Source organism: Ruegeria sp. C11 (assembly GCF_056537725.1).
In genome coordinates this window covers 57,672-155,983 of the sequence record NZ_JBQFSB010000012.1, presented here as the reverse complement: position 1 = coordinate 155,983, position 98,312 = coordinate 57,672, and the positions used below count along the sequence as shown (strand labels likewise).

Sequence of the window (98,312 nt, the reverse complement as noted above, 5' to 3'; positions counted from 1 at the left end):
GGGTAAGGATACCACCGTATACCACAACACACACCACCAAAACGGGTAGGAAAACCCAAATTCAAAGGCAATTTCATATGCTTGGGAAAACAACTGAAGCAATCGACGTCATGCTGGCGGACAGCAATCCGCTGGTGCTCTCGGCAATGTCCGAAATCTTTGAGCGCGACACCCGATTCTCGCTTGTCGCAACCTCGGCAACCGCAGAAGGCTTTCTGGGAATGGTTGTGCGCGTGCCCGTTAAGATCGCCGTCATCGACTGGAACCTGCCCGTTCTTGGGGCTGCGAAGTTGATAGAGGTGCTGCGCGAACAGGAAACCGCGCCTAGGTTCGTCGTCTATGGCGATACAGCAGGAGATATTCCCAGATTGGCGATGCAGGCCGGTGCTGCCGGGTTTGCTGCACGCTCCGGCGAGGTCGAAGGGTTGTTAGAGACCTGTGCCGAAGTGGCAGCGGGCAAAATGGTTTTCCCCTTTATCGACGTGCGCAAGATGCAGCAGGATCCCATACACAGCCTGTCCCGCAAAGAGCGCGCGATTCTGGATGCGCTGGCCAAGGGGATGTCAAATCGGGACCTGTCAAAAGAACTGCAAATCTCGACCAATACGGTGAAATTTCATTTGTCCAACATCTATGAAAAATTGTCGGTGAAGAACCGGGCGCAGGCGATTGCCTATTACTATTCTTCGCAGTTTTCCGGAGGCTCAAAACAGTCATGAGTCTTCAGACGACGGAAGGCTGATTTGCCTGAAAACAACAATCACCCGGAAAATTCAGCCCGGCGTGGGTGCGCCGGGCCTAGAAAGTACAGCCTTTACCTCAGTCGTAAAGGACGGCCGCGATTTCCGGATCATCGATGTTGGATGCATCATAGTAGTAGAAGCCGGTATCGATCAGTCCTGGCACCTCTCCGCCCTTGGTGGCGGCGACGGCCGCTTTGACCGTCTCGTATCCGATGCCAACCGGGTTCTGAGTGATTGCTCCGGCCATCAGGCCGCTTTTGATCGCGTCCTTCTGGGCCTTGCCCGAGTCATAGCCGATGATCACCAGATCCTTGGTGCCAAGTTCCTGCACACCGTTCACCACACCAATCGCTGACCCCTCGTTGGTGCCGAAGATACCTTTCAGGTCTGGGTTTGCAGTCAGAATGGCCTTGGTGACTTCGGTGGACTTCAGGTGGTCGCCCTGACCATATTGTACTGTGACAACCTCGATATCCGGGTATTTATCGGCAATGCGATTAACAAAGCCGTCGCGGCGGTCGATCCCGGTCCGGCTGGTCTGGTCGTGTGCAACAACTGCCACCTTGCCGCTGCCGCCGAGCAGTTCGGCCATCTTGTCGGCTGCCAGCGACGCGGCGGCGACGTTATCGGTGGTCGCGGTGGCCAGGGGGATGTCACTATCGACGCCACTGTCAAAGGCGATCACGGGAATGCCTGCCTCTTGCGCCTGACGCAGCAGGGGGATGGCGGCCTGACTATCCAGCGCGGCAAATCCGATGGCGGCGGGCTTGTTGGCCAGCGCGGCGGCCAGCATGTCGATCTGCCGGTCCACCATCGTTTCATTGTCGGGGCCTTCGAATGTGATCCGAACACCCTCTTCGTTGGCGGCCTGTTCCGCACCGGCCTTCACCGCCTGCCAGAACTGGTGCTGGAAACCTTTCGAGACCAGCGGAACATAGATTTCCTCGGCAAAGGCAGTGGACGCGGGAGCGCTGAGCGCCACAGCGCTGAGAGCCCCGAGAATTAAGCGGCGTGAAAGCATGTCTTCTCCTCCTGTTGAGTCTTTATCCTGTTGAATTTTCTATTGGTTTTGCCTGTATTGAAGTTGCCTCAGCTCGTTTTTCCGCGGCGCACCATATCGGCGTAGACCGCAAGGATGATGATGGCGCCGGTCACCACCGTTTGCCATTCCTGCGCCACTGACAGGACGCGCAGCCCGTTGGTCAGAACTGCCATTATCAGGGCGCCGATCAGCGTTCCCAGGATGGTGCCCCGCCCGCCGGACAGGGATGTGCCGCCGATGACCACCGCGGCAATCGCCTCCAACTCATACCCAAGCCCCAAAGCGGGCTGGGCCGAGTTCAGGCGTGAAGCGATGAGGACGCCCGCGATCCCGCAGATGCCGCCGGCAAGGGCATAGATCCGCATTTTCCAGGCATCTGTGTTCACACCCGACAGGCGCACCGCCTCTTCGTTTGAACCCAGGGCAAATGTGTACCGGCCCAGCACGGTACGGCTGAGGATGTACGACGTGGCAATGGCCACCAGAAACAGGATCAGCACACCGTTCGGGATGGGCAGGCCGGGAAAAACATCGCCGATCAGCGATCCGCGCGAGATTTGGTCAAAGCCGGGTGTATCATTGAAATAGATCGGTCGCGTTCCGGAAATCACCAGCGACAGGCCCTTGAGGATCAGCATCATGCCGAGTGTCGCGATGAACGGAGGGATCTTCATTTTGGCGACGAACGTGCCCGAGCACAGGCCGCAGAAGGCACCGGCGGCAATGGCCGCGATCACGCCAAGCAAAAGCGGCATGCCCAGATAGGTCAGAACCACCCCGGCGATGACGGCGCAAAAGGTCATCAATGTGCCCACCGACAGATCGATGCCGCCGGTAATGATGACCAGCGTCACGCCCACGGCAAGCACCCCATTGACCGATGTTGCCTGCAAGATGGCGATCATGTTCGAGGTCTGCATGAAGTTGGGAGACGCTATCGAGAATCCGATCAGCAGGGCGATGAGGCTGGCAAAGGCCAGCAGCTTTTGATAGGCGCCCGTGTCGGTCAGCGGAGCCAGCGGCTTTTTTTGCTTCACGTCGGTTGCAGTGGTCATTGATGTGTCCCCGTTGCGTGCTCTGACACCTGCATTGCCGCTTCGCGTTGCGTGGCCAGTTTCATTATTTCTTCCTGCGTGGCCGTTTTGCCGCCGGGCAGGATTCCGGTCAGGCGCCCTTCGCACATGACAGCGATGCGATGGCTCAGCCGTAAGATTTCAGGCAATTCCGACGAGATCACGATGATCGCCTTGCCGTCGGCTGCCAGCTCTTCAAGAAGTTTGTAAATTTCGGATTTCGCGCCGACATCGATCCCGCGCGTCGGTTCGTCGAAGATCAGAATGTCGCAATCACGCAGCAGCCATTTGGCGATGACAACTTTCTGCTGGTTGCCACCCGACAGCAGCCTGACCTCCTGCGTGTCTGATGGCGTGCGAATGCCTAACTGAGCGATATAGTTCTGCGCTGTGCGCGAAATACCGGCGTCATTCAGGACGCCGCCGCGCCGGGTGAACATGTTCATCGATGCCAAAGCGATGTTGTCGCGGACGTTCATGCCGGTCGCCAGACCGAAATGCTTGCGGTCTTCGGACAGGTATCCGATCCCCGCCTGTACGGCATCGGCGGGGGATGCAATCCCGACGCTTTGACCATGCACGCGAATTTCGCCCGCGTCTTTGGCGTCAGCCCCGAATATGGCGCGCGCGACCTCGGTCCGGCCCGCGCCCATCAGCCCGGCAAAGCCCAGAATTTCACCCTTTCGGACGGAAAAACTGACGTCCTGAATCTCCCTCCCTCGGTTCAGCCCAACGATTTCCAGCGATACTTCGGCTTCGCTCAGGTCCGGAATATCCTGTGGCTCTTCCTTGACCTCCCGCCCGACCATCATGGCGATGATCTGCGAAATGGGTGTCGCGGCGGCATCGACCGTTCCGACGTATTCCCCATCGCGCATGACGGTCACACGGTCGGCGATCTGTTTGAGCTCGTCCATCTTGTGGCTGATATAGACGATGCCTACGCCTTCGGCCTTGAGGCGCCGAATGATCACGAACAGCTCGGCTATCTCGGCATCGTTCAGCGCCGCCGTGGGTTCATCCATGATCAAAACTTTCGAGCGATAGGACAATGCCTTGGCGATCTCGATCATCTGCTGCTTGGCGATGGTCAGATTCCCAACCAGCGTTTTCGGGTCCAGCGACAAATTCATCGAGGCAAAGACCTCTGCCGCCTGGGCGTTCAGCGCGTCGTCGTCCAGACGACCAAACCGTTTGCGCGGTTCGCGCCCGATATAGATGTTCTGAGCGGCAGTCAGATCGTTCATCAGGCTGAGTTCCTGATGGATGATCCCGATGCCAAGGTCCTGTGCGGCGCGCGGAGAGTCCGGATTGACGCTTTGGCCGCCGATCTTCAGTTCGCCTGCATCGCGCTGGTAGATGCCGGACAGGATTTTCATCAACGTCGATTTGCCCGCTCCGTTTTCACCCATCAGGGCGTGAACCTCTCCGGGCTCCAGATCGAACCTCACGGTCTTGAGGGCGTGCACGCCGGGGAAGTGCTTTTCGATCCCCGTCATTTCGACCAGTTTCGTCATTTCTCCTCCCCCGATCCGGTCATGTTGCGCCATTCTTCCGCATCACATCACGGCCCCGATCTGCCAGGGGACGAATTCGACCCCGCCAAATCCAAGTTCTTCGCTTTTGGTCTGTTTGCCGCTGGCAACATCGATCATCAGCTCGAACAGTTCTTCGCCTTTGGCTTCGATGCTGACACCATCGGTGACGATGTCGCCGCAGTTCAGATCCATGTCCTCGGACATGCGTGCATACATTTCGGAGTTTGTGGCCAGCTTGATGCAGGGTGTCGGCTGATACCCCGAGACCGAGCCACGTCCGGTGGTGAACACGATCAGGTTCGCGCCCGAGGCAACTTGTCCGGTGACCGAACAAGGGTCGAAACCGGGGCTGTCCATGAAAACGAAACCCTTTTTGTCGACAAGCTCTCCGAACTTGTAGACATCGCGCAGCGGTGCGCTGCCGCCCTTGGCCACTGCACCAAGAGATTTTTCCAGAATGGTGGTGAGTCCGCCGCGCTTGTTGCCTGGGCTGGGGTTGTTGTCCATCTCACCGCCGTTTCGGGCGGTATAGTCTTCCCACCAGCGCACCCGCTCGACCAGTTTTTCGCCGACTTCGATTGTCTCGGCACGCCGGGTCAAAAGATGCTCGGCCCCATAGATCTCCGAGGTTTCGGACAATATCGTGGTGCCCCCGTGGCGCACCAAAAGGTCCGAGGCGCAGCCCAGGGCCGGATTGGCGGTGATCCCCGAATACCCGTCCGATCCGCCGCATTGCATCCCGACGGTGATCTCACTGACGGGGGCGGGCGCCCGGCTGGCCTGATTGGCCAGTTCAACTATGCCCTGCAGTTCGGTCAGTCCCTTTTCGATGGTCTTTCGCGTCCCGCCTTCATGCTGGATAGTCATATATCGCAGGATGCCGTCAGCCCGGATTGGCCGACCGCCAACCAGATCCGCCACCTGCATCACCTCGCACCCAAGACCGATCAACAGAATGCCACCGAAATTCGGGTGCTGTGCATATCCCGCCAGCGTGCGGAACAGTGTGTCATAACCTTCGCCAGTGCCGGACATTCCGCAGCCCGTGCCGTGCACGATGGGAACAATACCGTCGACATTGGGATAGGCGTCAAGCAGACCGGCTTTTTCGGCCGCTTCCGCGATGAAACGCGCCACGGAACCTGCACAATTCACCGATGTCAGGATGCCGACATAGTTGCGGGTTCCGACTTTGCCATCGGCTCGGTGATAGCCCTGAAACGTCCTATTGCCGCCAATGACGGGAAGGGGTTCGTTCTGGCTGGCAAAGCCATAATCTTGCTGATGCGCGCCCATGCCCAGATTCTGGACGTGAACATGATCACCCACTGCAATGTTGCTTCTGGCCTGGCCGATGATCTGGCCATAGCGAAGAACGTTAGCGCCTGCCGCAATCGGCTTGCTGGCGATCTTGTGGCCGCGGGTGACGGCTGAGGTCAGTGGTGCTTTCAGGCCCGCTACAATCTGCCCGGCAGGCAGATCACGCAGTGCAATGACCACATTGTCCTGTGGCTGTAACTGAACAACATCGCTGGCTTGCGCGTCCACGCTGAGCTTCCTCCTGCCTTGCGTCCGAATTCGCTACGAGTGATGTATGTGCTAGCTTGACTTGAGACACATGTCAACTAACATGTTAGTCTACACGGAGGAATGAATGACCGCCCCAACGGAAATCGATGCAGCCCAACTGAAAGAGATAAGCGCGCTTGAAGGGTCGCTGGCGCAGCGGGTTTACCTGTCGCTCAAGGGCGCCATCCTGTCTTTGGAATTCCTGCCGGGCACGGTTTTGCGCAAAGGGGCAATATGTGAGCAACTGGGTGTATCCCGTTCTCCCGTCTCCGAAGCGATTGCGCGGCTTAGTGCCGAAGGCCTGGTGGACGTGGTTCCCCAATCAGCGACACGTGTTGCCTATTTCTCGATGGCTGAAATCCGCGAAGGTGCATTTTTGCGCGAGGCGCTGGAATTGGCTGCTGTTGCAAAAGTGGCGGAAGACCGAACCGATGAGCAATTGGCGCAACTGACCCGCAACCTGCGTCTGCAAGGTCTGCTGGTCGAAGATCAGGATTTTGCCGGGTTTTATCAGGCGGATGAGGAATTCCACGCGATGCTGATGCAATTTACCGGATTTACGCGTCTGATCGCGGTCGCCCGGATGGTTTCTCTGCAAGTCAGCCGTGCTCGGGTGCTGCTGCTACCAACGCCCGGCCGCGCTGTGGAAACCTATGAAGAGCACCGCGCCATACTCGAGGCTATTCGCAGCCGTGATCCTGCCGCAGCGCAGGCCGCCATGCGCCGCCATCTGGGTCAGTTGCTGCCGCGAATTGAGCCGCTTGAGCAACAACGCCCCGAACTGTTTAGCTCTTCCTGAGACGAGGATTAGTAATGAAAGTAACCGATACCGCACTGCTCAACGCCCGTACTGCCCGGTCTGTGCCGCTGACGCGGATGGGCTTTGGTGGGGCGCCGCTTGGGAACCTGTATCGCAAGGTCAGTGATAAGGATGCGCAGGCCGCTTTGCAGGCGGCGTTTGACGCCGGTATCCGGTATTTCGACACAGCACCGCAATACGGGCTGGGACGGTCAGAGCAGCGTTTTGGTCCTGCAATAGGCAGGTTCGGCCGGACCAACATCCAGCTTTCGACCAAGATCGGTCGCCTGCTGCTGGATTGCGAACCGCATGAAGTGACGCCCGAGGCCTTTGTCGATGTCCCTCAGAAACGGATCGTATACGACTATACCTATGACGGGGTTATGCGGTCATACGAGGCCAGCAAGGCCCGGCTGGATGTTGAAAAGGCGGACATTTTGCTGGTGCATGATGTGTGCGCTTTCAGTCAGGGATCACAGGAGGCATCGGATGCCAAGGTGCGTGAACTTTTTGATGGCGGTGGCTTTCGTGCCCTGACCGAGTTGCGTGCTGCCGGAGAAATCGCTGCCATCGGCGCGGGTGTGAACGAATGGCAGGTCTGCGAACGTCTGCTGGGTCTGGGTGATTTCGATGGTTTCTTACTGGCGGGTCGATACACACTGCTGGAACAGGACGCGCTAGAGAGTTTTCTGCCCCTATGCGTGAAACGCGATGTCGGGATCATTCTGGGTGGCCCGTACAATTCGGGCATTCTGGCGACCGGGGCTGTGCCGGGTGCGAAATACAACTACGCCGACGCCCCGCCCGAAACCCTTGATCGTGTCCGGCGGATCGAGGCGGTCTGCGCCGCCCATAAAACTCCGCTGATCGCCGCCGCGCTGCAATTCGTTTTGGGGCATCCCTGCGTGAAAACGGTTGTCCCCGGTGCGGTTAACGCAGCCGAAGTTCAGGCCAATGTCGCTTTGCTTGAACGCCCGATACCCACGGCGCTATGGTCGGACCTGCGCAATGAAGGGCTGATCCGATACGATGCGCCTTTGCCGACGGAGGGTGCTCATGCTGCGTAACATCGACCCGATCCTGTCGCCTGACCTTCTGCATGCCCTGCGCGCGATGGGGCACGGGGACATGATAGTCATCGCTGATGCGAACTTTCCCGGTGAAAGTCTTGGCCCGCCCTGTATCCGGGCTGATGGCTCCTCTGCCAGCGACGTGCTGCGCGCGGTGTTGTCGGTGATGCCGCTGGATACATTTGCTGAGAACCCGGCGCTGACGATGCAGGTGGTCGGCAACGCGGATGAAACCCCCGAAGCGGTGGCCGATTTTCAGAGCATCATCAATTCGGTTGCAGATAATCCCGCGCAAGCTGCCGGGCTGGAACGTTTCGATTTCTACGAACGTGCCGCGCAATCCTTTGTCGTTGTGCAAACTGGAGAGCGCAGGTTGTACGGCAACATCATTCTGACAAAGGGCGTGATTGGATGAGCCGGATCGACGCGCATCAGCATTTCTGGACTTTGAAGCGGGGCGATTATGGCTGGCTTACGCCAGATCTGGGGCCGATCCACCGGGATTTCGGTCCGCACGATCTGGAACCGCTTTTGCAGACGCATGATATCACCGGTACGATTCTGGTTCAGGCAGCGCCCACGGAAGCTGAGACCCGGTTCATGCTGAACCTTGCCGACAGCAATCCGTATATCAGGGGGGTGGTCGGATGGGTCGATTTTGCAGCCCCGGACGCGCCCGAACGGATCGCCGACCTCGCCCGGCATCCTGCACTGGTCGGGTTGCGGCCGATGATTCAGGATATACCCGACCCTGACTGGATGTTGGGCGAGACGCTGACGCCCGCATTCCAGACAATGTTGGCGCAGGACCTGACATTCGATGCCCTGACATTGCCGAGGCACCTGCCGAACTTGCTGACCCTGTTGCATCGGCATCCTGAAATGCGCGTCGTGATTGATCATGGTTCAAAGCCAGAAATCCGGGATCAAGTGATTGACGGATGGGCGTTGGATATGTCGGTGCTGGCGCACGAGACAGGTGCTTTTTGTAAACTGTCCGGCCTGATGACCGAGGCGGCAGCGGATTGGTCGGTCGAGGACCTGAAACCTTATGTCGGTCATCTGCTGGACTGCTTTGGACCGGATCGCCTGATCTGGGGCAGTGACTGGCCGGTTTGTACGCTGGCAGGGACATATGACCGCTGGATTGAGACCACTGAAACCCTGCTGGCCGAACTTTCCGGGCCAGAGCGGGACGCCGTCCTTGGTGGAAACGCGACCCGCGCTTATCTGTTGAGAGAGTGACATGACCCCTGATCTGGACCCCGCTGGCCTGTGGTTGGGCCGCATTGACGTCCCGGGCATCGGACCTTGTGTCGTAACCCTGCGCAAAAACCATCTGGTGAATATCACCGATCGGGCGGCACCAACTGTCCGTGATATTCTCGAACGCGACGACGCCGTCGAATATGTACGCAGCGCCCCCGGTAAATATCAATGGCCGCTGAACGGCCATCATCGCTGGCTGGCCCCCTGTGACTTTCAGGCTATCAAGGCCTGCGGCGTGACCTTTGCCGGATCAATGGTCGAGCGCGTGATTGAAGAACAGGCGGCGGGCGACCCGGATCGTGCCCACAGTATTCGCGAGAGGATCGGCACACGTATTGGTGAAAGCCTGTCGAATATCGTTCCCGGATCCGACAAGGCCGCCGAGGTGAAACAGGCACTGATCGACGAAGGACTATGGAGCCAGTATCTGGAGGTCGGCATCGGACCTGATGCCGAGGTGTTCACCAAGGCGCAGGTGTTGTCCTCGGTCGGGTTCGGGTCTGATGTGGGCCTGCATCCGATCTCGACCTGGAACAACCCCGAACCCGAGGTTGTGTTGGCTGTGAACTCGGGCGGGCGAATTCAGGGTGCGGCGTTGGGCAACGACGTCAACCTGCGCGATGTGGAGGGTCGCTCGGCGCTTTTGCTGGGCAAGGCCAAGGACAACAACGCGTCCTGCGCGATTGGACCGATGATCCGGCTTTTCGATGACAGCTTCACGCTGGACCATGTACGGCAAGCCGAACTGACCCTGACGGTCATTGGCGAGGACGGATATGTGCTGAATGGAAGCTCATCGATGGCGCAGATCAGCCGCGACCCTGCGGATCTGGTTGCGCAGACTATCGGGCGCCATCATCAGTATCCGGATGGTCTGATGCTGTTTCTTGGCACGCTGTTTGCGCCGACACAGGATCGCGACACGCCGGGGCAGGGGTTCACACACAAGCTGGGCGATGTGGTGAAGGTGGCCTGTCCCGAACTTGGGCAACTGGTCAATACCGTCCGGTTGTCTACCGAATGCCCCGAGTGGAGTTTTGGCGCGACCGCGCTGATGCGAAATCTGGCCGCGCGCGGCCTTTTATGAATGCAGGATAGGCAAAACATGCTGACAGGACACCATCTGATTGCCGGCCATTGGGTTGGCGGCAACGACAGTTTCGATTCTGACCCGGCCAAGGGTCCATCACACAAATTCTACATGGGTAATGCAGAGCTTGTCGACCGCGCAGTCGAAGGGGCTGAGGCGGCTTTTGCCAGCTTCGGCTGGTCCTCGCGCGCCAGTCGTGCGGCCCTGCTGCGGCGCATCGCGGATGAGATTGACGCGCGTGATGATGCGATCACCGAAATCGGGTGTCAGGAAACCGGATTGCCCGAGGCGCGCCTTGTCGGCGAACGTGGACGCACCACCGGCCAGCTACGCCTGTTTGCCGATCATATCGAGCGGTGCGACTATCTTGATGTGCGCCACGACGCGGCCTTGCCTGACCGCGCACCCCTGCCACGGTCCGATCTGCGGCTGGTGCAGCGCCCCATCGGTCCCGTGGCGGTGTTCGGCGCGTCGAATTTCCCGCTGGCCTTCTCGGTTGCGGGTGGCGACACGGCGGCCGCCCTTGCCGCGGGTTGTCCGGTGGTCGTCAAAGGGCACGAGGCCCATCCCGGAACCGGCGAAGTCGTCGCTCAGGCGATCCATGCAGCCCTGACTGCGCTTGACCTGCATCCCGGTATCTTTTCGCTGGTGCAGGGCGGTGCGCGCGAAGTCGGGGAACGGTTGGTCCAGCACCCCCTGATCCGCGCCGTGGGCTTTACCGGATCGTTGCGCGGCGGACGCGCCCTGTTTGACCTGTGTGCGCAACGGCCCGAACCGATCCCGTTCTTTGGCGAGCTGGGGTCGATCAATCCCATGTTCCTGCTGCCCGAAGCCTTGTCAGCAAAGGCTGAGGCCTTGGGTGAAGGCTGGGCAGGGTCCCTGACCATGGGTGTGGGGCAGTTCTGCACCAATCCGGGTGTCGCTGTTGCCATGGCCGGGCCGGATGCCGAGCGTTTTGCCGATGCTGCGCGTCACGCGTTGCAGCAGACCGGGCCGCAGACCATGCTGACGCAAGGCATTGCTGCGGCATATCAAACGGGTGCGGACCAGATGGCACAGCAGGCGAATGTAACACCTCTTCTGAACCCATCCTGTTCCGAGCGGGCGGTGGCCCCAGCATTGTATTCTGTCTCGGGTCGGGACTGGCTAACCAATCCCGACCTGCATCATGAGGTTTTTGGCCCCCTTGGTCTTTTGGTCACTGTTACCGAATTCGACCAGATGATGCAGGTGGCGCGCACCCTTGACGGGCAACTCACCTGTACCCTGCACATGGAGGTTGCGGATCGCGACCGCGCCGCGCAACTGTTACCGGTGCTGGAGCGCAAGGCAGGTCGCCTGATCGCCAATGGTTTCCCTACCGGGGTCGAGGTTTGCGACGCGATGGTGCACGGCGGCCCTTATCCGGCATCCACCAATTTCGGCGCAACCTCAGTCGGGACACTGTCCATCCGGCGGTTCCTGCGCCCTGTCTGCTATCAGGACATGCCAACAGACATTCTTTCGGAATACGAGAGTTAAGGAGATCGAGGTGACAATCGACAATGGACGTTTGGCCGGAAAGCGGTGTCTGATCACTGCGGCGGGTCAGGGCATCGGGCGCGCGACCGCTGAATTGTTTGCCGCACAGGGCGCCGAAGTGATCGCCAGCGATATCAACGCGACCGCGCTTGAGGAACTGGATACGCTGAACGGAATAACGGCGCGGCAGCTTGACGTGACCGATGCTGATGCGGTTTCGCGTGCAATGGCGGAAATTGGACCGCTGGATGTGTTGTTCAACTGTGCCGGATATGTGGCTGGTGGCAGCATTCTGGAGTGTGACGAAAGCGATTGGGATTTCAGTTTCGATCTGAACGTCAAGGCAATGTATCGCCTGTGCAAACTAACGCTTCCGGGGATGTTGGAGCGGGGCGGGGGCTCCATCATCAATATGTCTTCGGTTGCTTCCTCGATAAAGGGTGTGCCGAACCGGTTCGCCTATTGTGCCTCAAAGGCGGCGGTCATCGGCCTGACCAAGTCGATAGCGGCGGATTTCGTCGAACAGGGCATCCGGTGCAATGCGATCTGTCCCGGCACAGTGGACAGCCCCAGCCTGCATGACAGGCTGCGCGCAACCGGCGACTACGACAAGGCGATGCGGGATTTCGTTGCCCGCCAGCCCATGGGGCGCATTGGAACGGCCGGGGAAATTGCCGATCTGGCGCTCTATCTGGCCAGTAACGAAAGCCGGTACACGACCGGCCAGGCCATGGCCATCGACGGTGGCTGGACCATCTGAAGCAAGGGAAAGAAGTTATGAAACTGTTACGCTATGGCCCTACGGGGCAGGAAAGGCCCGGCCTGCTTACGGAGGATGGGAGCCTTCGTGATCTGTCCGGGCATATCGAGGATCTGTCCGGCGACGCTCTAAGCGACGCCGCGTTGGAACGGCTGCGGGCACTTGATCCAGCGAACCTGCCCATGGTCGAAGGTTCCCCCCGCCTTGGCCCGTGTGTAGGGCATGTTGGCAAGTTCATCTGTATTGGCCTGAACTATGCAGACCACGCTGCGGAATCCGGGATGGCACTGCCGGAAGAACCGGTGATCTTTTTCAAGGCAACTTCAGCAATCATCGGACCGGATGACACCGTGGAAATCCCCCGTGGATCGGGCAAAACCGATTGGGAGGTTGAACTGGGTGTCGTGATCGGGAAACAGGCTAAATACGTGTCCGAGGCCGAAGCGCTGGACCATGTGGCAGGGTATTGCGTGATCAATGACCTGTCCGAGCGTGACTTTCAGTTGCATCGCTCGGGTCAATGGGTGAAAGGCAAATCTGCGGATACCTTCGGCCCGATCGGGCCATGGCTGGTGACGCGCGATGAAATCGCCGACCCTCAGAACCTTTCCATGTATCTTGAAGTGAACGGGCACCGCTATCAGGACGGCTCGACCCAAACGATGTATTTTGACGTGGCGACGGTGATTTCCCATCTGTCGCAGTTCATGTCTTTGCAGCCGGGCGACGTGATCTCGACCGGGACGCCACCCGGCGTGGGTATGGGGCAGAACCCGCCGACCTACCTTAAACCGGGCGATGTGATGGAATTGGGCATCGAAGGACTGGGGGTTCAAAAGCAGCAGGTCGTGGCCGGCTGAATGTGATTGCAACCGGGCCGACGAATAGTCGCGCCCGGTTGCCAGCCTTTCAAGGGTGTCAGGCTTTTACTCGCTGCATTTTAGGGTCGTATAGTGGCTCCAGATGGACCTTTGCGGATACGCGTTCCGTTGCGACCTCAAGCTCGTATTCGCCGGACAGAACGTAGTCCGCCGTCACACCGTCCGGATTGCGAACATAGCCGTAGCCAATGGACTGACCAACGGTATAGCCATAACCGCCCGAGGTCAGCCAACCAACGCGTTCACCGTTGCGATAGATGGTCTCGCGACCCAGCAGAACCACATCCGGGTCGACCGTGAAACAAGCCAGCATCTTTTTGACGCCTTCTGCCTTTTGCTGTTCGGCAGCGGCCCGGCCTTTAAAGTCGATATCCTTGCGCAGTTTCACGGCCCAGCCCAGACCGCTTTCGAACGGGGTGTGATCAGCACCGATATCCGACCCCCACGCGCGATAGCCCTTTTCCAGGCGTAGAGATTCAATGGCACGGTATCCGGCATTGACCATCCCATGCGCCTTGCCTGCCTGCATCAAAGCGGCATAGACGGTCTGGGCGTATTCCACCGGCAGATGCAGTTCCCATCCTAACTCGCCCACATAAGTCACACGCAGCGCCTTGACCGGGCAACCGGCGATTCCGATGGTGCGGATAGTGCCGAATTTGAACCCTTCGTTCGAAACGTCGTCGCGGGTGACTTCGGACAGGATATCGCGCGCTTTCGGCCCCATCAGCGACAGAACGGCATTGGAGGATGTGATATCAAACAGCTGGCAGTTCATTCCTTCGGGAATGTTGCGGCTGATCCAGTCGAAATCATGGGTGGCATAGCCGGTGCCGGTGACGATGTAGAACTCGTCATGCGCAACGCGGCCGACAGTCAGGTCACATTCGATGCCCCCTTTGTCGTTCAGCATCTGGGTATAGACCAGCGCCCCCACGGTTTTGTCCACGTCATTGGCGCAAATCCAGTTCATCGCGGCGAGTGCGTCCGGGCCTTTCAGGGCAAACTTGGCGAAAGATGTCTGATCGAACAGCACCGCTGCCTCGCGCGCCGCTTTGTGTTCGCGCCCAACGGCTGCAAACCAGTTCTGGCGGCCAAAGCTGTATTCGTCCTTTGCGGTCTCGCCCAGCGATGCGTCCGCGTACCAGTTCGGGCGTTCCCAGCCCAGCTTTTCACCAAAGCATGCGCCCTGATCTTTGAGCGTGTCGTACAGCGGCGATTTCCGGCAGGGACGGCCTGAGTCATGTTCTTCGTGCGGCCAGGCCATGGTGTAGTGTTTGCCATAGGCTTCGACCGTGCGGGTGCGGACCCAGTCAGTGTCGAAATGCGGGCGGCCAAAGCGGCGGATGTCGGCAGACCAGAGGTCAAAGGGCGGCTCGCCTTTGGCTGCCCATTCCGCCAATACCATGCCTGCGCCGCCGCCCGACGCGATGCCGAATGCGTTGAAACCCGCGCCGACGAAAAAGTTCTTCAGCTCGGGCGCTTCGCCCACGATGAAATTGCCGTCAGGGGTAAAGCTCTCGGGGCCATTGGTAAGCGTTTTGATCCCGGCGGTTTCCAGTGCGGGAACGCGGCCCAGCGACAGTTCCATGATCTGCTCGAAGTGGTCGAAATTGCTATCGAGCAGCGTGTAGTGGAAGCCTTTGGGTATACCATTTACAGCCCAGGGGATCGGGTTGGGTTCGTACCCGCCCATGACCAGCCCGCCGACCTCTTCCTTGTAATAGGTCAGCCGGTCGGGGTCGCGCAGCGTCGGCAGGTCGCCCGGAACACCAAAGGGCTCGGTGACCATGTATTGATGCTCCATCGGCACCAGCGGAACGTTCACCCCGAACTTGGCGGCGAAATCGCGGGTCCATTGCCCGGCGCAGACAATCACCTTTTCACATTCGATACGTCCATGTTCGGTGATAACGGCGCGGATTTTGCCGTTTTCGATCTCAAGATCGGTGACCTTGGTATCTTCGAAAATCTTCGCACCCGCCATGCGCGCGCCTTTGGCCAGCGCCTGTGTGATGTCGGAAGGGTTGGCCTGACCGTCTGTCGGCAGGAAGGCTGCGCCAATCACATCACCGATATCCATCAGAGGCCACAGGTCCTGCGCTTCTTTCGGTGTCAGAAGTTGCATGTCCAGGCCAAAGGAATGCGCCGTTGTGGCCTGTCGTTTGACCTCGGTCCAGCGTTCCTCGTTACAGGCCAGCCGCAACCCGCCATTCATTTTCCAGCCTGTGCCAAGGCCGGTCTCTTCTTCCAGCTTCTTGTACAGGTCTACCGAGTAGCCCAGCAACTGGGTGATGTTGGCGTTCGACCGCAATTGCCCGACCAGCCCCGCCGCGTGAAACGTGGTGCCCGAGGTCAGTTTTTTGCGTTCCAGCAGAACCGTGTCGGTCCAGCCCATTTTGGCCAGATGATAGGCCGTCGAACAGCCGATGATGCCGCCACCGATGATGACCGCCTTTGCAGAGGAGGGAAGTTCCGTCATGTCTGTCCTCAGGTGTTTTTGAATTCAGTCAGGGCCGCGCGGAATCGCGCGAGGTTCTCGGCCGTATAGGCCGCGTAGTCGAAATCGATGTCCGAAGTGAGCTCGGAAACCATACTCCACATGGTTTCGCGCAGCAGTGAGGCGCATTTCATTGCGCTATAGCGATGGTGCAGATCATCCGTGACTGGCGCCCTGAAATAGGTTTCCAGCATCCAGTTTTCCTGATCCGGCGAGAGGCCATTGTTCGACGCCAGCCCGCCCAGATCGAACAGCGGCGAGTTGAACCCGGCATAGTCGAAATCGATCAGCCACAACCGGTCACCATCGTCCAGCAAGTTGCCGCACAGCAGATCGTTATGACCAAACACCATGTCATATGGTCCGGCCTCGGCCTCCAACATGTTTCCTGTTTGCACCAGTTCAGGGATCAAGGCCGAGTGGCCGCTGCCACGTTCCGTAAGTGTGGCGGCATAGTCGCGAATGACGTGGAAGACCCAGAACACAAGCGATGGGCCGCGCAGATGGTTGGGCACCTCTTGGTGGCATCGTTTGACCAGATCCAGCACACGCGGCAGCATTTGCGGGTCGCGTACGTCCTCTTCGCTCAGCGTGCGGCTCTCGATGAACTCCAGGATCGTCAGGTCGCCCGAGGCATGTACAACCGCGGGTGATAGTCCGGCGGCATGGGCGGCTTTGTTGGCCGCCAACTCGTTGAAACGCATGACCTGATGCAGAGGGATATCGTCGCCCACGCGCACTACATACGTGCCACGTGCATCGGTCACCTTGTAGTTCACGTTGGTGATGCCGCCGGTCAGGGGCTGGGCCTCGATCTCGCCCTGCCAAATCGGCAAGTCGCGGATGCGGGTCATCAGATCGGATTGGCTCATCTCAACTCTCCAGTCCAAAACGGATGCGGGCCTGACGCGCCCCGGCATTAACCAGCCGGTCGGCGATGATGGCGATAAAGGCGATGGCAAGACCGGCAACAAGACCGCGGCCCGTGTCGGCCTTGGTCAGGGCGATATAGACCTCCTGACCCAGATCGCGGGTGCCGACGAGCGCGGTGATGACCAACATCGACAGCGCCAGCATGATGGTCTGATTGATGCCCAGCAGAATTTCGGGCAAGGCCATCGGCAGCCGGATATGACGCAGCAGTTGTGTGCGGGTACAGCCCGAGACCAATCCCGCCTCAATCAGCTCCTCGCTGACCGAACGCACACCGTGGGCGGCATAACGTACTGCCGGGGCCAGCGCATATAGCACGATGGCAATCAGCGCGGTGAAATCGCCGACCCGGAACAGCATCACCACAGGGATCAGATAAACAAAGCTGGGCAGGGTTTGTAGGGTGTCGATCAGCAAGTTGATGATGGTCCCGGCGCGTTTGTTCAGCGCCGCCAGTACACCCAGAGGAACCCCGATCAGCGTCGCGAGGATCACCGATGCGCCACATAGATAGACCGTGACCATCGCCTTGGACCACAGACCCGATACAAGGATCAGCGAGGCCATGCCGCTGCACAGCAGCGCCAGCCGCCATCCGCCCGCGTACCAGCCCAGCAGGGTCAGCATGGCGATGGCCCATGGCCATGGGATACCAAGTAGTACCTTCTTGATGGGCACCATGAACCAGTTGAGGAAGAAGACCTTGATCGCCTCGAACACGTCGAAATAGTTGACGTTCAGGTATTCGACCGTGTTGTCCCAGAAGGCGCCGGTGGTGATGGTCTGGCTTTCGGGATATTCCAACAGCAGGGGTGAAAACTGTCCCAGCACCCATGTCAGTACCAGCAGTATCAGCACCAGAACTGTGCGCCGATGACGGGCGACCCACGAGCCGGGAATCTCGTGATGGACCTGCCCCATACGCTCGGCAAAGGCCTGACTCAGCCGGTCCACGGCGATGGCAAGAACCACGATGGCGATGCCGGCCTCGAAACCCGCACCGATATCCAGACGGCGAAGGGCGGCCAGCACGTCGAAACCCAACCCTCCAGCGCCGATCATCGAAGCGATGATGACCATGTTCAGCGTCAGCATGATCACCTGATTGACGCCTACCATCAGGCTGTGGCTGGCTGACGGCACTAGAACTCGCCACATAAGCTGTCTGGGCGTTGTTCCCGCCATACGTCCGAAATCCAGAATTTCGGGATCGACGGCTTTCAGCGCCAGTGTCGTGATGCGTACCATTGGCGGTGTGGCGTAGATGATCGTGGCAACCAGCGCCGAGATCGGGCCGAAACCGAACATGAACAGGATCGGTACCAGATAGGCAAAGATCGGGATCGTTTGCATCAGGTCAAGAATGGGTGAGATCACTCTTTCGAAAACCGGATGCCGGTAAGCCAGAATACCCAGCAGCAACCCTCCGCCCGCGCCAATCGGTACTGCGATCAAGACCGAGGCCAGCGTGACCATGGCGCTGTCCCATTGGCCAAATATGGCCAGATATAGGAAACACGCCCCGACAAGCGCGGCCAAACCCCAGTCACGGCAATACTGGCCCAGAGCGATCACGGCGGTTGTCACCACGATCCAGCTGATTGCCGGCAGGATGACTTGCGCATCGCTGCCCTGACCCCTGACAAACCCGTCGGCCAGAAGTGCAAGCGTCAGATTGTAGGGCTGTTCGATCAGCCACGCGATTGAGCGGGTGATGTCGGTAAAGGACACGGGCCCGATGGCGGCATCTTCGATAAGCCATGTCATGGCGGAAGAGATGTAGCTTTTGAAAGGAATGACCCAAGCCGATGGGAATTTGGTCAGCCACCGCGCGTCCAGCGCTTTGGCCAGATCGCGCCCGAAATAGCCTAGCACGATGGTAAAGACCACCAGGGCCAGAATGACCATTTGATTTCGGGTCAGGCGGATCATGCGGCGTCCCCGCTGCCGAACAGTACATGCGCGACGGCCTTGCGATCGATAGAGCCGATGATCTGTCCGGCCTCATCCGAAACCGGCAGGGGCGCGTCCGCTGCGATGATCCGCTCGGCCACGTCGGACACGCGCGTGTTCTGCGGAATGGGGTCGCCTTCACCTGCTGCACCTGCGGTCATCATGCCGCCGACGGTCAGTACCTTTGAGCGCGGGATGTGGCGCGTGAATTCGGCCACGTAATCCGTGGCAGGATTCATCACCAGTTCTTCGGGCGTTGCGATCTGGATCACCTCGCCGTCCTTCATGATGGCTATCCGGTCCGCCAGTCGCACGGCTTCGTCAAAGTCGTGAGTGATGAATACGATGGTTTTGTGCAGCCGTTCCTGCAGGCGCAGAAATTCATCCTGCATCTCGCGCCGGATCAGAGGATCAAGCGCCGAAAACGGCTCATCCAGAAACCACAGGTCCGGTTCGGTCACCAACGACCGGGCAATACCCACGCGCTGTTGCTGCCCGCCGGACAGTTCGCGGGGATAATAGTCTTCGCGACCCTTGAGGCCCACCAACTCGACAACCTCACGCGCCTTGGCGTCGGCTTCGGCATTGGGGATCGCCTGAATGGTCAGGGGGAACATGACATTTTGCAGGACGGTAAGGTGCGGCAGGAGGGCAAAGTGCTGGAACACCATTCCCATCTTGTGTCGGCGGATTTCGATAAGTTCGGAGTCGCTTGCGCGCAGCAGGTCAACGCCATCAAACAGCACCTCGCCGCCTGTGGGCTCGATCAGTCGCGACAAGCATCGCACCAAGGTGGATTTGCCTGAACCCGACAACCCCATGATGACAAATATCTCACCTTCGGCAATGTCGATATTGGCATTGCGCACCGCGCCGATGACACCAGCATCGCGAATGTCCTGACCCGAAGGGTTCGGGGTTTGTTTTAGAAGGGACTCGGCGTTCGGGCCGTAGAGTTTCCACACATTACGGCAGGACAGTTTTGTCTTGGCAGTCATCTTCGCATCCGGTCAGGAGGAAAGAAAAATGGCCGGAACGAGAGAGGGGAGAGAGGAAGCCCGCCCCGGCCTATTGCGGATTACTTGGAGATCCAGCCGGACCAGCGGTCCTTGTTGGTTTCCATCCAATCCGCGACAACAGTGTCGATTTCGACGCCTTCTAGATCGGCCTTGCCGACCATAGCGCTCATTTCATCGTTGCTGATGTTATAGGCCTCGATGATGTCATAAGCGCCGGGCCATTTTTCTTGCAACCCGGACCAGGCCGCTTTCCAGATCGGGCCGCGCGGCTTGCCGCAGTCATAAGCCAGATCCGGGTTCACACCGACCGACGGGTCGGCATAGCACTCGGCGGAATAGGGTGGAAACTCCACGAATTCACCGTCGTATTTTGCAGGTGCCCAGTGCGGGACATAGACCCACAGCATGATCGGGTCCTGCCGCTGATAGGCGGATTCCAGTTCTGCAAAGAGCGCCGCATCGGTGCCCGCATGGACAACCTCGAATTCCAGTTCCAGCGCCTCGACGCGTTCCTCGTCAAAGCCGCCCCAGGTTACCGGCCCGCCGACATACCGGCCCAGAGGGTCGGTTTCGGCTGTGGCAAATTCCTCGGCGCAGTCTTTCAGGGCTTCCCAGTTCGGCAGACCGGGGCAGCGCTCTTTCATATAGGACGGGTACCACCATTCCTCGATCGCCATCAGGCCGGTTTCGCCAACATTGACCACGTTGCCTGAGGCGGTCGCCTCATCCAGCGCCTCGCGCCCGGTGGTTTCCCAGATTTCCATCGCCAGATGCAGGTCGCCGGTTTTCAGGCCAGCGAACTGCGCGATGTAGTCTGCCTGCACGTATTCGACGTTGTACCCAGCCTCTTGCAGGATGCTGCCCATGATCTTGGTATTGATCAGCTGGCCGGACCAGTCATGCAGTGTCAGCTTGATAGGATCAGAGGATTCGGCGGCCCACGAAGCCGAGGCAGTTACCGCCGCGGCCAGGGCGAATGCGCCTAAGGTCTTGATATTCCGGGTCATGTTTAGCTCCCTGTTATGTGGTATTTTGTGCGAGTTCTCTCGTCATTTTGAGGTATGTTGTACTAAACGAACGGTTTCGTCAATTAAAACCACATAAAGCCACATTAAATCGCGATACTGCCAACATAAAGCAGCAAGAAATAACATATTTTCGGTCTTAATGTTGCTTTTTGTGGCTTATTGGGCTACCCCCAATTGTGGGAGGCCTCATGGCAAAAGCACGAAAAACCACAAATCAGCGCGAAGAAGAAATCCTCCGCGAGCTGCAAAGAGCGGGCGGATCGTGCCGGGTGAGTTTTCTGGCCCAAAGGCTGGACGTTTCCAACGAAACCATAAGGCGCAACATCCGCACGCTTGAGGATGCCAATGTCGTGCGCAAGGTTCACGGTGGTGTGCACCTGATCGAAAGTGCCATTGAGCCAACCTTTCAAAGCCGCATGGGAACCCATGCCGAGGAAAAGGCAAATATCGCCGCCGCCGTTGTGGAAATGATCAGCGATGGCGATTCAGTCTTTCTGGATATCGGGTCGACAACCGCCTTTGTGGCTATGGAGCTGAAAAAGCGCAGTAATCTGTTTGTCGTCACCAATTCGGCGTTTGTGGCCAACACACTGGCGACACGCAACGGCAACCGTGTGTTTCTGGCAGGCGGCGAGCTGCGTGCGCATGACGGCGGCGCCTTCGGTGCCGAGGCACTGGATCTGGTAGGCCGGTTGAACGTGCAATTTGCTGTCTTTTCGGTCGGTGCAGTAAATGCAGAATTGGGGTTCATGCTGCATGACCTCGAAGAGGCAAATCTGGCGCGCATAGCGGCTGCCAACGCGCAGGTTCGGATCGTGGTTGCGGACCGTGACAAGTTCAATAAACGCGCGCCGGTGTCGATCGGCCGGGATGTTCAGTTCGATGTCTTTTGTACAGACGAGAAACCCCCGCAGGCGATCACTGACATGCTGAAGGCGATGGATATAGATCTGATTGTCGTGGACTAGTTGCAACGAAAAGGCGATCTTTTCCCTTCTTCCGCGCCAGATTGGATTTGCGAATTACATTTGGCCGGGATATTTCGGCTCGCATAAAGGCGATATCCACCGAGTTCAGAAGGCAAGCTCTGTTGAAATATAACTGAACGGCATCTTTCGAGGGTCTTTCGGGCAGGAGTCGGCAGGGAATAAGGGCCTTTCCCCTTTGTCTCACAAAGCAAAAAGGTGCTGGTGCTTGACGATATCGCTGTCGAAAAAGCCATCTATCGCGCAGTAGGCGCCTGACGAAAGGACCCGGACCCGTGCATATCGAACCCTTTGGCGTCGAAATCTGGATGAACGAATGGGAAACCCGCTGCGATTGGAATCTGGCAGAGACATGTGTTGAAAGTCTGACCATCGAAGAGTTGCTGAAGCTGACGGGCAAGAACGAAACCGACCTGTCCCAGCTGCTAGCGATGAAGATGACCTATGGCGCCATCGAAGGTTCTGACCGTTTGCGCCGCGCGATAGCCGCACTTTACGAGCGGCAGGAGGTCGAAAATACCATCGTCACTCATGGCACTATCGGCGCCAACATGCTGATTCACAAAACATTGGTCAGTACCGGGGATCGTGTGGTGGCGGTAGTGCCTACCTATCAGCAGCACTATTCGATCCCGGCCAGTATTGGCGCTGATGTTCACCAGTTGAAATTGCGGGAGGAAAACGGATTCCTGCCCGATCTGGATGAATTGCGCGAAATGGTCACGCCGGAAACCCGTTTGATCGCAATCAACAACCCGAACAATCCAACCGGTGCCCTGATGGATCGCGGCATGCTGGAGGAGATCGCCGCCATTGCCCGTCAGGCCGATGCATGGATTCTGTGTGACGAGGTCTATCGTGGCACAGATCAAGAGGGGGCGGGCATGACTGCCTCGATCGCCGATATCTATGAAAAGGGGATCAGTACGGCGGGGATGTCAAAGGCCTATTCTCTGGCAGGCTTGCGGCTTGGCTGGATCGCCGCGCCGACAGAGGTGATCGAAGCGGTCACGATTCACCGAGACTACGATACGATCTCGGTCGGGATGATCGACGATCATTTCGCCGCGCTGGCGCTTGAGAACCAGGACCGTGTGCTGGCCCGCAGTCAGTCAATCACGCGGGGCAATCTGTCGATCCTGCAGGAGTGGGTGCAGCAGCAGCCGAGCATGTCTTGGGTTAAACCCCGCTCGGGGACGACGGCCTTGCTGAAATTCGATCTTCCGATGACCTCGCGTGAGTTTTGCGTGTCTTTGCTGAAAGAAACCGGTGTGATGTTCACGCCCGGCTCGGTCCTGGGCATGGAGGGCTATGTCCGCATCGGCTATGCCAACAATCCGGAAATTCTGAGGCAAGGGCTTGCCCGCGTGTCGGACTATCTGGCGGCCCGGAAGTGACCAGTTGAGTGGTTGCACCTACCGCGAAAGCTGACGCCGTTTGGCGGCCCTGACTTCGCGCGCCTGTTGCTCTTGCCCAACACGAAACGAGGATTCGACAAAATCCATGTGGCTGCGTGCGGCGGCCTCGGCGCGTTCGGGGTGGCCATCCAGAATGGCCTGCGCGATGTCCTTGTGCTGCTGCAAAAGCGTTTCGCCGGACCCGTCCATCGTGCGCAGGAACCTTCGATTGTAAAAGACACCCTGCCGGGTCAGGTCATAGATTGAGGCCATCATGTGGATGAGGGTTGTGTTCTGGCTTGCGTCGACCACAGCGGCGTGAAGGCGAAAATCGGCCTCCTGACTGGCGTCTATGTCGTCTTCTTCCCATGCCTTTTGCATATCTTCGACAATTTCGGCAATGCGTTCCTTATCGGATTGAGTTGCCCGCTCAGCCGCAAGGCGGCTGGCAAAGGCCTCCTGCTCGCGACGGTATTCCAGATAGTCATAAAATGCGCCGCCGTGACGGGCGTATAGCGACAGCAGGGCAGGGGACATTGCTCGCCCGGTCAGTGGCGCAATAAAGGTCCCTTCGCCGTGGCGCACGTTGACCAGCCCACGCTGTTCCAGCACTTGCAGCGCTTCACGCAGCTTGGGACGGGATACGCCCATCGCTTCGGCGAGCTCCCGTTCGGACGGTAATTTGCGCCCTTCTTTCAGGATTCCATCGACGATCATTGTCTCGATCTGATCCACCACGGCATCGGCAACCGATTCGTGGCCGACCCTCTCAAAGGGGCTGTTTTCGCTTATTTCGTCCATGTCGCGCCAAATTCGCAAAATTGATGGTTGTTTAAAAAATTTACCACTGCTGAGCTCTAATGCAAGAAGAATTACCCAGAAATACGGATCGCCATATCTCAAATAAAATAAGGGAAATAAAAGAAAAACAACCCTGAATTGATTTTACTATGAGATTTTTTCGACTGCCAGAATAGAGTTGGCATTTTTGGCTATTTTATAAGAGGTAAACAAAATTATTGACTGAATATAGTGGTCAATAATATTTACCACACATGCCGCCAATGCGGTGTGACCAGCGGCTGCGCACGCGGCTGACCTGCACTCTGGAGGAGATACCATGAAGAATACCCTGACCTCGCTTGCTGTCGCAGCCTCGCTGCTGACTGCACCCGCCGCGTATGCTGCCGACAAGATGCTGCTGAAAACGCCGATTGCGTTTTCGACCGCTCTGCCGGGCCTTGGAACACCGATTCCACGTGTGGCCGAACAGCTGGACCTGATGTCTGGCGGCACCCTGAAAATGAAAGTGTATGAGCCGGGCAAGCTGGTTCCGCCGTTCGAAATTCTGGATGCCGTGTCCTCGGGCAAAATCAATTCGGGTTACACCACTGCTGGCTACTGGGCAGGAAAAATCCCTGCCGCACCGTTGTTTTCGGCAGTTCCCTTTGGTCCCGAAGCGGGCGAATACATGGCATGGCTCTACTACGGAAACGGTCTGAGCCTGTATCAGGAGATGTATGATCAGGCCGGTTTCAACGTGCACGTCATCCCCTGCGCCATCATCGCGCCTGAAACATCGGGCTGGTTCGCAAATGAAATCAACAGCCCCGAAGACCTGAATGGCCTGAAGATGCGTTTCTTCGGTCTGGGCGGTCAGGTCATGCAGAAACTGGGTGTTGCGACCTCGTTGCTGCCGGGTGGTGAGATTTTCCCGGCACTGGAAAAGGGCGCGATTGACGCGACCGAATTCTCGATGCCTGCCATCGACGCGCGTCTGGGTTTCCACAAGCTGGTCAAGTACAACTACTTCCCCGGCTGGCACCAGCAGGCCACCGTGTTTGAGCTGATGATCAACAAGGATGTCTGGAATGACGCCAGCGATCAGCACAAGGCAATCATTGAAAACGCCTGTAAGGCCTCGATGGCCGACAGCTTTGCCGAAGGCGAGGCAATCCAGCACGCTGCCCTGATCGATAACGTTGAAAACAACGGTGTTCAGATCAAGCAGTGGAATGACGACATGCTGGCCACTTTCCGCACCACATGGGAAGAGGTTGCTGCCGAACAAGCCGCCAACGACGAATTCTTCAACAAGGTTCTGACCGACATGAACGAATTCCGCGATGGCTATGCCGTGTGGAAAGAGAACGCGTTCCTCCCCCGCAAGTGATCTGATCACCTGCGCCTCCCCGGAGGCGGCCTGATCCGCCGCCTCCGACCTCTGATTTTCTTGATTTTCCAAACCGACCCCGGGCGCATTTCCGTCCCCGTTGCCTGCACCTTGAGGAGGAGACCATGGCCGAGATTAAGCGCACTCAGGATGACCCGATTGAAGTCTATGAAAGCATCCTTGAACACGGTGAACCCGACCGTCAGGGGCTGGCGGTGGCCATCGACAACGGGGTCAAAGCCATCGGGCATGTGGTCATGTGGGCCAACCTGTTGCTGGTCGGCGCCATCGTTTCACAGGTGGCGCTGCGCTATCTGCTGAACCAGAACTATCCCAAGCTGGACGAGATCCAATGGCACTTCTACGGGCTGGTGACAATGATCGGCATTTCCTATGCGCTGGTCACCGACAGTCATGTGCGGGTTGACTTGCTGCACATGCAGCTCAGCCAGCGGGCGCGCCGGATTATCGAGATCATCGGAATATTTGCCCTGCTGGTGCCTTTCATCTGGCTGATGATCGATCAGGGGTATGACTATTTCTACGAAAGCTGGCGGGTGAACGAGTCCTCTGACAGCCCCACCGGCCTGCCTGCCCGCTGGGCGCTGAAGGCGGTGATCCCGATCAGCTTTGTCCTGCTCGCACTGGCGGCGGCGGCGCGTCTGATCCATGACGTTCATGCCCTGCTGGTCAACCTAGAAGAAGAGAGGCAGGGCAAGGGCCTGCGATTGATCGTTTGGGCATTGCTGGGTTTCACCGTTGTCGCGGTTGCGCTGACCTTCCTTGTGGAATCGACCGAGGAAAAGCTGGTCATCGCCATGTTCCTGACCTTCATCGCGCTGCTTTTTACCGGCTTTCCGGTTGCGTGGACGCTGGCCGGTGTGGGGGTGGCCTATTGCGGTCTGGCCTACCTGTTTGACAACGGCATGATGAACTGGACCGGGCTTGAGGAAACGCTGACCGGTCTTGATTATCTGACGCTGGGTGCAGTGGTGAACCGTGTCTATGCCACCATGTCCAACGCGGTCCTTGTGGCCTTGCCGATGTTCATCTTCATGGGCCTGATGCTGGACGAATCCGGCGTGGCCGAGCGGCTGATGTCCTCGATGCAGCGCTTGTTTGGTACAGTGCGGGGCGGGCTGGCGATTACCGTCACCATGATCGGTATCATTTTGGCCGCTTCGACCGGGATCATCGGTGCCTCGGTTGTTCTGCTGGGCGTGCTGTCGCTGCCGTCGATGATGGAACAGAAATACAACCCCTCTCTGGCCGCTGGTGTGGTGTCAGCCTCGGGCACGCTGGGCATTTTGATCCCGCCTTCGATCATGCTGGTGATCATGGCCGATCAGATGGCCCTGTCGGTGGGTGACCTGTTCATGGCGGCGGTCTTTCCCGGTGTCATCATCGGCATGCTGTACCTGACCTATATCTTTGTGATCGCCCTGATCAAACGCGACGTGGCCCCGGTGCCCGAGGGGGCAACGCGCCCTGATTGGTCTGCGGTCAAGGATGTGCTGATCGCAGTACTGCCGACCCTTGGTCTGATCCTTGCCGTGCTGGGGTCGATCTTTGCCGGTCTGACCACGCCGACCGAAGCCTCGGGCGTAGGTGCACTTGGGGCGACTCTGCTGGCGCTGGGGTATCGCAAGCTGACGCTGGCCAAGCTGGTGAATGTGTTGAAGGCGACGTTCAACACCACCGCATATATCTTTGCTATATTCCTTGGCGCGACGGTTTTTTCGTATGTCCTGCGTGAGCTGGGCGGCGACGCGCTGATCGAGGATATGATTCAGGGTACTGGCCTTGGCCCCACCGGCACCATCTGCATGATCCTGTTCATCGTATTCCTTCTGGGCTTTGTGCTGGACTGGATCGAGATCACGCTAATCGTTCTGCCGCTGATGCGCCCGATTGTTAACGGGCTGGGACTGGACATCGAAGGTTTCGGCGTCATCGATGAACCGGCGCTGGTGTGGTTCGTGATCCTTGTGGCTGTGACATTGCAGACATCGTTCCTGACGCCGCCGGTTGGGTTTGCTCTGTTCTATCTGAAGGGCGTCTGCCCGCCCGAAATCAAGCTTACCGACATCTACAAAGGTATCATTCCTTTTGTTATCCTGCAGTTGATCGGCCTGTTCTTTGTCTTCCTCTGGCCGCAACTAGCAACATGGCTGCCTTCGGTGGCGTATTGAGGAGGGTCGGCGGATGACCGATGCCGAACTGATCAAACGGTTTCAGGCCATCTGCGGGCGGCGGCATGTAATGACCGGCGCCCGGCGCACCCGCCGTTTTCGCAAGGGCTTCCGTTCGGGCGAGGGTGAGGCGCTGGCAGTGGTGCAGCCCGGCACGCTGCTGGAGCAATGGCAAGTGTTGAAAGCCTGTGTTGAGGCCGACAAGATCGTCATCATGCAGGCGGCCAATACCGGCCTTACCGAAGGCTCGACGCCGAAGGGGCGTTATGACCGCGATGTGGTGCTGATCAACACCCGGCGCATGGACCGGTTGCAACTGATCAATGATGGTACGCAGGTCATCAGCTTTCCGGGATCGACGCTGTTCGCGCTGGAAAAGCAGCTGGACCCCATTGGGCGGCAGCCGCATTCGGTAATCGGATCGTCCTGTATCGGCGCGTCTGTCGTGGGTGGTGTATGCAACAACTCGGGCGGGTCGCTGGTTGAACGCGGGCCGTCCTATACTGAATTGTCCCTTTATGCCCGGATCACACAAGACGGCCGGTTGGAGCTTGTCAATCATCTTGGCATCCAACTGGGTGACACGCCCGAAGACGTCCTGACCCGTTTGGAAAAGAGCGACTTCACCGCCGATGATATCGAAGCCGACAATCGTAAGGCGTCTGATACGGATTACGCCCGAAGGGTGCGAAATGTGGATGCGGATACTCCGGCAAGGTTCAACGCCGACAAGTCGCGACTGTACGAGGCGTCGGGCTGCGCCGGAAAGCTGGCCGTCTTTGCGGTGCGGCTGGACACCTATCCCAAGAATAGCAGGGAACGCACATTTTATGTCGGCGCACAGGACACCGCCGCCCTGACCGAGTTGCGCCGCCGCATCCTGTCGGATTTTCAGACGCTGCCCGTCAGTGCCGAATACATGCATGAAGAGGTGTTCGATATCTCGGACCGTTACGGCAAGGATACGATGGTGATGATCGACAAGCTGGGCACCGACCGGCTGCCGACTTTCTTTGCGATCAAGGGCGCGGTTGATGCGCGGCTTGAGGGCGTGCCGGGTCTGTCCAACTTTACCGACCGCTTCATGCAGTTCGCCATGCGGTTCTGGCCTGACATCCTGCCGCGCCGGATGCGCGAGTTTCGCATCCGGTTTCCTCACCATCTGATCCTGAAAATGCGGGACGAGGGGATTGAAGAGGCGCACGCGCTGTTAAAGGACATGACTGGCCAAAACCGACTGGATTTCTTCGAGTGCGATCCGCGCGAGGCCAAGATGGCCGGTCTGCACAGATTTGCCGCCGCCGGGGCGGCGATACGCTACATGAAAGTGCATGCAAGCGAAGTCGAAGACATCATCGCGCTGGATATCGCATTGCGGCGCAACGACGTGGACTGGTTCGAGGAACTGCCTGCGGAGATCACGGATCAACTGGTGAGCAAGCTCTACTATGGCCACTTCATGTGCCACGTGCTGCATCAGGACTATGTGGTTAAAAAGGGTGTAGACCCTGCCACATTGAAGGCGGCGATGCTTGAGATTTTGGACCGACGCGGTGCGGAATACCCGGCCGAGCATAACGTGGGTCATCTGTACCCGGCCAAGCCGGACCTTGCCGCGTTTTACAAGTCGATTGATCCGACCAACAGCATGAACCCCGGCATCGGCAAGATGTCCCGAGCCAAGCATTACGATTGACCGGCCAATCCTTCGTTGTCGCTGGTAATTAGAATCCGGAGCAGTGGTGAACTGTTATTGGCGGCTGATTCGGATCAAATGCGTTGATTTCGCAGGTCTCATGCGGGAAAAGATGGTGACGCCATGAGAATGTGGAACTGAACATGTCCATTGATGCCAGGATCGCGGATGATCTGATTGCCAATCAGATAGAGTTTGTAACCACCGTTCCGTGTAAGCAACTGGCCGGTGTCATCCATGAAGTCGACAGGAGACCCGAAATTCTCCATGTCCCTTCCAACAAGGAAGACGAGGGCATGGGTCTGTGCGCCGGGGCATGGATGGGTGGCAAACGCCCGGCGATCATCATGCAGAACACAGCCATCGGTGTGACGATCAACACGCTGGCAACGCTGATACAGTACTACAGGATGCCGCTGCCCATGCTGATCTCGTATCGTGGTGAATTGCGCGAACCGGTGGCATGCCAGGTCGAGATGGCAGTCCACACCAAAGCATTGCTGGCGCAGCTCAACATCCCGACATACCACTTCCATCATCAGGCAGATGTCGAAGAGCTGGATGCGATCCTGAAATACACCTTCATGTGCAACAAGCCGGTCGCCATCCTGACCGACGCCAGTTTCTGGGGAGGTTATGGCGACCAATGATACGTTCAGAAGTTTTAGAAAACATCGCCCCGATCCTTCGCGATCAACTGGTTGTCTGCAACATCGGTATTCCCAGTCAGGAACTGCACGCGATCGACGATCAGCCCACCAATTTCTACATGCTGGGTACCATGGGGCTGGCTTCAAGCATTGGTCTGGGACTGGCGCTGGCGCAACCGAAGCCGGTAATTGTGATCGACGGGGATGGCTCGGTTCTGACCAACCTTGGCACCCTTCCAACCATCGCCAACAATGTGACCGACAACTACATCCTGCTGATCGTGGATAACGGCTCTTACGGTTCGACCGGTGATCAGCCGACCTACGCGGGAAAAAAGACCTCTCTGGCGGCCGTGGCCAGTGCCTGCGGGTGCGAAAACGTAATTGAGTGTCGGGCCGAGGATACCGGGACCGCGCTGCAAAAGGCGCTGGACAGTGGCAAGATGACGATCATCGTCAGTAAGTGCGAAAGCGGCAACGCCAAAATGCCGGTGATTACCATGGACCCAGTGGTGATCCGTGACCGGTTCATGAAGGCGGTTCAGGCCTGAACCCGGATAGCCGGGCAAGCACTGCCATAATTTGCAACCAGCCCCGGCAATCTGGCCGGGGCTGTTTTTTTGTTTTAAACTGCTCAACCGCCGTTGGAGTTTGCCAGTGCGGGCTGGGCAAAGTCATTGGCGGGTGGCGTCAGGTCCTGTGCGCCGGTGCCGGGCATCAGCTCAAAGCCCAGATCGAACTGATCCAGGGTTGAGGCCAGTTGGGCCACCACATCTGTATTGCCTTCGGACTGTGCGGTGCCATCGGCCAGCAGGTCTGTCAGCTTGCTCTCGCCGGTCATGACCTTCTCCAGATCGGCCCGGTTCAGGCTGATGGACAGATCGGCGTTTTCGGCCACCTGATCGACGATGTGGGTTAGGGTGGCATTGCTCATCTCGACCACGATGTTCTCATCCCGGTCGGGGATCGCAAGGTTGATGGTGAACTCCATCCCTGCCGCCTTGGCGCTGTTGACGCGGATGCCGATGAAATCCAGCCACATGGTGGTCTGCATCGCCTTGATCGTGTCTGGGCCGGTTGTTTCGATGGTCGCCCCCTGCGGGATGCCGTTGCGCAGCTCATAAGCCGCACCGAGGAACGAGTTGCGGACCGAGGGGCTTTCCTTTTGATAACCGATCTGTTCGAACGCATCAGCCAGCAGGTCTTTTGCCGTCTGGTTCTGCGGCTCGGCATAGACCAGCTTGTTCAAAATTTCGGTGGCCTCTAGATATTTGCCGTTGTCGATAAGTTCCTGCCCCTTGTTCAGGATCGGTTCGGCACCGCCCATCATTTCGACGAACAGGGGCGCGCTGTTTTCGGGGGACAGAGGCGTCAACGTGGTCGGGTTTGCATCCCAGTAGCCGAGGTAACGGTTGATCACCGCGCGGCTGTTATGCTCGACCGAGCCGTGATAGCTGCGTGCCGCCCATTGCTGTTGAAGGCTTTCAGGGACCTCATAGACATTGTGCACCTGATTGATGGTGACGCCCTGGTTGGCCAGGTTCAGTACCCCGTTGTTCAGGTTGGCATAGGTGTCGCGCTGTGCCCGCATCACTTCCTGAATACGATCATTGCCAAAGCGCGGCCAAGAGTGTGAGGCGAACATCAGTTCCGCATCTTGTCCGAACTCATAAAGCGCGTCATTGATGTGTTTCGACCAGCTCAGTGCATCGCGCACCAGCGCGCCCCGCAGGGTATAGATGTTGTGGATGGTACCGGTGATGTTTTCCGCCGCCCAGAACGCCTTGAGGTCGGGGAAATAGGTGTTCATTTCCGCCGGTGCCTCGGTCCCGGGTGTGTTCTGGAAGATCATGCGCACACCGTCGACGGTGATCTCTTCGTAATCATCCGAGACATAACGCGTTGGCTCGATCAGGCCGGTGGTGCCGGCTGAAATGTTCTTGCCGATCGACTGGTCCACGTGCCCATAGGGGTTGCGCGGCAGCAGCACGCCATATTGGAAGAACAGGCGGCGGTTCATCACGTTGCCCGCATAGACGTTTTCGGAAACCGCATGTTCCATAAAGCCCGCAGGCGCGATGACCTCGACCCCGTTGGCCACGTCTTCGTCAGTGATGACACCGCGGACTCCGCCATAGTGGTCCGCATGCGAGTGCGAATAGATCACCGCCTTGACAGGCAGTTCACCGACGGTATCGGTCAGCAGCTTTAGTGCTGCCGCGGCAGTTTCCTTGGAAGCCAGCGGGTCAAAAATGATCCAGCCGGTATCGCCGCGTATGAATGAAATGTTGGACAGGTCAAAACCGCGGACCTGATAGATTTTGCCCTCGAGAATTTCATACAGGCCATAGTTCATGTTGAGGATCGCCTGGCGTTGCAGCGACGGGTGGATCGAGTCGAAGGTCTGGCCCTCCTGCAGCAGGAACTCATAGCTGCCGATATCCCAGGCGACAGTCCCGTCCTCGGTTTTGATCTGCGTGTAGTCTGGAACGGCGATCAGCCCTTTGCGGCTTTCTTCGAAATCGCGCTGATCCTCGAACGGCAGTACATCGCGCATCTGCTGCTGGAATTCAGCGGTAAAGCTGGATGGCGGCTTGCCTTTCGGATCAAAATGTTCTTGTGCGGTCACGAGGCCCGCGCTGAGTGTCAGCAACGCGGTGGTCAGAACCAGTGTATATCGGCGTGCCATTTTCAAACGGCTCCTGTTGATGGTGAATTCAATTGGGCTAACGCGGTAAAGGATGCCAAATGTACCGGACCACGAGGCCAGATCCGGTTGATTGACGGTATTGGTTTTGGTTTGGAAAACCTGCCTTTCTCCTTGGCGCGTTGTCGCCCGCCGACATGGCGGGCAGTTCGCCCGTCCTAGCCATACAAACGCGTGGGTGAAGTTCGAACATGTTGCTACCTGTCCTCCAACCAATGTATGACCGTGAAAACGCTGATGTTTTTGACTATTGTCACAAGTCTGTTCAGATCGGAGATCATTAGGTTGACCATTTCGGAACGCGACATCCGGGAGCAGTTGCAACGTCTTCTGGACCATCCCGATTTTGCCGCTACCCCTCAGCGGCGGGCGTTTCTGACCTATGTGGTCGAAGAACATCTGGCTGGCCGCGCCGAACAGATCAAAGGCGTGTCAATCGCCATGTCCGTATTTGGCCGGGATGCCAGTTTCGATCAACAGATCGACCCCATTGTTCGGCTTGAAGCGCGGCGGTTGCGGCAGGACATCGACAGTTACTATGCCGGTCCCGGACGGGACGATCCGATACGCTTGTCTATCCCCAAAGGTGGATATGCGCCCCGTTTCGATGCGGTGATCGCGCGCCCACGGACCTCTGACGTAGAAGGCGTTAAACGCGCACCAAACACTCCGATGCAACGTCTGGTGCTTGCGGTCATGGCGATCTGTATCGTGTTGGCCGGCGGCATCGTCTGGGCCCGGATTGCAGGGTTTGGCCAGCCCGAGCCCTCATCTGCGCATGACCTCGACCTGCCCAGCGGGCCGATTGTTGCGGTGCTGCCGTTTGAGTCCCTCGGAGCTGCGCCCGAGGTTTTTGCCAATGGGGTCACACAGCAACTGACCACAGAACTAGTGCGTTTTCGCGATCTGTGGGTTCTGCCACTTGGCAGCGTCGAGCGGTTTCGCAACGGTCAGACCGATCCTCAGGAATTGAGAACCGAGTTCAACGCAGATTTTGCGCTGGAAGGCAGCGTTCTGGAAGCGGGCGATGCGCTGCATCTGTCGGCTCGCCTGATTGATCTGAAGGCCGGGCGGTACATCTGGGTCCGCAGTTACGTCACTGGCCGGTCACCCGGCGAAATTTATGACGTGCAGGACAGGGTAGTCCGTGACGTGACGGGCCAGCTTGCCGGGAAATACGGTCTGCTGACCCAAGGCGCGATGCAGACGGCTACCCGCACACCGCCCCATGACCGGGATGCTTATGACTGCGTTCTGGATTACTACAGCTATCAGATCACCATCGATCTGGATCGCCACGATGATGTCAAAACTTGCATTCTGAAAGCGGTCGAACAAAACCCGGACTATGCCGAGGCCTGGGCGGTTTTGTCGAACCTCTATCTTCAACAGATCCGGTTCAATCTCGCCGGTGATCCTGACCGGGTTCTGGGTGCCGCCAAAGCAGCGGCACAGCGCGCGGTTCAGGCCGATCCCAATTTGGCCACCGCCCATCTTATGCTGGCGAACATGCGGTTTGTTCTTGGTGAATTCGACGGCTTTCGTCAGGCCGGACAACGGGCCATGGAATTGAACCCCAATGATGCAACAATACTTGCCCATTACGGTATGCGGCTTGCTTTTAGCGGAAACTGGGACGAAGGCCTTGCCATCGTGGATCGCGCCATCGCCCTGAATCCGGTGCATCCGCACTGGTACCACTTTCCACGCGTCTTCTATTTGTTCGATCAGTCCGAGTATATGCAGGCTCTGACGGTGCTGGACCGGATACAAATGCCGAGTTTCTTTTGGACCCACCTGTGGCGTGCGGCACTACACGCCGAGCTTGGGAACCGGGAACAGGCGCAGGATGCATTAGAGGACCTGTTGGACCTGCAACCGGATTTTGCAACCAAAGCCCCTGAAACTCTGTCGATCTGGCAGTTGGACGACACGTTCCGGGAAAAGTTGATGCGCAGCCTGCAAAAGGCCGGGCTGGAACATCAGTTCTGACAGCCGGGCAGGTTGGGTCGGGGTCAGCACCCCAGTTCCTGCAAAACACGGGTGTCCGGCTCGGATCCGGACGGATCGGCCATTACATTGCCCAAACGACCGTTTTCCCCGCATTCGATGATCTTGGTGCTCCCGTCAATCATCTCCGGTTGATCAGTATATGCCACAAGGCCACTGCCCAGAACTGTATAAAGGCCATCTGGCTGCGGGGTGGAGTAATATCCCTGAACCTGAACCACTCCGACCCTTTCGCCGAATAAATGGGTTTCCAGACGTGTTGCATTGATTCCGTTCGGTGTCGGCTGTCCAAAGACGCGCACCAGATCACCCGGTTGCAGATGACTGGGCCTGATCCCGGTGATCACGGTATCTCCAACCACGTCATTGCCGTTGTGATCCGGGCCCAGATAGGTTCCGCTCAGCCGCGCCTCGGGCTGCGGCCCGGGCAACCGCTCGATCATTGATGCGTTTACCTTTTTCCCTTGCCACAACCCGCTGATTGCGACCCAATCCCCGACCTTAAATTCCGGCAAAAGATCGTTTAACTCGACCTCGGTGCCCATCACGGTTACCCCGGCTTCGGTGGCTGCGCTTACCTCCCCGACAAGAGGATATACCTGCCGAATGTTTCGCGCATACCAATCATCACCCTGCCGCTCGGCCACAATCGCGACAGTATGGCCGGGGCGCAGTTCGCTTGCGTTCATTGCCGGAATGGCCCCGTCGACGGGCATGTCGTCTGTGATCTCCAGATGCAACCCGTTCACGACGATACTACCCAGACCGGTGATTGTGCCGACAATACCGGTTCCGATGATCCCGCCTTCGCGGTCTTCGTTGTCCCGGGCTGTGACGGGTGCGATCCCTGCAGTCATCGCCAGGATTGCAGCCAAAATGCGCAGAAACACAATCATGTCTCCTTACCTTTGTCCGGTGAGGGCAGAACATAGGCGCCCATTGCAAAGCGGCCCCTGTGATCGCCATCCTGATCGCGGTCCTGCAACTTGTGTGCCAGTGCGTTGATGTCCTGCAACAATGCTTGCGCCCGCTGGCTTGAGGTTTCACGCAATTCCTCGATCGAAGCGGGCGAAAGGTGCGAGTATCGAACGGCCCGGTCGAAGTTTCTGAGTGTGTCCTGATCCGCAAGAAGGTTTTGGGTGGCGGCTGTCAGATGTGCCGACAAAGTGGCCTGATAGGCCGCCACCTGTTCGGCACTACCGCCCGACGGCAGAAAGGCGTGGGTCAGCAACCGGAAAGCGCCGTCTGGTTGCAGCTGTACAATATCTTGATCCACAAGGGTCTGCAAAACGGTTCCCGGGGCCATGTCGACACGTGCATGGCGCACAAGCTCGTCAAAACCCGGGCTGTCCTCTTCACCCTTGCGGTGCAAATCACGTGGTGAACCGGAATTATCCTGAAACTCAGGCGACGTTGCCCAATAGCTGATGACCAGTGCCGCTGCGTTGCAACTGCGCCTTTCGGCAACATCACTTTCCGGATCGCGCAGCCTTTTGACATCCTTGCGGTGTATGCCGGTTAAAAGGCTGGCTTTGCTGTCGCTGAGCGGTTCTGCCGAGGTTTCGAGTGCGGCTGTCAACAACGCCTTCTTCATTGCCTCGGTTGCCGTACCGATGGTTACACCATGCGCGACCATGGCCTGCGCCAGCGGGGCCAGCAGCGAGGCCAGGGCGGAATCGAATGGGTTATCAGGGCCGTTTGACATCGTGTTACTCGTTATGGGCTTTCAGGCGATAACATTTACTATTTGACTGCACATTCAACGGTTTCGTTACCGATGTGTGATTGAACGTGAAGTGTAATGGGAAAATTTCCCATTATCAATATGGCGTGACCCACTAGAAAGTGAGACCGCCATGCAAGATATAGTCATCAATCATTTGAAGGAATTCCGGCCACTTACACCGTCAACGGCTGATTGTGCGCCTGATAACAACGCCTTGTCGCGCCTCAGCTCGCAGGATCGTGTGCAGTTCCGCAGGTTTGGCTGGGGGCCCAAGGTCAAACCTCGGCACGCAACGATCGCTGACGCTGTGCGTCACCAGTTGGGCAGGCAGCCAGATGCGGACGCTGTTGAGTGCGGTGGCTATAAGATGAGCTATCGCGCGCTGGATGAAGCATCCAACCGGTTGGCCGGTGTGCTGCGTGCCCATGGGGTCAAACGTGGTGATGCGGTTTGCCTCTATTTGCGCCGCTCAGTCGAAATGGTGGTCGGCATAGTCGCCGCAATGAAGCTTGGCGCTGCCTATGTGCCGCAACACGTTGGCGTAGCGCCGTCCGAAACGCTGCGCCACATCGCCGATGTCACCGGGGCGAAGGTGCTGCTGAGCCTCAGCGAACTGGTCGATCAGGTGCCCGTGGCAGCGTATCAGACGCTTATCACAATTGACACGGTGATGTTTGACCCCATGCTGGATGCGCCGGTGCCTGTGGGCGACGAATATCGCGCCATGCCGGATGATCTGGCGATGATCCTGTTTACCTCGGGCACAACAGGTGTCCCGAACGGAGTGCAGGTCACACACGCCAATCTGGCCAACATACTGTTGACCGCACCCGGCGATCTGGGGATGCGCCCGGGGCTGAAAGTCGGCCAGATACTCTCGATCGCATTCGACATGGCGGCATGGGAGACGCTTGGGGCGCTGTCCAACGGTGCGACGCTTGTCATTCGTGGCAAGTCCATTCAGGAAACGGCGGAAAAGGTCGATGTACTGATTGCCACACCGTCGATCCTGAATTCGCTGAATCACTCCCGGTGCAGGCAAATTAAAGTGGCCGCTGTGGCGGGTGAGCCCTGTCCGCGCCCACTGGCCGATGCCTGGTCATCGTTTTGCATCTTTTACAACTCCTGCGGGCCAACGGAAACGACCATCATCAATACGGCCGAGCCGCATTTTCCCGACAAACCGGTCCTGTCAATTGGGCGTCCGACACCGAACAATACCGTCTATATTCTGGACGAGGACCTGCGCCCCCTGCCGATGGGTCACAAGGGTGAGATGTGGGCAGGCGGTGACTGTGTGACCGCGGGATATCTGGCAAATCCCGATCTGACCTCAGACCGTTATCGCCCCGATCCGTTCCGGCCCGGCCACATGATGTTCCGCACCCGCGATCTGGGCCGCTGGACGGAAGATGGAGAGTTGGAGCATTTCGGGCGCGTGGACGATCTGGTCAAGATACGTGGCTTTCGCGTCGAACTGGATGGCGTCACCAATGCGCTGGAGGCCTCGCCGTGCTGTCAACAGGCCGTGACACTGAAATATGACGACCGCAATCTGGTCAGCTTTATCTCACCGGCCACGGCCTGCCCGAAACAGGCCGCGCAGTCGGTGGCCGACCGCCTGCCTTATTACTGCACTCCGGCGTTGGTGCTTCCGATGGAGAGCCTGCCGCGCACGCCGCGCGGCAAACTGGATAAGCGACTGCTGCTGAAACTGGCGCAGGACCATATGACAGCCACCGATACGGAGCTGACCAGATGACGACCCAAGCGACAAATCTGGAATCCCGCGCCCTGAACTGGCGGCGGATCACCCGACATCCCGCACTGATGGAATACCGCCGTCTGGCTTTTCTCGTGGCAGTTCTAAATCTGAGTGTGTTCGCGCTGGGGCTGCGCGACGGGCGTTGGTTCTTTGGTAACGAGTACGCACTGAGTCCCATTGCGGACATGGCGTTGATCAACCTGAGCGTCGGAATTCTGATCCGGCAGCAAAGGGTGATCAACGCCTTGTTCTGGCTGGCAACCCGCGTGCCGGTATCCTGGCCATTATGGATACGCTGGGGGGCCGGAAAGGTGTTTCATTTCGGCGGCCTTCATTCGGGTGGAACGGTCGCAGGCACGATCTGGTTCGGATTTCTTCTTTACGCGATGATCCGGAACCGGTTGAGCGGGGGTGTGGTCCCTTCGGATCTGACGCTGGGATTGAGTACAGCCATGGTGGTGCTGATGACCGTGATGGTCATCTCGGCCCTTGGTCCGATCCGCGCCCGGTTTCACAACGCGTTCGAGAAAATTCACCGCTTTGTTGGGTGGACGGTTCTTGGCCTGTTCTGGGGGCAAACCGTGTCGATCACACGGGATATGGAGGGTGATCTGCTGCACAGCCCCGCCTTCTGGATGCTGTGCCTGATCACGCTGTCGATCCTGTCGCCATGGTTAACCCTGAAGAGGGTCAAGGTTGATATCGCCAAGCCTTCCAACCATGCCGTTCTGGCGCGGTTCGACTATGGCGATACACCGTTTCCCGGAAGTTCCAATGCGATCAGTCATACCCCCTTTGGCGAGTATCATTCGTTCGCCAACATCCCTGCACCGAATGAGGCCGGATACAGGCTGGCGATCAGCCGGGCAGGGGACTGGACCGGGCGGTTCATCGATAACCCGCCGGACAAGGTCTGGGTCAAGGGCATTACCACATCCGGCGTGGCACGGATTGAGGTGTTGTTCAAAAAGGTTGTCTATGTCGGCACAGGTTCCGGCATTGGACCGATCCTGCCGCATCTGTTGGCGGGTGAGGTGCCCAACCGCCTGATCTGGTCCACGCGCAGCCCGCGCAAGACCTATGGGGATGCGCTGGTTGACGAGATCGAGGCGCATACCGAAAGTCCGCTGATCTGGGACACCGACACGCAGGGCAAACCAAACCTGTCGGCGCTGGCCTTGCAGGCGGTGCGGGACAGCGGGGCCGAGGCGGTCATTGTGATCTCGAACCAAAAGCTGACCCGCAAGGTCGTGCATGACATGGAAAGCTTGGGCATCCCGGCCTATGGCGCAATCTGGGACAGTTGAACATGTATGACACAATTGAAACCGAGACAAAGGGCCGGGTCGCGACGATCCGTTTCAACCGGCCCGATCAATTGAACGCGCTGAATACACAGGTGATGGAAGAGGTGTTGGAGGCGGCGACCGCCTTTGACACAAACCCGGAGATCGGCTGCCTGATTCTGACTGGCAATGATCGCGCCTTTGCTGCCGGGGCTGATATCGGTGAACTGCTTGTTCAGGACTATGCCAGCATGCAGGCCAGCGAATTCTTTGGAGGATGGGATCGGTTCGCCGCGCTGCGCATTCCGAAAGTGGCGGCCATCAGTGGCTATGCTTTAGGCGGAGGGTGCGAGGTTGCGATGATGTGTGATGTCATTCTGGCCTCGGACACTGCAAGGTTCGGGCAGCCTGAAATCAAGATCGGATGCATTCCCGGTATCGGAGGCACACAACGCCTGACGCGGCTGATCGGGCGGGCGCGGGCGATGGATATGATCCTGACGGGACGCATGATCGATGCGCAGGAGGCCCTGCAGATGGGACTGGTCAGCCGCGTTGTGCCGCAGGACACATTGATCGAAACTGCGCAAGACGTGGCGCAGACGATAGCCGGGTATGCTCCGGATATCGTGCAAATGGCGCGGTCTTGTGTGAACATGGCCGAACAAAGCCAGCTTGAGACCGGTATCCGGTACGAGCGGCAGATGTATCACTCGCTGTACGGGCTACCGGCCCAGAAAGAGGGGATGTCGGCCTTTCTGGAAAAACGAAAACCCCGGTTTCATCCCGATTGATCCTGAGGGGATGTTTACGGAACCCTTTGCCCCTCAGGGCTGAAGGACAACGCCTTGTCCTGATCAAATTCGATCGCGACTGGCGCGCCGGGTTCAACCTGATGTTGTCCGAAGGCTCTGACAGTAAAAGGTTTTTCCGTTCCGATATCCGCAAGGATATTTGTATCCGCTCCCAGATTCTCAACATGCACGACAGTGCCTGACAGGGGGCCGGTGTCACTCAGCCGGGCATGTTCGGGGCGGATGCCCACCAGCTGACCCTGTGCCCGGCCAACCCGGTCCGCAGGAACAAAATTCATCGCCGGGGACCCGATGAATTCCGCCACAAACCGGTTGGCGGGATTGTTGTACAGCTCCATCGGGCTGCCCACCTGTTCAACCTGACCGTCGCGCAGAACGACGATCTTGTCGGCGAGTGTCATGGCCTCGGTCTGATCATGGGTCACGTAGATCATGCTGGCACTGATCTGCCGGTGCAGGTTGGCAATCTCGATGCGGGTGTTCAGCCGCAATGCCGCGTCGAGGTTAGAGAGCGGCTCGTCAAACAGAAACAGCTTGGGATTGCGCACAATGGCACGACCGATTGCCACCCGTTGCCGTTGACCGCCGGACAATTCGGCCGGGCGGCGCTCCAGATACGACCCCAGCGACAGCATCCGGCCGGCTTCTGTGATCCTTCGTTGAATTTCAGCCTTTGGATGTCCGGCCTTTTTCAGCCCAAGCTCCATATTGCCCCGGACGGTCAGGTGCGGGTAGAGCGCGTAGGACTGGAAAACCATCGCGATCCCACGCTTGGCAGGGGGAGTGGTGTTTACCACCTCGCCGTCGATTTCGACCGTTCCTTCCGTCGCATCCTCAAGCCCCGCAATGACGCGCAACAGGGTCGACTTGCCGCAACCCGACGGGCCGACAAACACCACAAACTCATTTTCCTCTACCGTGAGGTCGATGTTTTTCAGAACCTCGACCGAGCCGAATGACTTACAAACGTTGGATAGTTTCAGCGCGGTCACGTTACGCCTCCTTCAGGTCAACCGGTTGTCCGGTTCGGATACTTTCGTCAGCCGCCAGACAAATGCGCAAGGATTGCACCGCGTCGCTCATGTGGCGGGTCAGATCGATATCCTGCGAGATCGCGCGCAGCATATAAGCCTGTTCCGCATCACATAGCTGTTGATGATCCGGCTCGCCCTGCATCTCGATCAGGTGATCGCCCGAGGGGCGATGGACCAGAATGCCACCGACCCGGGTATGGCCGTCCACGTCATCGGATGCGCCCTTGTTGCCTTCGGTAATCGAAACTGCGCCGTTGGGCGAGATGATGTCTTTCACGAAAAACGCAGTTTCGGACATCATCGGCCCCCAGCCAGCTTCGTACCAGCCCACGGAGCCGTCAGCGAAGACCACCTGAAACTGGCCATAGTTATACATGTCCTCGGCAATCTCATCCGACAGGCGCAAACCCATTCCGTTCACGCGAACGGGCAGGGCATCAGTGATCTGGCACATGACGTCAACGTAATGCACGCCGCAATCGACGATGGGAGAGGTCGTTTGCATCAGCATCTTGTGCGTTTCCCATGTAGGGCCGTCCGATTGCTGGTTCAGGTTCAGGCGAAAGACATAAGGGCCACCAAGATCGCGTGCCTCGGATATCAGGCGCATCCACGAAGGATGGTGTCGCAGGATGTATCCGACGACCAGTTTGCGGCCGGTTTCATTTGCTTTGGCTGCTACGCGTTGGGCATCTGCAACAGTGGTGGCTAGAGGCTTTTCAACAAAGACATGCGCGCCGGCATCCATTGCTGCGCAGGCATAATCGGCGTGGGTGTCTGAATAGGTGGCGATGACCACCAGTTCAGGCCGGGTTCGGGACAGAGCGGTGTTGAAATCCGTAAAGACCGGATATCCTTGCAGCGCAGGGTGCGAGACTTCGCCCGAGCGGTTAATCAGCCCCACGATTTCCGCGTCAGGGTGATTGTGATGTGCAAGGGCGTGACTCAGCCCCATATTGCCCAGTCCGGCAATCAGTACACGGATCATTTGACCGCTCCCGAAGTGATGCCGCGGATGAGTTGCCGCGAAAAGATGATGTAGAGGCCCATGACCGGCAAGATCGCCATGCTGAGTGCAGACAGAACCGCATTCCAGTCGGTCACGAATTGCCCGATGAAGACCTGACTGCCAAGTGTCAGTGTTTTGGTCTCTTCCGCCGGTGCAAGGATCAGCGGGAACCATAGATCGTTCCAGATGGGGATCATGTTGAATACCGCAACCGTCGCCATTGCCGGTCGCACCAGCGGCAGAACGAGGCGGAAGAATATAGTATATTCGCTGAGGCCATCGACACGCCCGGCATTCTTCAGATCGTCACTGACCTGCCGCATGAACTCGGACAGGATGAAAACGGCCAGCGGCAGCCCTTGCGCGGTATAGACAAGGATCAGCGCCCAAAGGGTGTTCACAAGTCCGGTGGCCACCATCATCTCAAGGATAGCGACAGTACCGATCCGGATGGGGATCATGATGCCAAGCGCCAGATACAGCCCCATCAGGGTGTTGCCTCGGAACCGGTATTCGGACAGGGCAAAAGCGGCCATGGCTCCGAACAGAAGGATGAAGAACAGCGAGGCGACGGTGACGATCATCGAGTTCTGAAAATACAGGAAGAAATCCCCCTGTTTCATTACCGTCTGGTATCCGATCATCGAAAACGTGTCCGAGCTTGGCAGCGCCAGCGGCTCGCGAAAGATGGCTTTGCGGGTTTTGAAACTGTTGATCAGGATCACAAAAACCGGGAACAGCGCGATCAGCGTGTATATGATCAGCGCCCCATGCATCGCGGCAATATTGAGCGGGTTTCTGCGGGCCTTGTTCATCACAGTCACCTCAGAACTGATACCGGCGGATGCGTGTCTGGATCAGGAAAAGATAGATACAGACGCCGGTCAGGATGATGCCGAACATGGCTGTTGCGATGGCCGAACCCATGTGTGGATCGCCCAGTTGCAACTGAAACCCGAAGAAAGTGCGGTACATGAACGTCCCGAGGATGTCCGTGGAAAAGTCCGGCCCGGCCAGCGCGCCCTGTGCGGCATAGATCAGGTCGAACGCGTTGAAGTTTCCCACGAATGTCAGGATCGAGATGATACCGATCGAGGGCAGGATCAAAGGCAGTTTGATCCGCCAGAATGCAGACATGCCGGTGACACCTTCAACCTCGGCGGCCTCAAGAATTTCTTCGGGGATCGACAGCAGTGCCGCATAGATCAGCATCATCGGGATGCCCACGAACTGCCAGACCGACACAAGCGCCAGCGTGGTCAGTGCATATTCCTCCTTGCCCAGCCACGGGGCATAGAGCGAATTCAGACCCACCGCTTTCAGCAGATCGGGGGCGATACCCCAGATCGGCGACAGGATCAGCTTCCAGGCGAAACCCACGATGACAAAGGACAGTATCGTCGGGATGAAAATGGCCGAGCGATAGAAGGCGGCATAGCGCAGGCGCGGATGGCTAAGTATCGCGGCCAAAGCGATGCCGATCGGGTTCTGGACCAGCATGTGAATGAAAAAGAACCAGAAGTTGTTGCCAAGCGCATTCCAGAATGCACCCGACCAGTTGGGATCACCAAACAATGTCTGAAAGTTATCCAGCCCGACAAACACGCGGACCTGTTCCACCTCGGTATACAGCGCCAGTCGCAGGGTGTTGAACAGGGGAAAGATCATCACAGCGGTATAGACCAGCACCGCAGGCGTCAGAAAAACCACGATGTGCCATTTGTTTCGGCTGTTGCCCATTCTCGGTCCCCTGATGCAGCCCCGGACCCAAAAGTCCGGGGCCATTCGTTTGTGAGTGGTTATTGGTGCTTTTCGTACCAGCTAGCCAAGCCGTCCTGCAGCCGTTGGCCTGCATCGACCGGGCTTTCGGTGCCTCTTACAACGTTCGCCGAAGCGTTCCAGGTTTCCAGTTCCAGGTTCGGCTCGCCGCGCGACAGAATCTGATAGGTCGAGCGAATGGTCGACCCGCATTCCCCACGCCAGCTTGCGAACTCCTTGGCAAGCGGGTCTTCCAGTTCGACAGGCTCGTTGGACAGCGGGAAAAAACCGGGCAGGGCGTTACCAAAGATATTCGCAAATTCCGGAGATGCGACCCAAGCCAGAAACGTTTGCGCCGCCTCGGGGTTTTCGGTCGCGGCATTCATGCCAATCCCAATATCGGTGTGATCAGAGATATAGCACGCGTCCCCAGCGTTCTTTACCGGAGGCTTGAACGCACCCATTTCAAAGTCCGCTTGCGTGTTGAAGCCCGAGATTTCCCAGCTCCCCGCTGGGTAAATAGCAGCCCGCCCCAGCGTGAACAGGTTCTGGCTGTCCGGGTAGGTCTGTGCCTCGTATCCGTCACCCAGATAGTCTTTCCATCGCGCCAAAGTTTCATAAGGTGCGACCCACTGTTCGTCGGTCAGTTTTTGAGATCCATCGATCAGAGCAAGTCGACCCTCTTCACCTTTCCAATAGTTCGGCCCAATGTTGTTGTAGCCCATTGTGGCGGCTTCCCATTGGTCGTTCGTGCCCATCGCCATCGGAATGTAAGTGCCGTCCTCTCTGATCTTGTCCAGCGCAGCAAAGAACTCATCCTCAGTCTGAGGTACCTCGATTCCAAGCTCGTTAAATGCGTCCTTGTTGTAGATGAAGCCATGGATCACTGAGGCCATTGGAACGCAGAAAGTGGCCGAGCCGTCATCGGTCTGCCACGCAGATTTTGCCACGTCCGAGAAGTTCGACATTGCCGGTAAATCGGAAAGGTCAGAAAGGTGCCCGCCATCATACAGCCCGAGCGACCTATCAAATGGACGGCAGGTGATAATGTCACCCGCCGAACCGGCCTCGAGTTTTGCGTTTAAAGCGGCATCGTATTCCGTGGGTGCAAGCGGCGAGAATACAATCTTTATGTCAGGATGTTGCGCCTCAAACGCAGGTATGATCTTGTCCTGCCACAACGTCAGGTCATCGTTGCGCCAGCTTTCGATCGTTAGTGTCGTTTCCGCAAAGGCCGCCCCACTCAGAGCGGTTGATGCCAGTAATATGGCTCCAAAAGACTTTCTGTTCATGTTTCCTCTCCCTGTTGATTCAAATTGACTTTGAGGCGCTCCAGTGCCGGTCGGACCTGCCCCCCGGTATCCTGCAAAATTTGTTCCGCCTGATAGCGTGCAGAGACACCCGCAGCCAGCAAAATGGCAGTTTTCACGTGCCCCTCAGAGCGTGCCAGCGCATCACGCGCCAGGGTGTCTGAGCTGCCAGTAATTTTCTTCACGATATCCAGCGCGCGGGCCTTGAGCTTTTTGTTGTCGGCGATGACATTTACCATAAGGCCGTCAAGGACATGACCCAGCCGAATACCCATCAGTGTCGACATCAAGTTGAGCGCGGCCTTTTGCGCTGTCGCGGCCCCCATGCGGGTCGATCCCGCAATAATTTCGGGCGGGGTTTGCAAATGGATTGCGCAGGTCGAATGCGCGAACAGCTTGGCATCAGGGTTGTTCGCGATGCAAATTATCTGCGCGCCTGAATTTCGGGCCAGTTTCGCAAACGCTACTGCAAACGGGGTCGATCCGCTGGCTGATATGGCGATAACCGCGTCTTGCGCGGTTACGTCCTGTGCAGCAGTTTGTGCTTCGGCTTCATCATCTTCGGTATGCCCCGGCATCGCGGCATCAGTCGGCACACCTCCGGCCATGCAAATCCGAATGCGTTCTGGGGGCAATCCGAACGTTCCCGATAACTCTGCTGCATCTGCAAGGCACATAAGGCCCGAGGACCCTGCGGCGGCATAGAAAATGCGCCCCCCGTGGCGAATGGTTTCTGTGAGAATTTCGGCGCCCGCCGCAATTTCGTTCAGGCTGCCAGCAACCGATGCAAGTGCATCCTGTTGCCCTTGCAGAAGGCAGGACAGAATTTCCGGGTTGGGCTTGAGATCCAAGTCAACCGCCGCGTCGCGCAGCATTTCGGTTTTTTGCGGCGTTTGCGGCTTCATGCGATTCCCCCGTGGCCCTCATATCTAATACCTTTACAATACCTTTTGTCCATCTTTTCTTTTTCAAAAAAATACCGAATGAAATGGAAAAACTGCCAAACATGGAGTGATTTTGACTAGAAACATCTTTTGGTGCGCTCAAAGGTATTGTAAAGGTATCTACATGATTGAGTCCTTTCCTTACCTGATTGCCATAGATGGCGGCGGCACATCCTGCCGGTTCGCCCTGACGACTCCGGCGGGTCGCCATGAGTTGAAGCTTGGCAGCGCGAATGTCTTCTCGGACTTCGATCGCGCCATCGGTACGATATTGGAAGGCCTTCGCGGATTGATGGAAGTCGCCGGGCTCAATCCCGCAGAGCTGAAAGGCATTCCTGTCTACGCAGGACTGGCGGGCGTCACGGATCAGGCCGTTGCCCGGCGCGTTGCCCGGCGCCTGCCGTCCGGAATCGTCGAGGTTGAAGATGACCGGCGGTCCGCCGTTGTGGGGGCGCTGGGGGATCGGACGGGTAGTTTGATAGGAGTGGGAACCGGTTCGTTTCTCGCGCGACAGGATTGCGGTGAAATCCGGTTCGCGGGTGGATACGGCCCTTTGATCGGGGATCAGGCGTCCGGGAACTGGCTTGGGTTAGAGTTGTTTCGGCAGGTTCTGCTGACAATGGATGGCGCCGGATCTTCCACGCATCTGACCGACGAGATTTCGGCGCGTTTCGGCGAAGATCCGATGCGTCTGGTCGAATTCTCAGGACAGGCGCGCCCGGTCGATTTCGCGAGCTTTGCCCCGGCAGTGGTGGATGCTGCCGGAAAGGGTGACAAAATCGGGCTGGATCTCATGCAAAGGGGGGCTGACTATCTTATGGTGGCATTGCGATCTCTGGGATGGACATCCGGCGAGCCGATTTGCGCAATAGGTGGGGTGGCGCCTTACTATGTTCAGTACTTGTCACCGGAAATGTCGGGATCAGTCATTGCACCGTTGGGTAGCGCCCTGGATGGCGCAATGGTGCTGGCGCAAAGATTGGCCCAAAGACACCGGCAGGGCGTGGCATGACAGTTCAGACAATCGAGAGCTTTCTGAAGTCGGGCGGTTGGATGCAGGACAGCGCCGGCCCCAGATATGTCCAGTTGCGCAAGCGGATCGAAGAGAGCATTGCGCAAGGGGTTCTGGTCAAGAGCTCGCCGCTACCGGCAGAGCGCGAGATTGCAAACCTGACGGGCCTGTCCCGTGTCACGGTTCGCCGGGCCATGCAGGATCTGGTTGACCGTGGCATCATCATACAGCGTCAGGGTTCGGGTAGCTTTGTCTCGGACGGCACGCCGAGGGTTGAACAATCGTTGTCCCGTCTCACCTCATTCACCGAGGACATGGTGCGTCGTGGGTTGCGATCATCCAGCGAGTGGCTGGAGCGTGGAGTGCATGTGCCTTCCCCCGAGGAGGTTATGGCCCTTGCCCTGTCATCTGGTGAGGCCGTATCGCGGATCGCCCGGCTGCGCCGTGCCAATGACAAGCCGATGGCGATTGAACGCGCCTCGTTGCCGACCGATATTCTGCCTGATCCACTTGTGGTCGAGACCTCGCTTTACGAAGTGTTGGAAAGCAGTGGAAACCGCCCGGTGCGTGCCTTGCAGCGCATTTCGGCGATCAATCTTGAAGATGAAGACGCAAACCTGTTGGGTGTCTCTCCCGGAGCGGCCGGTCTTAGAATTGAACGTACATCTTACTTGCCGAACAGGCGGGTCGTAGAATTTACCCGCTCCATCTATCGCGGTGATGCCTATGATTTTGTGGCCGAATTGCGCTTTGCCAATAGTTAGGACGCCGGATGCAGACCCTACCTACCCGAATGCGTCAGGAGATCGACGAAATTCCCGAAGCCGTCGAACGGTTGCTGAGCCTTGGAGAGAACGACATACGCCAAGTGGCAACCGCCGTGCGGGCACTGGACCCGGTGTTCATGATGACAGTGGCCCGAGGGTCGTCTGATCATGTCTGCACCTATCTGAAATACGCGTCGGAAATTCTGTTGGGCGTACCGGTGGCATCCGTTGGGCCGTCCATCGGCTCGATCTATGATGCGCCGCTCAAACTGAACCGCGGGTTATGCGTTTCGGTTTCCCAATCGGGAAAAAGTCCGGATATCACGGCTATGGCCACCAATGCCGGTCGCGATGGCGCGATGACCGTAGCGCTGACAAACAATCCCGACTCGCCGCTAGCAAAAACCAGTGCGCACACGATTGATATTCAGGCCGGGCCAGAGTTAAGCGTGGCGGCAACCAAGACATTCGTGACCTCGGTCGTGGCCGGGCTTTGGCTTTTGGCTGACTGGAACAGGAACGAGGCCTTGCTGGCCGCGATGCGCAATCTGCCGAAGCAGTTGGAAAGGGCGACCCGGATAGATTGGCCACAGATGCGCGAAGCAATCGGGGCGCAATCTTCTTTGTTCACCCTCGGCAGGGGGCAGGCACTGGCGGTGTCTCACGAAGCAGCTTTGAAGTTCAAGGAAACATGCCAATTGCACGCTGAAAGCTATTCCTCGGCCGAAGTGCTGCACGGACCAGTTTCGATTGTTGAAGAGGGATTTCCCGTTCTGTGTTTCGCCGCAGCTGATGCGGCGGAACCGGCCCTGTCCGAAATCGCCGATGCGATCAGCGCAAAAGGTGCCCGCGTTTTTGCCACAACCGATAGGGTTCGGGCGGCGGCGTGTATTGAATATGTGAGGACAGATCATGCTCTGACCGACCCTGTCAGCCTGATTGTCTCGTTCTATTCGATGGTCGAGGCATTTGCCGCATCCCTTGGCATCGACCCCGATGCCCCGCGACATCTGAACAAGGTAACGGAAACCGTATGATGACTGGCCTGCAAGCCCTTATGGGTGCACGTATCCTGACGGAGGACGGAGTGCTGGACGGTCACGCTTTGATGCATGAGGCCGGTCAGATCGTGGCGATTGCGCCCGAGGCGGAAGTTCCTGACGGTGCAGAGGTGACACGATTGGACGGTGGCCTGCTGACGCCTGGTTTTGTGGACCTTCAGGTCAATGGCGGGGGCGGGGTGATGTTTAACAATGCTCCGCGTGTCGAAACGCTGCGCAGGATGGCTGATGCCCATGCCCGGATCGGGGCAACGACGATCCTTCCGACGCTGATCACAGACACACCAGAGCTTACCGGGCACGCAATAGATGCCACGGTTCAGGCAATCAGCGAAGGTGTCACCGGTATTGCGGGTCTCCATCTGGAAGGGCCGCATCTTTCGCTGTCCCGCAAGGGTGCGCATGATGGGCAACTTGTACGGCCGATGCAGGTGCCGGATCTTGATGTTCTGTTGCAGGCTGCTGAAAGGTTGCCGGTGTTGAAGGTTACGGTTGCCCCGGAAAGCGTAACGGACATTCAGATCACGACACTGTCTGATGCTGGCGTTCTTGTATCCTTGGGGCACACGGATGCGAGTTTTGATGATTGCCGTAAGGCTGCAGAGGCCGGAGCGCGCTGCGTTACGCATCTGTTCAATGCCCAAAGTCAGATGGGCAATCGCGAACCCGGAACTGTAGGCGCGGCAATGGCTCTGGGCCGCCTGTCCGCCGGGTTGATTGCAGACGGTATCCATGTTCACCCGGCATCGGTACGCAATGCCATCCGCGCAAAAACCGGACCCGGACATATTTTCCTGGTCAGTGATGCAATGGCGACGGCAGGGTCAGAGATTGACTCGTTTACGTTGAACGGCAGGGAAATCCGGCGTGACGGCGACCGACTGACGCTTGAGGATGGAACTCTGGCCGGGGCGCATCTTGAATTGCTGACAGCGATCAGGAACGTGAGCGACATGGCCGAGTTGTCCGTCGAAGGGGCGTTTCGTATGGCGACGCTGATTCCGGCGGATCTGATCGGTGCGGGTCATCTGGGCAGGCTGAATGCCGGTGCGCAAGCTGACATATTGCATGTTGATAATACCACCAGACTACGCGGGGTCTGGACGCGCGGCCTTCAGCGCACGCTTTAACCCGCCAGTTCCGGGTGCAGATAGGCCTTGGGGTAGGGCAGAGGTGTGACCGGCCCCAGAGGAACAACGCCGTTCCAGCTTCTGCCGAAATACCCCTGCCGGCAGTGAACCAACGAGTTGCTTTCGGCAACGCCCGGCATCGCGTACACCCGACAGAGCCAGCGCCACAGATGCGGGTAGTCAAGCATTCTCGCGCCGTTCAGCTTCATTCGCAGGTGATAGACAGGATCGTGGCGGAACAACGTCGGAAAAAGGCGCAGATCGGCCTCGGTGAATGATGTGCCAGTCAGAAATGGCCGGTTGTCTGAGGCCAACCGGGCTTCGAGTTCGGAAAGTGTGTCGAAATAGGCCTCGAACGCAGCTGCATATATTGCCTGATCCGAAGAAAATCCGGCTTTGTAAGCCCCGTTATTGATGGTGCTGTAGATTAACGCATTCAGGTCGTCGATCTCAGCGCGCAAATCCGGATCTTGAGGATACAGGCGGGGATGGTTCACTCCCTGAATGCCGCCGCCAAGTTCCACGGTATGCAGGTCCAGCATCCGGATGATTTCGGCGCTTTCGTTGTTGACGATCCGCCCGAGCTTCTTGTCGTAAAGGATCGGAACGGACCGTTCGGTTGATCCTTCGGCCGCGTATATGCCCTTGACCAGCCGGTGATTGCGCCCGGTTCCGGTTTCACCGGTGCATTCGGGCAGTGGCGCGCCGGTTAACGAAGCGACCCGGCTCGGATCAAATTGCCAGTTGTTGGCGCCCTCGGGATCGCTTTCCTCTGTTCTGTTGGGAAAGGCGACATCCATCGTGATGCTGTCCTGAAGTCCAAGAATGTTCCGCGCCAGTGTCACCCGGTGGCACCAGGGACAATTTAGCGCCACAAAAAGGTGATAGCGCCCTGCCTCCGCGGGGAAGTCGGGGTCACCGATTACGTGTCTGAATCCGCTGACGCCACGCACGAATTCACCCCGTGCGCGGCGGCTTTCGGCATTCGCCTGATCTTCCTGTTTCGTCAGATCGCTCATCCTCTCAGACGGTGATGCAGAATGATGGGCACGGCAAGCTCTTCTTCGTCGCCCAGATGGCGGTCCAGAAAGGCTTCGATTACTTCCGAGGTCTCATGCAGTCGCCCGACCTCGTCATGCGCTTGCCGTTCATCAAGCTGGATCAGCTTGATCGCACGGTTGGCGGTCCGGGTGTAGCTGTCCAGAACCAGATCAAGATCGGCGTGATCTTTTTCCAGCAGCTCAAGACCCGCATCGAACCGGGGGTCTGTCGCCGACAATTCCGGAAAAAAGCTGTGATCTTCCCAGCCGTGATGACCGTGCAAGTTCGCCACCAGCGCGTTTCCGTAATAAGAAAGGCGGCTTGCGTATTGCTCGGGGGCAATGCCCTTGTCCAGATACGCCTGCGCGTCCGTCTGCACAAGACTGGCCAGCCGACGAAACAGCTGGTGCGCGCCAAGCCAATGGCGGGTCTTTTCATGGAACCCTGGATGGGTGTCCCAGTCCCCGCGCGGATACTCGTTCAGCAAGACGCGCATTTCGGTGGGCATATCGTCAGTACGGATGTTGACTGTATCAAGCATGGTCCTGCTCCTTTCCGACCACATCTGGGGCGGAAGGTATCGTTTTTTCAGACCGAAAAATGCACAGGCAATGTGCTGCGCGTGCACGATACGCTATGAGGCACGATTGCGCAGCAAGGTGGCCGGTTTGTCGGAAGACGCAGATGGAATGCGTTTTTTTATCACGTGTCACATTGAAAAGGGGCGGTGAATAATCGCCCCGATCAATTTGTCGACTTTGATGTTAGGCGTGCACATCGATCTTGCAGATCGACATGTCTTCGACTTCGTCCCAGTCGATTTCAAGACCCAGCCCAGCCCCGCCGGATGCGTTGACGTATCCTTCGGCGTCGACCTCGATCCGGCCAAGCGCGTCGACCTGGAAGTCGGCATAGGGCACCGGCATCTCGAAATACTCGCAATTGTCAAAGGCGAGCATGAGGTGCAGGTTCGCCGCCATCGACAGGGCGCAGCCCCAGCTCTGGAACTCGACGTTATAGTTGTTGGCTTCGGCCAGCGCCATGACCTTGCGCGCGGGCGTGATGCCGCCTGCGGTTGTCGCGTCGATCCGCACACCGTCCCAGCAGTCGTGCCGCATGGCGTGGGCGATGTTGGGCAGATCGACGATGGTGTTGCCACCGGGCAGGATCGGCAGTTCCGTACGGCGGCGCAGTTCGCGATATCCGTCCAGATCATGGTCCGGGAAGGGCGCCTCAAGCCAGACATAACCCATCTCGTACATCGCACGCGCTACCTTCAGCGCGCCTTTGTGGCTGTAGTAGGCGTCGGCATCGAACATGAAGTCCAACCCCTTGTTGCCATGGGCGGCATGGACGGCCCGCATCATTTCTATGTCGGCATTCGGTTCGCATTTGTAGTGAAACTTGAATGCGGCAAAGCCCTGTTCGCGCAGCTCATCGATCAAATCCACATAGGGTTCCGGCCCGTCGAATACCTGGGTCGAGGCATAAGCCTTGACCCGATCACGTGAGCCGCCGAGGAACATGTAAAGTGGCATGTCCGCCCGCTTGGCGGCCAGATCCCACATGGCGATGTCCAGCCCTGCTATTGAGGTGTTGGGGATCGACAGGCGGCGCAGCTGCATCCATTTCCAGATATCTTCGCGGCGCAGGGCAGCGCGGCCCAGCAGGCCCTTCAGCAGCGGGCGCATGCCTTCGGCGACGGCACGGTCAAAGTCGTGCTCGGTGCACGAAAAGACCCCGCCCGCACCTTCAAACCCGTCCGAGGTGGTGATTCTGGCGATGGTGTTGGTGGTCAGCAATGCCGGCATGGTCGGCGACCACGAAAATTTAGGGATTCCGGTCTTGACGACATAGACCTGGATTCTCTCGATCTTACCAAAACGATCTTCTGTCATTTCAGTCATTTGCGTGCCCTCGGATGAGCGAGTTGGGGTTGATATGCGGTCATTCGCTATCCCCACCTATGACAATTGGTATTGACGATCAATAGATATATCAGTTAATGCGCCAAAAATCATTCACCGCCCGACGGCATGCCAGTTGTAGAGGAGACCGCAGATGACCAGCTTTGAATCCCAGTGGCAGAGCACCTACAGAGAACCTTCGCAGAGCGATCTTCCGGTCTTCGCCGATGTCGATGTAGTTGTCGTCGGCGGCGGTGCCGCCGGGGTGGCAGCTGCGGAAACACTGGGGCGCAAGGGCCGTTCGGTGCTGTTGATTGAACGCTATGGGTTCTGCGGCGGCGGCGCGGTTGCGGGACTGTCCGGCACCATCTGCGGCATGTTCCTGTCGACCGAAAAAGAAAACGCGGCGCCCGAGCAGGTGGTCTTTGGCTGGGCCGAGAAATTTCGCGCCGCGCTGGAAAGCCGCAATGGCGTCAGCGGCCCGCAGCGCTATGGCAAGACTTATACCGTTACCCATGATCCGCAGATCTGGCGTGAGGTGGCCGACGGCTTCCTGCGCGAGGCGGGTGTTCAGATCCTCTATCATTCGCAGGTCGTGGGCGTGCTGATGGAAGGCGACGCGTTTGGCGGGGTTATCGTGAACTCGAAATCCGGTCTGGCTCAGGTTCGCGCCAAGCGGATCATCGACGCGTCAGGCGATGGCGACGTGATCCACCGCGCAGGTTTCCAGACCACCAAGGGCAACAACGGTACAATCCAGAACCCGACCATGATCTTCCGCATGGGCGGTATCGATGTCGACCGGTTCTGTGAATACTGGGGCGAGGATACGATCAGCCCGCAAAAGGTCATCGATCAGCTGATCGCGGCGGACAACGAAGGCAAGCGGCTGCCGCGCAAGAAGATCTGGATCTTTCCCACCACGCGCCCGGGTGAACTGATGGTGAACGCGACCCGTATTCTGGGCTTTGACGGTCGCGATCTGGATGTGACCAACCCGGTCGACCATTCCGAGGGTGAACTGGTCGCCCGCCTGCAGGTCCGCGAATACGCAGATTTCCTGCGCCGCAACATTCCGGGTTGCGAAGAGGGCTATGTCAACGACACCGGGGTCGAGATCGGCATCCGCCAAACCCGCACCGTGACCGGTATCGCAACGCTGACCAATGACGATGTTCTGGGCCGCTCCAAAACGCCCGATGCCATCGCCAACTCACCTTGGCCGATCGAACTGCATTCGGGCACCAAGCCCAAGGTCGAATGGCTGTTCGACGACACCTATGAAATCCCCTACGGCACGCTGGTGCCGGTGCAGGGCGAAAACATCATCGTTGCGGGTCGATGCCTGTCGGCGGAACACGAGGCGCTGGCCTCGGCCCGCGTGACGGCACAGTGCTTCGGCTACGGCCATGCGGCGGCGCTGGCCACCGATCTGTCCATCAACGAAAACATCGCCATCCGCGACATCAAGGGCGCAGATATCCGCAACCTGCTGAACAACGAAGGTGCGAGGCTGTAAGCGTCACCTTACTCGGATGCTGCATGCTCAAACCACTGCAGCATCCTCCCCAAAACACCGTTTTCGTTGCGCACTGGACGATGCTGAAGAAAATAGGACACTTTCCGGTTCGAAATCGTTGGCCCGAGGCGCAGCACTTCGCCTTTGGCCAGTGCCTGTTCGACAAGCCCGCGCCAGCCCATGCCGACCCCCTCGCCGTTGCGGACCGCCTCCAACAAAAAGGGATAGGCATTGAACGTCGGTGGGCGGTCGAATGCCGGCGGCTTGAGTCCCGCATGCGCGAACCAGCTATCCCATGTCATAAAGCCGGAATCACCGACATCCAGATGCACGAACAAGTCGGGCGAGAGGTCGGATATGCATTCCTGCGCCTCAGGGTGGGCTTTCAGAAAACTGGGGCTGCAAATCGGAAACGTTTCGCAGGGAATAAGTGGAAAGTAGGGCCGATCGGGCATGCGGTTCGGGTCCCAGACCACCGCTGCGTCCAGACGTCCCAGATCAATGTCACCCAGCTGATCCGTGGTCACAACCCGGACCCGTCCTTCCCCCACGATCTTACGCAAATCAGAGAACCGCGGCATCAGCCACTGATCAGCAAAACCGAACGTACAGGCAAGGGTTACGTCGGTCCGGTCGGGCGGCGCGGAAATCTCGGTCCACACCTGATCCACGTGTCCCATGCCCAACTCCACCGACTTGGCCAGCTTGAAGGCGTTCTCGGTCGGAGCCACGCGATTGTTGTTTCGGGTCAGAAGCGGTTGGCCCAAACGCGCCTCAAGCGTCGCGATATGCCGCGAGACCGCGGGTTGGCTCATCCCCAGCTCCTCGGCGGCGCGGGACAGGCTGGAATGGCGGACGACAACCTCGAAAACCAGAAGCGAGTTCAAGGAGCCGGATATCGGGCGGATCGTTCTTTCCATAACAAATTGTTAGCCGCTGCATCATCTTTACACCAGTGTCTATCGGCACCTGTTGCGAGTAGCTTTCGCCAAATTTGCGCAACCCAAGCAATGAACATGCATAGGTGATACATGGCGAGACGACCCCTTTCCCACATCCGTGTCCTTGATTTCGGCCAATATTTGGCCGGACCGCTGGTTGGCATGATGCTGGCGGATATGGGGGCCGAGGTCATTCGGATTGACCCACCCGGCGGACCGGCTTTTGACGATCCGGCCTTCGACATGATTTCGCGCGGCAAAAAGGTGCTTACGCTGGACCTGAAGACCGATGAAGGCCGCGCCAAAGCCATTGAGCTGGCCAGACGCGCCGATGTCGTGATCGAGAATTTCCGCCCCGGTGTCATGGACCGGCTGGGTCTGGGACAAAAGGCCCTGCGCGCCGCCAACGATCAGTTGGTCTATCTGTCGATGCCGGGATTTGCCTCGACCGACCCGGAACTGGCCGGACTGCCCGCCTGGGAGGCGGTGATTGCTGCCTATACCGGTCAATTTACCGATATGGGCCTGAATCGGCGGCTGATGGGCATCAACCCCTCCTTCACACCTCTGACGCTGGCCTCGGCCTACGGCGCAAGTTTCGGCGCGATGTCCGTGCTGTTTGCACTGAACGCACGTGAAAACAATGGCGGTGATTACATCGAGGTTCCGCTGGCCTCGGCCTTGCTGGAAGGGCTGATCTACAACTGCGAACAAATCGAAGATTACCCCGAACGCTACAAGTCCCCGCGTGAGGTCGAGCTGGACCGGAGGGCCGCCGAAGGCTTGCCGATGAACCTCAAGTTCGAAGAACTGTCCGAATTCCTCGATCCGTTCTACCGCACCTATACCTGCGCCGATGGGCGTGGGTTCTATGTGGTTTCCGGATCGGTCGCCACGCACCCGCGCCGGGTTCTTGAAACATTGGGGCTCAAGGAGCTGGCAGACGAATTGCCGGATTTCTCGGCCTATCTGGACACAAAGGACTGGCCCGCCGAATGGTCCATCCGAAATTACCCTGTTGGCGCGTCGGATCGCGAGCGGGTCTCGACCGCAATGAAAAAGGCGTTTCTGACGCGCCCTTCGCACGAGTGGGAAGAACTGTTCGGAACCGCCAAGGCACCCGCGACGGCACAGCGCTTCACCAAAGAATGGCTGGCCGATCCGCATGCCCTGGCCTCCGGTCTGGTGCTGAAAGTCGATGATGCCCGTAACGGTGAGATGCGGCAGATGGGCAACGTGGCCTGGCTGTCGGGCGATGACGAAGCGGCGGTGAAATCGGGCCCGGGTTCCGCTGATCTTGATGCGCTGCTGACTGAGGCCCCCCGCAGCGGCGGCCAAACCGGAAACGGAGGTTGGCTGGACGGGCTGAAGGTGCTGGACCTGACCAACGTGATCGCTGGCCCGACAATCGGGTCGACGCTGACCCGCTTTGGGGCGGATGTCACTCTGGTTCAGTCGGTTGAGCCTTCGGTAGATCCCTGGAACACTGTTGTCTTCGGTATCCACGCACAACGCGGCAAGGAAAGCATCCTGTTGAACCTGCGTTCCGACGACGGGCAGGAGGCGCTGGCCAAACTTATCGAGCGATCGGATGTCATTACCATGAACGGCACGGACGAACAGCGCGACAAGCTGGGTCTGTCTCCGGACCGTTTGGCCGCGATCAACCCGAAACTCATCCTTGTGCAACTGGATGCGTTCGGCGGGCCGACGCGGGGGCCGAAATCCGATCACCTCGGTTACGATGATCTAGCACAGGCTGCGACCGGGGTCATGGTGCGGTTCGGGGGTGGCATGGAGACGCCCGAGGAACACGCTCATTTCGGCACTATCGACGTTCTGACAGGTTTCTGTGCCTGCGTCGCACTGGGCGGCGCCTTGTTGCGTCTGCGTGAAACCGGAAAGGGCGGGATTGCCCGCGCTTCGCTGGCGGGCGCAGGTAACCTGATCCAGGCGCAATTCATGTACGACTATGACGGACGAGCCCCGTTCAACGAACCATCGGGCCGCGAGGCGTTGGGCTGGGGGCCGTTCTATCACTGCTACGAGGCTGCCGATCAATGGATGTTCTTCGCAGCACCCATCGAACGGCAGAATGCCCTGACAACGGTGGCGGATTTGGCGGACCTGGCCAATCTTCCTGAAGATGAGTTGCACGGGGCACTGGCCGAGCGTTTCCGGACCCGACCGCTGGATCATTGGCAAACCGCATTCGCAAACGGAAAGAACACGGTGGTTCCGCTGGCCTCGCTGCACGACACGCGCGACCGGTCGCTGCAGCTTGAAAGTGAAGGCGAGATCGACATTTCCAGCGCGACATTCCGCGTCATCCGCCATGACCAGCACCCGATGGGTCGTTGGTGCGATCTGGTGGCGCCCAATGCGGTGCGGACTGAAACCGGCAGGATCACGATACCGGGGCCGATGCCGAAATACGGGGAGCACACGACCAGAATTCTGACGGAAATCGGATACGACGAGGAACAAATTCAGCAAATGGTCGAACACGGCGCGGCCGGCACAAGCTGGTCCGAGAAATATTTGCCCGAGTAATTCGGGCCGTAATTGGCGTGCCCCGCCGGGCGCGCCTCCATTTCGTCAAAAGGGAGGTCCCATATGTCAGACGAAAACCCCAATGCCCATCTGGTGGCTAAATCCGGTTTCTTTACCGGTCTGCACCCCGGCATGGGCTTGGCCGCGAAGGCGATGGTCGCCGCATTCGTGATCTTTACCATCCTCAACGTAGAGTTCGCAGGCGGCATCTATCGCTCGATCCGCTCCTGGCTGGAAAGCGGGTTAAGCTGGTACTACATCTCGGTCGTTGCCGGGATCATGCTTTTCTGCTTCTTCCTGATGTTCTCGAAATACGGCTCGCTGCGGCTGGGGGACGATGATTCCCGCCCCGAATTCAGCAACTTCAGCTGGTTTGCCATGCTGTTCTCGGCTGGTATCGGGATCGGCATCCTGTTCTTCGGCGTGGCTGAACCGATCTTCTATTTCGACAACTCTGGCGCATTCGGCTATCCGAATAACCCGCATGCCGACATGAACGGGCATACGGAAATGAACATGCAGCGTGCCATCGACGCGATGCGTGTGACCTATTTCCACTGGGGTTTTCACGGCTGGGCGCTGTATGTGATTGTCGGCCTGTGCCTTGGTTACTTCGGCTTCAGAAAAAAGCTGCCGTTGACCATGCGCTCGGCGCTGTATCCGCTGATCGGCGAAAAGATCTATGGCCCCATCGGTCACATGGTTGACCTGCTGGCCGTGTTCGGCGCGGTGTTCGGTATCTCGACCTCGCTGGGTCTGGGTGCAAGCCAGATGGCGACCGGCATGAATGTGCTTTTCGGGATGGAGAACACCATGGGTCTAAAGATCGCCCTGATCATCATCGTGACGGTGATCGCGGTTGCTTCGACCGTTTCCGGTGTTGGCAAGGGTATCCGGATCATTTCCGAATGGAACATCTGGCTGTCGATCGTTCTGCTGGCCGGGTTCATCATCATCGGCCCATTCCAGTGGTTGCTGGGCTTCTACGTTACCACTCTGGGCGATTACCTGTGGAACTTCATCCCGATGGGCTTCTGGACTGCGGTTGACGGCGATTCCGTCAAATGGCAGGGCGGCTGGACCATCTTCTACTGGGGTTGGTGGATCGCATGGGCACCGCTGGTTGGTATCTTTATCGCGCGCATTTCGCGCGGGCGGACCATTCGCGAGTTCATGGTGGGCGTGCTGTTCGTACCGACGTGCATCGCGTTCTTCTGGCTCTGCATGTTCGGCGGTACCGCCATCTGGCAAGAGCTGAACATGGGCACCGGACCGGCAACCGAAGGTGGTGCAGGCCTGATCGAAACCGTTCGTGCCTGGGATCTGCCCGCCGCGCTGTACGGAGCGATCGAGAACCTGAACAACACGTCTTGGATGGGTGACCTGAGCTGGCTGACTTGGCCGATGTGGGCACTGGCGACGTTGCTGCTGTTCTCGTGGTTCGTTACCTCGGCGGATTCGGGCACTCTGGTGATCACGACGATGCTGTCGATGGGCGATGACAACCCGCCAAACAAGTTCCGTATCATCTGGGGCTTCGGCATCGGTGCAACGGCGATCGTTCTTCTGCTGGCGGACGGTTTGTCGGCGTTGCAGACGGCGAACATCGCCGCAGGCTTCCCGATGTCCTTCGTGATCCTGGCGATGGCCATCGGCCTCTACAAGTCGCTGCGCGAAGACCCGTCGGCGACCCCGATCAGCCAGACTGTAACCCCGCCGGACGGCACAAGGGTTACGCAGGACCTGCGCGCCTGATCTGACCGGAGCAGTAAATTTGAGCGGACCAACCGCTTCTTACGGGCGGCCCTTTTGGGGCCGTCCATTTCATTCACGGAGCCCAAGATGCGCATCACCGATATCGGCGTTATTGAACTATACGCGTCAAAACCCGCGGAGCAGGACGCCCATGACACAGCTTATTCCACCTGTCTGATCCGCATCAGTACAGATGACGGGTTGATGGGTGTGTCCGAAATCGACACCATCCCGTCTATCGCCAATGCTATCATTTCGGCCCCGACGCGATCCCCCTTGCAGCGGGGTCTGCGCGAGATTCTGATAGGCAGGGACGCCACCGATATCGAAGCGCGGTGGATGGACATGCTGGAGCAGACCAGCTTTATCGGTCGCCGCGGCCTGGTGATGCATGCCATTTCGGGCATCGACATCGCGCTGTGGGATCTGAAGGGCAAGGCTGAAGGTAAAACCGTCTCAGAGCTATTGGGGGGATGTCGTCACGACCGGGTACCTGGATACGTTACCATCTACCCTCTGGGGCGTTGCCCGGATGAGGCGCGCCGCAAGCTGGACAAGGCTGTTCAAACCTACAACCCGGTGGGGATAAAGATCGCCGCCGACAGGTTCTGGCACGAAGATCCGGCTTTGGCCGAAAAAATGATCCGCACGACGCGCGAACATCTGGGTGCGGACTTTCCGCTGATGGTCGATGCGATCACGGCATTCGACACGGTGGAGGATGTGCAGCGTATGCTGCCGGTGCTGCACGACTGCAATATCCACTGGCTGGAGGCTCCGCTGCCGCTGGACGACATTGATGGCCACGCATTGCTGAAAGGATGCGGGTTGCCGGTGGGTGTGGGCGATCTTGGTCTGACCGCACCGCTGGAATGGCGTCCGTTCTTTGAGGCAGGGATTGTAGACATCGCCCAACCGGACCTGTCGCATATCGGCGGGCTGACCGGGCTTGTGAAGTTGCAGGCAATGGCGAAGCATTTTGGCTGTGACAGGATCGCGCCCCATGGCTGGAACTCGAACCTGACACTTGCAGCTAACCTGCATGTTCTTGCCAGCCGCGACCCCTTGGAGATGGCCGAATTCTCGACTTCAGCTTCACCACTCAGATGGGCCGTCACGCGTGAAGAGATTGCGTTTGATGACGACGGTTATCTGCCCGTGCCACAAGCGCCGGGGCTTGGCATGCGGATCGACTGGGAACGGATAGAAACCTATCGGACCTGAGCCTGCGCGAGGCCGGGGCGCAGGTTGTCTGTCGCGCGGGTGAACGCCTCGAGATAGTCAATAAGTGCGTGCGATGCGGCGCACGCGGCCTGCTTGTTGCCCTTCGATACGGTGTGCAGAATATCGGCGTGCAGACTGGCCGCGTGCTGATAATCCTCGAAAGTGGCGTGAAAAAACCAGAACCGGCGTGAAAGACCTTGAACAGGTCGCATGGCACGAACCAGAAACGGATTATCCGCTGCTTCGGTCAGCGCTTCGTGCGCGGTTCGCAGAATCCGCAGAAAATCGGCACGGTTATCAACGTTATCCGCCGAGCGTTTCAGGTTCTCCGCCAGATCGGCAAGTGCGCGGCGTTGTGTGTCCGATGCGTTTTCACAAGCCGTTTCGATGCAGATCGATTCAACCGCGCGGCGCACGCGCAGCAGCTTCATCTGATCATCCATGCTGATGGGCGGGATCTGGATGCCGCGACGTGGCTGAATCTCGACCAGCCCCTCATGCGCAAGGCGTTGCAGCGCTTCGCGGATCGGGGTGCGCCCGAATTGAAGAAGCTCACCCAGTTCCCGTTCGGTATGCAGGCTGCCCGGAGATAGCTGGCCTATCACCACCATGGCTTCCATGGCTTCATATGCTTTTTCGGCCTCGGACAAGTTGTGCTCCGATCAATTCATATATTAGGCATGACTATTTACAATGCGCAGGTAAAAACGACCAGTGGCAAATACTGAGGGCCAGATTACGCAGCTTTGCAGTCAGCGGCAGATCCACCACCCGATCGTGCTGTAAAAGGGTTATCAGTACCCTTTGGCAAGAAAAGAGAACTCGCCCCGCGCGTGATGCTCAGCTGCTTTGCGTTCGTCTTTTTTCAGGCGGCCATCAGCGATGAACTGGACCCAAATGGGTATCTGCCTGACGGTCTGACCGGTGGACTTTGCAAGAACAAAGGCTTTGGCGCATTTCTCAAGCAGTTCAACGTTCAAAAGCAACCGTTCAAGACCCATGCCCAGACAAAAGGAAGTATCCGCAAAAACAAAGGCATTCGTGGTTCCTGCAAGGTTTTTGGGTTGCATCGCCTCGTTGGCGGTTTTTTGAAAGACCGGAACGCCGCGCCCCAGATGTCGAACCTGTTCGTCAAAGGTTGCAGGCATGGGGGCTGCCATTTCGTGCATGGTCCGCAGCCAGCCCATCCCGCATTGCAGCGCAGCACCCACGTCCGGCCGGTATGAGTAAATACGCTGGAGTGCCGATCCGTCCGGGTTTGGCGCGCTCCATTCCAGAGCGCCGCCGTGTGACAACATCGCCACCTTATTCAACTCCGGGACCCGCATTGTCAGCGTATCGCCGGCGAAAAAAAGCGCCTGATCCGACAGAAGCTCTGCCGCCTGCCGCATTTTCTTTTCAATCTTGGTACGATCAGCCATTGCTCAAACCAGTTTGAATACGTCTTCGAAACGGTTCAGCGCATCGTCAATCACGTCATCCGTGTCGGCCATGCTGGTATAGATGCGGCTGCCTGCCAGCGTCAGGATACCATGTGCCAGATAGGCGGCGCCCATCTCCTCCATCGCGTGTTTGCGTGCGTTGGCTTCGCGCATCAGCTTCAGCGGTGTGCGCATGCTCATCAACATGACCGCCGTGGTTTGCAGATGCACGATCGAGCCGAAATTATAGGCGACAAACGGCAGGCCCAGCCGATCAAGGATTTCAGTCAGTCCCTGACGCAGGCGATCACCGGCGCGACCTGCGTGGCCGGCGGCATCGGTCTCGGCCATCTTGCGGATCGCATAGTATCCGGCGACGCAGGAGAGCGGGTTGGCGGATAGGGTGCCACCGACAAATGCGCGTTTCTGACTGCCGCCGATACCACCCGCAAGCCGCATCATCACATCTTTCCTGCCGCCGATACCACCTGCCATCGGATAGCTACCAGTCAGGCATTTCCCGAACACGGTCAGATCGGGGTAGACATCGAAATACCCCTGCGCCCCGCCCATTCCGGTACGGAAACCCGTCACCACCTCGTCAAAGATCAAAAGCGCTCCGAATTCGTCGCACAGTTTGCGCACTTCACTGTTGTAGGTGCGGTCGGCAGGGCGGGTGCCGCTTTCCGGGCCAAGCGGCTCGACTATGACGGCGGCGGTCCCGCCCCGCATCCGGTTCAGCATCAGCCTGCGGCGCAACGTGCCTAACTCATTCGGGAACACCTCGTGCGTTCGTGTCGTGGTGCCGCGCGGAATGCCCATAGCCTCGCGCCGCCGGGTTCCGGGCACGCGCAGGCCGTAAACCATCTGATCGCTCCAGCCATGATAGCCGCCGCCGATCTTGATGATCTGTTTTTTGCCGGTGAAGGTCCGTGCCAGCCGGATTGCGGCCATCACGGCCTCGGTACCCGATCCCAGCATCCGAAACATCTCGACCTTTGGCATATGCGTGCGGATGAGTTCGGCAAGCTTCATTTCGTATTCGTGGAACAGGCCGGTGACGGGACCGCAATCTTCAAGCAGGTCGACCACCTTCTGACGCACATCCGGATCGTTTGATCCCAACAGTGTTGGCCCGCCTGCCTGCAGAAAGTCGATATAGCGGTTGCCGTCGGCGTCCCACATATACGCCCCTTCACATTTCGAAGCTTCCAGCGGAAAGGGATAGTTGAAGGCCAGATTGTGCTGAACACCACCGGGTATGACTTCGGCCGCGCGCGCTGACAAATCCTTGGATTTTTGGCAATTCTTCTCGAAGTATTCCAAAACCTGCGGCATCGCGTCGGGCCGGATCGAACGTACGGGTTCCTTCAGCAGCGCCTGCAGCTTGTCCATGACAGCTTTCGTATCCGGATAGGTCGGCAGGCCAGTAGGTTGCTTTATCTTTTGTTCCGCGTTCACGATACTGATCCTTTGGTCAGGATACCTTCCAATGTGCCAAGCGTCATTTGACGGGTGACGTCCGAAAGGTTCGGGTTGTTCCGGATGAGTGGGTTCAGATATTGCGCTGCCGCATCCTCGATCTTGGCAACCAGATCGGCACCCTGTTCTAGCGAAGAGGCGGATGCGATCACGCCGTGGCTGGCCAGAAGATAGCAGTAGACATCCTTGCGCAACGCCTTGCCCAGGGCTTTGACCAGCATGCCGGTACCAGACGGCCGGTATTTGGCCAGAGCGATGTGATCGCCGATAACTGCCTTGTCCGATCCGTCGGGCCAATCCAGGCGCTTGTGCAGCAAGGCGACCGCACTGGCGACCGGCTGATGGGTATGGATGCTGGCCGGTCTGTCGAGGAACGTGCTCAGCATTCGTGCGTGCAGTCCTTTTTCCACCGATGCGGGCTTGTCACCATCGATTTGTTCCAACCCGTTCAGCCGGATTACCGCGATGTTAGCGGGTGTGAGCGTGGTATAATCGGTGGCCGACGGTGTAATCGCAAACAGATCTTTATTCAGCCGCAGGGCGACGTTGCCACCGGTTCCGGCCAGATATCCCTGATCGGACAGCTTGTGACAGATATCAACAATGGCAGCGCGTTCGTGAACGAAGTCAACCATGTGCCCCTCCCGATGTGTTGGAGTTGAGATGCCGGAATGTGGGTGTCAGGCGCTTCTGCAGATCGCGAAAAACATCAAAACGGGCGTCATAGATGCCCTTGTTTGCCGGATCAGGTTCGAAGACCTTTTCGATATGCACCATCTCAGCCGCACTGGCATAGTCCATTTGGCCGACGCCCACGGCGCCTATGACAGCAGCCCCCAGCGCATTGGCTTTGATCGGCGCGACGGGCCTGCGGATCGGAGTATTCAGGACATCCGCGTAGATTTGACACCAACTGTCCGATTGCGCGCCACCACCGACAATGTTGATCTGCCCCGGCCAACGGCCAAGAAACCGCTTGACGGAACCGGCCATCATTCGGGTGTTTAGCGCGGTACCTTCCAAAACCGCGCGGGCCATGGTGGCGCGGCTGTGATCGGCATGAATGTTCAGAAAACCCGCCCGCAAAGCGCTTTCATCATTTGGGCAGCGTTCGCCAAACAGCCAGGGAAGGTACATCAGGCCCTCGCTGCCGGGCGCAATTCCGCTTGCCGCCGTATCGAGGCGGGCAAAGATATCCCGGGGGGCACCGCCTTCGGTCAGCCCGTCAGGATGATCCAGCATTCTGTTCTTGAAAAACTCGATACTGCTTGCGCCGCTGCTTTGCATTGCCATCATCAGATAGCGTGAGGGCAGGGCACATGGAACCGAAGCGATCTGGTGAAACACATTGGCCTTTTTGAACGGCACATGCGCCGCCAGCCACGAGGATGACCCGATATAAAGATGGGTGTCATAATCCACCACTGCACCGCTGCCGATGGCCGCGGCGGTGTTGTCGATGGCGCCAGCGACGACCGGTGTGGAGGATGGAATGCCCAACTGTTCGGCAACATCCGGCAAAACCGGCCCCAACACTTCGTCACAGCGAACAAGGTCAGGGAATTTGTCCGTCTCAATACCGCTCTGGGCGATCAGTTTGTCATCATAGCGGATGTTGGCGGGATCACGGTTGTCTGTCACCCATGAGGTCAGAATGGAATCCTGTGTTGCCACGAACCGACCGGTGAGCTGCAGGTTGAAGAAGTCCAAGACGTTGAGGAATTTGTAGGTGCGCTCATAAATGCCCGGAAAGCGATCCCTTACCAACAGCATATGCGCTGCCGGGTCCTTGCCCGACAAAGCAGGGGCCCCGCCGCACAGGCGCAGCCATCGAACCAGTTTTAGCGGATCATATCCCGCAATCTTCAGCGAACCCTTCATGCTGTCATGAAGGTGCTGCTGCCCACGCATGTCCAACCAGGTGATCGCGTTCATCAACGGATTTCCGTCCCGGTCGACCGGAAGAGTACCTTCGCCCTGCGTGGAACTGCAGATGGCAAGAATGCTGTTTCGTTTCACCCCGCTTTGCGTAAGCGCGTCGTTAGCGGCGCCCAGAAAGGTAGTCCACCAATCATGGGGCACCTGCTCGGCGCCGACCTCGTCCACAACATGCAAGGCAACGGGACGAAAGGCCCAGCCCGATACCTTTCCGTCCAGCGAAATGACACCGACCTTGCACCCGCTGGTACCAAGGTCGATCGCCAGAATGTGGGCTTTAATGTTTGTGTTTCTGTCGCTTTGCATCTGCTGCCTTGAACCTGTGACATCAGATATTAGGCACCATCAGGGGCTGCGCTAACTTCCGAAATGGCCAGTGAAGGGTCATAATCGGCCAAAAATGTGGCCACTCAGATGCTGTCGGCCAATCTATCTTTCCATCATTTCCCGGCGAGCCTGCGCTGGCGTTTTTCCGGTCCAGCGGCGAAATGCGCGGCGGAAGTTTTGCGGATCGCTGAATCCAGCCTCCTGCGCGACTTGATCCAGTGACCAGACGGGGTTGCGAAGCAAGTCCAGCGCCCTGAGCCTTTTTTGCCGATCCAGAAGCGATTGATAGGTCACATCCAGCTCGCCCAGCCTTCGGCGGAGTGTCCGGTCGCTCATATGTAATGCTTTTGCCACGGCAGAGAACTTTGGTGCATCGGAAAGGTTCTGCCGGATAATCCTTTCAACCGTTTCCACAAGCTCCATCATTTCCCGTGCCCGTATACCGGTTTCCTGCAGGTACCCCAGTACTTGCTTGTGGGCCAATGGGTCGGCGGTCAACAAGGGCGTCTGATGCCAAGCCAGATCATAGACAAAGGCGTTTTCCGGCTGTCCGAACCGTATGTCGCATCCGAAAACCTCTGTGTATCGCAGGCCGGAGTATACCGGTTCGGGATAGGTCAGGTCGACGCGCAGCGGCTTGAACGTGTCACCGATCAGGTCCAGCGCAAGTTGCATGAAACTGGAAAAAGCCTCTTCAACCAGAAAGACATGGATGTCGGGATCGTGAAATCGACTGTTTGCCGACACAAGGAAAGCCCCGTCTTCGGTCCGCGCATCAAACTCCAGCATACTGCCGGTTTCCTTTTGCAGCCTCAGCCCCAGTTCAATGGCGTCACCCAGCGTATTGCTGGTGATCATCGCAAATCCGACCAGACCGATGGAGGTTATTCTCTCGCGCGAGCCGGTTTCCAGACCCAGTGCCCGATCCTCGGCCATATCGAGCGCACGGCGGATGAATTCACGACCCTGCCGAAAGGAAACGCGGCAGTAGGGGTCGGTCAGGTCTTCGATCGACAGGCCAAGACCTGTCGTCAGTCGCGATGTCGAAATCCCCAGATCCTTCATAGTTGCAGTCAGACAGCGGATCAGGAAAACCGGGATATCCGCGGTCAGATAGCGGGTGTCATTCTCGCCTGCTTCGTGACCTGTGGGCAAAGCCTCTGTGAATGAAGTATCCGGGGTGCCGGGCATTTGTTTCATACAGCCTGTTCGTTCGATTTTGGATCTGGGGGCGCCATCTCCGGAGACATGTGGCCAAACTTCTGCAATACGTTCCGGGTTATGCGCTCGACCTGCCAATCGTGACGTACAAGCCCCATGATCCATTCGCAGGTTCCGGCGGTAAAAACCTCGCCCTTGCCACGTTTCCAGTTCACGATTACCCCGTTACCCCGCGAGCTGCGGTCCAGCGTTTCTGCCGTGACCTCACCAAACATGGTGTGCGCTTTGAAAGTCGCATCGGCGTCTCCGATATAGACGGTTTCGCCCCAAATATCATGCTGTGGTTCGATATTGGTGGCTAGGCCAAGGGCCAGAATCTCCATCTCGGGGTTGGCCCCGTCATTCCCTGTGGCATAGGGCAGGCCGTCCTCCATGCAATAGTCCACGCCATCCACTTCATAGCCAAAGATGCGTGATGCCGCGCCCAACTGATCGCCATAGCCCAGTTGGGTGCCGGCCAGCGCCCAATGACTGGGCCGGTATACCGTGAAACCGCCGCTGCCCTGACCCACGCAGCGCCCCAGCCCAGCATAAACCCCTTTCAACCCATTGACACCAAACGTTTTTGCGCCGGGCCAGTTGACTGGATCAACCTCCCAGGCTGCCGTTACCAGATGGTCCTGATCGGTTCCCACCAGAGGGTCCTGATCGGCCGTATACTTGTAGCAAACCTGGCTGCGCCCTTCGTCCTCGATGCGGGTCTGCCACAGGAAGTTGCCACCGAACCGCGCAATGTTACCCCCGGCTTCTGTGTATCGATCAACGGCGTGACGCATGTTAGCGGACCAGTATTCGTCGTGGCCGACAAATATGGCACAGCGATATCGGCTCAGCAAATCCGGATCGGCATCAAGATCGTGTTGGGTGGCAAAGTCGATTTCAAACCCCTGCACCTCGGCCCAACGGGCGAAATGGCGTTCATAACTGGCCCACCCGGCCGAGGCGTATTTCTTGGAATAGCCATAGCTATACGCCCATTCCATGTAAGGATAACGAACCATTCCACCCGGGGTGTGGGGGGCTTCGGGTACTGCCCGGGGGGCGCCTTCGGGTAATTTGCAGAACCCGCGCGTCCATGGGCGTTGGGTCGAGACCACCGGTGAGAAGGCATTGCCATCGGGACCAGTGATGCCTTCGTAATGGTTCGATCCGCCCCAGCAGTTATAGGCCAGCCAGGTTCCCGTGGCGCAGACCAGCAGATACGGCGCGGGCGGTTTGTCGGCCGCACGGCGGACAAGGAACATGTGGTGTTCCTCGACCATGTCTCCGTCGCGTTCGGCGCGCAATGTCACCAGATAGCCGCCTTCTTTCCAATCGTCGGGAATGGTGAATTCAAAAGACGACTGCCAACCGCAACCACCTACCGAACAATCTGCCGGTGTATCCTGATGCACGCCTTTCAGACCGGTTTCCGTCAGCATGGCCTCATAAACCGCACCGTCGCGACCGATTTCAAGGCTCCATGTTTCGGCGGTCGTCGATACACGCAAGGCCACATTGTCACCGGGCGCATAGGTCATACGCTTTGTATAACCCCAGATTTCCAGTACCTCAGCATCCCGCGACGGACCGATATAGTAGTTATCAAGAATGTGCCGCGCCTTGGCGCGAGTGCGGGGCGTTGTCGCCGGAGCGGCGGATTCCAAGGCGGACATAGGTCATTCCCATAGTGGTAGAAATTCCGGACCAACTGACGCCAGCGGCCCCGCAACCGATCTTTGCACCATTCCTTTTTGCAGAAAAGCCGACAAGTCAAAGCCTCATCTGCTCGCGCAAGAAGTGGCTATAACCATGGTTTTGGCTAATCTGGTGACAGTCGACGTCACATTTTCGGTCTGGGCGTGGGTTCCGAGGCTTTGCCGATCCGAACCCGTTCTCGCGTGCCTTCCCGTTGGAAGGCAGCTTGCTCGGCATCCAGATCGCTCATAAGCGCATCCAGCCGAAGCCGATTGGTCATGGGTGTCGTTTTACCTTCGGCGCGCAGGCCTTCGTGACGGGCACCAGCGGCGTATTTCTTGTTGCGCTGATGCGGTTGGACACTGTCCATGTAACGTGGATCGACCGGCGTTGTGACCGTCAGATATCCTGCCGCGACCGCGCGGTCCACCAGATCGGCGCCACGCGCTGTGCGGACGACAATGGCGTTGGTGCCGGGATCGTTGTCTTCGGTTGCCGGATCAGGAGAGCCACCGGGCCATGTGTCCGAGGCCGCGATATCCGCAGCCTCACCGATACCGTCGGGGCAGACCTTGCAGCGGAAAGGCAGCACCCACATGCTTTCATCGGTTCCCCAGAAATCAGTATAGCGCCTTTCGTGAACCATCCCGTCCGCCGTCTCGACCCGGGTCAGGCCGGGGCAACCGTGGCCGCGATAGCGAAATCCGGTCACCTGTTCGGGGTTGATCCCAAGTTCCTGATCCAGAAAACGCGCCATGCCCTGTGGCGGCATGAAGCCCCCGCAAACCGGGGTCAGCATGAATTTGACCAGCGTGTTCACCCGTGCATCCACGCGCGCAAGATTGCGCAGCGCAGCGATGTCGCAAGGCTTGCCCACAAAGGCAAAAGGGCGATCCTTTTCCAGCTGCTCCAGCACATCAATCAGCGGTGCAGTCGGGCCATAGCGCGACCCGGCACCCGCCAGTACGTCCGCAGCTGTGGGCGAAACGGCGCGTTCTCCGAATGTCGGTTGAGTTGTGGACGCTCTGGCATGCAGAATGAAATCGACCTCACCGCTGTCGACCAGATACATCCCCAAGGCGGTCAAAACGCCCCCTGTTGATCCCTTGTGCCTTACATCGGGATCACTGGCATGGGCGAGAGACATGCTCTGGTAGGGACCCCAGACCAGATCGGTCTTTGTGGTTTCGTCGATCTCGCACCCGGGCAGGCCCTCAATCCGGGTGCCCGGGCACAGATCCATCAGATGATCCACCATTTCATGTGTCAGCTCTCCGGTCACGACCGGCCGCTCGTAACCGGTTTCAACGACCTGCATCTGCACTGTCTGAGGTCCGGCCACCGATTGACACAAGCCACAGCCGATACACATGGCATCTTCGGATATCCGGTTCAGCCGCTCGGCCGGGCTTGATGTTTGTGTCACGAAATTTCCTCCACCGAGCCCATCCCAATCCATCCCCGCCCGTCCGGCTTGTCCAAAAACGGCAGATATAGGGCAGGGCGTATTCTATGATTACCTGCAGATTAGAGCTGATTGAACAGTTCCCCGGGCAAGTTGTCGTGCCGCGGCAAGCCAAGCGCGCGCAATAGACAGAACATCATGGCCTGGTTCGAGGTGACAACAGGTTTTTTAAGATGAGCCTCGATCCGGCTGACGGCCTCAACTGCGCGCATGTCGGTGCAACTGAGTACGATGGCTTGCGCGTCCGGATGGTCGGCCCGGCAGGCAAGTTCAAAAACCTCATCGGGTGTCAGTTCGCCTTGCCCGTAGTTGCCAAGCTCACGACCGATATCGGCACGTTTGACGGTTTCGATCCCGTTGTCAGCCAGAAACGCCACGGCCTGTTCGTTTATTTCACCCAGATAGGGTGAGGAAAATCCAACGCGGGCAGCCCCCAGCGCATTGATCGCCGCGACCAGCGATCCGGCAGCCGTCAGGGAAACCGCGCCCGAGCCTGCTTTGATCTGCCGCGCCAGATCGGTGTCGAATTCTGGTCCGTGGGTCAGTGTCGCCGAAGTGCAGCCGTACAGCACCGCGTCTGGGCGGACACCTGAAATCATCCGCAGATCATGGCTGATATCCGACGCGCCCAGACCTGCCATCTGATCGGCGCCCGGAATCTCATCCACGTCGTAACCGCCCATGCGTTGAAAATGCATAGTGGTGCCGGGTGGGCGCATCAATTCCATGTCCGGTTCCAGATTGGTGTTGGTGAAGGGAACCAGCACACCTATTTTGGCGCGTGTTCGTGTCTGGATCGTCATGTCAGAACTCCTTTCAACACCGAAAGCGCACGCTCCATTACCGGAGGTTGGCATATCGTGGCGCGCAGACAGTCGGGCAGGCCGTAACCACCCATACCGCGCATCAGCAGCTTTGCCTCGCGCAGCGCGATATCGGCACGGTGAGCAGTATCAGGGCTATCAAATCGCAGCAGAACGAAATTGGTGTGACTGTCGGGAACCTCCAGACCCAGCCTGCGGCAGTCTTTGGCAAAACCGTCGCGGATTTCGGCAGTTTGCGCCACGGTTTCCCGCATATGAGCCTGATCCTGCATGGCAGCGGCTGCCATTGACTGAGAGCAGATCGAGATGTTGTTCGGGTTCAGAAGTTTGCGCAGTTCATAGGCGATCTCGGGAGGGAAATACCCCCAACCTGCCCGCGCGCCCGCTAGCCCGTAAGCCTTGGACAGTGTGCGCATGACCACGGTGTCGCCCCGTTCTACCAAACCAAAAATATCTCCGGGGTCCTGAGCTGCATCAGCAAACTCGGCATAGGCCTGATCCACCACCAAAAGCACATCGGCGAGCAGGTTCGACCGCAAACGAAGAATGTCGGAGTTTGAAATCAGGGTCCCGGTCGGATTGCCCGGATTGCACACAAAAACGATCCGCGTTTGCGGGGTCACCGCAGCAAGGATGTCGTCAACCGATACCGTCAGATCAACTTCGCGCGCCTTGACATAATCCGCCTGTACCTGCGCGGTTGCCGAGGCCACATAGGCATAGCCGTAATCAGTGCCAAGAACCCGATCACCGGGCCCGGCAAATGCGCGGATCAGGCTACCGATCAGTTCCATCGAACCTGCGCCGCACAGGATTTTTGCGGGGTCCAGCCCGTGAACATGGGAAATGGCCGCACGCATTTCGGTCCATTCCGGATCGGGATAGAGCGGCACCTGATCCATCGTCGCGCGCCCGGCAGCGATTGCTGCGGGGCTTGCCGGAAAGGCGCTTTCGTTTTGTGCCAGTGAGATGGTATCGGGCCCGCCAAGATCGGCAAGCGCATAGGCCGCCATCGCGTGAACATGAGGAACGGGGCGGATCATGGTGCACCTCGGTACAGCTTGGCTCCGGCCTCGGTCACCAGCCCGCGTTTGCGGTCCCGCGCTATAGCTTTCGGGTCGCGATCGGACGGATCGCCAAAACCACCACCGCCGGGGGTTTCGAAAATCAGATAGTCATCTGCCTCAACCCGAAGCTCGCCTTTGCCGGGGATATCATCACCTCCATCGCGAAACCTGATGCGTCCCGGCGCGCCGGGCAGTCCTCCATCCCGGCCAAGCGCAGGAAACTTCAGCCTTTCGACCGACAGAAACACAATGAACGGAGCGCCGTTCGCCGACGTCATCTCGATCCGCTGTCCCAGCCCGCCCCGGTATTTGCCTGCGCCACCTGAATCCGGCCGCAACTCGCGCCGCCAGATGGTGACAGGCGCTACGCTTTCGGTGATCTCGACCTGAGAACCGTATACCCCCGAAGGGTAGGCGGTAGCTGACAGCCCGTCTGCATGAGGGCGGGCACCAGTGCCGCCGTTGTGGACGGGTTCGACGGCAAATTCGCGCCCTCCATCCCGCGCCACCTCGGGCGCGTGACGCATAGGCAGATCGAACATGCAGGATGCGCCTTCGGCCGGAACTTCATCGGGCAAGGCCTGATGCAGACACCCGAGTACCAGATCAGGTGTCACCTGACCCAACGTGTGCCGCATGGCGACCGGAACCGGGCGCTGCGCGTTCAGGATGCAGCCTTTGGGTCCCGTCACGGTGAAGGGTTCCAGCGAGCCTGCGTTATTGGGAATGTCCGGCCCCACGATGCAGCGCAGCGCGAAAACGGTATAGGCGGTCGCATAGTTTAGCGGCACGTTGATACCTTTGCGGGAACAGCCGGACGTGCCTGCAAAATCCACATGCATCCCATCCTTGCTGACGGTCAGTGTGGCATGCAGTTCTAGTTCGTTTTCATAGCCATCCATCTTCAGTGCATTCTTGTAGATGCCCTCTGGTACCTCTGCGATGGCCTCCAGCGTTCCGCGCCGCGACGTGTCGATGATGTATTGTGAGAGCGTCTCCAGATCGTCGAGCCTGAATTCCTCCATCATGTCCAAAAGCCGTTTCACCCCCGCCTCGCAACAGGCGATCAGGGCATAGATGTCGCCCTCATTGGCAATGGGCTCTCGGCTGTTGGCGCGGACGATGTCGAGTAAAAGAGCATTGGGCTCTCCGGCCTCGACCAGTTTGCAAGGCGGGATCAGAAGGCCCTCGTCATAGATGTCGGAACCTTCCGGCCCCATGCCCAGACCACCCAGATCCACCAGATGCGATGTACACGAGGTGAAACCCACAACCCTGCCGTTCCTGAACGCTGGCATCATCAGCAGAAAATCATTCAGATGACCCGAGGCCAGCCAGGGGTCATTTGTCATATAGATGTCGCCCGGCTGCATGTCCTGCACTGGGAAGCGGTCGCGCAGATGTAACACTGCCTCGGCCATGGTGTTGATATGGCCCGGTGTGCCGGTCACGGCCTGCGCCAGCATGCGGCCTCTGGCGTCGAATATACCGGCTGAGATATCGCCGCATTCGCGGACAATAGGGGAAAAGGCGGCGCGAATCAGGGTCTGTCCCTGTTCCTCGACCACTGCCAACAGCCGGTTCCACATCACTTGCAAGCGGGCAGGGGACAGGTCGTTTGTCGCGGTCATGTTCATCATGCAACTCCTTTCCGGTCACGGATCAGAACCAGATTGCCAACACCGTCCACATGGGCCGAGAAATCGGCCGAGACCAGCGTCGTTGTCTGAGGTTCGGTGATCAGGGCAGGGCCGGTGACCCGGTCGCCCGATTTCAGGCTGTCGCGTGCCACAAAGGCGGCCTGTTTGATCGTACCGTCAATGTCACAGGTGATCGGGCGGGTCTCGGATACGCTGACCGTGGCGGGGGGTGGCATCGCCGGAACTGATTGGTCAGGTCGATCCAGCGTGGACACACGGACTGCCCAGTTCAGTATCTCGATCTCCATTCCTGGCACGGGGCGTGAAAACTGCCTTTGGTATTCTGTCTCGAATGCTGTTGTCAGTGGCACGATATCTTCTTCGGCAAGTGCCCGGTTCGGCAGAGGTATTTCAATCTCGTGGCCCTGACCGCTGTAACGCATGAAAGCGGTGCGGAATGTCTGAACCGGTGCATCCCCAGCGCCTTGCGAGACGACGGCCTGTGCCTCGGCAATCATTTCGTCGAACACGTTATTTATCGCTTGGACATCCAGACCGTTCAGCAACGAATAGCGTGAGCGCACGATCTCGAACGAGACAGGCGCGAACAGGAACCCCACAGCAGAACCGACGCCCGGATTGGGTGGGATCACGATCCGGTCGACTCCTGCAGAACGTGCCACCCGGCTTGCATGCAGCGGGCCGTTGCCGCCAAAGGCAATCATCGTGCGCGCGCCCAGGTCCTTGCCGCTTTCTACCGCGTGCATTCGTCCGGCACTGGCCATGCTTTCGTCGACGATCCGACTGACGCCATCGGCAGCACCGATTGCACCAAGGTCCAGCGGCGCACCGATGACCCTTTCCAAAGCCGCAGACGCGGCTTGCGGATCGATGCTGATATGCCCCTCGGCAAACGTGTCCGGCACGATATAACCAAGCGCGATGTCGCTGTCGGTCACTGTAGGCTCGGCGCCGCCCCGGCCAAACGCCACCGGGCCGGGTTCCGACCCTGCCGATTTGGGTCCGACGGTCAGGCGGCCCAGCCGGTCGACCCCGGCGATAGAACCGCCACCCGCGCCGATCTCGATCATTTCGATCACCGGAATTCGCACCGGCATACCCGAGCCTTTGATGAAACGCGCTGCGCGGGCAATCTCGAACTGTCGCGAGGTTTGCGGGCGGGCGTTGTCAATCAGACAAAGCTTGGCGGTGGTGCCGCCTACGTCAAATGAAAGTACCTGTTCCAGCCCTGAACGTGCCGCGATCCGGGCTGCCAGAATGGCACCTCCGGCCGGGCCGGATTCAACAAGCCGGATCGGGAACCGCGCGGCGGTGTCGATGGTGCACATGCCGCCGCCAGCGGTCATCATCAGGATCGGGCAAGTCACACCTTCGGTTGAAAACCGCTCGGCAAATCGTGACAGATAGGTTTCCATCAGCGGCTGGATATAGGCGTTGGCGACGGTGGTGCAGAGACGGTCGAATTCCCGTGCCTCGGGGCTGACTTTGGACGAGATCGAAACCTTCAGCTGCGGTCGCCGGTCTGCAAGAATATCGCGCAACCGGCGTTCATGCGCGGGATTTGCGTAGGAATGCATGAGGCAGATCGCGACGGCTTCGGCACCGCTGTCATCAAGCTGCTGCAACAGCGCATCAATCGAAGTATCGTCCATCTCGATCAGGACTTTTCCATCTGCGGACATTCGTTCGCGGACGGTCAGCGCCCTGTCGCGGGGCACCAGAAGATCGGGCTTTTCCAGATTGATATCATATTGCGAATATCGCCTTTCGTAAGCGATTTCGAGGATGTCGCGGAACCCTTCGGTCGTGATGGTGGCGACGGTTGCCCCGCGCCGTTCGATCAGCGCGTTTGTCGCCAGAGTTGTGCCGTGAATGAACCCGGTCACCTGACCCAGTTGCCGACCCGATTGTGCCATGACGCGGGTGGCACCCTCCATGGCTCCGTCAGCGGGGTTTTGGTGTGTTGTTAGGGTCTTGGTCGAAGCGACAATGGTCTCGTCACCTGAAACAAGAACGGTGTCGGTAAAAGTGCCGCCAATATCAATGGCAAGGCGCAATGCAGGAGGAGTTGTCATAGGGCATTCCAAAGCTGGACTTCAAAGCATCAGATACGGGAAAATCCGATCTCAGCCTCGGGTGACCAGATCGCAGCCGGTGATACGGCGGTTCAGACAATTTGGAACGCAATGTTTGATCATGGTGTCAGTTGGGCCTGTTGTGGCGATTCCGGCAAGCCGAATTGCGACCTAAATGCCTATGAGCGACAAAAACCTTTTGTACGTCACCCACGTTGAAAGGTGCAAAACTACAGAAATTGGCGAAAATCCCGAGTGCACGAGCCTTACGGGTATCTGCAATCCTGTTGAAACTTTACATTTTTTTGTTTTGGCCACCTACTATGGCCAGAGTATTTGCACATTTTTCATAAGGCAGGCGTGTAGCTTGTACGCCGACCAGACCGGAGGGACCGATGAGCAAGAACGTCTGCGAAGTGTTGTTGGATATCCTCGCCGACGCAGGGGGTCACCAGATTTTTGGTGTGACGGGTGATGCACTCAACCCGCTTCTGGAAGCGATGCGGGGTGATGACCGGTTTGAATGGATCGGCGTTCGCCACGAGGAAAACGCAGCCTATGCCGCTTATGCCCAATCGCACCTGACGGGCGGGATCGGTATTTGTGCAGGAACGGTTGGTCCCGGTGCGCTGCACCTTATCAACGGGCTTTACAATGCCAGACGTGAAGGGGCCGGGGTGGTTGCGATCACCGGTCAGGTGGCGCATCGCGAACGCGGCACCGGCTATCATCAGGAGGTTAATCTGGACAAGGTGTTCGAGGATGTCTGCGCCTATCAGGCCGTCATCAATACCCCGGATCAGATGCCGCGACTGGCCCAGATCGCCGTGCAGCGCGCGCTGCTGAACCGCGAAGTGGTCCGGATCGAACTGCCCATGGATGTGTCGGAAAAGCCGGTGCCCAGCCTGCACCAGATGCATCCGCTGGTGAAAACGCCATCAATCCTGATCCCGCCGGATTGTGAGATCGACCGGGCAGCAGGGATCATCAATGCCGGAAAAAAAGTCGCCATATTTGCTGGAGTTGGCTGCCGCGGCGCAAAGGACAAGGTTATGGCCCTGTCCGAGCGGCTGAATGCGCCTGTTGCCCATTCGCTCAAAGGCAAGGACATCTTCGACTATGACGATCCGAACGTTGTCGGCATGACCGGGTTGATCGGCAACCCCGGCGGGTACCACGCGGTGCGCGATTGCGATGTTCTGGTGATGATCGGCACGGACTTTCCATATGAGTGGTTTTTGCCGGACAAGGCCAAGATCGTGCAGATCGACCGGAGCGTCGAAAATCTGGGTCGCCGCGCCCCGATTGCGTCAGGTCTTTTGGGAGATGCCGGGGCGACGTTGGACCTGCTATTGCCAAAAATTGAGGAAAAAAGTGACCGCAATTTTGCCGACTATCAGATCAAACTTTGCAACAAGTGGCTGAAACAGCAGGATCAAGAGGCGAGTCTTGAGCGCAGTTCCGAACCGTTGCACCCGCAGCTGTTTGCCCGCGAGATTTCGGATCAGGCTGCTGACGATGCGGTTTTTGCCATGGATATCGGGGAATGCACGGTTTGGGTGGCGCGGCAAACGCGGATGAAGGACGGTCGGCGCATGGTTGGTTCATTCAATCATTCATCGTTGGGATCTGGTCTGCCGTCTGCACTGGGGGCTGCGGCACTGGACCCGGGCCGCGAGGTCTGGACATTCTGTGGCGACGGCGGATTTGGCATGTCGATGCAGGATTTTGTGACTGCGGTACGTTATGACTGGCCGATCAAGGTGATCGTGTTCAACAACCAGACGCTTGGTTTCGTGAAGATGGAGATGCAGGTATCGGGCTATGCGATGAACCCCGCGGCGACCGATCTTGTGAACCCCAATTTTGCCGAATACGCCAAAGTGTGCGGTGGCGATGGCGTCCGAGTGGAACATGCCGCCGACATCAGGGATGCGATCTCTCAGGCCAAGGTCAGCCGCAAGCCTTTCATAATCGAAGCGATGGTAACCCCGGGTGAGTTGGTAATGCCGCCCCATATCAAGGCTGACATGGCCTGGGGTTTTGGCATGTCCAAACTCAAGGAAGGTATTTTGCTGGCCAAGGGCGATCATGCGCAGTGGGATAATTGGGTCAAGGAACTCAAGGCACAATGGTGACGTGGGTTATCGGCGCAAATCTGACCGGCCGCATCTGGAACTGACATTGCGATCCCGGAACTCTCCGGGGTCTCTACGGAATACTTCTGTCGGAGAATGGAAGAATGGTACGCAAAATCTATTACGCTGTCGCTTTCCTCGGCCTGCCGTTGACGCTGTTGCTGGGATGGCTCTGGACACCGGCCCTGTGGTTGCTGGTGATTGTCATCCCCTATGTTCTGATTGGTTTTTATGATCTGACCACAACAAAACACAACGTCCTGAACAACTATCCTGTTCTGGGGCATTTCCGGTACATGCTGGAATTCGTCAGCCCCGAAATCCGCCAGTATTTCGTGGAAACAAACGACAGCGGTCGCCCATTCAACCGGATCACGCGCGCGTTGGTCTATTCTCGCGCAAAGGGGCAGCAGGATACACAAGCCTTCGGCACACAATATGACATCATGAAGGTCGGCTATCACCGGTCCAATCACTCGCTGGCGCCAAAGGAAGTGGACAAGAGCGAAGAAAGGATCACGCTGGGCGGACCGCAATGCGACAAGCCTTACAACGCGTCTCGCCTGAATGTGTCAGCGATGAGTTTCGGTGCACTAAGCCATACGGCGATCCGAGCGCTTAACGGCGGGGCAAGGGATGGCGGGTTTGCACACAATACGGGCGAGGGCGGCCTCAGCCCCCATCATCTGGCAGAAGGCGGAGATATCATCTGGCAGATCGGGACCGGGTATTTCGGTTGCCGCACGCCTGAAGGTGGCTTTGACAAGGACAAGTTTGCGGAAAAAGCCGGGAAAGATGTGGTCAAGGCGATCGAGATCAAGCTGAGCCAAGGTGCAAAACCGTCCCATGGTGGCGTACTGCCCGCAGCCAAGGTGGATGAGGAGATTGCGGAAATTCGCGGGGTTGAGCCGCACAAGGATGTGATTTCCCCTCCGACTCATTCAGCATTTGACGGGCCCGAGGGGCTGATGAAATTCGTGCAACATCTGCGCGAGATGTCGGGCGGCAAGCCCGTAGGGTTCAAACTCTGCATCGGGAACCCATCAGAGTTTATGGGGATATGCAAGGCGATGCTCGAAACCGGTATTCTGCCAGATTTCATCACGGTCGACGGGGCTGAAGGTGGTACTGGCGCTGCACCGGTCGAATATTCGAACCGTCTGGGCGTGCCGGCGAACGAAGGGTTGATTTTCGTTCACAATTGCCTGCGGGGGATCGGAGTGCGTGACAAGGTGCGAATAATCTGTTCGGGCAAGGTCGCCACCGGTTATGATCTGGTCGAAAAGTTCGCGTTGGGGGCAGATATGTGCAACTCGGCCCGGGCCATGATGTTTGCGGTCGGATGCATTCAGGCGCTGCACTGCAATACGAACCGCTGCCCTAGCGGCGTGGCCACTCAGGATCCGGTGCGGGCACGCGCAATCAATGTGCCGCAAAAACGGCAGCGCGTTCACCGCTTTCACGACACCACTTTGGAGAGCTTTCGTGAGATTTTGGGTGCGATGGGCCGGCAAACCGTTCGTGAACTGCAGCCTGCGGATATCCTGCGGCGGACTGCCGACGAAAGGGAGCGGAGCTATGCCGAGTTATATACGTTTCTGACGGATGGCGCGCTGTTGAATGGCGAAGTGCCGGAACCTTATGCAGCCAATTGGGAACGGGCGTCTGCCAGCCACTTCTGACCCTGATTATACTAAGCCGAGGTCTGTCACATGCTGAGGTGCAACCCGATCCACAGCGCGATCCAGCACAGGCCGAGGCTTAGTAAAACGTTGCCAGTAGCCATCAGAACGGTGCGTTCACGGCGGAGCTGAAGCGACTGGTAGGCAAAGCTCGAAAAGGTAGTGAACCCACCGCAAAAGCCAAAGACAAGGCGGCGTTCTTCTTCGGGCACTGTTGGAAGGTCTCCAAGGTGCCCGAGCCAGAGGCCCAGAAGAAGGCAGCCGGCCACATTTACGATCAATGTGGACAAGGGCAGTTCATGGGTGACAACACGGGTAAGCCAGTGGCGCAGAACGGCACCCAGACCGCCCCCCAAGGCAAATGCGGCGTGCAGGTAAAACTCGTTCATCTTTGCTTTTTCTGCGCGTGATAGCGCCGCCCGATCGCCTCACCCAGTATCGCAGCGCCCAGACCAAAGGCAATTTCGAACAGAATGGCCACGGATAGGTAACCGATTCCGTCTTGGGCCAGCCTTTCAAGCTCTGCCACGAATGATGAGAATGTTGATAATCCGCCGCAGAAGCCGACAGCACCCAAGTGTATTACATGGGCGTGAACGCGATGCCGGACAGCATAAAGCCAGCCCAGCATCAGACAGGCCGCTATGTTGATCCCGAAAGTCGCCGTCAGAAAAGGCGCGCCGGGGATTTCCAGCGCAAAAACCTCGCGCAGCAGCGACCCCAATGCGCCGCCAACAAAGACGGCACCATACATCAAAATACGTTCACGCAGACCGGTCACCGTTTTCGTACACTCGTCCCCGCCAAATGGATGCAGGTTTCATGACAGCATGCCGTTTTCAGAATTTAGTTCTTTCTCTTGGCGCTGGCCTGCCGCATGGCACCGCCATTACCGGTGATCCTGAGATTGCGACCATTGTCCAGCAGCTCCACGTCTGCCTTTTCAAGCTTTCCTTCCCAACCACCCTTGGTCTTTGCAAGCGCGGTTGTTTCGGGCCCGTCGCTTAGTCGGCTCCAGACCAATTGGGTGCAGTCGCCGTTGACGGTGAAGTCACCATAAATACCGTGTTCCTTGAATTCGTACTCTCCTCCGGCCCAGGGGCAGGTTTCGTCTGCAAACGCAGGCATTGCGGTAGCGCTCAGGCAAAGAGCAGCCGTGCAAAGATAATGTTTCATGGGTTTTCCAACAATAAATAACAAGGATGAACCTAGAGCATTGCATATTCCTGTTCCAACGCAAATCCCGGGATTGCCTGCCCTCGGTTGCTTTGGTTACGAACTGCTCAAACCTGGATAGTATTCCTACCAACCCCCGGAAAGTGAAGAATAACTGTTTCCTTTTCGGCGGGAATGTTGAAGCATGTTAACCACAGTTAACAGGATAGATTTATGGATCAGGATAGCGACCCGTCACGCAAGACATTTCATGATCCGTCGTCAATTGACGACATGGCGGCCATGTATCTTTCAGCGCTGAAGGACGTTTTGGCGTCCCTGAAAGATCATGAAACCGGCGGCAGGAGATTTCAGTCGGATGTGATGTACCTGCTGGCTCAGGCACAGGCCAGATGGCTGACTTCGGCCCTGCGGTATTGGCAGCAGGTTGCCGCAATCATCGGGACGCAGGGCGTGGACGCGATTGAGGCGATCGTGCCCGAACCCAAAGGGCAATCTTTGGAAGCACAGCAACTGGTGTTGCTGGACAAGGCGCGCGCTATCCTGCGCGAAATCTCGGAATTGTCGATGAGTGAGGCTAAGCTTTTGCAGCGCGACTTGATGGATATCGAAGCGGAACTCCGCAATGTGGTGAATTCGGACGATGATGATCTGGATGGTCCTCGCCGTTATGCAAAGCCCAAATCATGAATAACGAAGGCGTTCGCTCCGACTGGATCATTCCGGAGCTGGGATTTGAGGCTGAAACCGAAACGCTGCGCGCTGCAATTGGTGAGTGGGTGAAATCGACACCGCCGGAAATGCAGCCCCAGCTCGGCGAGCAGTTTCTTGCGGGGTCAAAGTACTTTCGGCCGCTGACGATTTTTGCCTGCCAAACGGCGGCGGGCGGCGATGAGGTATCGGACGACACCATTCAGGCAGCTCTGGTGCTGGAATTGTTCCACAACATGACGCTGGTCGTTGACGATATTCTGGACCAATCGGATGAGCGTCGCGGCAAGCCGACAATGCACACGGCCTTCGGGCAACTGACTGCGCTGATGACATCCGGCTTTATGGTTGCGGAAGGGTATCGGATAATGGCCCGGGACCCACAGGTCATTTCCCTACTGTCCGAACTGATGTCGCGTCTGGGTGTGGCTGAGGTGATGCAATGGGACAGCCGCAAGATGCCCCGCGGCGTCGAAGACTGGCGGCGGCTGGCGCAGGAAGATACCGGTTCCATGTTCGAGGTGGCCGCCTGTCTGGGGGACCGCAGCGAAGGTCTGCGCCAGTACGGTGCATTATTGGGCACGCTGTACCACGCGTGTGACGACGTGTCGGATGTGCGGGGCACCGAGGCACTTGGCGGTGGAGGTGAAGAAGACATCCGCGACGGCATCCTGACCCTGCCTGCGGCAATCGCAGTGCGCGAACCAGAGGTGGCAGCGATGTTCCGCAACCCCAACCCGGACAACTATGACGCTTTGGCCGAAGCCTTTCGCGCAGCGTTGCCGGAAGCCGAGGCCGAATTGGACCGAATTGCCGCAAGCGCGATTGCTGAGGCCAGACGGTTCGCAAAAGATCCCAAAAAGCTGATCACTCTGGTCGATCGCACCCGCGCACTGGGCGAAGCCCGCTGACGCGGGCGAACCTGTGCGCTGCTAAATATGTTCTTTGGCGGCGGTCAGGTATTGGGTCGAATGACCTTCCTGAAATTGCGCGTAGACGGGTTGGACAAGGCTTGTGCGAATGTCCTTTTTGGTTCGCAAAGACGCCAGACCAAGTGACGCGCGCAACTGCCAGGACAGGGCCGACCGTTCTTCGGCCAATGTCAGAGCAGCCTGATAGAATTCTTCGGCCTTTGACCTGTCATCGCAAGCCAGCGCATGTTCGGCTTTGACAAGATTCAGTTCAATGGCGTGATTGAATTCGCCCCCTTCGGTCAACGGCCCGTGCAGATCGTCCAGCACAGTTGCCGCATCCTCCAGCCGGTTCATTGCAATAAGCTGGCGCGCGTGGTTGGCCTCGAAACAGACACGGTGGTAGTGAACGCCAGCGGCCTTGCAGGCGGCCGCCGCCTTTGCGGTCATCTGCTCGGCTTCTTCCAGCTGACCTTTCTGCGCCATCGCACGTGCGCGCCAGAACGATCCCCACAGCCCGAGGAATCCATATCCGTATTCGCTGGCCACCGCGCTGCATTCTTCGGTCAGCTCCATGACCTTATCCCAGTCGCCGTTCCAGTCGTGCACGCGAATGACGCCATTCGACAGCGCATAGACCAGTGAATACGGGTCTGGCAGGGTGCGGGTATATTCAAGAATATCATTCCCGACCTTCACAGCCTGTTCGGGATACCCCAATGACCAGAGAGCCGCCGCACGGAAACACTCGGAAATCACCTTTGGTTCGGCGGCGGAAAGGCGCGGACCGGGTTGGTCCCAGACACCCTGATCATACAGCTCAAGCACGCGCTCGCCATATCGAACGGACTCGGCATAGTCACCGCGGTTGAAATGCGACCAGCACTGCATGGCGTCCGAGTAGATTTCGTAACGGGCGTTTCCGCTGCGCTCGGCCTCTTCCGCAAGCGCAGCAAAAGTCTTGTGCCCTGCTTCGACATCCCCTCGCATGGTTTGAAACGCACCTATTCCATACAGAACGGCGACGCGAAGATCGGAATCGTCCACATCTCCAAACAGCTCGCGCGCTCGCTCGAATGCCGTCTGCGCCTGAGGCGAGGCATAGCTGGTTGCTGCAAAATGGACGACACCGATGGTCGACTGAAGCTGAAGCTCCAGCTTGGCACGCTCGGCCGGGTCTTTGATTTCGTTGACGAAATCCAGCCCGTGACCTAGCTGTACCAAGGCTTCCTTCATCGAAGCCCGTCCCCATGCCGATTTCCCTGCTGTCAGCCAGTAGGAAACCGATCGGTCCCCAAGGCCCGCAGCCACGAAGTGGTTTGCAACCTGTTCAGGCCCCGATTTGCACCGCTCGGGAAACTTGTCCTCCAGCGTTGTCGCGATCTTTCCGTGCAGCTGAAATCGACGCTTGCGCAGGATCGACCGGTATGCGGCCTCCTGAATTAGCGCGTGGCGGAACATCCAGCTGTTGCCCTTTGCAGACGGGTAGGCCAGATCGGCCTCGGCCAGTTGCTCCATCGAATCCGAAAGATCGGTTAGTGGTGTGTCTGTGACCTGTGCCAGTAGATCGATATCGAATTCGCGCCCGATCACCGCCCCGATCTGGGCGAATTCACGGGTAGAACCCAGCTTGTCGAGACGGGCCATCAAACTGTCCTGCAAGCTTTCGGGCACCAGATCCACGCTGTCCTTGGCTTCCATAGCGGAGCGGGTCAGTTCTTCGGCAAACAGCGGCACCCCATCAGAGCGGTCCAGCAGTTGTTTGCGCTGCTCGGGCGTAAAGGCCTTCTCTTGCGTGATGCTGTCCAACAATCTTTCGACCTCGGCAGTTGAAAGTCGCGAGAGCTTGTGGGTTTCAAGATGGTCGGCGTCCCATTCGGGGCTGAATTCCGGTCGGCTGGTCGCCAGCAGCAAAATCGGATGATCGACCAGCTTTTCTACGAAGCCATTCAACAGCTCAAGCGATGTGGGGTCGATCCAGTGCAGGTCTTCGAAATGCACAAGCAAGGGACCTTGCTTTGCCTGCACAATGACCTGCTCGATCAGCATGTCGTTCGTGCGGGCCTTTTGCAGCGCCGGTGAAAGGTTGAGTGACGGATATCTGTCACAAGGCAATGAAAAAAGCGACGCCATAAGGGCGCGCGCCTCACCCAGATCCCCCTCGGCGACGACCAGCTTTTCCAGCTTGTCCAGCCGCACGTCGTCGTCATCTTCGACCGAGAAATCGAGCATATGCTCGATCCTACGCCGGATGGGATAGAGGGCCGTGTTTTCGAAATAGGGTGCGGATTGAAGGTGGAAAACCCGCGCGCCTTCAATCTTGGCCTGGTTCACAATTTCGTAGGACAGGCGGCTTTTGCCGATACCGGCCTCGCCCGATACAAGGCAAACCCTGCCTTTCCCGGATTTAACGTCATCCCACGCCGCCATCAGGCGCGCGCGTTCTTTTTCTCGGCCAACCAGTGGTGTCAGCGTTTTGCGTGCGGATGTGACGGCAAACCTCTCCTGACGTTGCGCTTCGGAAACGACGCGCCATGCGACCTGTCCCGGTGCGAAACCTTTCAGCTGAATGTTCTTCAGGGGCTTATAGACAAACATATCACCCAATAGGGAGTGGGTCCTGTCGCCGATTATGATCTGCCCCGGCTTTGCCAACCCTTGCAGACGGGCGGCAAGGTTGGGTGTGTCCCCGGCAACGGCCGAGGTGGAATCCACACCACTGCGGTCAAGATCCCCGACCACAACCGTACCGGTCGCAATGCCGATACGCACTTGCAGGGATTCCCCCGCCGTCGTGTCGAGCGACGCAACCGCTTCGACAATTTCAAGGGCAGATCGGCAGGCCCGTTCTGCGGCATCCTCCTGTGCGACAGGATAGCCGAAATAGACAACGACCCCATCGCCAAGGTATTGCGCGACGTGTCCCCCCGCCTTGATAACAAAACGGGAAACCGTGGCCTGATAAAGCGCCATGAGATCGCGGTAGTCTTCCGGATCAAGCCGGGCCGAAAGTGCGGTCGAGCCGACAAGATCACAGAACATAATCGTCAGATGTCGCCGCTCAGCTGCTTCTTCACTGGCCATCGCTCCGCTAGGCTTGGCTGCGACCGAGGCAGAGCTAAGCGTGGCAATGGCTTTGGCGATCTTTAGACGATGGCCAAGGATCGAAACACCCATTTCCTTCAGGTGCTCGTCAGTCACATCCCCTAGAATATCCAGGTCGATGCCGTTCTCTTCGAACACTTCACCGTATTGAGGCAAGCCAATTTCACTTAACCACGCCTCAATTGTCTTTGTTGTCATGGGTCTTCTCTGAACTTACTTACTTAACTTCGTATCTATTTCCGCCGTTTACCGTCAACCGTGTAGTTCCAGAACAATGGGCCCAGACCCATTGTCTTTTTGTCCCACTTGCTGGCAGGTAACCAATCGGTGAACAGCGATCCCAGGTCATCGGGGCTGGGGGTGAACTTGGATTTGGGAAGTTTGAAGTCCTTGGGTGGCCAGAATTTGTTGATCCCCAGAGTTTTGTCCGCGAATGACCAGGCTTTTGCACTGGCGGCAAGTGGCGCCCATGCCACTTTCAGCGCTTGGAACATCTGGCTTGGATAAAATTCCGGTGTGATCATTTCGATGGGCGTGCCCACTTCACCCTTGTTCGGTTCCAGCTGCGCCATCTTGCGCACGCCTTCTGCCGCCATCAGCCCTGTGGCGCAGGCACCCTCTACGGTCGAGACATCAGCGAAGTTTCTGACATATGTTCCTGCCAGGAACATATTCGAAAACCCCGTCTGTACCTCGGGACGATGGGCCCAGCTACCGGTCAGGTTGGCGAACAACTCCTCGCCCGTGTTCGTCTCGACAGAGGTCTGGTACAGATCGATATCTGCAACCGTCAAATCCAGATTTTCCACAATTTCGCGCAAGATATAATCGATGGCGGTCTTGGGATTCTTCAAATCAAGAATGACGTTATTGTTGGCATCCCGACGCTCGGGTTCGACCGACAGCAGTGATTTGAAGTCCGAGACGGTGACATAGAGGAACGTGTTTTCCAGGCCCCATGTGGCGGAATAGTTCAAGAATGTCATCTCATATGGCGCGTCCATGAACACTACGACTTCGTCCGGAATGTCATCGAGCTTGCGATTGAGATAAAGCTCGACCGAGGCCATGGGCTCGGCTTCCAGATAGCGGACCTGTCCAAGATCAGGATCGGCAATGTACAGATCGTTCGTGACCATGGACGCGAACGCACCCGGCGAAACGCTGATGATGACGTTCTGATCCGAGACGTCAGCCACGATATTTTTCTTTTTGACCTTCCAGTCCGTATAGACCGAAGGCGATTTGGTAACCTCGTCGAAAACCAGTTTGCCAATCCTCTGGCCGGATTTGTCCGGATGAATTTCCTTTATCCGGTGCAGATATTTTATTTCGAACTTGTCCCCATACGAATGGAGTTTTTTCAGAAACGGGTCGAGCAGCGTGTCCTTCTTGGGCCCGTCGAAAAGCCAGAGCTGAGGAACCGGAACGCGGTTGCCGTACTTCAGAAACGTTTTGTAGCTGCGGGCAGAGGCCTGCCAGCTGTCGATTGCCCAGACCGTCTGCCAGATTTTTTCATGCAGGCTCACAACTTCGTCCGTGCAATAAGGCCGGCCACGCAACCAGCCATTGAAGGACATCCGGTCAAGTTTGTCGTCTTCGCTGTCCGGGATAGAAAGCAGGTCGACCATCGAATACATGAAAAGGAACAACTCCTCCGTTGGAGCTGCACCACCTGTCAGGTTTCGATAAAAGTCCTGAATTCCGCCCGGGTTGACCATCTCGGGCATGTCATCCAGATGCCCCTTGTACAGAAACTTAAAACTTTCCCGAGGGGTAAAGTTCTTTTCGATTCCCAGATCTTTGGCGACCGACCAGAAGTTGTAATACCAATTGCACAGCATGTGATAGCTGTGTTCGCGCGGGCATTCTCCGTGATCGTGTTCTTTGTGAGATCGCAACATCCCACCTATAAAATTGTCCTGTTCATAAAGGGTTACGTGAAAGCCACGTTCTAAAAGTCTTAGTGCTGCCGTAAGACCAGCGATCCCGGCGCCAACAATTGAAACCTTATGCATTTATTCACCACCTTTGTTGGGGCGACGCCTTGCCTGCACTATTGGCCAGTGTCGCAAGTACCGACACACTACGCGTCATTACCCATTTTGGGAACAGTTTTGGAAAAAATGCAGATGTGGCCCAGAGTTACGACCAGAGCAATCAACCCTGCCAGTGTAACCCACGGCGAAGCAACTGGCGTTGGACGCGTCCCGGGTAATCAGAACAGATCGCATCAACGCCCAATTCAATCATATTCTCGATGTCCCGGTGTTCGTTGACCGTCCAAACGACAACCTTCAACCCCAATTCCCGCGCGCGGGCCAGGGACTGCGATGTGATATCAAGATAGTAGGGGCACCAGAACTGACCGGATGCTTTTGCAATCATTTCGGGCAGGTCCATGACGGACATTCCTTTGATCGGATTAACCTCCTGCGAGGAATCCTCTCCCTTATCCGCTGCGTTTTCCGGTTGCTGGGTCAAAAACGAAACCGGAATTTCCGGGGCAAAACGTTGACACAACGTCAGTAACCCCCAATCAAAACTGTGCAGCACCGTGCGCTCTTGCACATGGGCCTGCCTAACAACTTCGACCACCGACCGGACCAGATTTTCACGGGCGGAAACATCATGCAGAAAGTCCGGGTCGGATTTTATTTCCAGCAAAAGGTGCGCGTTTTGGTGTTCGGGCTGTCGCAAAAGCTCCAGCACTTCGGCAAGCCGGGGAATGCGGATATCGCTCAGGAACGCCTGATCGGGAAACCTCTGGCCATATTCGCTGTGGCCATCCAGACCGCCCACGTCATGCTGCAACAATTCGACATATGACAGGGAGGAAACCTTTGGTTCGGGCTCGCTCAGCCATTCGCCGTTGCTGTTCCGAACCACTGAACCGGTAAGCCGATGATTGTGCGTTACGACAGGAACCCCATCGCCCGAGTTCGTAACATCCAGTTCAAGCAGCTCCACGCCGGTTTTGAGTGCAAACGCAAAACCCTCGATCGTATTTTCCGGCATGATACCGCGCGCACCGCGATGGCCGACAAGCCGGATAACCGAGGGCGCTCCGGAAAATGCTGCTATCTGTGGAAATTTCATTATTTCTCCAGACGTTTGCCGGTTTCCGGGTCGAACAGATGGATCAGCGCAGGCTCGACGCTGAAGCGGCGAAGACTGCCAACACCGTCATTCGCATGGCCGGTAACGCTTGCCACGATTGCATGATCCGTTCCTTCAAGGCGTCCATGGATCAGCGTGTTGGCGCCCAGTTGTTCCAGCATTTCCACGCGAACAGAAATTGGGCCATCCGGATCAGCCGACAGATGCTCGGGCCGAATGCCAAGTGTTGCGGTACCATCAGGAACCGAACCCGCGTGCACTTTGGCGCCTCCGGGCAACAGCCCATTGCCATCCTGCAGCTGAGCCGGAAAGAAATTCATCGCAGGGCTACCGATGAAACCCGCCACAAAAACCGAGGCTGGTCGGTCATACAGCTCGATCGGTGTGCCAAATTGCTCGACATATCCGCCATTAAGGACCATCAGCCGATCACCCAGCGTCATCGCCTCGACCTGATCATGCGTGACGTAGATCGAGGTGACGCCGAGGCGTTGCTGAAGCTTGCGAATTTCCAGACGCATCTGAACCCGCAGCTTTGCATCCAGATTGGACAGCGGTTCATCAAACAGGAAAACCTGCGGGTCGCGAACAATGGCCCGCCCCATGGCAACACGCTGACGCTGACCACCGGACAGTTGCCGGGGTTTGCGATCAAGATACTGACGAATTTCAAGCGTATCGGCCGCTTCTTCGACCCGACGGTTGATCTCGTCTTTCGAAAGCTTCCGGATTTTCAGGCCATAAGCCATGTTCTCCCGCACGCTCATGTGGGGGTAGAGCGCATAGTTCTGAAAAACCATCGCAATGTCGCGCGCCGATGGCTCCAGTTCGTTGACCCGCCGTTCACCAATTCGGATTTCACCCGAAGTTACGGTTTCGAGCCCGGCAATCATCCTCAGCAATGTGGACTTGCCGCATCCCGAAGGCCCGACGATCACGACGAATTCGCCGTCTTTGATGTCGCCTTCGATGTGGTGCAAAACTTCGGTCGGGCCGTAGGATTTCACCAGGTCTTTTAGTTCTATTGTTGCCATTTAGGGCGTCCTACTTGTCGGTTTCCGTCAAGCCCTGAACAAAGAGCTTTTGCATTGCGATGACCACAAATACCGGGGGGATCATCGCCAGAAGGGCGGTCATCATGATGATGTTCCATTGGGGGCTCTGTTCGGCGGCCTCCAGCATCTGTTTGATCGACATGACGATCGTCGTCATTGACGTGTCGGTCGTGATCAGCAGCGGCCAGAGGTACTGGTTCCACCCAAAGATGAAAAGGATCACGAACAATGCCGCGATGTTCGTGCGCGACATCGGGATCAGGATGTCCCAGAAGAACCGCATGGGACCCGCTCCGTCGATCCGCGCGCTTTCCAGCAACTCATCCGGTACGGTCAAAAACACCTGACGGAACATGAAAGTCGCAGTGGCCGACGCGATTAGCGGGATGGAAAGCCCCCAATAGCTGTTTAGCATTCCAAGGTTTGCCACCACCTCGAAGGTGGGCAAAATCCGAACTTCGACCGGCAACATGAGCGTAATGAAAATCAGCCAGAAGAACGTCATGCGGAAGGGAAACTTGAAGTAGACGATGGCAAAGGCCGATAGCAATGAGATCACGATCTTTCCGACGGAGATCATCATCGCCATGGCAAGGCTGTTCAACAACATCAGCCAGACAGGTGCCTGTTCAGTGCCGCTCAGCCCCTTGCCGAACAGTGTCTGGTTCATGTTTTCCCAGAAATGCGTGCCGGGCCAGAGTGGCAATGGCGCCTGTGTCATACGCAATTCATCATGGGTGGATGCAACGAAGGTGATCCAGACAGGAAGCGCGATTGCAAAGACGCCAATGATCAGGGCCACATGCGTGAGGAACGTGGCAAGCGGGCGATTTTCAACCATCAGTATTCCACCTTTCTTTCGACAAAGCGGAACTGGATCACCGTCATCGCAATGACCAGCGCCATCAGGATCACCGATTGCGCGGCCGAACCGCCGAGGTCCAGACCAACAAACCCGTCATTGAACACCTTGTAGACAAGGATCGTCGTCGCTGTTCCCGGCCCGCCTTGCGTCACCGCGTGAATGATGCCGAAGGTTTCGAAAAAGGCGTAAACCATGTTGATGACCAGCAAAAAGAACGTGGTAGGCGAGATCAGCGGAAAGATGATTGTCCAGAAACGGCGACCAGGTCCCGCGCCGTCGATGGCGGCGGCCTCGATAACCGAGTTGGGGATGGATTGCATGGCAGCCAGATAAAACAGGAAGTTATAGGCAACCTGCTTCCATGCGGCGGCAAGGATCACAAGCGCCATTGCCTGATTTCCGTTCAGGTAGTGGTTCCAGGTTATGCCTGCGAATTCCAGAAAATACGGGAAAATGCCCAGCGTGGGGTTGAACATGAACACCCACAACGCCCCGGCCAGAACAGGGGCAACCGCGTAAGGCCAGATCAGCAGCGTCCGATAGAACATGGCGCCGCGAATTACCCTTTGCGCGAAACCCGCCAGAACAAGCGCAAACCCCATCGAAAGCGCAGCCACGAGGATCGAGAACACGGCCGTTCTTTTGAAACTGGCCAGATACAGTTCATCCGACCAGAGAATTTCGAAATTCTCGAACCAGACAAATTCGGTGCCAAGGCCGAACGCATCTTGAATCAGAAAGGACTGATACATCGCCTGACTTGCGGGCCAGATAAAGAATATCAGCGTGATGGCAATCTGCGGCGCAACCAGAAGGTATGGCAGCGGCGCGGAAGGGAAGTGTACTCTCTTGAGCATGAGTGGCCCTGACCGAACTGGATCATGCCGCCCCCGAAGGAACGGCATGATCCCTGATTATGGATTAGTTGGTGGTGCGTTCGAAGCGGCGCAGCAGATCGTTGCCACGCTCGACCGCGTTATCAAGCGCTTCCTGCGCCGACTTTTCACCAGCCCAAACTGCCTCCATTTCTTCGTTGATGACGTCACGAACCTGCACGAAGTTGCCATAACGCAGACCACGGCTGTTGGCGGTCGGGGCATTCAGGCTCAGCTGCTGGATGGCGATGTCGGTGCCGGGGTTCTTGTCATAGAAACCCTGTTCCTTCGACAGGTCATAGGCCGCTGTGGTGATCGGCACGTAACCGGTTTCCTGATGCCACCATGCCTGAACTTCGGGCGATGACAGGTAGGTCAGGAACTTTGCGGTCCCTTTGTATTCTTCATCGTCATGACCCCCAAGGACCCATAGAGTTGCACCGCCGATGATCGAGTTCTGCGGCGCATCTGCCACGGCTGTGTCCAGCGGCAGCATGGTCTGGCCGAATTCAAACTCGGCCTGCGAAGAAATCGAACCGTAGTAGGCAGACGAGTTCATCCACATGCCGCATTCACCGTTTGTGAACATCGGAAGGCTGTCACCGCGGCGACCGCCGTAGACGAACAGATTACCATCGGACATCGAGGCCACGTCATCCAGACGCGCGGCGACTTTGTCGTTGTTGAAGGTGAATTCGGTATCGAACCCGCCAAACCCGTTTTCAAGGGTGCCGGTCGGCAGATTGTGCCAGGCCGAGAAATTCTCGATCATCACCCAGGACTGCCAGCCAAAGGAAAAGCCGCACTTCATGCCATTGTCGACCAGCTTTTGCGCCGCTTCCTTAACTTCGGCCCAAGTGGTGGGAACCGCTGCGCCTGCCGCGTCCAGAGCATCCTTGTTGTACCACAGAACCGGGGTCGAGCTGTTGAACGGCATCGACAGCAACTCGCCCTCAGGTGTCTCGTAGTACGAGACCACCGCCGGAAGGAAAGCGTCGCCGTCAAAAGGTTCGCCCGTATCGGACATCAGCTGTTCAACCGGATAGATCGCGCCTTGCGCCGCCATCATCGTTGCGGTGCCGACCTCGAACACCTGAACGATCTGGGGGTGTTCCTGCGCACGGAACGCGGCAATCGCGGCGGTCATGGTTTCGGTGTAGTTCCCCTTGTACACAGGAACCACCTTGTAGTCGCTTTGCGAGGCGTTGAAGTCCTCGGCGATCTTGTTGACGCGCTCACCATTGGTGCCGCCCATCGCGTGCCACCATTGAATTTCGGTTTCAGCAAAAGCCATGCCGCCGGTTGCTGCGACCAGTGCAAAGGCGCTGAGTGAGGACTTGATTGTCATGAGTCTCTTCTCCCTGAAGTTAGCTCTCGAACCTTTTTGCGTCAGGCTGAGAGAATAATTCAAGCAAAAGTTTTTTGACAAATTTCATAACACAACATTATATCACCGGTAGCAAAAATCTCTCCAAGGGACCGTAACCCATTGAAATTTAAACTCAGGCAACTCGAAGCGTTTCAGGCCATTGCGCATACGGGTTCTGTGACTCGTGCCGCAAAAATACTTGGAATTTCTCAACCCGCCGCCAGTCGGCTTTTGTCGGATTTCTCAAAATCGGTGGCGGTGGACCTTTTTGTCCGCAAGGATGGCATGTTGGTTCCGACCAGCGAAGCACGATATTTGTTGTCCGAAGTTGGCCGCGTTTTCGAGAATCTGAACCACCTCGAGGAACTCACCCGGGACCTGACAGAGCGCACTGCGGGACACCTGCGGATTGCCTGCTTGCCGGGTTTTGCCAATACACTTTTGCCCGAGCTACTGGCGGGATTCCTGAGGCATCGGCCAAGTGTCCGCCTTACGCTTGAGCCGGACAGGCCAGAGCGTATTCTGGAATGGATCATCGGGCAGCAATACGATTGCGGAATTACCGATGAATTTGCAACGCATCCCGCAGTTGAAAACATCAATGTACCGATCCGAACCGTCTGTGTTTTGCACAAAGACGATCCGCTGGCCCATCGAGATTCGGTATCACCATCCGATCTTCGTGATCACAAACTGATCCACACCCGGCGTGACAGTCCGTTTTATAGAAAGCTGTCAAACGCATTCGCCGAATATGGTGTGGAAATGAACAGCTGGATCGAAGTGCGCCAATTTTCAACCGCGTGCATTATCATCAATCAGGGGCAGGGGGCGTCGATCGTCAGCGCCCTGGATGCCGAGGCTTTTCGGGATCAGAACGTCGCCATCGTCCCGTTTCGGCCCGACATCCACCATCGCCTGTCCATTTTGCAACCTGCCGCCGGCAGCAGGTCGCTGCTGGCGCTGGACTTCATCGATGCGTTCTTGCAGGGATTGCAGCCCTTTCTTGCCGACCCGACGCGTCAGCCTTCGATTTGATCCGTACCACGCGTCAGGAACGTTGAGACAATCCGTTCTGGGGATTCCTACGCCGGGCGCAATTCCAGAATGTTCCGGGCCTGTTGCCATGTGGCGACGGGGCGCTCGTATTTCTCGCAGAGTTCAACGGCACGTTTGACCAGAGCCGCGTTAGATGGGGCAAGCGATGATTTGTCCAGACGAACATTGTCTTCCAATCCGGTTCTGGTGTGCCCGCCTGCGGCAATCGCCCATTCGTTCACTGCCAGCTGATTGGCTCCGATCCCGGCTGCGCACCATTCGGCCTCCGGTGCCCGAGTCTGCATGGTGTTCACGTAGAAATCAAACACCTCGCGGTCAGCAGGCATGGCATTTTTGACGCCCATAACAAACTGGACATAAAGCTTGCCGTACAGCACCCCCTGACCATGCAGGCGTATGGCCTGCAGGATATGGGACAGATCAAATGCCTCAATTTCTGGTGTTACTTCATAGGTGCGCATTTCGCCCGCCAGCCAGTCAATCAGATCGGGCGGGTTTTCATAAACGCGCGTGGGGAAATTGTTTGACCCCACGGACAGAGAAGCCATGTCCGGGCTCAGCGGCAACATACCCCCACGGGCCGCGCCAGCACCGGATCGGCCACCTGTCGAGAACTGGATGACCATACCGGGGCAGTGTTTTTGTAACCCTTCCTTGAGCCGGGCAAACCGCTCGGGGTCGCTGGTTGGTGTCTGATCTTCGTTGCGTACGTGGCAATGGGCGATTGAGGCACCGGCTTCAAAGGCTTCGTGTGTGCTTTCAATCTGCTCATCCACGGATATGGGAACTGCAGGATTGTTCTCTTTGGTCGGAACCGATCCGGTGATCGCGACACAGATGATGCAGGGTTTGGACATGTTCCCCTCCGGTTCAGATGTCAAAAAAGACGGTTTCATCTTCGCCCTGAAGGCGGATGTCAAAGCGATAGACGGTCTGTCCATCGCGTTCCTGCCGATCTGCAATCAGGGTTGTTTGGCGGTTTTTCCATTCAATGGTGTTCAGCACCGGGTCGGCACCGTTTGCGCCAGCTTCGTCACTGAAGTACAGGCGCGTGTTCAGGCCGACGTTGATCCCGCGTGCCACAATCCAAAGGTTGATATGCGGCGCCATCACTTTGCCGGATCGCCCCGGAACCGCGCCGGGCTTGATCGTGTCAAAACCCCATTCGCCTGTTTCGAAATCGGTGATCACACGGCCCCATCCCCGAAACCCGTCCTCGACCTGACCGGGCTGTTCGGGATGGGCATAGACACCGGCAGCGTTTGCCTGCCAGACCTCAAGCATGACGTCCCTGACGGGGCTGCCCGTGCCATCGATCACCAAACCCTCAACCCGGATTCTCTCGCCCTTTGCGTTGGGTCCGGCTATGTCCCAGCCAAGTTCGCGTCTGTAGATGTCAAATCCGGCAGCACCCGGCGCTAGGCCAATGTGGACATACGGCCCGGCTGTTTGCGATGGAGTCTCCCGAAGGTATCGGAGATTTTGTGCCATCAGTTTCCCTCCAACCGGTTTTCAAACAGGGTCGAGCGCCGCCCGCGCAAAACAATGTCGAATTTATAGGCCAGCGCATCCAGCGGGATCGCTGCGTTCATGTCCAGCATCGCAACCAGTTGGTTCACAGCCTCGGGGTCAGGGATCGTTCTGACGATCGGGCATCTGGGGATCAGCGGGTCACCCTCGAAATAACATTGTGTGATGAGGCGTTGCGCAAAAGCCGTGCCAAAGATCGAAACGTGAATATGGGCAGGTCGCCAGTCATTGATCCGGTTGCGCCACGGATATGCTCCGGGTTTGACTGTTCGGAAATAGTAATATCCGTTTTCGTCAGTCAGGGTGCGCCCACACCCGCCGAAATTCGGATCAATCGGGGCGAAGTAGGTATCGTTCTTGTGACGATACCTCCCACCCGCATTGGCTTGCCAGATTTCCACCAGCGTATTGGGAACCGGACGCGCATTCTCATCCAGTACGCGGCCATGCAGGATTATGCGTTCTCCAATCGGACTTTCATCCGGTCCGGCATAGTTCGTCAGCAGATCGTTGTCGCCGGGATTAATGTCACTGTGCCCAAAGGCAGGTCCAGTAATTTCGCTCAGGGTATTTTCGATGCTGATAAGCGCAAGTCGTGGGGAACGCGCGACCGAGGTCTTGTAGTCCGGTGTTAGGGCAGGAGGGTGCCAATCGCGGTCACGTTGGTAAAATTCGCCGGGCTTTGGCTTGGGCGCGCCTTTTCCAGAGTAATCTTGGGTCATTCCCCCTCCATTTCGGCATAGGTTTGTCTGGCCAGCTTCAGGGCATGGTTCGCACGTGGCACACCGGCATAGATCGCGACGTGCTGGAAGACTTCCAGCACATCCTGCTTTGTTGCACCGGTATTGGCGGTGGCGCGTATATGCATCGGAATCTCTTCGAAATTCCCAAGTGCGGCCAGCAAAGCAAGGGTCAGCATCGACCGTTCGCGCAGGGTGATGCCTTCGGACGCCCAGACCGTCCCCCAGGCGCCTTCGGTGATCAGGGTCTGAAACGGCTCGTCAAAGTCAGTTTTGGTTGCCTCGGCCCGATCGACATGCGCCTCGCCAAGAACACCGCGTCTGATTTGCATCCCGCGTTCAAATTTTTCGGACATACTGACCCCTCTGATGCGTCGCCGCTTTGATCAATAAGGCAGCCCTACGTAATTTTGTGCAAGTACCGATTGCGCTTCGCGGTTGGTGCGCAGGAAATCCAGTTCGGCGCGCTGAATCCGCAGATCGAATTCCGTCTGGTGCGGAAAACGGTGAAGCAGGTTTGTCATCCACCAGCTGAAACGTTCAGTCTTCCATACGCGCGCCAGAGCTTTTTGCGAGTAGGTATCGATCCCTTCGGTGTCGCCGCTTTCAAAATACCCGGTCAGAGCATGATACAAATAGTGGATATCACTCGCGGCCGTGTTCAAGCCTTTGGCACCGGTCGGCGGAACAATATGCGCGGCATCCCCACACAGGAAAAGCCGCCCCCAACGCATCGGCTCTGTCACGAATGACCTGAGCGGAGCGATTGATTTTTCGATCGAGGGTCCTGTGACTAGGTGGTCGGCGGCATCGGCAGGAATGCGGCGTTTCAGTTCGGACCAGAACGCCTTGTCAGTCCAGTCCTCGGGGCTGTCTGACAGTGAGCATTGAATGTAATACCGGCTGAGGTTGGCATTGCGCATGGAACAAAGCGCAAATCCCCGATCCGAGCAGGAATAGATCAGCTCGTCATGGACAGGAGGTGTTTCCGACAGAATGCCAAGCCATCCAAACGGATAAACCTTTTCATATTCGCGTCTTACGGTCAGGGGTATGGTTTGGCGGCTGATGCCATGAAAACCGTCGCACCCGGCAACAAAATCGCAGTTGATCCGGTGTTCGGTTCCGTCCTTTTCATAGGTAACGAATGGCGCGTCACCATCGGCCTGATGTATTTCCACATGCTCGGCCTCAAAGACGGTCTTTGCGCCCGAGGCATCGCGGGCATCATACAAATCTCGGGTCACCTCGGTCTGGCCGTAAACTACGACGTGACTGCCAGTGTGTTCCTTGAAGTTGATCGTGAACTGGCCATCGCCATCAGAAATCACCGCGCCGTCATGGGTGAAACTTTCCTTGTCCATGCGCTCGCCCACGCCTGCTTCGCGCATCAGGTTGACGAAACCTACCTCAAGGATGCCAGCGCGAATACGGCTTAGAACATGATCTCGGGTTCGGCGCTCCAGAACCACTGTGTCTATTCCACGACGGTGCAGCAACTGGCCCAGCAACAACCCCGAAGGTCCGCCACCGATAATGGCAACCTGTGTCCTCATGCAACTCTCCTCCCAACTGCAAGCTTATGAGGAGGAGCAGAAAAGTAAATTGGTAACCGCCGTTTACGCAGATACCGGTGCGTTCAGTTCAGGGATGGGCGCGGGT

The 98,312-nt window shown here is 57.8% G+C and carries 84 protein-coding genes (1 of these 84 only partly in view); 33 read left to right on the top strand and 51 right to left on the bottom strand.

Annotation, left to right across the window (positions count from 1 at the left end; genetic code table 11):
* Positions 1–77: 77 nt before the first annotated feature.
* Positions 78–719: a LuxR C-terminal-related transcriptional regulator gene (locus tag ACR0NA_RS19210; protein ID WP_480450577.1), complete on the top strand. Its 642-nt coding sequence runs from the start codon at positions 78–80 to the stop codon at positions 717–719.
* 100 nt (positions 720–819) lie between these two features.
* On the opposite strand, the gene ACR0NA_RS19205 is transcribed toward ACR0NA_RS19210, so the two are convergent.
* The 4 genes from ACR0NA_RS19205 to ACR0NA_RS19190 all read right to left on the bottom strand — a co-directional run bounded on the left by ACR0NA_RS19205 (position 820) and on the right by ACR0NA_RS19190 (position 5,944).
* The gene (locus ACR0NA_RS19205) at positions 820–1,764 is read right to left on the bottom strand and encodes a substrate-binding domain-containing protein (protein WP_480731754.1); all 945 of its coding nucleotides are present in this window, start codon (positions 1,762–1,764) and stop codon (positions 820–822) included.
* Positions 1,765–1,832: 68 nt separating this feature from the next.
* A complete protein-coding gene (locus ACR0NA_RS19200) occupies positions 1,833–2,840 on the bottom strand; it encodes an ABC transporter permease (RefSeq protein ID WP_170652641.1) in 1,008 nt (335 codons plus the stop codon).
* A complete protein-coding gene (locus ACR0NA_RS19195) occupies positions 2,837–4,375 on the bottom strand; it encodes a sugar ABC transporter ATP-binding protein (protein ID WP_480731751.1) in 1,539 nt (512 codons plus the stop codon). Before ACR0NA_RS19195 ends, ACR0NA_RS19200 begins: the two co-directional genes overlap by 4 nt.
* Before the next feature lie 42 nt (positions 4,376–4,417).
* Positions 4,418–5,944, bottom strand: a complete 1,527-nt coding sequence (locus tag ACR0NA_RS19190; protein WP_480731749.1) for a UxaA family hydrolase — start codon at positions 5,942–5,944, stop codon at positions 4,418–4,420.
* Between the two features lie 106 nt (positions 5,945–6,050).
* Here ACR0NA_RS19190 and ACR0NA_RS19185 point away from each other — a divergent pair, with 106 nt between their 5' ends.
* The 8 genes from ACR0NA_RS19185 to ACR0NA_RS19150 are packed head-to-tail and all read left to right on the top strand — an operon-like array spanning position 6,051 to position 13,334.
* Positions 6,051–6,764, top strand: coding sequence for a GntR family transcriptional regulator (locus tag ACR0NA_RS19185; protein ID WP_170652647.1), 714 nt, complete (start codon positions 6,051–6,053; stop codon positions 6,762–6,764).
* A 14-nt stretch (positions 6,765–6,778) separates the two neighbouring features.
* A complete protein-coding gene (locus ACR0NA_RS19180) occupies positions 6,779–7,831 on the top strand; it encodes an aldo/keto reductase (RefSeq protein ID WP_480731746.1) in 1,053 nt (350 codons plus the stop codon).
* Positions 7,821–8,249, top strand: coding sequence for an RbsD/FucU family protein (locus ACR0NA_RS19175; protein ID WP_480731744.1), 429 nt, complete (start codon positions 7,821–7,823; stop codon positions 8,247–8,249). The genes ACR0NA_RS19180 and ACR0NA_RS19175 overlap by 11 nt, the downstream gene beginning before the upstream one ends.
* A complete protein-coding gene (locus tag ACR0NA_RS19170; RefSeq protein ID WP_480731742.1) occupies positions 8,246–9,079 on the top strand; it encodes an amidohydrolase family protein in 834 nt (277 codons plus the stop codon). Before ACR0NA_RS19175 ends, ACR0NA_RS19170 begins: the two co-directional genes overlap by 4 nt.
* Before the next feature lies 1 nt (position 9,080).
* Positions 9,081–10,190, top strand: a complete 1,110-nt coding sequence (locus ACR0NA_RS19165) for a fumarylacetoacetate hydrolase family protein (RefSeq protein ID WP_480731740.1) — start codon at positions 9,081–9,083, stop codon at positions 10,188–10,190.
* An 18-nt stretch (positions 10,191–10,208) separates the two neighbouring features.
* Positions 10,209–11,714 carry an aldehyde dehydrogenase (NADP(+)) gene (locus tag ACR0NA_RS19160; RefSeq protein ID WP_480731738.1) on the top strand — a complete coding sequence of 502 codons (1,506 nt, stop codon included), beginning with the start codon at positions 10,209–10,211 and terminating at the stop codon, positions 11,712–11,714.
* Positions 11,715–11,730: 16 nt separating this feature from the next.
* On the top strand, positions 11,731–12,474 hold the full coding sequence (locus ACR0NA_RS19155) for an SDR family oxidoreductase (protein WP_480731763.1): 744 nt from the start codon (positions 11,731–11,733) through the stop codon (positions 12,472–12,474).
* Positions 12,475–12,491: 17 nt separating this feature from the next.
* Positions 12,492–13,334, top strand: a complete 843-nt coding sequence (locus ACR0NA_RS19150; RefSeq protein ID WP_480731736.1) for a fumarylacetoacetate hydrolase family protein — start codon at positions 12,492–12,494, stop codon at positions 13,332–13,334.
* Positions 13,335–13,392: 58 nt separating this feature from the next.
* Here ACR0NA_RS19150 and ACR0NA_RS19145 read toward each other — a convergent pair whose 3' ends face one another.
* From ACR0NA_RS19145 to ACR0NA_RS19125, 5 genes are all read right to left on the bottom strand, one after another.
* Complete coding sequence (locus ACR0NA_RS19145) at positions 13,393–15,837, bottom strand: GcvT family protein (RefSeq protein ID WP_480731734.1); 2,445 nt, start codon at positions 15,835–15,837, stop codon at positions 13,393–13,395.
* An 8-nt stretch (positions 15,838–15,845) separates the two neighbouring features.
* On the bottom strand, positions 15,846–16,727 hold the full coding sequence (locus tag ACR0NA_RS19140; protein ID WP_480731732.1) for a phosphotransferase: 882 nt from the start codon (positions 16,725–16,727) through the stop codon (positions 15,846–15,848).
* 1 nt (position 16,728) lies between these two features.
* Positions 16,729–18,720: an ABC transporter permease gene (locus ACR0NA_RS19135; RefSeq protein WP_480731730.1), complete on the bottom strand. Its 1,992-nt coding sequence runs from the start codon at positions 18,718–18,720 to the stop codon at positions 16,729–16,731.
* Complete coding sequence (locus ACR0NA_RS19130; RefSeq protein WP_480731728.1) at positions 18,717–19,739, bottom strand: quaternary amine ABC transporter ATP-binding protein; 1,023 nt, start codon at positions 19,737–19,739, stop codon at positions 18,717–18,719. The genes ACR0NA_RS19135 and ACR0NA_RS19130 overlap by 4 nt, the downstream gene beginning before the upstream one ends.
* A gap of 80 nt (positions 19,740–19,819) precedes the next feature.
* Positions 19,820–20,767, bottom strand: a complete 948-nt coding sequence (locus tag ACR0NA_RS19125; RefSeq protein WP_480731726.1) for an ABC transporter substrate-binding protein — start codon at positions 20,765–20,767, stop codon at positions 19,820–19,822.
* A 209-nt stretch (positions 20,768–20,976) separates the two neighbouring features.
* On the opposite strand from ACR0NA_RS19125, the gene ACR0NA_RS19120 reads away from it, so the two are divergent.
* Entirely contained in the window at positions 20,977–21,756 is a 780-nt protein-coding gene (locus ACR0NA_RS19120) for a DeoR/GlpR family DNA-binding transcription regulator (RefSeq protein ID WP_480731724.1), read from the top strand.
* A gap of 293 nt (positions 21,757–22,049) precedes the next feature.
* On the top strand, positions 22,050–23,171 hold the full coding sequence (locus tag ACR0NA_RS19115) for an aminotransferase (RefSeq protein WP_480731722.1): 1,122 nt from the start codon (positions 22,050–22,052) through the stop codon (positions 23,169–23,171).
* An 18-nt stretch (positions 23,172–23,189) separates the two neighbouring features.
* On the opposite strand, the gene ACR0NA_RS19110 is transcribed toward ACR0NA_RS19115, so the two are convergent.
* The gene (locus tag ACR0NA_RS19110; RefSeq protein WP_480731720.1) at positions 23,190–23,972 is read right to left on the bottom strand and encodes a FadR/GntR family transcriptional regulator; all 783 of its coding nucleotides are present in this window, start codon (positions 23,970–23,972) and stop codon (positions 23,190–23,192) included.
* Between the two features lie 319 nt (positions 23,973–24,291).
* On the opposite strand from ACR0NA_RS19110, the gene ACR0NA_RS19105 reads away from it, so the two are divergent.
* The 5 genes from ACR0NA_RS19105 to comE all read left to right on the top strand — a co-directional run bounded on the left by ACR0NA_RS19105 (position 24,292) and on the right by comE (position 30,433).
* Positions 24,292–25,344 carry a TRAP transporter substrate-binding protein gene (locus tag ACR0NA_RS19105; RefSeq protein WP_170652678.1) on the top strand — a complete coding sequence of 351 codons (1,053 nt, stop codon included), beginning with the start codon at positions 24,292–24,294 and terminating at the stop codon, positions 25,342–25,344.
* Positions 25,345–25,469: 125 nt separating this feature from the next.
* Positions 25,470–27,536 (top strand): TRAP transporter large permease subunit, encoded by a 2,067-nt coding sequence (locus tag ACR0NA_RS19100; RefSeq protein ID WP_480731718.1) that lies wholly within the window; start codon positions 25,470–25,472, stop codon positions 27,534–27,536.
* A gap of 13 nt (positions 27,537–27,549) precedes the next feature.
* The gene (gene dld / locus ACR0NA_RS19095; protein ID WP_480731716.1) at positions 27,550–29,232 is read left to right on the top strand and encodes a D-lactate dehydrogenase; all 1,683 of its coding nucleotides are present in this window, start codon (positions 27,550–27,552) and stop codon (positions 29,230–29,232) included.
* 143 nt (positions 29,233–29,375) lie between these two features.
* Entirely contained in the window at positions 29,376–29,882 is a 507-nt protein-coding gene (locus tag ACR0NA_RS19090; protein ID WP_480731714.1) for a sulfopyruvate decarboxylase subunit alpha, read from the top strand.
* The gene (comE, locus tag ACR0NA_RS19085) at positions 29,879–30,433 is read left to right on the top strand and encodes a sulfopyruvate decarboxylase subunit beta (protein WP_480731712.1); all 555 of its coding nucleotides are present in this window, start codon (positions 29,879–29,881) and stop codon (positions 30,431–30,433) included. The genes ACR0NA_RS19090 and comE overlap by 4 nt, the downstream gene beginning before the upstream one ends.
* An 83-nt stretch (positions 30,434–30,516) precedes the next feature.
* On the opposite strand, the gene ACR0NA_RS19080 is transcribed toward comE, so the two are convergent.
* Positions 30,517–32,571, bottom strand: coding sequence for an alkyl/aryl-sulfatase (locus ACR0NA_RS19080; protein ID WP_480731710.1), 2,055 nt, complete (start codon positions 32,569–32,571; stop codon positions 30,517–30,519).
* A gap of 303 nt (positions 32,572–32,874) precedes the next feature.
* Here ACR0NA_RS19080 and ACR0NA_RS19075 point away from each other — a divergent pair, with 303 nt between their 5' ends.
* Positions 32,875–34,581, top strand: coding sequence for a tetratricopeptide repeat protein (locus ACR0NA_RS19075; protein WP_480731708.1), 1,707 nt, complete (start codon positions 32,875–32,877; stop codon positions 34,579–34,581).
* Between the two features lie 23 nt (positions 34,582–34,604).
* Here the strand turns inward: ACR0NA_RS19075 and ACR0NA_RS19070 are convergent, their stop codons facing one another.
* Both ACR0NA_RS19070 and ACR0NA_RS19065 read right to left on the bottom strand, forming a co-directional pair.
* Entirely contained in the window at positions 34,605–35,495 is an 891-nt protein-coding gene (locus tag ACR0NA_RS19070; RefSeq protein WP_480731706.1) for a DUF5666 domain-containing protein, read from the bottom strand.
* Entirely contained in the window at positions 35,492–36,304 is an 813-nt protein-coding gene (locus ACR0NA_RS19065) for a DUF6502 family protein (protein WP_480731703.1), read from the bottom strand. The genes ACR0NA_RS19070 and ACR0NA_RS19065 overlap by 4 nt, the downstream gene beginning before the upstream one ends.
* 151 nt (positions 36,305–36,455) lie before the next feature.
* Here ACR0NA_RS19065 and ACR0NA_RS19060 point away from each other — a divergent pair, with 151 nt between their 5' ends.
* The 3 genes from ACR0NA_RS19060 to ACR0NA_RS19050 are packed head-to-tail and all read left to right on the top strand — an operon-like array spanning position 36,456 to position 40,170.
* Positions 36,456–38,087, top strand: coding sequence for an AMP-binding protein (locus tag ACR0NA_RS19060; RefSeq protein ID WP_480731701.1), 1,632 nt, complete (start codon positions 36,456–36,458; stop codon positions 38,085–38,087).
* On the top strand, positions 38,084–39,397 hold the full coding sequence (locus tag ACR0NA_RS19055) for a hypothetical protein (protein ID WP_480731699.1): 1,314 nt from the start codon (positions 38,084–38,086) through the stop codon (positions 39,395–39,397). The genes ACR0NA_RS19060 and ACR0NA_RS19055 overlap by 4 nt, the downstream gene beginning before the upstream one ends.
* Before the next feature lie 2 nt (positions 39,398–39,399).
* Positions 39,400–40,170: an enoyl-CoA hydratase-related protein gene (locus tag ACR0NA_RS19050; RefSeq protein WP_480731697.1), complete on the top strand. Its 771-nt coding sequence runs from the start codon at positions 39,400–39,402 to the stop codon at positions 40,168–40,170.
* A 14-nt stretch (positions 40,171–40,184) separates the two neighbouring features.
* Here the strand turns inward: ACR0NA_RS19050 and ACR0NA_RS19045 are convergent, their stop codons facing one another.
* From ACR0NA_RS19045 to ACR0NA_RS19020, 6 genes are read right to left on the bottom strand one after another with little or no spacing between them, the layout of a single operon-like run.
* On the bottom strand, positions 40,185–41,183 hold the full coding sequence (locus tag ACR0NA_RS19045; RefSeq protein ID WP_480731695.1) for an ABC transporter ATP-binding protein: 999 nt from the start codon (positions 41,181–41,183) through the stop codon (positions 40,185–40,187).
* A gap of 1 nt (position 41,184) precedes the next feature.
* Positions 41,185–42,213 (bottom strand): Gfo/Idh/MocA family protein, encoded by a 1,029-nt coding sequence (locus tag ACR0NA_RS19040; RefSeq protein ID WP_480731693.1) that lies wholly within the window; start codon positions 42,211–42,213, stop codon positions 41,185–41,187.
* The gene (locus ACR0NA_RS19035) at positions 42,210–43,049 is read right to left on the bottom strand and encodes a carbohydrate ABC transporter permease (protein WP_170652706.1); all 840 of its coding nucleotides are present in this window, start codon (positions 43,047–43,049) and stop codon (positions 42,210–42,212) included. Before ACR0NA_RS19035 ends, ACR0NA_RS19040 begins: the two co-directional genes overlap by 4 nt.
* 10 nt (positions 43,050–43,059) lie before the next feature.
* Positions 43,060–43,974: a carbohydrate ABC transporter permease gene (locus ACR0NA_RS19030; RefSeq protein ID WP_480731690.1), complete on the bottom strand. Its 915-nt coding sequence runs from the start codon at positions 43,972–43,974 to the stop codon at positions 43,060–43,062.
* Positions 43,975–44,033: 59 nt separating this feature from the next.
* A complete protein-coding gene (locus ACR0NA_RS19025; RefSeq protein ID WP_480731688.1) occupies positions 44,034–45,284 on the bottom strand; it encodes an ABC transporter substrate-binding protein in 1,251 nt (416 codons plus the stop codon).
* Entirely contained in the window at positions 45,281–46,207 is a 927-nt protein-coding gene (locus ACR0NA_RS19020) for an N-acetylmuramic acid 6-phosphate etherase (RefSeq protein ID WP_480731686.1), read from the bottom strand. Before ACR0NA_RS19020 ends, ACR0NA_RS19025 begins: the two co-directional genes overlap by 4 nt.
* A gap of 163 nt (positions 46,208–46,370) precedes the next feature.
* Here ACR0NA_RS19020 and ACR0NA_RS19015 point away from each other — a divergent pair, with 163 nt between their 5' ends.
* The 4 genes from ACR0NA_RS19015 to nagA are packed head-to-tail and all read left to right on the top strand — an operon-like array spanning position 46,371 to position 50,216.
* A complete protein-coding gene (locus ACR0NA_RS19015; protein ID WP_480731684.1) occupies positions 46,371–47,258 on the top strand; it encodes a glucosamine kinase nucleotide-binding domain-containing protein in 888 nt (295 codons plus the stop codon).
* Entirely contained in the window at positions 47,255–48,022 is a 768-nt protein-coding gene (locus ACR0NA_RS19010; protein ID WP_480731682.1) for a GntR family transcriptional regulator, read from the top strand. The genes ACR0NA_RS19015 and ACR0NA_RS19010 overlap by 4 nt, the downstream gene beginning before the upstream one ends.
* Positions 48,023–48,030: 8 nt before the next feature.
* Complete coding sequence (locus ACR0NA_RS19005) at positions 48,031–49,062, top strand: SIS domain-containing protein (RefSeq protein ID WP_480731679.1); 1,032 nt, start codon at positions 48,031–48,033, stop codon at positions 49,060–49,062.
* Entirely contained in the window at positions 49,062–50,216 is a 1,155-nt protein-coding gene (gene nagA / locus ACR0NA_RS19000) for an N-acetylglucosamine-6-phosphate deacetylase (protein WP_480731677.1), read from the top strand. The genes ACR0NA_RS19005 and nagA overlap by 1 nt, the downstream gene beginning before the upstream one ends.
* Here nagA and ACR0NA_RS18995 read toward each other — a convergent pair.
* From ACR0NA_RS18995 to ACR0NA_RS18985, 3 genes are all read right to left on the bottom strand, one after another.
* The gene (locus tag ACR0NA_RS18995; protein WP_480731675.1) at positions 50,213–51,235 is read right to left on the bottom strand and encodes a glutathione S-transferase C-terminal domain-containing protein; all 1,023 of its coding nucleotides are present in this window, start codon (positions 51,233–51,235) and stop codon (positions 50,213–50,215) included. The genes nagA and ACR0NA_RS18995 overlap by 4 nt on opposite strands.
* Positions 51,232–51,798, bottom strand: a complete 567-nt coding sequence (locus tag ACR0NA_RS18990) for a hemerythrin domain-containing protein (protein WP_480731673.1) — start codon at positions 51,796–51,798, stop codon at positions 51,232–51,234. The genes ACR0NA_RS18995 and ACR0NA_RS18990 overlap by 4 nt, the downstream gene beginning before the upstream one ends.
* 223 nt (positions 51,799–52,021) lie before the next feature.
* Positions 52,022–53,164: a mandelate racemase/muconate lactonizing enzyme family protein gene (locus tag ACR0NA_RS18985; RefSeq protein WP_480731671.1), complete on the bottom strand. Its 1,143-nt coding sequence runs from the start codon at positions 53,162–53,164 to the stop codon at positions 52,022–52,024.
* A 154-nt stretch (positions 53,165–53,318) separates the two neighbouring features.
* Between ACR0NA_RS18985 and ACR0NA_RS18980 the strand changes: the two genes are divergently transcribed.
* Positions 53,319–54,683, top strand: a complete 1,365-nt coding sequence (locus ACR0NA_RS18980) for an FAD-dependent oxidoreductase (protein ID WP_480731669.1) — start codon at positions 53,319–53,321, stop codon at positions 54,681–54,683.
* An 8-nt stretch (positions 54,684–54,691) separates the two neighbouring features.
* On the opposite strand, the gene ACR0NA_RS18975 is transcribed toward ACR0NA_RS18980, so the two are convergent.
* Positions 54,692–55,570, bottom strand: a complete 879-nt coding sequence (locus tag ACR0NA_RS18975) for a LysR family transcriptional regulator (protein ID WP_480731667.1) — start codon at positions 55,568–55,570, stop codon at positions 54,692–54,694.
* A 144-nt stretch (positions 55,571–55,714) separates the two neighbouring features.
* On the opposite strand from ACR0NA_RS18975, the gene ACR0NA_RS18970 reads away from it, so the two are divergent.
* From ACR0NA_RS18970 to ACR0NA_RS18960, 3 genes are all read left to right on the top strand, one after another.
* On the top strand, positions 55,715–58,177 hold the full coding sequence (locus ACR0NA_RS18970) for a CoA transferase (RefSeq protein WP_480731665.1): 2,463 nt from the start codon (positions 55,715–55,717) through the stop codon (positions 58,175–58,177).
* Positions 58,178–58,240: 63 nt separating this feature from the next.
* Positions 58,241–59,932: a BCCT family transporter gene (locus tag ACR0NA_RS18965; protein WP_480450500.1), complete on the top strand. Its 1,692-nt coding sequence runs from the start codon at positions 58,241–58,243 to the stop codon at positions 59,930–59,932.
* An 87-nt stretch (positions 59,933–60,019) separates the two neighbouring features.
* The gene (locus ACR0NA_RS18960) at positions 60,020–61,156 is read left to right on the top strand and encodes a mandelate racemase/muconate lactonizing enzyme family protein (RefSeq protein ID WP_480731661.1); all 1,137 of its coding nucleotides are present in this window, start codon (positions 60,020–60,022) and stop codon (positions 61,154–61,156) included.
* On the opposite strand, the gene ACR0NA_RS18955 is transcribed toward ACR0NA_RS18960, so the two are convergent.
* From ACR0NA_RS18955 to ACR0NA_RS18900, 12 genes are all read right to left on the bottom strand, one after another.
* Complete coding sequence (locus ACR0NA_RS18955; protein WP_480731659.1) at positions 61,144–61,806, bottom strand: GntR family transcriptional regulator; 663 nt, start codon at positions 61,804–61,806, stop codon at positions 61,144–61,146. The two genes, ACR0NA_RS18960 and ACR0NA_RS18955, sit on opposite strands and share 13 nt — an antisense overlap.
* Positions 61,807–61,950: 144 nt before the next feature.
* Complete coding sequence (locus ACR0NA_RS18950) at positions 61,951–62,577, bottom strand: hypothetical protein (RefSeq protein WP_480731656.1); 627 nt, start codon at positions 62,575–62,577, stop codon at positions 61,951–61,953.
* Between the two features lie 3 nt (positions 62,578–62,580).
* Positions 62,581–64,038, bottom strand: coding sequence for an aspartate aminotransferase family protein (locus ACR0NA_RS18945; protein ID WP_480731654.1), 1,458 nt, complete (start codon positions 64,036–64,038; stop codon positions 62,581–62,583).
* A complete protein-coding gene (locus ACR0NA_RS18940) occupies positions 64,035–64,694 on the bottom strand; it encodes a class II aldolase/adducin family protein (RefSeq protein ID WP_480731652.1) in 660 nt (219 codons plus the stop codon). Before ACR0NA_RS18940 ends, ACR0NA_RS18945 begins: the two co-directional genes overlap by 4 nt.
* Positions 64,687–66,303 (bottom strand): xylulokinase, encoded by a 1,617-nt coding sequence (locus ACR0NA_RS18935; protein WP_480731650.1) that lies wholly within the window; start codon positions 66,301–66,303, stop codon positions 64,687–64,689. The genes ACR0NA_RS18940 and ACR0NA_RS18935 overlap by 8 nt, the downstream gene beginning before the upstream one ends.
* Positions 66,304–66,426: 123 nt before the next feature.
* Positions 66,427–67,524 (bottom strand): AraC family transcriptional regulator, encoded by a 1,098-nt coding sequence (locus ACR0NA_RS18930; RefSeq protein ID WP_480731648.1) that lies wholly within the window; start codon positions 67,522–67,524, stop codon positions 66,427–66,429.
* Positions 67,521–69,200: a N,N-dimethylformamidase beta subunit family domain-containing protein gene (locus ACR0NA_RS18925; RefSeq protein WP_480731646.1), complete on the bottom strand. Its 1,680-nt coding sequence runs from the start codon at positions 69,198–69,200 to the stop codon at positions 67,521–67,523. The genes ACR0NA_RS18930 and ACR0NA_RS18925 overlap by 4 nt, the downstream gene beginning before the upstream one ends.
* Before the next feature lie 167 nt (positions 69,201–69,367).
* A complete protein-coding gene (locus tag ACR0NA_RS18920) occupies positions 69,368–70,648 on the bottom strand; it encodes a Coenzyme F420 hydrogenase/dehydrogenase, beta subunit C-terminal domain (protein WP_480731643.1) in 1,281 nt (426 codons plus the stop codon).
* 101 nt (positions 70,649–70,749) lie between these two features.
* Positions 70,750–71,490 carry a maleate cis-trans isomerase family protein gene (locus ACR0NA_RS18915; protein WP_480731640.1) on the bottom strand — a complete coding sequence of 247 codons (741 nt, stop codon included), beginning with the start codon at positions 71,488–71,490 and terminating at the stop codon, positions 70,750–70,752.
* Positions 71,487–72,554 carry a pyridoxal phosphate-dependent aminotransferase gene (locus tag ACR0NA_RS18910; RefSeq protein ID WP_480731638.1) on the bottom strand — a complete coding sequence of 356 codons (1,068 nt, stop codon included), beginning with the start codon at positions 72,552–72,554 and terminating at the stop codon, positions 71,487–71,489. The genes ACR0NA_RS18915 and ACR0NA_RS18910 overlap by 4 nt, the downstream gene beginning before the upstream one ends.
* The gene (locus tag ACR0NA_RS18905; RefSeq protein ID WP_480731636.1) at positions 72,551–74,215 is read right to left on the bottom strand and encodes a hydantoinase B/oxoprolinase family protein; all 1,665 of its coding nucleotides are present in this window, start codon (positions 74,213–74,215) and stop codon (positions 72,551–72,553) included. The genes ACR0NA_RS18910 and ACR0NA_RS18905 overlap by 4 nt, the downstream gene beginning before the upstream one ends.
* A complete protein-coding gene (locus ACR0NA_RS18900; RefSeq protein ID WP_480731633.1) occupies positions 74,215–76,314 on the bottom strand; it encodes a hydantoinase/oxoprolinase family protein in 2,100 nt (699 codons plus the stop codon). The genes ACR0NA_RS18905 and ACR0NA_RS18900 overlap by 1 nt, the downstream gene beginning before the upstream one ends.
* A 395-nt stretch (positions 76,315–76,709) precedes the next feature.
* Here ACR0NA_RS18900 and ACR0NA_RS18895 point away from each other — a divergent pair, with 395 nt between their 5' ends.
* Together ACR0NA_RS18895 and ACR0NA_RS18890 are read left to right on the top strand one after the other, a co-directional pair.
* The gene (locus ACR0NA_RS18895; protein WP_480731631.1) at positions 76,710–78,452 is read left to right on the top strand and encodes a thiamine pyrophosphate-dependent enzyme; all 1,743 of its coding nucleotides are present in this window, start codon (positions 76,710–76,712) and stop codon (positions 78,450–78,452) included.
* A 104-nt stretch (positions 78,453–78,556) separates the two neighbouring features.
* Complete coding sequence (locus ACR0NA_RS18890; protein WP_480731628.1) at positions 78,557–80,134, top strand: FMN-binding glutamate synthase family protein; 1,578 nt, start codon at positions 78,557–78,559, stop codon at positions 80,132–80,134.
* Positions 80,135–80,160: 26 nt separating this feature from the next.
* Here the strand turns inward: ACR0NA_RS18890 and crcB are convergent, their stop codons facing one another.
* From crcB to ACR0NA_RS18875, 3 genes are all read right to left on the bottom strand, one after another.
* Positions 80,161–80,523, bottom strand: coding sequence for a fluoride efflux transporter CrcB (crcB, locus tag ACR0NA_RS18885; RefSeq protein ID WP_480731626.1), 363 nt, complete (start codon positions 80,521–80,523; stop codon positions 80,161–80,163).
* Positions 80,520–80,915 carry a fluoride efflux transporter FluC gene (locus tag ACR0NA_RS18880; RefSeq protein WP_480731624.1) on the bottom strand — a complete coding sequence of 132 codons (396 nt, stop codon included), beginning with the start codon at positions 80,913–80,915 and terminating at the stop codon, positions 80,520–80,522. Before ACR0NA_RS18880 ends, crcB begins: the two co-directional genes overlap by 4 nt.
* Positions 80,916–80,980: 65 nt before the next feature.
* A complete protein-coding gene (locus tag ACR0NA_RS18875) occupies positions 80,981–81,310 on the bottom strand; it encodes a hypothetical protein (protein WP_480731622.1) in 330 nt (109 codons plus the stop codon).
* A gap of 213 nt (positions 81,311–81,523) precedes the next feature.
* On the opposite strand from ACR0NA_RS18875, the gene ACR0NA_RS18870 reads away from it, so the two are divergent.
* Both ACR0NA_RS18870 and ACR0NA_RS18865 read left to right on the top strand, forming a co-directional pair.
* A complete protein-coding gene (locus ACR0NA_RS18870) occupies positions 81,524–82,000 on the top strand; it encodes a hypothetical protein (RefSeq protein WP_170652763.1) in 477 nt (158 codons plus the stop codon).
* Complete coding sequence (locus ACR0NA_RS18865) at positions 81,997–82,932, top strand: polyprenyl synthetase family protein (protein WP_170652765.1); 936 nt, start codon at positions 81,997–81,999, stop codon at positions 82,930–82,932. Before ACR0NA_RS18870 ends, ACR0NA_RS18865 begins: the two co-directional genes overlap by 4 nt.
* Before the next feature lie 21 nt (positions 82,933–82,953).
* On the opposite strand, the gene ACR0NA_RS18860 is transcribed toward ACR0NA_RS18865, so the two are convergent.
* The 7 genes from ACR0NA_RS18860 to ugpB all read right to left on the bottom strand — a co-directional run bounded on the left by ACR0NA_RS18860 (position 82,954) and on the right by ugpB (position 93,300).
* Complete coding sequence (locus tag ACR0NA_RS18860) at positions 82,954–86,235, bottom strand: adenylate/guanylate cyclase domain-containing protein (protein WP_480731619.1); 3,282 nt, start codon at positions 86,233–86,235, stop codon at positions 82,954–82,956.
* Positions 86,236–86,270: 35 nt separating this feature from the next.
* Positions 86,271–88,055 (bottom strand): FAD-dependent oxidoreductase, encoded by a 1,785-nt coding sequence (locus ACR0NA_RS18855; protein WP_480731616.1) that lies wholly within the window; start codon positions 88,053–88,055, stop codon positions 86,271–86,273.
* A 142-nt stretch (positions 88,056–88,197) separates the two neighbouring features.
* Entirely contained in the window at positions 88,198–89,136 is a 939-nt protein-coding gene (locus tag ACR0NA_RS18850; protein ID WP_480731613.1) for a glycerophosphodiester phosphodiesterase family protein, read from the bottom strand.
* Positions 89,136–90,191: a sn-glycerol-3-phosphate import ATP-binding protein UgpC gene (locus ACR0NA_RS18845; protein ID WP_480731611.1), complete on the bottom strand. Its 1,056-nt coding sequence runs from the start codon at positions 90,189–90,191 to the stop codon at positions 89,136–89,138. Before ACR0NA_RS18845 ends, ACR0NA_RS18850 begins: the two co-directional genes overlap by 1 nt.
* A 10-nt stretch (positions 90,192–90,201) precedes the next feature.
* Complete coding sequence (gene ugpE, locus ACR0NA_RS18840; protein WP_170652772.1) at positions 90,202–91,053, bottom strand: sn-glycerol-3-phosphate ABC transporter permease UgpE; 852 nt, start codon at positions 91,051–91,053, stop codon at positions 90,202–90,204.
* A complete protein-coding gene (gene ugpA, locus ACR0NA_RS18835; protein WP_170652774.1) occupies positions 91,053–91,934 on the bottom strand; it encodes a sn-glycerol-3-phosphate ABC transporter permease UgpA in 882 nt (293 codons plus the stop codon). The genes ugpE and ugpA overlap by 1 nt, the downstream gene beginning before the upstream one ends.
* 64 nt (positions 91,935–91,998) lie before the next feature.
* Positions 91,999–93,300, bottom strand: a complete 1,302-nt coding sequence (gene ugpB, locus ACR0NA_RS18830; protein ID WP_480731608.1) for a sn-glycerol-3-phosphate ABC transporter substrate-binding protein UgpB — start codon at positions 93,298–93,300, stop codon at positions 91,999–92,001.
* Positions 93,301–93,441: 141 nt separating this feature from the next.
* Here ugpB and ACR0NA_RS18825 point away from each other — a divergent pair, with 141 nt between their 5' ends.
* Entirely contained in the window at positions 93,442–94,359 is a 918-nt protein-coding gene (locus ACR0NA_RS18825) for a LysR family transcriptional regulator (RefSeq protein WP_170652778.1), read from the top strand.
* A 47-nt stretch (positions 94,360–94,406) separates the two neighbouring features.
* Here ACR0NA_RS18825 and ACR0NA_RS18820 read toward each other — a convergent pair whose 3' ends face one another.
* The 6 genes from ACR0NA_RS18820 to ACR0NA_RS18795 all read right to left on the bottom strand — a co-directional run.
* Positions 94,407–95,237 carry a 3-oxoadipate:acetyl-CoA acetyltransferase gene (locus ACR0NA_RS18820; RefSeq protein ID WP_480731605.1) on the bottom strand — a complete coding sequence of 277 codons (831 nt, stop codon included), beginning with the start codon at positions 95,235–95,237 and terminating at the stop codon, positions 94,407–94,409.
* Between the two features lie 13 nt (positions 95,238–95,250).
* Positions 95,251–95,871, bottom strand: a complete 621-nt coding sequence (gene pcaG, locus ACR0NA_RS18815; protein ID WP_480731603.1) for a protocatechuate 3,4-dioxygenase subunit alpha — start codon at positions 95,869–95,871, stop codon at positions 95,251–95,253.
* On the bottom strand, positions 95,871–96,632 hold the full coding sequence (gene pcaH, locus ACR0NA_RS18810; RefSeq protein WP_480731600.1) for a protocatechuate 3,4-dioxygenase subunit beta: 762 nt from the start codon (positions 96,630–96,632) through the stop codon (positions 95,871–95,873). Before pcaH ends, pcaG begins: the two co-directional genes overlap by 1 nt.
* Positions 96,629–97,006 carry a 4-carboxymuconolactone decarboxylase gene (pcaC, locus tag ACR0NA_RS18805; RefSeq protein ID WP_480731597.1) on the bottom strand — a complete coding sequence of 126 codons (378 nt, stop codon included), beginning with the start codon at positions 97,004–97,006 and terminating at the stop codon, positions 96,629–96,631. The genes pcaH and pcaC overlap by 4 nt, the downstream gene beginning before the upstream one ends.
* Before the next feature lie 30 nt (positions 97,007–97,036).
* Positions 97,037–98,206, bottom strand: a complete 1,170-nt coding sequence (pobA, locus tag ACR0NA_RS18800; RefSeq protein WP_480731595.1) for a 4-hydroxybenzoate 3-monooxygenase — start codon at positions 98,204–98,206, stop codon at positions 97,037–97,039.
* 83 nt (positions 98,207–98,289) lie between these two features.
* On the bottom strand, positions 98,290–98,312 hold the final stretch of the coding sequence (locus ACR0NA_RS18795; RefSeq protein ID WP_480731592.1) for an ABC-type transport auxiliary lipoprotein family protein. It continues 640 nt past the right edge of the window; the window shows 23 of its 663 coding nt (coding positions 641–663); its start codon lies off the right edge, out of view — the gene reads right to left on this strand; its stop codon occupies positions 98,290–98,292.

Bases quoted from the DNA above. Each gene is read 5' to 3' on its own strand.
- ACR0NA_RS19010 (WP_480731682.1), top strand. From the start codon at position 47,255: ATGACAGTTCAGACAATCGAGAGCTTTCTGAAGTCGGGCGGTTGGATG.
- ACR0NA_RS18860 (WP_480731619.1), bottom strand. From the start codon at position 86,235: ATGACAACAAAGACAATTGAGGCGTGGTTAAGTGAAATTGGCTTGCCT.
- ACR0NA_RS19150 (WP_480731736.1), top strand. From the start codon at position 12,492: ATGAAACTGTTACGCTATGGCCCTACGGGGCAGGAAAGGCCCGGCCTG.
- ACR0NA_RS19125 (WP_480731726.1), bottom strand. From the start codon at position 20,767: ATGACCCGGAATATCAAGACCTTAGGCGCATTCGCCCTGGCCGCGGCG.
- ACR0NA_RS19205 (WP_480731754.1), bottom strand. From the start codon at position 1,764: ATGCTTTCACGCCGCTTAATTCTCGGGGCTCTCAGCGCTGTGGCGCTC.
- ACR0NA_RS19135 (WP_480731730.1), bottom strand. From the start codon at position 18,720: ATGATCCGCCTGACCCGAAATCAAATGGTCATTCTGGCCCTGGTGGTC.
- ACR0NA_RS18870 (WP_170652763.1), top strand. From the start codon at position 81,524: ATGGATCAGGATAGCGACCCGTCACGCAAGACATTTCATGATCCGTCG.
- nagA (WP_480731677.1), top strand. From the start codon at position 49,062: ATGACTGGCCTGCAAGCCCTTATGGGTGCACGTATCCTGACGGAGGAC.
- ACR0NA_RS19005 (WP_480731679.1), top strand. From the start codon at position 48,031: ATGCAGACCCTACCTACCCGAATGCGTCAGGAGATCGACGAAATTCCC.
- crcB (WP_480731626.1), bottom strand. From the start codon at position 80,523: ATGAACGAGTTTTACCTGCACGCCGCATTTGCCTTGGGGGGCGGTCTG.
- ACR0NA_RS19130 (WP_480731728.1), bottom strand. From the start codon at position 19,739: ATGACTGCCAAGACAAAACTGTCCTGCCGTAATGTGTGGAAACTCTAC.
- ACR0NA_RS19020 (WP_480731686.1), bottom strand. From the start codon at position 46,207: ATGAAGCCGCAAACGCCGCAAAAAACCGAAATGCTGCGCGACGCGGCG.
- ACR0NA_RS19185 (WP_170652647.1), top strand. From the start codon at position 6,051: ATGACCGCCCCAACGGAAATCGATGCAGCCCAACTGAAAGAGATAAGC.
- ugpB (WP_480731608.1), bottom strand. From the start codon at position 93,300: ATGACAATCAAGTCCTCACTCAGCGCCTTTGCACTGGTCGCAGCAACC.
- ACR0NA_RS19140 (WP_480731732.1), bottom strand. From the start codon at position 16,727: ATGAGCCAATCCGATCTGATGACCCGCATCCGCGACTTGCCGATTTGG.
- ACR0NA_RS19060 (WP_480731701.1), top strand. From the start codon at position 36,456: ATGCAAGATATAGTCATCAATCATTTGAAGGAATTCCGGCCACTTACA.
- pcaG (WP_480731603.1), bottom strand. From the start codon at position 95,871: ATGGCACAAAATCTCCGATACCTTCGGGAGACTCCATCGCAAACAGCC.
- ACR0NA_RS19145 (WP_480731734.1), bottom strand. From the start codon at position 15,837: ATGACGGAACTTCCCTCCTCTGCAAAGGCGGTCATCATCGGTGGCGGC.
- ACR0NA_RS18820 (WP_480731605.1), bottom strand. From the start codon at position 95,237: ATGTCCAAACCCTGCATCATCTGTGTCGCGATCACCGGATCGGTTCCG.
- ACR0NA_RS19110 (WP_480731720.1), bottom strand. From the start codon at position 23,972: ATGGACGAAATAAGCGAAAACAGCCCCTTTGAGAGGGTCGGCCACGAA.
- pcaH (WP_480731600.1), bottom strand. From the start codon at position 96,632: ATGACCCAAGATTACTCTGGAAAAGGCGCGCCCAAGCCAAAGCCCGGC.
- ACR0NA_RS18985 (WP_480731671.1), bottom strand. From the start codon at position 53,164: ATGACTGAAATGACAGAAGATCGTTTTGGTAAGATCGAGAGAATCCAG.
- ACR0NA_RS19055 (WP_480731699.1), top strand. From the start codon at position 38,084: ATGACGACCCAAGCGACAAATCTGGAATCCCGCGCCCTGAACTGGCGG.
- dld (WP_480731716.1), top strand. From the start codon at position 27,550: ATGACCGATGCCGAACTGATCAAACGGTTTCAGGCCATCTGCGGGCGG.
- ACR0NA_RS18865 (WP_170652765.1), top strand. From the start codon at position 81,997: ATGAATAACGAAGGCGTTCGCTCCGACTGGATCATTCCGGAGCTGGGA.
- ACR0NA_RS19105 (WP_170652678.1), top strand. From the start codon at position 24,292: ATGAAGAATACCCTGACCTCGCTTGCTGTCGCAGCCTCGCTGCTGACT.
- ACR0NA_RS18850 (WP_480731613.1), bottom strand. From the start codon at position 89,136: ATGAAATTTCCACAGATAGCAGCATTTTCCGGAGCGCCCTCGGTTATC.
- ACR0NA_RS19120 (WP_480731724.1), top strand. From the start codon at position 20,977: ATGGCAAAAGCACGAAAAACCACAAATCAGCGCGAAGAAGAAATCCTC.
- pcaC (WP_480731597.1), bottom strand. From the start codon at position 97,006: ATGTCCGAAAAATTTGAACGCGGGATGCAAATCAGACGCGGTGTTCTT.
- ACR0NA_RS19160 (WP_480731738.1), top strand. From the start codon at position 10,209: ATGCTGACAGGACACCATCTGATTGCCGGCCATTGGGTTGGCGGCAAC.
- ACR0NA_RS18925 (WP_480731646.1), bottom strand. From the start codon at position 69,200: ATGTCCGCCTTGGAATCCGCCGCTCCGGCGACAACGCCCCGCACTCGC.
- ACR0NA_RS19180 (WP_480731746.1), top strand. From the start codon at position 6,779: ATGAAAGTAACCGATACCGCACTGCTCAACGCCCGTACTGCCCGGTCT.
- ACR0NA_RS18890 (WP_480731628.1), top strand. From the start codon at position 78,557: ATGGTACGCAAAATCTATTACGCTGTCGCTTTCCTCGGCCTGCCGTTG.
- ACR0NA_RS19100 (WP_480731718.1), top strand. From the start codon at position 25,470: ATGGCCGAGATTAAGCGCACTCAGGATGACCCGATTGAAGTCTATGAA.
- ACR0NA_RS19210 (WP_480450577.1), top strand. From the start codon at position 78: ATGCTTGGGAAAACAACTGAAGCAATCGACGTCATGCTGGCGGACAGC.
- ACR0NA_RS18905 (WP_480731636.1), bottom strand. From the start codon at position 74,215: ATGAACATGACCGCGACAAACGACCTGTCCCCTGCCCGCTTGCAAGTG.
- ACR0NA_RS18940 (WP_480731652.1), bottom strand. From the start codon at position 64,694: ATGGTTGACTTCGTTCACGAACGCGCTGCCATTGTTGATATCTGTCAC.
- ACR0NA_RS18995 (WP_480731675.1), bottom strand. From the start codon at position 51,235: ATGAGCGATCTGACGAAACAGGAAGATCAGGCGAATGCCGAAAGCCGC.
- ACR0NA_RS18910 (WP_480731638.1), bottom strand. From the start codon at position 72,554: ATGATCCGCCCCGTTCCTCATGTTCACGCGATGGCGGCCTATGCGCTT.
- ACR0NA_RS18935 (WP_480731650.1), bottom strand. From the start codon at position 66,303: ATGCAAAGCGACAGAAACACAAACATTAAAGCCCACATTCTGGCGATC.
- ACR0NA_RS19035 (WP_170652706.1), bottom strand. From the start codon at position 43,049: ATGAACAAGGCCCGCAGAAACCCGCTCAATATTGCCGCGATGCATGGG.
- ACR0NA_RS18855 (WP_480731616.1), bottom strand. From the start codon at position 88,055: ATGCATAAGGTTTCAATTGTTGGCGCCGGGATCGCTGGTCTTACGGCA.
- ACR0NA_RS18980 (WP_480731669.1), top strand. From the start codon at position 53,319: ATGACCAGCTTTGAATCCCAGTGGCAGAGCACCTACAGAGAACCTTCG.
- ACR0NA_RS18950 (WP_480731656.1), bottom strand. From the start codon at position 62,577: ATGGCTGATCGTACCAAGATTGAAAAGAAAATGCGGCAGGCGGCAGAG.
- ugpA (WP_170652774.1), bottom strand. From the start codon at position 91,934: ATGCTCAAGAGAGTACACTTCCCTTCCGCGCCGCTGCCATACCTTCTG.
- ACR0NA_RS18990 (WP_480731673.1), bottom strand. From the start codon at position 51,798: ATGCTTGATACAGTCAACATCCGTACTGACGATATGCCCACCGAAATG.
- pobA (WP_480731595.1), bottom strand. From the start codon at position 98,206: ATGAGGACACAGGTTGCCATTATCGGTGGCGGACCTTCGGGGTTGTTG.
- ACR0NA_RS19015 (WP_480731684.1), top strand. From the start codon at position 46,371: ATGATTGAGTCCTTTCCTTACCTGATTGCCATAGATGGCGGCGGCACA.
- ACR0NA_RS19070 (WP_480731706.1), bottom strand. From the start codon at position 35,495: ATGATTGTGTTTCTGCGCATTTTGGCTGCAATCCTGGCGATGACTGCA.
- ACR0NA_RS19030 (WP_480731690.1), bottom strand. From the start codon at position 43,974: ATGGGCAACAGCCGAAACAAATGGCACATCGTGGTTTTTCTGACGCCT.
- ACR0NA_RS18895 (WP_480731631.1), top strand. From the start codon at position 76,710: ATGAGCAAGAACGTCTGCGAAGTGTTGTTGGATATCCTCGCCGACGCA.
- ACR0NA_RS19080 (WP_480731710.1), bottom strand. From the start codon at position 32,571: ATGGCACGCCGATATACACTGGTTCTGACCACCGCGTTGCTGACACTC.
- ACR0NA_RS18960 (WP_480731661.1), top strand. From the start codon at position 60,020: ATGCGCATCACCGATATCGGCGTTATTGAACTATACGCGTCAAAACCC.
- ACR0NA_RS19050 (WP_480731697.1), top strand. From the start codon at position 39,400: ATGTATGACACAATTGAAACCGAGACAAAGGGCCGGGTCGCGACGATC.
- ACR0NA_RS18845 (WP_480731611.1), bottom strand. From the start codon at position 90,191: ATGGCAACAATAGAACTAAAAGACCTGGTGAAATCCTACGGCCCGACC.
- ACR0NA_RS18970 (WP_480731665.1), top strand. From the start codon at position 55,715: ATGGCGAGACGACCCCTTTCCCACATCCGTGTCCTTGATTTCGGCCAA.
- ugpE (WP_170652772.1), bottom strand. From the start codon at position 91,053: ATGGTTGAAAATCGCCCGCTTGCCACGTTCCTCACGCATGTGGCCCTG.
- ACR0NA_RS18875 (WP_480731622.1), bottom strand. From the start codon at position 81,310: ATGAAACATTATCTTTGCACGGCTGCTCTTTGCCTGAGCGCTACCGCA.
- ACR0NA_RS19175 (WP_480731744.1), top strand. From the start codon at position 7,821: ATGCTGCGTAACATCGACCCGATCCTGTCGCCTGACCTTCTGCATGCC.
- ACR0NA_RS18930 (WP_480731648.1), bottom strand. From the start codon at position 67,524: ATGAAACAAATGCCCGGCACCCCGGATACTTCATTCACAGAGGCTTTG.
- ACR0NA_RS19025 (WP_480731688.1), bottom strand. From the start codon at position 45,284: ATGAACAGAAAGTCTTTTGGAGCCATATTACTGGCATCAACCGCTCTG.
- ACR0NA_RS19195 (WP_480731751.1), bottom strand. From the start codon at position 4,375: ATGACGAAACTGGTCGAAATGACGGGGATCGAAAAGCACTTCCCCGGC.
- ACR0NA_RS19200 (WP_170652641.1), bottom strand. From the start codon at position 2,840: ATGACCACTGCAACCGACGTGAAGCAAAAAAAGCCGCTGGCTCCGCTG.
- ACR0NA_RS18900 (WP_480731633.1), bottom strand. From the start codon at position 76,314: ATGACAACTCCTCCTGCATTGCGCCTTGCCATTGATATTGGCGGCACT.
- ACR0NA_RS18965 (WP_480450500.1), top strand. From the start codon at position 58,241: ATGTCAGACGAAAACCCCAATGCCCATCTGGTGGCTAAATCCGGTTTC.
- comE (WP_480731712.1), top strand. From the start codon at position 29,879: ATGATACGTTCAGAAGTTTTAGAAAACATCGCCCCGATCCTTCGCGAT.
- ACR0NA_RS18915 (WP_480731640.1), bottom strand. From the start codon at position 71,490: ATGACGATCCAGACACGAACACGCGCCAAAATAGGTGTGCTGGTTCCC.
- ACR0NA_RS19165 (WP_480731740.1), top strand. From the start codon at position 9,081: ATGACCCCTGATCTGGACCCCGCTGGCCTGTGGTTGGGCCGCATTGAC.
- ACR0NA_RS19065 (WP_480731703.1), bottom strand. From the start codon at position 36,304: ATGTCAAACGGCCCTGATAACCCATTCGATTCCGCCCTGGCCTCGCTG.
- ACR0NA_RS19090 (WP_480731714.1), top strand. From the start codon at position 29,376: ATGTCCATTGATGCCAGGATCGCGGATGATCTGATTGCCAATCAGATA.
- ACR0NA_RS19170 (WP_480731742.1), top strand. From the start codon at position 8,246: ATGAGCCGGATCGACGCGCATCAGCATTTCTGGACTTTGAAGCGGGGC.
- ACR0NA_RS19040 (WP_480731693.1), bottom strand. From the start codon at position 42,213: ATGATCCGTGTACTGATTGCCGGACTGGGCAATATGGGGCTGAGTCAC.